Annotated in this window: 78 protein-coding genes; 54 read left to right on the top strand and 24 right to left on the bottom strand. The window is 35.3% G+C overall.

Annotated features, from left to right (window positions below; all coding sequences use genetic code 11):
* The coding region (locus M0Q20_RS01280; protein WP_366933640.1) for a redoxin family protein at positions 1-215 on the top strand (215 nt) is incomplete at its 5' end.
* Positions 216-292: 77 nt separating this feature from the next.
* Positions 293-1996 (top strand): protein-disulfide reductase DsbD, encoded by a 1704-nt coding sequence (gene dsbD, locus M0Q20_RS01285; RefSeq protein ID WP_295057976.1) that lies wholly within the window; start codon positions 293-295, stop codon positions 1994-1996.
* Between the two features lie 17 nt (positions 1997-2013).
* On the opposite strand, the gene recO is transcribed toward dsbD, so the two are convergent.
* Entirely contained in the window at positions 2014-2634 is a 621-nt protein-coding gene (gene recO / locus M0Q20_RS01290) for a recombination protein RecO (protein WP_295057979.1), read from the bottom strand.
* Positions 2635-2811: 177 nt separating this feature from the next.
* Here recO and gltB point away from each other — a divergent pair, with 177 nt between their 5' ends.
* The 9 genes from gltB (at position 2812) to M0Q20_RS01335 (ending at position 14100) form a co-directional block, all read left to right on the top strand.
* Complete coding sequence (gene gltB / locus M0Q20_RS01295) at positions 2812-7251, top strand: glutamate synthase large subunit (protein ID WP_295057981.1); 4440 nt, start codon at positions 2812-2814, stop codon at positions 7249-7251.
* A 2-nt stretch (positions 7252-7253) separates the two neighbouring features.
* Positions 7254-8639, top strand: coding sequence for a glutamate synthase subunit beta (locus tag M0Q20_RS01300; protein ID WP_295057984.1), 1386 nt, complete (start codon positions 7254-7256; stop codon positions 8637-8639).
* Between the two features lie 114 nt (positions 8640-8753).
* Positions 8754-9599: an acetyl-CoA carboxylase, carboxyltransferase subunit beta gene (gene accD, locus M0Q20_RS01305; protein ID WP_295057986.1), complete on the top strand. Its 846-nt coding sequence runs from the start codon at positions 8754-8756 to the stop codon at positions 9597-9599.
* Entirely contained in the window at positions 9599-10162 is a 564-nt protein-coding gene (locus M0Q20_RS01310; RefSeq protein WP_295057989.1) for a thiamine phosphate synthase, read from the top strand. Before accD ends, M0Q20_RS01310 begins: the two co-directional genes overlap by 1 nt.
* Positions 10159-10617: a 23S rRNA (pseudouridine(1915)-N(3))-methyltransferase RlmH gene (locus M0Q20_RS01315; protein WP_295057992.1), complete on the top strand. Its 459-nt coding sequence runs from the start codon at positions 10159-10161 to the stop codon at positions 10615-10617. Before M0Q20_RS01310 ends, M0Q20_RS01315 begins: the two co-directional genes overlap by 4 nt.
* 9 nt (positions 10618-10626) lie before the next feature.
* A complete protein-coding gene (dksA, locus tag M0Q20_RS01320; RefSeq protein WP_295057995.1) occupies positions 10627-10977 on the top strand; it encodes an RNA polymerase-binding protein DksA in 351 nt (116 codons plus the stop codon).
* Between the two features lie 10 nt (positions 10978-10987).
* Positions 10988-12004 carry a hypothetical protein gene (locus tag M0Q20_RS01325; RefSeq protein ID WP_295057998.1) on the top strand — a complete coding sequence of 339 codons (1017 nt, stop codon included), beginning with the start codon at positions 10988-10990 and terminating at the stop codon, positions 12002-12004.
* Between the two features lie 15 nt (positions 12005-12019).
* A complete protein-coding gene (gene dusB, locus M0Q20_RS01330) occupies positions 12020-12973 on the top strand; it encodes a tRNA dihydrouridine synthase DusB (protein WP_295058000.1) in 954 nt (317 codons plus the stop codon).
* Entirely contained in the window at positions 12967-14100 is a 1134-nt protein-coding gene (locus M0Q20_RS01335; RefSeq protein WP_295058003.1) for a hypothetical protein, read from the top strand. Before dusB ends, M0Q20_RS01335 begins: the two co-directional genes overlap by 7 nt.
* Here the strand turns inward: M0Q20_RS01335 and M0Q20_RS01340 are convergent.
* Genes M0Q20_RS01340 through M0Q20_RS01350 form a run of 3 tightly spaced genes read right to left on the bottom strand, consistent with a single transcriptional unit; the run spans position 14097 to position 15724 of the window.
* A complete protein-coding gene (locus M0Q20_RS01340) occupies positions 14097-14966 on the bottom strand; it encodes a hypothetical protein (protein ID WP_295058006.1) in 870 nt (289 codons plus the stop codon). The genes M0Q20_RS01335 and M0Q20_RS01340 overlap by 4 nt on opposite strands.
* Complete coding sequence (gene fliN, locus M0Q20_RS01345; RefSeq protein WP_295058009.1) at positions 14963-15301, bottom strand: flagellar motor switch protein FliN; 339 nt, start codon at positions 15299-15301, stop codon at positions 14963-14965. Before fliN ends, M0Q20_RS01340 begins: the two co-directional genes overlap by 4 nt.
* A complete protein-coding gene (locus tag M0Q20_RS01350; RefSeq protein ID WP_295058012.1) occupies positions 15302-15724 on the bottom strand; it encodes a chemotaxis protein CheX in 423 nt (140 codons plus the stop codon). It abuts the gene before it with no gap.
* A 96-nt stretch (positions 15725-15820) separates the two neighbouring features.
* On the opposite strand from M0Q20_RS01350, the gene M0Q20_RS01355 reads away from it, so the two are divergent.
* The 4 genes from M0Q20_RS01355 to mnmH are packed head-to-tail and all read left to right on the top strand — an operon-like array spanning position 15821 to position 21542.
* Positions 15821-16552, top strand: coding sequence for a sulfite exporter TauE/SafE family protein (locus tag M0Q20_RS01355; RefSeq protein ID WP_295058015.1), 732 nt, complete (start codon positions 15821-15823; stop codon positions 16550-16552).
* 17 nt (positions 16553-16569) lie between these two features.
* Positions 16570-19398, top strand: a complete 2829-nt coding sequence (gene uvrA, locus M0Q20_RS01360; RefSeq protein WP_295058018.1) for an excinuclease ABC subunit UvrA — start codon at positions 16570-16572, stop codon at positions 19396-19398.
* A 23-nt stretch (positions 19399-19421) separates the two neighbouring features.
* A complete protein-coding gene (gene selD, locus M0Q20_RS01365) occupies positions 19422-20453 on the top strand; it encodes a selenide, water dikinase SelD (RefSeq protein WP_295058021.1) in 1032 nt (343 codons plus the stop codon).
* Positions 20454-21542 (top strand): tRNA 2-selenouridine(34) synthase MnmH, encoded by a 1089-nt coding sequence (mnmH, locus tag M0Q20_RS01370; RefSeq protein WP_295058024.1) that lies wholly within the window; start codon positions 20454-20456, stop codon positions 21540-21542. It abuts the gene before it with no gap.
* On the opposite strand, the gene M0Q20_RS01375 is transcribed toward mnmH, so the two are convergent.
* The 3 genes from M0Q20_RS01375 to M0Q20_RS01385 form a co-directional block, all read right to left on the bottom strand.
* Positions 21535-22722 (bottom strand): mechanosensitive ion channel family protein, encoded by a 1188-nt coding sequence (locus tag M0Q20_RS01375; RefSeq protein ID WP_295058027.1) that lies wholly within the window; start codon positions 22720-22722, stop codon positions 21535-21537. The two genes, mnmH and M0Q20_RS01375, sit on opposite strands and share 8 nt — an antisense overlap.
* Before the next feature lie 32 nt (positions 22723-22754).
* Complete coding sequence (locus tag M0Q20_RS01380; RefSeq protein ID WP_295058030.1) at positions 22755-24593, bottom strand: GGDEF domain-containing protein; 1839 nt, start codon at positions 24591-24593, stop codon at positions 22755-22757.
* Positions 24594-24670: 77 nt separating this feature from the next.
* Complete coding sequence (locus M0Q20_RS01385; protein WP_295058033.1) at positions 24671-25108, bottom strand: YchJ family metal-binding protein; 438 nt, start codon at positions 25106-25108, stop codon at positions 24671-24673.
* Positions 25109-25171: 63 nt separating this feature from the next.
* Between M0Q20_RS01385 and M0Q20_RS01390 the strand changes: the two genes are divergently transcribed.
* The gene (locus M0Q20_RS01390; protein ID WP_295058036.1) at positions 25172-25801 is read left to right on the top strand and encodes an NAD(P)H-dependent oxidoreductase; all 630 of its coding nucleotides are present in this window, start codon (positions 25172-25174) and stop codon (positions 25799-25801) included.
* Here M0Q20_RS01390 and M0Q20_RS01395 read toward each other — a convergent pair.
* Positions 25791-26525, bottom strand: coding sequence for an endonuclease/exonuclease/phosphatase family protein (locus tag M0Q20_RS01395; RefSeq protein ID WP_295058039.1), 735 nt, complete (start codon positions 26523-26525; stop codon positions 25791-25793). The two genes, M0Q20_RS01390 and M0Q20_RS01395, sit on opposite strands and share 11 nt — an antisense overlap.
* A gap of 12 nt (positions 26526-26537) precedes the next feature.
* On the bottom strand, positions 26538-27938 hold the full coding sequence (locus M0Q20_RS01400) for a phospholipase D-like domain-containing protein (protein WP_295058042.1): 1401 nt from the start codon (positions 27936-27938) through the stop codon (positions 26538-26540).
* 97 nt (positions 27939-28035) lie between these two features.
* Here M0Q20_RS01400 and M0Q20_RS01405 point away from each other — a divergent pair, with 97 nt between their 5' ends.
* Entirely contained in the window at positions 28036-28953 is a 918-nt protein-coding gene (locus tag M0Q20_RS01405; protein ID WP_295058045.1) for a manganese-dependent inorganic pyrophosphatase, read from the top strand.
* Position 28954: 1 nt separating this feature from the next.
* Here M0Q20_RS01405 and M0Q20_RS01410 read toward each other — a convergent pair whose 3' ends face one another.
* The gene (locus M0Q20_RS01410) at positions 28955-29476 is read right to left on the bottom strand and encodes a flagellar basal body-associated FliL family protein (RefSeq protein WP_295058048.1); all 522 of its coding nucleotides are present in this window, start codon (positions 29474-29476) and stop codon (positions 28955-28957) included.
* Between the two features lie 142 nt (positions 29477-29618).
* Here M0Q20_RS01410 and M0Q20_RS01415 point away from each other — a divergent pair, with 142 nt between their 5' ends.
* The 10 genes from M0Q20_RS01415 to M0Q20_RS01460 all read left to right on the top strand — a co-directional run bounded on the left by M0Q20_RS01415 (position 29619) and on the right by M0Q20_RS01460 (position 38088).
* The gene (locus M0Q20_RS01415; RefSeq protein ID WP_295058051.1) at positions 29619-29867 is read left to right on the top strand and encodes an RNA-binding S4 domain-containing protein; all 249 of its coding nucleotides are present in this window, start codon (positions 29619-29621) and stop codon (positions 29865-29867) included.
* Positions 29864-30850, top strand: a complete 987-nt coding sequence (gene trpD / locus M0Q20_RS01420) for an anthranilate phosphoribosyltransferase (protein ID WP_295058054.1) — start codon at positions 29864-29866, stop codon at positions 30848-30850. The genes M0Q20_RS01415 and trpD overlap by 4 nt, the downstream gene beginning before the upstream one ends.
* A complete protein-coding gene (tsaE, locus tag M0Q20_RS01425; RefSeq protein ID WP_295058057.1) occupies positions 30847-31260 on the top strand; it encodes a tRNA (adenosine(37)-N6)-threonylcarbamoyltransferase complex ATPase subunit type 1 TsaE in 414 nt (137 codons plus the stop codon). The genes trpD and tsaE overlap by 4 nt, the downstream gene beginning before the upstream one ends.
* On the top strand, positions 31248-31970 hold the full coding sequence (lptB, locus tag M0Q20_RS01430) for an LPS export ABC transporter ATP-binding protein (protein WP_295058060.1): 723 nt from the start codon (positions 31248-31250) through the stop codon (positions 31968-31970). The genes tsaE and lptB overlap by 13 nt, the downstream gene beginning before the upstream one ends.
* A 12-nt stretch (positions 31971-31982) precedes the next feature.
* On the top strand, positions 31983-33251 hold the full coding sequence (locus tag M0Q20_RS01435; protein WP_295058063.1) for an RNA polymerase factor sigma-54: 1269 nt from the start codon (positions 31983-31985) through the stop codon (positions 33249-33251).
* Complete coding sequence (locus tag M0Q20_RS01440; RefSeq protein WP_295058065.1) at positions 33220-33987, top strand: TIGR02757 family protein; 768 nt, start codon at positions 33220-33222, stop codon at positions 33985-33987. Before M0Q20_RS01435 ends, M0Q20_RS01440 begins: the two co-directional genes overlap by 32 nt.
* A 33-nt stretch (positions 33988-34020) precedes the next feature.
* Entirely contained in the window at positions 34021-34458 is a 438-nt protein-coding gene (locus M0Q20_RS01445) for a CoA-binding protein (protein WP_295058068.1), read from the top strand.
* Positions 34459-35661 carry a threonine ammonia-lyase gene (gene ilvA / locus M0Q20_RS01450; RefSeq protein ID WP_295058071.1) on the top strand — a complete coding sequence of 401 codons (1203 nt, stop codon included), beginning with the start codon at positions 34459-34461 and terminating at the stop codon, positions 35659-35661.
* 8 nt (positions 35662-35669) lie between these two features.
* Entirely contained in the window at positions 35670-37793 is a 2124-nt protein-coding gene (locus M0Q20_RS01455) for a hypothetical protein (RefSeq protein ID WP_295058074.1), read from the top strand.
* 160 nt (positions 37794-37953) lie between these two features.
* Complete coding sequence (locus M0Q20_RS01460) at positions 37954-38088, top strand: hypothetical protein (RefSeq protein ID WP_295058077.1); 135 nt, start codon at positions 37954-37956, stop codon at positions 38086-38088.
* A gap of 51 nt (positions 38089-38139) precedes the next feature.
* Here the strand turns inward: M0Q20_RS01460 and M0Q20_RS01465 are convergent, their stop codons facing one another.
* A complete protein-coding gene (locus M0Q20_RS01465; protein WP_295058080.1) occupies positions 38140-39387 on the bottom strand; it encodes a hypothetical protein in 1248 nt (415 codons plus the stop codon).
* 237 nt (positions 39388-39624) lie between these two features.
* On the opposite strand from M0Q20_RS01465, the gene M0Q20_RS01470 reads away from it, so the two are divergent.
* From M0Q20_RS01470 to M0Q20_RS01500, 7 genes are read left to right on the top strand one after another with little or no spacing between them, the layout of a single operon-like run.
* Positions 39625-41322: an acetolactate synthase large subunit gene (locus tag M0Q20_RS01470; protein WP_295058081.1), complete on the top strand. Its 1698-nt coding sequence runs from the start codon at positions 39625-39627 to the stop codon at positions 41320-41322.
* Positions 41322-41795: an acetolactate synthase small subunit gene (gene ilvN, locus M0Q20_RS01475; protein WP_295058084.1), complete on the top strand. Its 474-nt coding sequence runs from the start codon at positions 41322-41324 to the stop codon at positions 41793-41795. The genes M0Q20_RS01470 and ilvN overlap by 1 nt, the downstream gene beginning before the upstream one ends.
* A 5-nt stretch (positions 41796-41800) precedes the next feature.
* The gene (gene lpxD, locus M0Q20_RS01480) at positions 41801-42751 is read left to right on the top strand and encodes a UDP-3-O-(3-hydroxymyristoyl)glucosamine N-acyltransferase (RefSeq protein WP_295058087.1); all 951 of its coding nucleotides are present in this window, start codon (positions 41801-41803) and stop codon (positions 42749-42751) included.
* Between the two features lie 9 nt (positions 42752-42760).
* A complete protein-coding gene (gene lpxD / locus M0Q20_RS01485; protein WP_295058090.1) occupies positions 42761-43711 on the top strand; it encodes a UDP-3-O-(3-hydroxymyristoyl)glucosamine N-acyltransferase in 951 nt (316 codons plus the stop codon).
* 16 nt (positions 43712-43727) lie between these two features.
* A complete protein-coding gene (locus tag M0Q20_RS01490) occupies positions 43728-43931 on the top strand; it encodes a hypothetical protein (protein ID WP_295058093.1) in 204 nt (67 codons plus the stop codon).
* Between the two features lie 18 nt (positions 43932-43949).
* On the top strand, positions 43950-45656 hold the full coding sequence (locus tag M0Q20_RS01495) for a BamA/TamA family outer membrane protein (protein WP_295058096.1): 1707 nt from the start codon (positions 43950-43952) through the stop codon (positions 45654-45656).
* Positions 45653-48304 (top strand): translocation/assembly module TamB domain-containing protein, encoded by a 2652-nt coding sequence (locus tag M0Q20_RS01500; protein ID WP_295058098.1) that lies wholly within the window; start codon positions 45653-45655, stop codon positions 48302-48304. Before M0Q20_RS01495 ends, M0Q20_RS01500 begins: the two co-directional genes overlap by 4 nt.
* A 20-nt stretch (positions 48305-48324) precedes the next feature.
* Here the strand turns inward: M0Q20_RS01500 and M0Q20_RS01505 are convergent, their stop codons facing one another.
* The 7 genes from M0Q20_RS01505 to hisS form a co-directional block, all read right to left on the bottom strand.
* The gene (locus tag M0Q20_RS01505) at positions 48325-49200 is read right to left on the bottom strand and encodes a universal stress protein (RefSeq protein WP_295058101.1); all 876 of its coding nucleotides are present in this window, start codon (positions 49198-49200) and stop codon (positions 48325-48327) included.
* A gap of 3 nt (positions 49201-49203) precedes the next feature.
* Positions 49204-50703: a SulP family inorganic anion transporter gene (locus M0Q20_RS01510; RefSeq protein ID WP_295058104.1), complete on the bottom strand. Its 1500-nt coding sequence runs from the start codon at positions 50701-50703 to the stop codon at positions 49204-49206.
* Positions 50704-50788: 85 nt separating this feature from the next.
* On the bottom strand, positions 50789-51958 hold the full coding sequence (locus M0Q20_RS01515) for a pyridoxal phosphate-dependent aminotransferase (protein WP_295058107.1): 1170 nt from the start codon (positions 51956-51958) through the stop codon (positions 50789-50791).
* Between the two features lie 76 nt (positions 51959-52034).
* Positions 52035-52736: a serine O-acetyltransferase gene (gene cysE, locus M0Q20_RS01520; RefSeq protein ID WP_295058110.1), complete on the bottom strand. Its 702-nt coding sequence runs from the start codon at positions 52734-52736 to the stop codon at positions 52035-52037.
* A gap of 9 nt (positions 52737-52745) precedes the next feature.
* On the bottom strand, positions 52746-54575 hold the full coding sequence (gene speA / locus M0Q20_RS01525) for a biosynthetic arginine decarboxylase (RefSeq protein WP_295058113.1): 1830 nt from the start codon (positions 54573-54575) through the stop codon (positions 52746-52748).
* A 2-nt stretch (positions 54576-54577) separates the two neighbouring features.
* The gene (locus M0Q20_RS01530; protein WP_295058116.1) at positions 54578-56311 is read right to left on the bottom strand and encodes an FMN-binding glutamate synthase family protein; all 1734 of its coding nucleotides are present in this window, start codon (positions 56309-56311) and stop codon (positions 54578-54580) included.
* On the bottom strand, positions 56311-57522 hold the full coding sequence (hisS, locus tag M0Q20_RS01535; RefSeq protein WP_295058119.1) for a histidine--tRNA ligase: 1212 nt from the start codon (positions 57520-57522) through the stop codon (positions 56311-56313). The genes M0Q20_RS01530 and hisS overlap by 1 nt, the downstream gene beginning before the upstream one ends.
* Before the next feature lie 193 nt (positions 57523-57715).
* Here hisS and M0Q20_RS01540 point away from each other — a divergent pair, with 193 nt between their 5' ends.
* Both M0Q20_RS01540 and M0Q20_RS01545 read left to right on the top strand, forming a co-directional pair.
* Positions 57716-58393 carry a superoxide dismutase gene (locus M0Q20_RS01540; protein WP_295058122.1) on the top strand — a complete coding sequence of 226 codons (678 nt, stop codon included), beginning with the start codon at positions 57716-57718 and terminating at the stop codon, positions 58391-58393.
* A gap of 59 nt (positions 58394-58452) precedes the next feature.
* Positions 58453-59382 carry a protoglobin domain-containing protein gene (locus tag M0Q20_RS01545; RefSeq protein WP_295058125.1) on the top strand — a complete coding sequence of 310 codons (930 nt, stop codon included), beginning with the start codon at positions 58453-58455 and terminating at the stop codon, positions 59380-59382.
* On the opposite strand, the gene M0Q20_RS01550 is transcribed toward M0Q20_RS01545, so the two are convergent.
* The 6 genes from M0Q20_RS01550 to flgA all read right to left on the bottom strand — a co-directional run bounded on the left by M0Q20_RS01550 (position 59351) and on the right by flgA (position 63152).
* Positions 59351-59905: an HPP family protein gene (locus tag M0Q20_RS01550; protein WP_295058127.1), complete on the bottom strand. Its 555-nt coding sequence runs from the start codon at positions 59903-59905 to the stop codon at positions 59351-59353. The genes M0Q20_RS01545 and M0Q20_RS01550 overlap by 32 nt on opposite strands.
* Before the next feature lie 80 nt (positions 59906-59985).
* Positions 59986-60696, bottom strand: coding sequence for an MOSC domain-containing protein (locus tag M0Q20_RS01555; RefSeq protein ID WP_295058130.1), 711 nt, complete (start codon positions 60694-60696; stop codon positions 59986-59988).
* 14 nt (positions 60697-60710) lie between these two features.
* Complete coding sequence (gene tmk, locus M0Q20_RS01560) at positions 60711-61283, bottom strand: dTMP kinase (RefSeq protein ID WP_295058133.1); 573 nt, start codon at positions 61281-61283, stop codon at positions 60711-60713.
* Positions 61268-61759 carry a pantetheine-phosphate adenylyltransferase gene (gene coaD, locus M0Q20_RS01565; RefSeq protein ID WP_295058136.1) on the bottom strand — a complete coding sequence of 164 codons (492 nt, stop codon included), beginning with the start codon at positions 61757-61759 and terminating at the stop codon, positions 61268-61270. The genes tmk and coaD overlap by 16 nt, the downstream gene beginning before the upstream one ends.
* Positions 61759-62286: a UbiX family flavin prenyltransferase gene (locus tag M0Q20_RS01570; RefSeq protein ID WP_295058139.1), complete on the bottom strand. Its 528-nt coding sequence runs from the start codon at positions 62284-62286 to the stop codon at positions 61759-61761. Before M0Q20_RS01570 ends, coaD begins: the two co-directional genes overlap by 1 nt.
* Complete coding sequence (gene flgA, locus M0Q20_RS01575) at positions 62283-63152, bottom strand: flagellar basal body P-ring formation chaperone FlgA (protein WP_295058142.1); 870 nt, start codon at positions 63150-63152, stop codon at positions 62283-62285. Before flgA ends, M0Q20_RS01570 begins: the two co-directional genes overlap by 4 nt.
* A gap of 121 nt (positions 63153-63273) precedes the next feature.
* Between flgA and M0Q20_RS01580 the strand changes: the two genes are divergently transcribed.
* From M0Q20_RS01580 to M0Q20_RS01665, 18 genes are all read left to right on the top strand, one after another.
* On the top strand, positions 63274-64449 hold the full coding sequence (locus M0Q20_RS01580; protein ID WP_295058145.1) for a nucleotide sugar dehydrogenase: 1176 nt from the start codon (positions 63274-63276) through the stop codon (positions 64447-64449).
* Positions 64450-64460: 11 nt separating this feature from the next.
* Positions 64461-65570: an NAD-dependent epimerase gene (locus M0Q20_RS01585; protein ID WP_295058148.1), complete on the top strand. Its 1110-nt coding sequence runs from the start codon at positions 64461-64463 to the stop codon at positions 65568-65570.
* Positions 65557-66135 carry an ORF6N domain-containing protein gene (locus M0Q20_RS01590; protein ID WP_295058151.1) on the top strand — a complete coding sequence of 193 codons (579 nt, stop codon included), beginning with the start codon at positions 65557-65559 and terminating at the stop codon, positions 66133-66135. The genes M0Q20_RS01585 and M0Q20_RS01590 overlap by 14 nt, the downstream gene beginning before the upstream one ends.
* Positions 66125-67393 carry a Vi polysaccharide biosynthesis UDP-N-acetylglucosamine C-6 dehydrogenase TviB gene (gene tviB / locus M0Q20_RS01595; RefSeq protein ID WP_295058154.1) on the top strand — a complete coding sequence of 423 codons (1269 nt, stop codon included), beginning with the start codon at positions 66125-66127 and terminating at the stop codon, positions 67391-67393. Before M0Q20_RS01590 ends, tviB begins: the two co-directional genes overlap by 11 nt.
* Positions 67393-68352, top strand: a complete 960-nt coding sequence (locus M0Q20_RS01600; protein ID WP_295058188.1) for a Gfo/Idh/MocA family oxidoreductase — start codon at positions 67393-67395, stop codon at positions 68350-68352. The genes tviB and M0Q20_RS01600 overlap by 1 nt, the downstream gene beginning before the upstream one ends.
* Before the next feature lie 2 nt (positions 68353-68354).
* The gene (locus M0Q20_RS01605; RefSeq protein ID WP_295058157.1) at positions 68355-68933 is read left to right on the top strand and encodes an acyltransferase; all 579 of its coding nucleotides are present in this window, start codon (positions 68355-68357) and stop codon (positions 68931-68933) included.
* On the top strand, positions 68934-70037 hold the full coding sequence (locus M0Q20_RS01610) for a DegT/DnrJ/EryC1/StrS aminotransferase family protein (RefSeq protein WP_295058160.1): 1104 nt from the start codon (positions 68934-68936) through the stop codon (positions 70035-70037).
* Between the two features lie 145 nt (positions 70038-70182).
* Positions 70183-71358: a glycosyltransferase gene (locus M0Q20_RS01615; RefSeq protein WP_295058162.1), complete on the top strand. Its 1176-nt coding sequence runs from the start codon at positions 70183-70185 to the stop codon at positions 71356-71358.
* Complete coding sequence (locus M0Q20_RS01620; protein WP_295058164.1) at positions 71355-72275, top strand: class I SAM-dependent methyltransferase; 921 nt, start codon at positions 71355-71357, stop codon at positions 72273-72275. The genes M0Q20_RS01615 and M0Q20_RS01620 overlap by 4 nt, the downstream gene beginning before the upstream one ends.
* 1 nt (position 72276) lies before the next feature.
* Complete coding sequence (gene asnB / locus M0Q20_RS01625) at positions 72277-74052, top strand: asparagine synthase (glutamine-hydrolyzing) (RefSeq protein WP_295058167.1); 1776 nt, start codon at positions 72277-72279, stop codon at positions 74050-74052.
* The gene (locus M0Q20_RS01630) at positions 74052-74381 is read left to right on the top strand and encodes a hypothetical protein (protein ID WP_295058170.1); all 330 of its coding nucleotides are present in this window, start codon (positions 74052-74054) and stop codon (positions 74379-74381) included. Before asnB (M0Q20_RS01625) ends, M0Q20_RS01630 begins: the two co-directional genes overlap by 1 nt.
* A complete protein-coding gene (locus tag M0Q20_RS01635) occupies positions 74329-75168 on the top strand; it encodes a class I SAM-dependent methyltransferase (RefSeq protein WP_295058173.1) in 840 nt (279 codons plus the stop codon). Before M0Q20_RS01630 ends, M0Q20_RS01635 begins: the two co-directional genes overlap by 53 nt.
* The gene (locus tag M0Q20_RS01640) at positions 75149-75868 is read left to right on the top strand and encodes an SGNH/GDSL hydrolase family protein (protein ID WP_295058176.1); all 720 of its coding nucleotides are present in this window, start codon (positions 75149-75151) and stop codon (positions 75866-75868) included. Before M0Q20_RS01635 ends, M0Q20_RS01640 begins: the two co-directional genes overlap by 20 nt.
* A gap of 2 nt (positions 75869-75870) precedes the next feature.
* Complete coding sequence (gene wecB, locus M0Q20_RS01645; RefSeq protein WP_295058179.1) at positions 75871-76950, top strand: non-hydrolyzing UDP-N-acetylglucosamine 2-epimerase; 1080 nt, start codon at positions 75871-75873, stop codon at positions 76948-76950.
* Positions 76951-78123, top strand: coding sequence for a glycosyltransferase (locus M0Q20_RS01650; RefSeq protein ID WP_295058182.1), 1173 nt, complete (start codon positions 76951-76953; stop codon positions 78121-78123).
* Positions 78116-79921: an asparagine synthase (glutamine-hydrolyzing) gene (gene asnB / locus M0Q20_RS01655; protein WP_295058185.1), complete on the top strand. Its 1806-nt coding sequence runs from the start codon at positions 78116-78118 to the stop codon at positions 79919-79921. The genes M0Q20_RS01650 and asnB (M0Q20_RS01655) overlap by 8 nt, the downstream gene beginning before the upstream one ends.
* A gap of 16 nt (positions 79922-79937) precedes the next feature.
* Positions 79938-81632 (top strand): ABC transporter ATP-binding protein, encoded by a 1695-nt coding sequence (locus M0Q20_RS01660; protein WP_295058190.1) that lies wholly within the window; start codon positions 79938-79940, stop codon positions 81630-81632.
* Positions 81632-82300, top strand: a 669-nt coding sequence (locus M0Q20_RS01665) for a glycosyltransferase (RefSeq protein WP_366933642.1), incomplete at its 3' end; no start/stop codon positions are given. The genes M0Q20_RS01660 and M0Q20_RS01665, both read left to right, overlap by 1 nt.

An 82300-nucleotide genomic window follows, 5' to 3' on the forward strand; every position in this document is an offset into this window, starting at 1 on the left:
TCTCTATATCTTCAGATTTTGCTTATAGAGAAGTGGGCGAGAAGTATGGTGTAGTTGTTACGGACGGGGAGCTTAAAGGGTTGCTAATTAGAGCAATTTTTGTTATTGGAAAAAATGGAAGAATCGTCTATCAAGAGATAGTCTCAGATGTTGGACAAGAGCCTAATTACAATAAAGTAATGCAAGCTATTAAAACTGCAAATTCGCATCAATAATATAAAAATATATAGTTTTGCAAGGGTATAAAATTTTAAGAAAAAATATTCTGCGCTTTATTGTAGCTATAATATTTTTGCCTATTGTTGCGTATAGCAGCAATAGTGATGCTGCATCAATAAATATTACCCAAAATAAAAACAGTTTTGATTTAAGCGTCTCAATAGAAGAGGGCAGCTATATTTTAGAGGAGAGCCTTGATTTTTTAGTCGTAGGCGACAATGTTGAAATAAGCAGTATCTTCTATCCAGACTCAACTAAGTATAAAAATAGAGATGTTTTTTTTGACAACCTAAACATAAAAGCAGTTATCCAAGGAGAGAGTGACAAAGAGTTTAAAATTTTGTTAAATTATCAACTCTGCTCAAAAGAAGATGAGTGCTCAGAGTTAAAAACATTTGAACAAAAGCATAAGCTTATTGAAGAGCAGAGTAGTAAAAAGATTGAAATTCTCTCTCCGTTAGAGTCAAAAGATGCTTTAAGCGAGCAGGATACAATTGCTCAAATGCTTAAAGATAGCAATATGCTTCTTACTCTGATAACCTTTTTTGGTTTTGGGCTTCTCCTTGCTTTTACCCCATGTATGCTTCCCGTTATACCGATACTCTCTGCGGTTATTATTTGTAAAAAAGATAATATAAGCACAAAGCAGGGCTTTTTTATATCTTTGACATATGTAGTTTCTATGTCGATTGTCTATGCTATAGCTGGGATAATTGCAGCATCTCTTGGAGCTAATATACAGGCATTTTTTCAACAGACTTGGATAATAGTAGCTGTTAGTTCTATATTTTTTATGCTTAGTTTGGCAATGTTTGGCACATTTACAGTACAGATGCCAAAAAAAATTCAATCATTCCTTAATAGCAGAGCACAATCCGGAAAAGATAAATCATACTACAGTGTAGTTCTTCTTGGAGTTCTCTCTGCTCTAATTATTGGGCCTTGTGTTGCGCCGCCTCTAGCCGGTGCTCTTATCTATATTGGGCAGAGTGGAGATCAGCTTACAGGGGGACTCTCCCTATTTTTTATGAGTCTTGGTATGGGAGTTCCGCTTCTTATGCTTGGTGCCGGCGCAGGCAAATTTTTACCTAAGCCAGGTGTATGGATGGAGGATGTAAAACTATTTTTTGGTTTTACAATGATAGCTTTTTCCATATGGCTTCTCTCTAGAATACTCGAAGCACAAACTATACTTCTTTTATGGGGAGTCCTCCTTGTGGCGGTAGGTATTTTTATGAATCCTTTTGAGAACATAAAAAGTGTTGATATAAGTCGTATGCAGCAGTTAAAAAAATTAATCTCTATTCTTGCTTTAATCTACGGCGTTATTCTTATCTTAGGTGCGGTGGGCGGTGCAAAAAGTATAAAGTCACCACTAGAGCCTTTTACATCTAAAAATATAACTGCAGTAACTTCCGAGGTCACATTTAAAACAATTAATGCCAAAGAGCTAAACAGTGCCGTTTTAAGCTCATCTAAACCTGTTATGATCTACTTTACGGCAGATTGGTGTGAGAACTGCAAGGAGCTTAATTCTGAAGTTTTTAGTAAGGCTGATGTTATTTTAGAGCTTAACGAGTTTGAGAGAATTAAGGTAGATGTTACCAAAAATAGTGATTTTGACATTGAGATGTTAAAGAGATACTCACTATTTGGACCTCCCGGTATTATATTTTTTGATTTAAAGAAAAAAGAGCTTAAAAATTATCGTCTATCCGGATATAAAGAGAGAGAACTTTTTATAAAACATATACAAAAAGTCAAAGAAGTTTTATAACGAATTTACTACTTAAATTAAAGCCCCTCAAGTAAAATATACCACAGATAATCTATATCTTTATCATCTAAAAAGAGTGTTGATTCGTTTTGAAATAGCTCAATAAAAGCACTCTTTTTAATGCCAAATGTGTGTGTGCACTCTTTGTGTGTCGGTAAAAATGCCCGTATAAGTGAGACATCCTCTCCTGTTATGGGAGCAGAACATAAAAAACACTCAAGCTCACTATGGAGTCTTCCTTCATGCTTGAGTAGTTTTATATATGACTCAATTGCTACTCTTTTTGGGTTTTGTCTATTCCAATTTTTTGATGCGGTGTCTAAAAGTTCAAAATAGAACTCATCAAGCTCCTGCGCATCCTTTAGATGCTTATAAAAAAGTGCGCAAAAATCTTGCCATAATTTTAGGAGTTTATAATCATTTATCCATTTAAATCCAATATGTATTACATCTTTTAACCTATGAATTGTAGATTTAGAAGAGCTCTCTATTTCATAATCGATTTTAAATCCAAGATTGATAACGCCATGTCTTGCGCCATAAAACCTGTAAAGAGTATCTAAGTTTTCTCTTGATAAGATAGTAACTATTAAATCTTCATCTTTAACTTTGTTTAGATTTAGAATAAATCCTTGCATAATTCGCTTCTTTTATACACATATTTTATTTTCAATATAAAAATAATAACACTATTATATTTTCTTAAACCTTTAAAATGTATAATGCAACCCTCATCTCTTAAATAGGACAAGTTTGTTTAAAAAGAGATTAAATTTATAAGAAATTTATAAAAATTTTAAAATTTAGGAGTTTATATGGTTGAACATCATGATTTATTAAGATCATTTAAAGATAATTGCGGTTTTGGGCTTGTTGCAAACATCAAAAACAGAGCATCGCATAAAGTCTTAAATGATGCAGTAACTGCACTAGAGAGAATGATGCATCGCGGTGCAGTAGCAGCCGATGGAAAAACAGGCGACGGAAGCGGTTTGCTCTTCTCTCTCCCTAAAGAGTTTCTTCATAAAGAGGCTAAGAAAAATGGAGTTGAGTTACCAAAACTCTTTGCCATAGCTTCTGTTTTTACAAAAGATTTAGCAAACTTAGATATTTTAGAAGATATTTGTGAAGCTAATGATTTAAAAGTTGTTCTTCGCAGATTTGTTCCGGTAAATACTAACGCTCTTGGAGAACAAGCGCTTCTTTCTCTTCCAAAGATAGTTCAACTATTTATAACTCCAAACTCCATCATGGCTACAAATAGATTTGAAGCACTTCTATATCTCTCACGAAAAGAGAGTGAACATAAGCTTGTTGATGATAAAGATTTCTATATAGCATCTATGAGCTCAAAAGTTCTTTCATATAAAGGGCTTGTAATGCCTACGCATATAAAAGAGTTTTACGAAGATTTACAAGATAAGAGTTTTAAGATATCTTTTTCACTCTTTCATCAAAGATTTTCAACAAACACTCTTCCTCAGTGGAAGCTAGCACAGCCGTTTCGTGCAGTAGCACACAATGGAGAGATTAACTCAGTAGAGGGTAATCGCTTCAATGTTGAGATAAAATCTGAGTCGATTAAGAGTGAAGTTTTTACCGATGAAGAGATTCAAAGAGTACTCCCTATTTTGCAAGTGGACTCATCTGATAGTGCTTCAGCGGATAACTTTTTTGAGTTTTTGCTTGTAAACGGTATGGATTTTTTTAAAGCTACTCGTGCTCTAATCCCTGCAGCTTGGCAAAACGCTCCACACATGGACCCTGAACTTCGTGCGTTTTATGAGTTTCAATCAACTGTTTTTGAAGCGTGGGACGGTCCTGCTGCTTTTTGTGTAACTGATGGTAGATACTTAGGTTGTGTTCTTGATAGAAATGGGCTTCGTCCATCAAAATACATCATCACAAAAGATGATACTTTGCTTATTGCAAGTGAGTATGGCGTTATTGATATTGCTGAGAAGGATATAAAAGAGAGGGGTCGTCTTCAATCAGCAGAGATGATAGGTGTTGATCTCAAATTTGGAAAAATATTTAAAAATAGTGAGATAAACGACTACCTCAAAAGCTCAAACCCATACATGAAGTGGCTAAATGAGCATATGATTTATCTTCAAGAGCATGTCGTAGATCAGTACATGTCAGACTCAAAATATACAAAAGAGGAGCTAATTACCAGACAGAGATACTTCAATATCACTCATGAAGTTATAGAGCAGGTTATAGAGCCTATGATACTTGAAGGTAAAGAGGCTGTTGGATCTATGGGAGATGATACTCCTTTGGCTGCATTTTCAAATAAACAAAGAGCCTTTAGCGACTTTTTTAAGCAGAAGTTTGCTCAAGTAACAAATCCTCCGATTGATCCGATTAGGGAAAAAGTGGTTATGAGCTTAAATACGGGTTTTGGCGAGATTCATAATATACTTGATGAAGTTCCGTTTCATGCGCACCGTCTTAAATCAATCTCTCCTATCATTACAAGCGAGAAGTTAAATATCTTAAAATCTTTTGGAGATAAAAAATCCCCTAGCTATCAGGATTTTTACTGCAACAAAACATTCTCTACCGCATATGAGAGTGATTTGAAAAAGTCACTAGACTCTCTTGTTGAGAGTGTTGTTAAGTCAGTAAAAGATGAGGGTACGAGAATCATCATACTAGACGATAGCGAATTTAATAAAAAAAATAAAATAATTCCAATGGCTATGGTTATTGGACGCTTAAATTCGGCTCTATTAAGAGCAAAAGTTCGTCATCTTGCATCTATGGTAGCTGTAAGTTGCGAGGTCTATGACTCTCACAGTGCGGCAGTTCTTATCGGCTATGGTGCGAATGCACTGCATCCGAAGTTATTAGCAGAGACGGTTATTGCGCACACAAAGAGATCTAATGCTATTACAGTTGAGTGCAGCGATGCATTAAAAGCCGTACATAATTCATTAAATGCAGGAATACTTAAAATTATGTCTAAGATGGGAATTTCTACTATTGCATCTTACAGAAACTCGGCTCTCTTTGATGTTATAGGTCTTAGCCGCGAGATAGTAGAGGAGTGTTTTAGTGCATCAAACTCTGCATTAAACGGGCTTGAGTATAGTGACATAGATGAGAGGCTAACAAAGTATCATGAGCAAGCTTTTCAAGAGAACGGATTCAATAGAATTTTTCCTCTAAATATCGGTGGATACTATAAGTTTTATAATGAGCAAGAGCATCATGATTTTGGTCCTGCTATTATTCATGCAATTCATGCAACTGCACAGAGTGGAAGTAAAAAAGATTATGAAAAATTAAGAGATTTGGTAAACAAAAGAGGATTAAAGTTTATCCGTGATTTTTTTGATATAAAATCTGATAGAAAACCGATTAATATCTCAGAAGTTGAGCCAAAAGAGGAGATATTTAAAAGGTTTGCTTCTGCTGCTATGAGTTTGGGTTCAATCTCTCCGGAAGCGCATGAGACGATTGCAATAGCTATGAATAGAATCGGAGCACAATCTAATTGTGGAGAGGGAGGAGAAGATCCCGAGCGTTTCGGTACTGATAGAAATTCAAAGATAAAACAAGTTGCATCAGGGCGTTTTGGAGTTACTCCTGCATACCTAAGAAGTGCCGAGGAGATTCAGATAAAAGTAGCACAGGGTGCAAAACCCGGTGAAGGCGGTCAGCTTCCCGGACATAAAGTCTCAGCACTTATTGCAAAACTTCGCCACACTATACCCGGAGTTACTCTTATCTCGCCGCCTCCGCATCATGACATATACTCAATTGAGGATTTAGCACAGCTTATTTTTGATGTAAAACAGGTAAATCCAAAAGCAAGAGTTGCGGTAAAGTTGGTCTCAACAATAGGCGTTGGAACTATCGCAGCAGGCGTTGCAAAAGCTTATGCCGATAAAATTATTATCTCAGGTGGAGACGGCGGAACAGGTGCCGCACCACTTTCTTCCATAAAGTTTGCAGGAAATCCTTGGGAGATTGGGCTTAGTGAAGCGCATAATGCATTAAAAGTAAACAATCTTAGGGAAGTTGTTGAGCTTCAAGCAGACGGAGGGCTTAAGTCAGGATTAGATGTTATCAAGGCTGCACTCCTTGGCGCTGAGAGTTATGGTTTTGGAACGGGAGTCTTAACAATAGTAGGCTGTAAAATGCTTAGAATCTGCCATGTCAATAAGTGTTCAGTCGGTATTGCAACACAAAATGAGATGCTTCGTAAAGATTTCTACAAAGGAGAGGTTGAGCAACTTGTAAACTACTTTACTCTACTAGCTGAGGATATTCGCCAAACTATGGCTTCTTTGGGATTTAAAACGATGCAGGAGATGATAGGAAGAAGTGATTTACTAAAGATTGTAGATGATAGTTTTGCTAAGAAATTTGATTTTAGTGCAATTTTGCATCAAGAAGATGGCATAAATACACATCAGCAGAAATTTAACCACCCTTTTGATGATAATAGCTTTGAAAAAGATGTTTTAAAAGAGGCTATGAGTGCTATTAAGCATCCTGAACATCCAGTTAGAATTAGCAGAAAAATAACAAACGTAAATAGAAGTTTCGGAGCTCTTATTAGCGGTGAAATTGCCCAGTATTACGGAGATAAAGGGCTGGATTCAGATACTATTAGAATCAACCTAACAGGCATCTCCGGACAGGCTTTGGGCGCATTTTTAATTCATGGAGTCTCAATTTATTTAAACGGCGTTGCAAATGATTATATAGGTAAAGGGATGCATGGAGGAAAAATAGTAATAACCTCTAAAAATAGTGGAGAAGAGTTTGCTGCGGGCGGCAATACTTGCCTTTATGGTGCAACAGGCGGAAAACTATACATCTCAGGAAGCGTGGGCGAGAGGTTTGCTGTTCGTAACTCCGGAGCACTCGCAATAGTCGAGGGAACGGGAGATAATGCATGTGAGTATATGACTGGCGGTGTTGTCGTGATTCTAGGACGTACAGGAATTAACTTTGGCGCCGGTATGACGGGTGGAATTAGCTTTGTGTATGATGAGGATCATAAATTTTTTGAAAGTGCGAATCGTGAGCTTGTAGAGCTTGTGAGGATAGATACCGATGAGACTGATAAGGCTAGACATTATCTAAAAAAACTTCTAAAAGATTATATTGTTGAGACTGAGAGTAAAAGGGCAAAAGAGCTACTTGAGAATTTTAGAGTAGAGGTTAGAAACTTCTGGCTTGTAAAACCTAAAAATTTAACTAAACTGCCTATAAACTTAGAGATTGGAGATTAATCATGAGAGAGTATTTAACAACTGAGAGAGTAGAAGCTAAAAAAAGATTAGTTGTGGAGAGAACAAAAGATTTTGGTGAGATTTATGAGGTTTTTGACCATAATGAGGCTGCAACTCAAAGCCAGAGATGTATTCAGTGTGGAGACCCGTTTTGTCTAAATAAGTGCCCGCTTCACAACTATGTCCCGCAGTGGCTAAAAGCAGTAAGTGAAAAAGATTTAGAGTTTGCATTTAAGCTCTCAAATGAACCATCTCCGTTTCCTGAAGTTATGGGAAGAGTTTGTCCGCATGACAGACTCTGCGAAGGGGATTGCACGCTTAATGACGGTCATGGTGCTATAACTATAGGCTCTGTTGAGACGTACATTACCGAAGAGGGATTTAAAGCTGGGTACAAACCTGATTTTCCGGGAGTTACAACCGATAAAAAAGTTGCAATAATCGGAAGCGGACCCGCGGGACTCTCATGTGCAACATATCTTTTGCGCTCAGGCATTGGAGTAACCATGTATGAGAGAAGTGACAGGGCAGGTGGGCTTATGACTTACGGCATTCCAAATTTTAAATTGGATAAAAAAATAGTTGAGCGTCGTGTAAAGTTTCTTGTTGAAGCTGGTATGGAGCTTGTTCTTAATTGCGAGGTGGGCAAAGATATCAATTTTGAAGAGATTGCAGATAAGCATGACGCAATGTTTATAGGAGTTGGCGCAACAAAAGCCAAAAGAGCTTCCATAAACGGCGAACAAGCACCAAATGTTTACAGAGCAATGGATTACCTCACAGCAATACAGAGGAAAAATTTTAAGCTCTCTTACGATAAAAAATTTGACTTTAGAGATAAGAGTGTTGTAGTCATTGGTGGCGGAGATACGGCAATGGATTGTTTAAGAACAGCTAAAAGAGAGGGTGCAAAGAGTGTGACTTGTCTCTATCGCCGAGATTCTAATAATATGCCAGGAAGTCAAAAAGAGTATAAAAACGCTGTGGAAGAGGGTGTGGATTTTTCATTTTTTGTCTCCCCTAAAGAGATACTCTTAAATGACAAAGGCAGTGCTGTTGCTGTTGAAGTCATAAAAACAACATTGGGCACAAAAGATGATAGCGGACGTCAAAAGATTGAAGAGATAAAGGGAAGTGAATTTAGAGTAAATGCCGATATCATAATTATGTCGCTAGGATTTGACCCTGAAGTTCCATCGTTTTTGCACGAAAACGGTATTGAAACAAACAAGTGGGGCGGCATTATTGTAGATGAAAAAACCCACGAAACTACAACTGCGGGAATTTATGCAGGAGGTGATTGTTACAGAGGTGCAGATTTGGTCGTAACAGCGGCATATGATGGGCGTGAAGCAGCAAGAAGCATGGTGAAATCTCTGCTTAAATAGAGCTATGTTTTTCCATATATATTTTTTATATATGGAGACAATTTACTATTGAAAATTATAAAATAAAGTATAAATTAGCTATAATTTCCGCCATTATATATAAAAGGATAATTTTTGAATTTACTTAGCATTTTTTCTAGAAACAAAAGCACAAAAGAACCGGTTAAAAGTGAAGCTCCTGCGCACTGGGTAAAGTGTAAATCATGTCAATCACTAATGTACTATAAAGAGGTTGAAAACCAAAGACATGTATGTCCCAAGTGTGGATACCATATCAGAATCGGCGTAAAGGAGAGAATTGAACTTTTAGCTGATGAGGGAACCTTTGTAGAGCATGATGCTAACTTAAAACCGGTTGACCCACTAAAATTTACCGATAAAATATCTTACAAAAAAAGACTTGAAGATGCAGAGGCTAAAACAGGTAAAACTTCATCTGTTGTAAGCGGTGAGTGTGAGATGAACGGAGTTCCTGCACAGCTTGTAATCTTTGATTTTGCTTTTATGGGTGGCTCTTTAGGCTCTGTAGAGGGCGAGAAAATTGTCCGTGCGGTAAATCGTGCCATAGAGAAGAAGCAGGGTTTGATAATACTCAGTGCAAGTGGTGGAGCAAGAATGCAAGAGAGTACATTTTCTCTTCTTCAAATGAGTAAAACATCAGCAGCTTTAGCAAAACTTGCAACTCATAAACTTTTATATATTTCGGTACTTACTGATCCTACAATGGGTGGAGTAAGTGCCTCCTTTGCAACATTGGGCGATATAGTAATTGCCGAACCGGGTGCTTTAGTCGGTTTTGCCGGTCAAAGAGTAATTGAGCAGACAATCGGTTCTGCTCTTCCTGATGGATTTCAAAGAGCAGAGTTTTTGCTTGAGAAGGGCTCAATAGATATGATTGTAAATAGAAACAATCTTAAAAAAACACTCTCGGACCTTCTAACACTTCTAAAAGTTGCATAATGCGACTTTACGCACTATGTGATCAAGGCCTTCTTGATAGAAGAGGAGTTTTGTTAGAAGAGTATATCCGCATTGCAAAAGAGCAAAATGCGGAGATAATTCAGTACCGAAATAAAAGTGCAGATATCGCATTTGTAAAACAGCAACTTATCAAAATCAGAAAGCTCTATAGCGGTTTTTTAATTGTCAATGATACATATGAGCTTATAGATTTTTGTGATGGAGTTCATGTAGGACAAGATGACTTAAGAGCAATTGACACAGATCCGCTAAAAGCCGTAAAAATTTTAAGAGACGTTATTAAAAGAGATAAGATTCTAGGTATTTCAACCCACAATAAAGAAGAGGTGCTACAAGCAAATGAGATGGAGTTGAACTATATAGGCTTAGGTGCATACAGAGAGACAGAGACAAAAAACAATATATCTACTACTCTAGGAGAGAAGTTAGATGAGATTGCTTCATACTCTAAGCATTTTGTAGCCGCTATCGGGGGTGTGAAAAAAAATGATAACTTCTCTCATGTTACATATCATGTTATTGGAAGTGGACTTATTCCGTGAATATAGAGATAGTCTCAATTGCTAAAAAAGAGAACACAACTTTTGATCCTCTCTACAAAGAACTCACAAAGATGATCTCTCGTTTTGCAAAAGTGGATGATATTGAACTTTTTAACAAAGATGTAACAAAAGCACACACCATATCACCTAGAGCTTCACAGCAGGCTTATTCAAAAATTTTAGAGCCATATATTTCTAGAGGTTTTAACGTAATATTACATCCTGAGGGAAAAATAATCGATAGTTATGAATTTAGTAAGCTATTAGATGGTAAAATTGCGATTAAATTTTTCATAGGAGGGGCTTACGGCTTTGAGGATGAGTTTTTGAAAAAAAGCGACATCGTTATAAGTTTAGGAAATATTACTATGAGTCATAAGATTGCAAAAGCTGTTTTGCTTGAGCAAATTTATAGAGGATTTTCAATTTTAAGCAACCATCCATATCACAAATAAGGAAAGCAAGTGCAAGCTAGCGAGTTAAAATACTTTAAAGAAATTTTAGAGAGTAGAAAAGAACAGATAATTAAAAATATCGATAGTGTTAATGATGAACTAAGCCAGTTAAATTCATTGGAGCTTAATGATGAGGGCGATCATGCATCGGTTGGTAACAGCTCTATGGTAGAAAACGCAATTGTGAAGCAACAAGAAAAAGAGCTAAGAGAAATCAATGTAACTTTAGGAAAAATCACATCGGGTGATTATGGTATATGTGAGATGTGTGAAGATACAATAGGCTTTCAAAGGTTAAAAGTTAAGCCTCATGCGATATACTGTATTGATTGTAGAGAGATTGTAGAAAAAGCAAAATAAGGAGTAAAAGATGTATATTAAAAGATACACGATGGCGGCACTAGCATTAATTGTTTTGATAGGGTGGTATATTTACGCTTTTATAACTCAAGAGAGCATTAGCTTTGAGTTTTTCGGTTCAACAATGCCATCATTTTCTATTGCATTGTGGGTAGTTGTACCGATGATTATACTATACCTTGCAAGTGTTGTTCATATGCTTTTTTACTCACTTATGGATACTTTGAAGAAACGTAAATATGAGAAAGATTACGAAAGAATAGTAGATGCGATTGTAGATGCTTATCTTGGTAAAAAGGAGCGCTCTCACTCTTTTAAAACAGATAGATACAAGCTCCTTGGCTCGCTTGTCGATAATGCAACAATTTTTCCGGTTGGAGAGTTTGATGCTAATATTGATAATAAAAAATTAAAAGAGGTTCTTACTCTAATAAACAAGATTAGAAACGGCGAAGCAGTCGATATTAGAAAGTACTCTCTTTTGCCGTCTAATGCACTAGTTATTCAAAATGATAGAAATAGATATAAAAAAGGCGATATAAGTGCCGAGGATATTTTGAGTGACAAAAACAAGTATGATATTAGTCTGCGTAAAGAGGTGTATGTAGATTTTGTAAAGCACGCACCGCTATATGCAATAGAAAAATATAAGAGTGCTCTTAGCAAAGATGCATTTTTTGAGATATTATCAAGAATTAATGCTGATGAGCATACTTTAGAGGTATCAAATGACTCTCTTATATCTCTTTTTAATGATTTAAAACTAGAGCAAAAAGAGTATATAGAGGCTTCAAAAAAACTCTCCAAATCAATGCTTCCGGAGCAGAGAATAAAACTGTTTGAGACATTAAGCAATGAGAATGAAATAGCAATGGAAGCGTATCTGTTTACTCTTTTTGATTTAGAGATGCTCTCACCTGCTAAAGATATTTTGGATATCTCGCAGCCTAATGAGTATATGTCATTTAAAGCTTATAGTTCACTAAGAGATTGTGGAAAACATTTTGATATCAATCTTTTTATGTAATTTGTTAAATATAAAATGAGTGATAAACTATCTTTTAAAGAACCTATTTATGTACTAGCCCCACTAGCGGGCTATACCGACCTGCCCTTTAGGAGTGTAGTTAAAAAGTTTGGAGCAGATTTAACTGTAAGCGAGATGCTTAGCTCAAACGCTCTGGCTCATGGTTCTGCAAAAACACTCAACATGATACAAAAAAGCCCCAACGAAGATCCATATTCAGTTCAGATTGCAGGAGCAGATGTTGATATTGTTCGCCGCGCAGTTGAGATACTAAATGAACAAGATGGTATCGACATCATAGATTTAAATTGTGGTTGCCCCGTACCAAAAGTAGTAGGGCATGGAAGCGGAAGTTCACTACTGTTAGATCTGCCCTTAATGGGTAATATCATAAAAACTATCAAAGATAATTCAAACAAAAGTTTAACAAGCGTAAAAATAAGACTCGGCTTTGAGAAAAAAAACCATATAGAGATAGCTAAGAGAGTCGAAGATAGTGGAGCGGACTTTATTGCAGTGCATGGAAGAACACGTGCAGGAAGATTTAAGGCGCCTGTTGATTATGACGCTATAAGAGAGATTAAAGAAGCAATAAAAATTCCGGTAATAGCAAACGGTGACATAGACTCTTATGAGAAGGCAAAGTGGGTGCTAGAGCATACTGGGGCCGATGGGGTAATGATTGGAAGAGGAGCAGTCGGTGCTCCTTGGATATTTCATCAACTTAAATCAGGAAGTGAGTTTATTGACAAAAAAATCAAGCATGATATAATCATGGAGCACTTTGATAAAATGATAGAGTTTTATGACTCCCATGGAGTACCTATGTTTAGAAAGCATACTCATACTTACTCTAAAGGTTACCGAGGCGCATCGGCACTTAGAGACAGTGTAAACCGTATATCTGACGTACAAGAGTACCGCGCTGTGATAGATGACTTTTTTAGTAATAGCGAGATAGTTTGTTAAAGATAAATAAATCAATAAAGAGATTAGACCACAGCGACATAGGCGATAATTTACTACACTATGACTACAACGTAAAACATCTTCTCTCTTTGATAAGAAGAGGGGTAAGCAAAGACGATCCTCACTACTTAAGCTCATACCGCTCTTTTGAGGGCGAAGTTTTTGAAAACTTTATCTATGAAAAGCTTCTTATTTATGCCGCAGAGAATGATGAGATTGAGAAGTTTGTGCTAAAGGGTTTTCATCAAGATAAAATAAAGGCTCATGCAAACACACTCTCCATAAGCGAAAAGCAGCAGATAGTATATAGAACAAAAAGCAGAGAAATCAGTGAATTTGACGCTATGCTTATAACAAAAGATAAGAAGCTATATTTTGTAGAGATGACACTTGTAAAATCTGTTCTAAAGCTTAGAAAAAGACTTAGAAAGAAAAAAGCCCTCCTTGAGATAATTTTTCCAAACTATGAGATAAAAGCTTTGATTATTTTAAATGAGGGAGCAACGGGAATCAGACAACTTCCTTCTTACTGCACCGTTTGGGTAACGGAAGAGTTTTTAGCAAATGATGTACTTGAGTATATTGTAGATACCGATGCTAAAAAATTGATGCCCAAAAAGAGAGTTAAATCTCCAAAAATGATAGAGGCTCACTCCCTGAAACTTTACCCCTTTAGATACTACAATACAATATCATGGATAACAAAAACTATAAACAGCAATAAACATCTGCTAGATATGAATTTTCTTATGAGTGAAAAAATCCAAAGATACCATGATTTATATAACAAATTTTATGTCGGTTTTATAGATGTAGCAGAAGTTAGAGATATGTTGGAACTAGATGAGAGCTATAAAGATGGCCACCGAGTTATCGTGGCGATAGAGAAGAAGCACTCAGATGAGATAGTCCTTACTTACTACATACAGTTGACGCGAAAAAAATTATATCTCTTTTCGTTTGATGAAGATAAAGTTGTAAAAGAGAAGAAAGATCCATACGGTATTACAGTAACTGAGGTTTATCATATAAGTAAAATGATGGATGAGAAGTATAGGCTAACTATAGCAAACTTAGATATGATAAATAAGCTTTTACGAGATAAGTTTCAATCGTTTACCTCCTAATATCTACTAGAAGCCGCCTTCTCTTTATATGCTTGCAAATACTCAGTAGAGTCTTCGCTACTGTTTAAAAAGTTATCCAACTCTTGATGCCTGCTTTGTAAAATAGATTCAAAATCATCTTGTGTAACAGGTCTGTTTTGTGTAAATTTATCAAGCAGTATGTTGTTTTTCCCCATAAGCACAAGATAACTCTGTTCGCCAAAGTCAAGCATTACAACACTGTTTTGGCTATCAAGAGATTTTTGAAACCTAATACTTACATCATTTGAGAGAGTCGGTTGTGAAACTTTTTTCTCTGCTTCACTATTTTGAGCAAAGAGCCAAGAGGTTCTGTTCTGCTTTGTTTGTGGAGTCGATACTCTCTTTTTAATGTAAAAAAGTATTATAATCCCTATGATTAATATTGTTATGACTATATAGTAGCTCTGAGCTATATCATCACTCTTTTTTGTCGGAAGAGAGTGTAGGGAGTCTGCTTCTTGGAGTTTTTCCGGCTCTTTATCTGTAGGAACAGCAGGAGCAAATCTCAGTCTAAGTCCATATCCATCAGATGTTTTTGAAGCTTGAAGAGCTATCGAAGGAGGCACGGCTGCCGCTATTTGCGTATAGCCGGACATTGGAGTAATAGCAATTGATTTTATATATTTTGATGATAGTTTTTTTAGCTTTGAAGACTCTATGGAGGCATCTTCTAGTTTGATTAAGATAGTGGAGTCACTCAGACTCTGTTTTATAACTCCTTCATAGGGAGTCGCAAATGTTATCATGACATCTACTCTGTCAGTTCTATCATAAATGTTGTAGCTTAATATTTTTGACGCATACAGGGAGAGTGGAAGAAGAAAAAATAGTAGTACTCTAATCATAGTCTCTCTTTTGCAAGGTGGTATAAGACAGCGCTTGAGTCAAGAATCTCATTTATACGAATAGCAAGATTTTTCTCATATACCATTACTTCGCCTTTTCCTAAAATACGCCCGTTAACATAAGATTCAACACTCTCGCCGGCAGGTTTTTTAAGGTCTATAATTGAGCCTTTTGTTAACTTCAATATGTCACCTATAGTAAGTTCTGTTTCGCCAAGCTCAGATATAAACTCAACTTCCATATCTAAAAGCCCGGAGTAATCCATCCATGAAAGTTCACTTTCAGGGTCGAATACAAACTCTTTAGCTCCATAAGTGTGTTTTCTTTTTTTCAACTACAGCTCCTTGATGGCTATAATCATCTCATCATTTTCTATTTTTAAGACTTTTGCTCTGTCATACTCAAAGTCAAAAATATCAATCTTTTCAAAATGGGGTATGGACATGCTGTATGAGTGTAATGCACTATCTGCTACAAGAACTTTAGCACTCCCAACAATGAGATTTGCAGTCTCAAGCGTCATGTCTATTAATGTCTCTTCATCACTTACATCTTCTTCTAAAAAGAGCGTAGATACTCTTTGTGCAAAACTTGGTGTTGCTCCCACATAAACTCTATACTTACTCTCATCTAGACTCTCTATGTCAATATAAGCAATAACTGTTCTCATCTGTGCTATATCATCATGCAACTCGTACGGTAATCTAATCTGGTGAACGCAGAAATTCTTTGAAGCTTCAATAATTGTATTTAACATTTTTTTGCCCTTATTTGAAGGATTATACTTTAATGAATATCAAACTAAAATTAAACGGTGCTCTAAGATGATATAATTCAAAAAAAAGTTTTGATAATGATTGAGTTAGTTTTTTTGGGCATCGGTGTCGGCACACTATCAGGTTTTTTTGGTATAGGAGGCGGGACAATACTTATTCCGCTTCTACTGCTTCTTGGTTATGAGATAAAAGATGCTATTGGTATATCGGTTGTGCAGATGGTCTTTAGCTCAGTTTATGGCAGTTATCTAAACAACAAAAACAAAACGCTTGATGTTCCTATGGTTTTTACTATAGGCATAGGCGGCTTTGCCGGAGCGCTGCTTAGTGGGTTTTTTACGTCTATCTTTAGTGATACTGCTTTAGAAGTAATATTTTTACTCTTTGCCCTATTTGCGCTTAGCAGGCTCTTTTTTAAAGCAAAAATTGATGTAGTTCAAAGAGAAGTAAATGGGGTTGCGCTTTTTTTCATAGGTCTTTTGTTGGGTTTTTTTAGTATGCTTATAGGAGTTGGCGGAAGTATCATGTTGGTTCCGATTTTAGTCGGTTTCTTACATGTAGATTTGAAAAAAGCGATATCTGCGGGACTTTTTTTCGTAGTTTTTTCATCTATCTCAGGGCTGATTTCTCATGCTTTAAGCAGAGAGATAGATTTTTTTAGCGGAGTAGTTATAGGCTTGGCATCACTAATTGGCGTATATGCAGGTATTTTACTTAAAGATAGAGTAGATTTAGCGTTGCAGAAAAAATTATTAGTAGGTTTTTACCTATTAATTGTTATATACTTAATACAAAGAATATTATTATAGAGGAATGTTAGTTATAAATGAAAAATAGAGATATTATAAAAATAGTGGGTGCGAGAGAGAATAATTTAAAAAATATATCGCTAGAGATTCCAAAAAACAAGCTAGTTGTCTTTACGGGGCTAAGCGGAAGCGGAAAGTCAACATTGGCTTTTGATACGCTTTATGCCGAAGGACAGAGACGCTACATGGAGTCTCTCTCCTCATACGCAAGACAGTTTTTAGATCGAGTGGGAAAGCCTGATGTCGATAAGATAGAGGGACTTACCCCTGCTATTGCGATAGATCAGAAAACTACAAGTAAAAATCCCCGCTCAACAGTAGGAACAATTACGGAGATATATGACTATTTAAGACTTCTTTATGCTCGAATTGGGGTTCAATACTGCCATAAGTGTAATAAAAAGATTTCTCAAATGAGCGCTTCGGATATTATCGGTGAGGTTGCAAAACTTCCAGAGGGTGCAAAACTTGTTCTTTTAGCACCTCTTATTCGTGAGAAAAAAGGTAGCTTTCATGATATCTTGGAGTCTTTGGTGCATAAGGGGTATGTACGTGCCATGATTGACGGTGTCATGGTAAGACTGGATGAAGAGATAGAGCTTAGTAAAACAAAAAAACATACTATAAAGGTCGTTGTTGACAGAGTTGTAGTCAAAGAGGAGAACAAAGAGCGAATAGCGGCAGATGTTGAAAAGGCTCTAAAAGAGAGTTACGGCGAGCTTGAGATAGATATACTAAACCATGAAGAGCTTGGAATAAAACAGCAAAGTATTCACTATAGCGAACATAATGCTTGTTTTGATTGTAAGATAAGTTTTGACCCGCTTGAGCCGCTCTCCTTCTCCTTTAACTCACCAAAGGGGGCTTGCAGTGAATGTGACGGGTTAGGGCTTCGTTATGCACTCGACCATGATAAGATAATTGATAGAGATTTATGCATAGAAAAGGGTGCGATTAAGATAATTTACGGTTTTAACAAGGGGTATTATTTTACATTTTTAAAGGGCTTTTGTGCAGCCAATGATATTGATATAACAGTACCATATTCTGAACTTGCAGAGCATAAACAAAAAGCGATACTTCATGGCGGTATAGATGAGGTAAGCTTTTTATGGAAAAACCATGAAGTCAAGCGTGTCTGGCCGGGAATAATCAAGATAGCATATGATATGTTCAAAGATGAGAAAGAGTTAGCTGACTATATGAGTGAGAAGGTCTGCAACGTCTGCATGGGGCACAGATTAAAAAGAGAGTCTCTAGCGGTAAAAGTATCAGATAAAGGAATTGCAGAGATTTTAGATATGCCAATTGCCAAAAGTTACGAGTGGTTTAAGGCGGAGGATAATTTTGCAAAGTTATCTAAAGAAAATAGGCAAATATCCGTACCTATTTTAAACGAGATACGAGAGAGACTCTATTTCTTGTTTGATGTCGGACTTGGCTATATAACTCTTGGACGTGATGCAAGGACAATTAGTGGAGGAGAAGCGCAGAGAATTCGTATCGCTTCGCAGATTGGCAGCGGTTTGACCGGTGTATTATATGTTTTAGATGAGCCTAGTATTGGGCTACATGAACGCGATACGCTAAAACTTATCCGCACGCTTAGAAGTCTGCAGGATAAAGGAAATAGCGTTATTGTTGTCGAGCATGACAAGGAGACTATCGAAAATGCCGATTTCATAGTAGATATTGGACCGGGTGCCGGAAAATTTGGTGGAGAGGTTGTCTTTGCGGGAGTACTCGATAAGCTTAAGGGGGCAAAAACATTGACTGCGGACTATCTTTACGGCAGAAAAAAGATAGAGTATTTTTATAGACGCGAGCAGGATAAATTTATAGAGATTAAAAATGTTACATTAAACAACATAGAGAATCTAAGTGCAAGAATACCGCTAAATAACTTTGTCTGTATTACAGGTGTCAGCGGAAGCGGAAAGAGTTCCTTAATGCTACAGACACTTCTTCCAACCGCAAGAGAGCTTTTAAATCATGCAAGAAAGGTCAATAAAGTAGCAGGCGTTGAGATAACCGGCTTAGAGCATGTAGATAAAGTTATCTATCTTGACCAGAGCCCAATAGGGCGTACCCCAAGAAGTAATCCCGCAACTTATACCGGTGTCATGGATGAGATAAGAAATCTTTTTGCGCAGACAAAAGAGGCACAGATACGAGGCTATACAAGCTCTAGATTTAGTTTTAACGTCAAAGGCGGAAGATGTGAGAAGTGTCAAGGAGAGGGTGAAAACAAGATTGAGATGCACTTTCTGCCAGATATCATGGTTAAGTGTGATACCTGTAAAGGTACGCGTTACAATCAACAGACGCTAGAGGTCTTTTACAAGGGAAAAAATATATCAGACGTCTTAAGAATGAGCGTTGATGAAGCGTATGAATTTTTTAGACCTATTCCAAAGATAAACCAGATAATGTCAACACTTGTTGATGTGGGTCTAGGTTATATAACTCTAGGTCAAAATGCCGTTACTCTCTCAGGCGGTGAAGCGCAAAGGATAAAATTAAGTAAAGAGCTTAGCCGAAAAGATACCGGCAAGACACTCTATATACTAGATGAGCCTACTACGGGACTTCATTTTGCCGATGTAGATAGACTCACGGGAGTGCTTCATAAATTTGTAGAGCTTGGTAACTCGGTACTCATAATCGAGCATAACCTAGATATGATAAAAAATGCCGACTATGTCATAGATATGGGACCAGAAGGCGGAAGCGGCGGCGGACTAATAATAGCCGAGGGAAGCCCTGAAGAGTTGGCAAAGAGTTATAAAAAAACAGGCTCTTATACGGGTGAGTATCTAAAAAAAGAGTTAGCGTTACATAAATAAAATCGTTTTTTTCAAGGAGAAGAGTGCAGAAAATAAAACTTACAGAGTATAGTCACGGGGCAGGGTGTGGATGTAAAATATCTCCGATACTCCTTGATGAGATACTAAAAACAGATATTTTAAGTACTTTTTATCCCCAACTTCTTGTCGGAAATGAGCATAAAGATGATGCGGCAGCGTATGATTTGGGTAATGGGACATCAGTTTTATCAACAACAGACTTTTTTATGCCTATAGTAGATGACCCTTTTACATTCGGGCAAATTGCCGCAACAAACGCACTTAGTGATATATACGCTATGGGTGGAAATGCTCTTATGGCAATATCTATATTTGGATGGCCGATTGACAAGCTAAGTGCAGATGTTGCTCGTCAGGTTATTGACGGAGGGCGTGCAGTCTGTAAAGATGCAGGAATTCCTCTTGCAGGTGGACACTCTATAGACTCTCCTGAGCCGATTTTCGGGCTAGCAGTGACCGGAATAGTTGATAATAAACATCTTATGAAAAACTCTATGGCGCAGGAGAATTGTCTTATATTTTTAACAAAGCCTATCGGCATAGGCATACTCACAACCGCACAAAAACAGAAGAAAATAGAGCCTAAAGAGATTGAGCCTGCCATTGAAGCTATGGTAACTCTAAATAGAGCAGGGGCAACTTTTGCATCTCTAGAGTGTGTTGTTACTATGACGGATATAACCGGCTTTGGGTTATTGGGGCATTTGAGTGAAGTATGTGAGGCAAGTGGTGTGAGCGCTCACATATGGTTTGATAAAGTTCCTCTTTTACCAAATGTTGAAAAATATAGAGCACAAGGCTGCATACCGGGCGGCTCTCGTAAAAATTTTATGAGTTATGGAGATAAAATTGCAGCAATGACGCAGCAACAGCAAGAGATTCTCTGTGATGCTCAGACATCAGGCGGACTTCTAGTTTTTGTAAAAAAAGAGGGAGTAGATGAGTTTTATGCTTCTGCTATTAATGCAGGATTGAGCCTTGAGCCTATAGGCGAGACGATAAAAAAAGGTAAAAATCTGGTAGAGGTTTTTTAGGTGTCAGAGCTTTTTGATGATTTTAAATCAATAGTATTAAATGAGAGACCATTAATAGATGTTCGAGCACCCATCGAGTTTAAAAAAGGGGCATTTTTAAACTCTTTTAACCTTCCTATTATGAGTGATGAAGAGAGGCATCAAGTAGGTATTTGCTATAAAAACAGGGGTAATGCAAAGGCGATAGAACTCGGACATGAACTAGTAAGTGGAGATATAAAAGAGCAGAGGGTTAAGTCATGGTGTGATTTTATGGATGCAAACCCTGATGCGCTTTTATACTGTTTTAGAGGTGGGCAGCGCTCTAAAATAGCTCAAGAGTGGTTACATGAGCAAGGCAGAGAGATTTTAAGATTAAAGGGCGGTTATAAAGCCTTTAGAGGCTATCTGCTTGGCGAGCTTGAGAACACTTTAAAAGAGTTTAAGCCTATAATTTTAGGTGGAAGAACAGGCTCGGGAAAGACTATAGAGCTTAAAAAGATGAAAAACGCAGTAGATATTGAAGCTCTTGCAAATCATAGAGGTTCAGCTTTTGGGCAAAAGATTACACCGCAAGCTTCACAGATTGACTTTGAGAACAACTTTACATATAAGTTAATTCAAAAGGTAGAAGAGGGGTTTGGGACTCTTGTTTTTGAAGATGAGGGAAAACATGTCGGTACTCTGTTTATGCCCGATAGTTTTATCACAGCTACATCTGAGGCTCCTCTTGTCATACTTGAGAGACCTTTTGATGAGAGAGTAGAGATAACACTAAACGAGTATGTGGTAGAAGCGCAAAGAGCTTATGAGCGCAATACCCCTTATGATGCTTTTGCTAGTTGGCAGCAAAGCATAGAGAGCGCAATGCATAGAATAAAAAGAAGACTTGGAGATCAAAGATACCGTGAAGTCTCTACTCTTTTTAAAAATGCAGTAGAAGAACAAAAGAGAAACGGCTCTTTTGAACTATATAGGGATTGGACAACATATCTTTTGCAAGAGTACTATGACCCTATGTATGACTATCAGATACAAAAACGCTCAGATAGAGTGACTTTTAGAGGTACGGCAGCAAAAGTTAAAGAGTATATAGAAGAGTTTAGTTAGGAGTGCCAAACTCTCCGCTTGGCTCTTGGTAGAGTTTTAGATCAAACTCTTTTAGAGCAACAAGAAGGTGATCAAAAATATCTGACTGAACAGCCTCATACTCAGCCCACTTATTTTTGTTACTAAAAGCATACACTTCAAGCGGAACACCTTTTGAAGTCGGTTGGAGTTGTCTTACAATAAATGTAAAATTTTTACTATCTATGTTTGGATTACTCTCTAGGTATCTTTTTACATACTCCCTAAAGGTACCGATATTTGTTAGTTTTCTTCTATTTAAAGTTATCTCATCAGTGGTGTCGACAACCTTTTGCTTATCTTGGAGATAATCTTTAATAAGTTCTATTTCATTGAGTTTTTCTAAAAGCTCAGGGGTACAAAACTTTACGGAGTTTAAATCTATAAAGAGTGACCTTTTTATCCTTCTACCACCACTCTTCTCCATCCCTCGCCAGTTTTTAAAAGAGCTCTCCATAAATTTATGCGTAGGGATAGTTACAATAGTTTTATCCCAATTTTGAACCTTAACAGAGTGAAGTGCTATATCTACAACCTCACCATCAGCTCCAAAGTTTGGAGCCTCTATCCAGTCTCCGACTTTAAAAAGATCATTGGCAACAATCTGAATACTAGCAATGAGAGATAAAAGAGTATCTTTGAAGATAAACATTAAAACAGCTGTAAATGCACCCACACCACTAAGGACTCCTAGCGGAGATATGCCTACTAAAAGAGAAGCTGCAATTATAAAACCAACTATATATACAAAGAGTTTTGCAAGCTGTATATACCCTTTTATGGGCTTATCTTTTGAGATATCTAAAGAGTTATATATCTCTAAGACGGCAGATAGAAGTTTATCAATACTCTTGATTATAACAATAGCTATCCAGAAGGCAACTATTTGCGATATGGTAGTACTTATATCATCTGGGTAGAATCGAGAGAGATATAGAATGATTAGTGGTGGAATAATATATGCAAACTGCTCAAAAAAGCCTGATTCTATTATAAAATCATCCCATTGTGATTTTGTTCTGATAATTAGTTTATGAATTATTTTTACCAAATATCTTTTAGATAAATAGTAACCGACAATTGAAGCAAAAATAGTAAATAATACTAATGCTATAAATCCCAAATTACCTTGAAGGTAGCTACTGTTTAATATATTTTCCATAAATTTTCCAATCTCAAAAATAAAATAGTTTTTTATTCAAAAATAACGGCTCTGTTTCTTCCGCTATTTTTTGCACTATATAGTGCATTATCGGCTCTTTGAATCAATGTTTTTTCAGTGTCGCCCTCTTGAAGCTGGGAAATGCCTAAGCTTATTGTCTTCTCCCCCACAACTTCAAATTTATAGCCCTGTATTGCATCTCTTAACTTTTGAGCCAATATAAACGCCTCATCTCTATTTGTTTGCGGGCAGATAATTAAAAACTCTTCACCTCCCCATCTTCCAAATATATCTGACTTTCTTAAATTTTTAGAGATTATCTCTGTTGTTTTTCTAAGAACCATGTCGCCTCTCTGGTGCCCGTAGGTATCGTTTACTGATTTAAAATGGTCTATATCTATTAAAATAATAGATAGCTCTTGCGAGTGTCTTTTTGCAATCTCTATCTCTGTTTGTAAAAATTCATCAACTCTTCTTCTGTTATAAATGCCGGTTAGTTTATCAGTTGTTGCAAGCTTCTCAAGCTCTTTTTTTGCTGTTATATCTATACCTATAGAGACAAAAGAGTCAATAGTGCCGTTCTCGTTTATAGTCGGTATAATATGCTGTTCAAGCCAATAGGTAGTTCCATCTTTTTTTCTGTTTTCGATTTCGCCTATCCATGTCTTTTTACTTAAAATAGTATCCCATAAATTTTTTATGATTAACTTGTCTCTATCTGGATTTTTTATAATATTCATTTTTTTTCCGATTAACTCTTCTCTAGTATATCCGCTAGATCTTATGAAGGCGTTGCTAATCTTTAAGATTGTACCATCTGGTTTTGTTGTAGCGGTAATAATAAAACAGTCCATAATAGATGTAAACTCTTTAAGCTTACGGTGCGCTTCAAGTAGAGAGAGTTGTAGTCTTGTCGGTACTTTTGATGCAAAAAATGCCATGGTAAAACTTAATAGTACAGTTAGAAAGAAGACTGTTATCCCTGTGTTTATACTTTCATCTATAAGGTTTTCTTGATAGGTGTCGTTTGATTTGAGGATAAAGAGTGCTTCATCCTCATTTTGTAAAATATTATCAATGCTATATGTATATATACCATTTGCACTCAGCCCATCAGCAAAATCTTCCTCTAGCTTTCTATCTATGCCTTTATATTTGTTAAAAGAGTACTTTTTGTCAGGGTGCATAATAAAGTTATTATCTTTGTCTATTATAAAGTGCTCAAAACTTGTAGAGATACCGATTGCATCAAAGAGCTCTTTTGTTAGGAGATTAATGATTACAACTCCTAAAAACTCACCGTTTTGCAGTATCGGCATTGCAATTCTTATAGTCGGTCTGTATGGTATCTCAACCCTGTTGTTCTCTATATTTAGGTCAAGCTTTGAGTGCCATATGGTCTCGCTGCTCATCTTGGAGAGCTCTTGAAAATAAGTTCTTTGACTTTTATCTTGAAGCCTCTCTTTTTCTACTATAAATGGTTGGTTGTTTTTACTTAGTCTATCAACTCTTATGATCTCTTTTCCGCTTTTATCAAGAATCCGAGATTGCATTATTTTGTTCTCAACACCTGTAACAGCTAATAGTATATTTTCAACTTCTGCTTGCTTCTCTAGAGAGTTTGTTATAAGAAACTCTCTAATAGTGCTGTTGCTTGTAAAAGACTTTACTATGTCATCCATATTTTTAATTGTCGGTTTTAATACAGTCTCTATCTTAATATAAAATATCTCTTTTGCCTTTAAATCCATATGCTTTTGTATATTTTGCATCTGAAATATATAGCTTATAAATGCTCCAAATATTGATATCGTAATTCCAAACCCTATGAAATAGAGAATAAAATATTTTTTAAAATTTTGTTGAGTCAAAAAATTCCATCCATAACGTATTTAGTTAAGCTTATAATAGCAAGTTTTATCTAATGCACTGATTAATGCCCTAAAATCTAAGCGCAGCATTTTTTATATTTTTTACCGCTTTTGCATGGGCAGAGTCTGTTTCGCTCTATCTTAGAGTCAAAAAGTTCTCCCTCTTTGTAGAGCCACATCTCATTCTCAAAAACAAAACTGCTTCTCTCATGTTGAACCTTTATACCATCTTTATCTCTGTAATAGGCCTTAAACTCGACTATGCTCTCTTTTGCATACAAAACCTCAAGTCCAAGCCACTCTACGCTTTTTGAGTACTCTTTTATTAAGGCTATATCATCCTCAAAACGGTTCTCTTTAACTGTGCTTTTTACGATATATTCACCATCTCCCAGAACATAGGCACTATATCTGCTACGCATAAGCTCTTCTGGAGTAGAGGGTTTAAAGAGGCTTTTTAAAAATCTTTCACAACAGTTGGTAAACTTTTTATTACTATCACAATAACATAGCATATTACTTCTTCTTCATTAGGTTTAAAAGTATATAATATTTTATAAAACTTTAGAGGATTAAATATGCAAAAAACATTTAATGAGGCTATGGATTTCAGGCACGCTTGCAAACTTTTTGATGAAAATAGGAAAATATCTGATAAAGAGATAAGAGAGATACTTGAAGCTGGGCGTAAATCTCCATCATCTTTTGGCATGGAACCGTGGAAGTTTCTGGTTATTACAAATGAGGAGCTAAAGTCTAAAATCAGACCACACTGCTGGAATCAGCCTCAAATTACGTCATGTTCGCATCTTGTAGTGATACTTGCTGCTATAGAGAGCGTAAGACCTGAGAGCGGGGTTGTAGAGAAGAGATTCTCAAGAAGAGAGATGAGTAAAGAGCAGCTTGATTTTTATACGAATAAGTATAGCACGCACTTGAGCAAAACTCTAAGTAGTGATGAAAATATACTCTGCTGGACAGCTAGACAAACATATATAGCCGCGGCAAATATGATGACGTGTGCGGCAACGCTAGGTATTGACAGTTGCCCGATTGAGGGGTTTGATAAAGATGATGTAGAGAGAGTTCTAGAGCTTGATGTTAGTAAATATCAACTATCTCTAATACTCCCTTTTGGCTATAGAGTAAATGCGCAGTCATCGCAACTCAGATTGCCGTTTGAAGAGGTTGTAGAGTTTAAAGCGTAGAGAATTTTGCAATTATAGGGTTATGGTCGGAGATTTTTTTGCTATCTATTACTTCAGAGTAGGTAACATTTAACTCTCTGTAAAAGATATGATCTATGGAGTTTGTAAAAATTTTCTTAAGATGTTTCTCATCGCTAAACTCAACTTTTTTAAGAGATAAGTTCTCTGTAAACTCCTTTAGAAGATGACTCCTTTTTAGATTCCAAGTATTAAAATCACCTGCTACTATCATGGCCCCTCTATGGTTGCGGATAGAGACATAGAGATGGTCTAACTCATTTTTAAAGTCTCTGTTATGTACAAAATTAATAGCGTGTAGGTTTACGACAAGAAGTGTTTTGTCTTCTGATATTTTATGGTGTGTAATTAGGGAGACCTTATGTGTTGCGTATTTTAATTCGCGTTTTTTACTAAGTAAGCAGAGCTCATCTTCACATGAGGACTTAAAAGCACTCATAACCCCAAACATATGCTTTTTTGTTTGAATATTTGGGGAGAGTATATAAGAGTAGTCATGAATTCCAAGCTCACTAGAGAGACTTTTTTTAACCTCTTGAAGTAACAGTAGGTCGAAATCGTGGTTTTGTATCATGGAGTCTAAAAACTCTTTGTATGAGCTCTTTAGCGTAAGTTTAGCAACATTCCAGCAAAGCAGGCTGAACTCTCCCTTTAAGGGCTCTTCTTGGTGTTTTAAAGATTTTATAATGCTATTTGGGATAAACATAAAACTCCTCCTTTAGAGTTGTGGTGCAAGTATGCGTAGAAGATTTTCAAAGACTCTTCTTGGTTTTGAGACGCTTGTTGTTCCAAACGATGAGTTTAGGATAAGCTTCTGTGCCCACTCCTCTACCTCATTTATAACTTTTTGAGAATATATAAAAGTTGCTATTTCATAGTTTAGAAAAAGGCTTCTGTTGTCAAAATTAACACTTCCTAAAATTACGCTTTTATCGTCAATAATTATAGCCTTTGCATGAAGCATTGCGCCTTCATTTAAAAAAATCCTAATTCCGGCCTCCTCAAGTTCTCTCATGTAAGAGCTTCTAACAAGATTTACTATAGCATGGTTTGTCTCTCTTGGTGTGATGAGGTTTATCTCTACACCCTTATGATGAGCGATAATAAGCGCTTGAGTTAGAGCTTCGTTGGGGATATAGTATGGAGTGATAATGTAGATTTTCTCTTTTGCACCATATATTATAGATAGGAGAACTTCATAAAAAACATCTCTATCCATATCCGGACCGGAAGCAACAACCTGTAGATATATGTCGCCATCACTCTTTATATCCTCTTTTATATACTCTAACCTCTCCTTTGAAGCATATAACCAGTCTGAAGCAAATATCTCAAAATAGCGTTCGACTGAGGCTCCTTGGACGAAAAACATAATATCTTGCCATCTATTTTTGTCATCTTTTGTGCCTAAATACTCTTTTGATAGATTTCCTCCGCCGCTTAAAACTTTTTCATTGTCAAATATATAGATTTTTCTGTGATTTCTAAGGTTTATGTAGTTTCTAAAGGGCATTCTAAATACAGGCATAAAAAATTCAACATTAGCGCCGCTGTTTTTGAGCTCATTTAGTCTGTATTTAAGAAGATAAAGAGGAAAAGAGCCTAAAGAATCAATAAGAACTTTAACATCTAAGCCCTCTTGAGCTTTTTTTATAAGAGCATTTAAAATCTCCTTACCGACTTTATCATATTTAAAAATATAGATGCTTATAAAGATTGACTTTTTTGCGTTTTGAATATTTGATAAAAGTTTATAATAAGCTTGCGTTGCGTCAAAATAGAGTTTAAATTCACTATTTCCTGTAGCATCTGCAATGCCAAAGTTTCTAAGCATCTTGTCAATATCGTTTTGTATATTGTTATTCGTTGTTTTATCCTTTAAAACCATGTTCTCTTTTTTATATCTCATATTTCGCTTTCTTGAGCCTATTATGAAGTATAAAAATATCGAGAGATAAGGGATTAAAATAATAGATAAAAGCCAAGCTGTGATACTATTTGGTGAGCGTCTATTGTATAACATATGAACCAGCACAAAGACTATTAAAAGCGTACCAAGGAGAACTAAACCATGGTAGAAAAATATATCTGCACCGCTACTGTTTATAAACTCATTCATATAGATATTATATCATTATTGCAATAATATAAGTCTATATATTTTAAGATCAAATTTTTTTAGTATAATTACAAAAATTTTTCTAAAGGCTATATAGATGTCAACATATATTTTTGGACATAAAAATCCCGATTCAGACTCCATTGTCGGAGCAATATCCCTTGCGTACTTAAAAAATAAATTGGGTGAAAATTGTATCCCCACGCGCCAAGGCAAAATCTCAGCGGAGACGAAGTTTATATTAGAGAAGTTTAAAGCAGAGACTCCGGAACTAAAAACATCTTATGCGGGCGAGAGTGTTTACATAGTTGACTTCTCAGACCTTGCACAAGCTCCGGAAGATATAAAAGAGGCGACGATACTTGGCATAGTCGATCATCACAAGCTAGGAGATATTACAACAGATACTCCGCTTGAGTGCTGGATACGTCCAATAGGGTGCTCAAATACGGTAATTAAAGAGATGTATGATTATCATAAAGTAGAGATTCCAAAAGATATAGCCGGTATGATGATGTGTGCAATACTAAGTGATACCGTTATTTTTAAATCGCCGACATGTACAAAAATTGATACAAAAGCGGTAAAAGAGCTCTCAGAGATTTGCGGTATTAGTGACTATAAGGCGCTTGCTATGGAGATGTTTATAGCAAAATCTGCAGTTATTGGTGCAAGTGCTAGAGATTTAAATACAAGAGATTATAAAGAGTTTGATATGAACGGCATAAAAGTGGGAATAGGTCAACTTGAAATGGTTGATATCTCTGTGCTAAAGAGTAGAATAAATGAACTGCTCTTAGATATGAAACTTATGAAGCAGGAGAATAAACTTCACACCGTTATAATTCTTTTGACTGATATTATGAAAGAGGGATCTCAACTTTTAGTAGTTAGCGATGACGCAAGCAGAGTTGAAAAAGCACTTAATACAAAACTTCAAAACAGCCAAGCTTGGCTAGATGGAGTGTTGAGCCGTAAAAAGCAAGTTGTACCGTTTTTACAGCCGCAATTTTAATCTACTGAATTATAAACTCATTAAAATAGACCTCTTCAACCTCAGAGTTGATTAGGTTTTTATTTAGAGTCTCTTTTAATTTTCTTCTCATTGTGTCGTTATTTGCGCTTGCTTTTGTGTATCCAAGCATGGTGTCTATGGTAGCATCTCTTAGGATAACCCCTTTTTCTAGTATCTCTCTTTGCATCTCATTACTGCTACTAAACCAAGAGTTCTTTTTTTTAGTCGGTTTATATTTTATGGATATATTTGCAATAAGTTTTTTATTCTCCGAGATATTAAAAACAAAGTCGCCTAAATTTGCGCTGCCTTCTCCCGTAACAGAAACTTTCATACCGTTATTTATGCTTGAAGGCATCAGTTGACTCAAGATAGTCTCTCTTGGTGACTTTCCTGCAATATCATATTTTTTGAGTTTAGTAAAATCTGAACTCAATACTCCTAAGACTAGAAGAAGTATTATGATAATAGCGGAGATAAGCATAATAGCTTTTTTTATTATTTTTATTTTATCTATTTGCATGAGCACATTATACAGAAGAAAAAAGTAGATTTGCAACTTTATTGTAGATAAGAGGAGAGTAATGCAAAAAATGTTCCAACTCTTACATCTATTTCAGTTTTATTTCTCTACAATATAAAAAAAATATATAGACGGTGTTTTTATGAGAATAGACAAATTTTTAAATTCGGTAAATATTACAAAAAGACGCTCTGTATCACAAGACATGATAGAGAATGGTGTAGTATTGATAAACGATAAGGTGGCAAAAGCTAGTAAAACTGTTGCGATAGGAGATATTATAACGATAAACTATCTTAACTCTGTCAAAAAGTATAAAGTACTACTTATTCCTCAAACAAAGTCAACGCCAAAAAGTTTGCAAGATGAGTATGTTAAGGAGATAGTATGAGTTATGAGGAGGCAGTAAAACTATTTACTCTGCTTTTTAAGCATGAGATGAGTGATGAGCAGATGAGAGAGTTTCTCTTAGGGGTAAAGCTTGATGAAAATATGGATGCTAAAACAATTGCTGCTGCTGCAGAAGTTATGCGCTCTTTTGCTCTTGAGCTTCCGATAGATGAGAGTTTACGCTCAAAAGTAATAGATATTGTAGGAACAGGTGGAGATAAGATAGGGAGTTTTAATATCTCTTCAACAGTCTCAATTATAGCTGCCTCATGTGGAAGCATCGTGGCAAAACATGGAAGTCGCTCGGTAACTTCAAAGTCCGGAAGCGCAGATATGTTTGAGAAGCTTGGGGTAAGGCTTGACTTGGATATAAACCAGAGTGCCAAACTTCTTGAGGAGAGTGGTTTTACTTTTATGTTTGCCGGGAATCATCATCCTGCTATGAAGTTTATTATGCCCATAAGAAAAAAGATACCGGATAAGACAATTTTTAATATTTTAGGACCTCTTACAAATCCGGCAGGGGCAAAAAAGTCTCTTCTTGGTGTTTTTGACAAATCTTTTGTTGTAAAAATAGTTGAAGCTCTGCGTATAAACAGTGCAACTTCAAGTATGGTAGTAAGCTCGGCAGAAGGAATGGATGAGATAAGTATAAGTGATATTACTTATGCATGCAGTTTCAAAAACGGTGTAGTCAAAGAGTTCATAATCGACCCGCAGGAGTATGGCATAAAAAGAGCTCCCATAGAGGCAATAGTCGGTGGAGATTCAAAAGATAATGCATATATTTTGCATAATATCTTAAACTCAAAAGCAACAGATGCGCAAAGAGATATAGTATTGATAAATTCGGCTTCGGCTCTTGTTGTTGATGGCTTGGCTCGTGATATTCAAGATGGTTTGGAGATGGCAAGAGAAGCAATAGAGTCATCAAAAGCCAAAGAAAAACTCAAACAAATTATTGAAATATCAAATAAATTATGAGAAAATATCTACTTTCTTTAAAAGAACTTGATATAGTTGTTATGGGTCTTATTTCAAATTTCAGTAGCGGCGTAGTTATTTTACGTGGAGATTTGGCGGCTGGAAAAACGACTTTTGTAAAGAGAGTAGTTAAGTATCTGCAGATAGATGAGGAAGTAACGTCACCGACTTTTTCTCTTCAGCACTGCTATGGTAATAAGATTTTTCACTATGATATGTACAACCATGGAGTAGATCATTTTATCTCTTTGGGGATGCTAGAAGAGCTTGAGAGAGAAGGACTTCATTTTGTTGAGTGGGGCGATGATAAATTAGTTGAGATTTTAAACTCGGCGGAGATAAAAAATATGACACTAGATATAAAAAAAATTTCTGATGACAAAAGAGAGTACACACTATGCATACATTAAAAGTAGTAGAACTTAAGAAAAAAATAAAAGATTTAGAGATAGTAAAAGGGATCAGCCTTGAGGTTAAAAGTGGTGAAATTGTAGGGCTGCTAGGACCAAACGGAGCAGGCAAGACAACTACATTTTATATGATTTGCGGACTTGTTGAGTCAAGCGGCGGTGAGGTTTTTTTTGATGATGAGAATCTCTCTGGAATGCCCCTTCATGAAAGAGCACTTAAGGGAATAGGTTATCTTCCGCAAGAGGCTTCTATATTTAAAGATTTAAGTGTTGAAGATAATCTTTTAATTGCCGCAGAGGTAAAGATAAAAGATAAAGAGGCTCAAGAGAAGCGGATACTTGAGCTTCTTGATATGTTTAACATTGAACCGATTCGTTATCGAAAAGGTATAAGTTTAAGTGGAGGAGAGAGACGACGTGTCGAGATAGCTCGTGCCTTGGTAAATGAGCCTAAGTTTCTTCTTCTTGATGAGCCTTTTGCAGGTGTTGACCCCATAGCTGTTATGGATATACAGACGGTAATTAAGCAACTTGCATCTTATGGAATAGGGGTGCTTATTACGGACCATAACGTAAGAGAGACTTTAGATGTTTGCGATAGAGCTTATGTTATTAAATCAGGTTCGCTTCTTGCAAGTGGAACAAGTGATGAGATAGGTCAGAATGCAGATGTGCGAAGACACTACTTGGGCGAAGAGTTTAAGCTCTAGAGGCTTATAAAGATGGCGGTACTAAGACAGACACAGAGTGTTGAGAACAAGCATAAACTCTCTAATACACTTCGTAATTGGCTTCCGATTTTGCACTCAAGCTTAAGTGAACTAGGCGAGGCAATGTCGCCGTTTGTCGAGTCAAACCCTGTTGTAGAGGTTTCTAGCGGATATGAGGAGGAGTTTGAGAAGAGAATCCCAAAAAAAATAATAAACTCCTCTATAAGTAACTCTAGAACTGAGCAGATAGAGGCTTTGACTATTCAAAACCGCTCACTTTTTGATATTTTAGATGAGCAACTAGAAGCTCCTCTCTTCCCTACACCCATCTCCCAAAAAATTGCATCTTTTGTTGTTGCAAACCTTGATGAGAACGGCTATTATGAGGGTAATAGCGAAGAGTTTTGCCAAAAAAATAATATTGATATGACGGAATTTGAAAAAATTCGTTTTCGTTTTGCACATGTAGAGCCTGTTGGCATCGGGGCAAAGAATCTCTCGGAATCTTTTTTGTTTCAGTTAGACAGCTCTGATGTAAGCGATGAGGCTTACTCTTTGGCAGTAAAGGTTATAGAGGATTTACAAAATATTTATGCCTACTCAAAGGAGAAAAATTTTGCCGAAGTAATGCGCGTACTTGGAACTTTTAAAAATCCTCCTGCAATAGAGTATCAAGAGGAGTCCTCACAGATAGTCCCTGATTTAATGATATTTTTTAATGAAGATGAGCAGATAGAGGTAAAACTAAATGATGCCTACTATCCAACAATTCATATAGATACAAACTATGGAGTTGAGCACGACTTTATCTCTCAAAAGATCAAAGAGGCAAAAAGTCTTGTCGATGCGCTTGAGATGAGAAAAGCAACGCTCTATAAAGTTGGACTAATGATAGTTGAGTACCAGTATGAGTTTTTTACAGGAGGCGCAATTATGCCGCTTACTCTAAAGACTCTAGCCGATGAGTTTGGGCACAATCCATCTACCATATCTAGAGCCATTGCAAACAAGTATATAGCATGTAACAGAGGTGTTTTTGCTATGAAAGAGTTTTTTACTACTGCCATAGATGAAGATGTCTCAAACGCGGCAATAAAAGAGTTTGTGGTAAGTTTAGTAAAGCAGGAAAACCACGCAAAACCCCTAAGCGATATGAAACTACTAGAACTAATCCAAGATAAATTCAAAGTCCAGATGGTAAGACGCACTATTGCCAAGTACAGAAAACAGTTAAACATAGCAGGTTCAAGTGAAAGAAAAAAACTCTATCATCTCCATTAAAGAAAAGCTCGATTTAGAAGTCGCCAAGCGCAATTGCGAGGGCGAAGTATGTCTTGAGCGGCTTGACCCGATAATGGTTGCACACCGGTATAAAGACCCTACCATATCACTTATATGCGCGCTATTTGCATATGGAAATGTAAAGCAGATAGTAAAGTTTTTAAACTCACTCGATTTTTCGCTTCTTAGCAAAAGTGACGATGAGATAAGAGAGGGACTCAAAAACCACTACTATAGATTTCAAAAGTCCGAGGATGTAGTAGCTCTCTTTATCGCTTTAAAACGTCTAAATGAGAGAAGTACTCTTGAAGAGGTTTTTAAAAGTGGATATGAGAGAAGCAGAAATACAGTTGATGGCATAAACGCGCTTATAAAAACTTTTAAGGATATATATCCGCATGAGAGCATGGGTTATAACTTCTTAATCTCCCAAATTACTACAAAAACAAAGGGAGCAGGGGCACTAAAGAGGTGGATGATGTACCTCAGATGGATGGTAAGAGCGGATAATATTGACATGGGATTGTGGAGTGGAGTTGACAAATGCGACCTTATAATCCCGCTTGATACCCACACTTTTAATGTCTCTAAAAAAATGGAACTCTTAAGTAGAAAAAGCTATGACCTTCAAGCTGCAATTGAGCTAACAAGCAAGTTAAAAGAGTTTGATGCAGAAGATCCGCTAAAGTACGATTTTGCGCTCTACCGCATAGGGCAAGAAAAACTTTGGATATAATTACCAAATTTAATAGATATAAAGGACAAGATTATGGAATGTGAGTTTCCGACAATTAATTCAAATAGAAAAGAGATAAGAAAAATTTTTAATATAACTAAAACAATAGCTGTTATAGGTCTCTCTCCTGATGAGAGCAAAGCAAGCCATAGTGTTGCAAAATATCTTCAAAAGCAAGGTTTTAAGATTGTTCCAATCTACCCGAAAGAGGAGACAATTCTTGGTGAAAAAGTTTACCGTTCGCTTTTGGATGTTCCTTTTGAAATCGACATGGTAGATATATTTAGAAAAGCAAAAGAGCTTGATAATGTTGCAGAGATATGTATAGAGAGAGGGGATATAAAGGTTTTCTGGGCTCAAAAAGGGATAGTTAATAACAAAGCTGCCGCTCGTGCTAAAGATGCCGGTATGATTGTTGCACAAAATATGTGTACGATGGTAGAACATAGAAACTTGCATGAGGAGTTATAGTTGTTTGATGTAAAAAAGATTTATAAAGCTAGGGAGCGCATTAAAGATGTAGTAGTTGATACACCTTTTTCATACGCTCCACATCTTAGTGAAAAGTCAGGGTGTCATGTTTATCTAAAAAAAGAGAATCTTCAAGTAACCGGTGCATTTAAAATAAGAGGTGCATATAATAAAATAGCAACTCTTAGCGATGAGCAAAAGGTGTGTGGAGTTATAGCAGCAAGTGCCGGAAATCATGCTCAAGGAGTCGCACTCTCAGCTTCAAAATTTAGCATAAAAGCTGTTATAGTAATGCCGGAGTCCACACCACTTACAAAGATAAACGGTGTAAGGAGTTATGGAGCAGAGGTTATTTTGCATGGAACAAATTATGATGAAGCGTATGCTTATGCGATAGAGTATGCTCAGAGAAACTCCATGACATTTATACACCCTTTTGTTGATGAGGAAGTTATTGCAGGTCAAGGCACTTTAGCATTAGATATTTTGGATAAGTGTCAAGATTTGGATGCAGTTGTTATTCCTGTAGGGGGTGGTGGACTCATATCCGGAATGGCATGTGCCATCAAAAGTGCAAATCCTAAAATAGAGGTTATCGGGGTAAGTGCAAAAGGCGCGCCGGCACTTAAAAACTCATTTGATCATAAAAAAGCAATCGACAGTCTAGAAGTAAGGACTATTGCAGATGGAATAGCAGTAAGAGACACCTCCTTGGTAACTCTTGAGTACATGCTTGAGAGCGTAGATAGGTTTATAAGTGTAGATGATGAGGAGATAGCAAGTGCGATACTATTCTTGCTTGAGGGTCAAAAACTTGTAGTCGAAGGTGCCGGAGCTGTAGGTGTAGCAGCACTCCTGCATGATAAGCTCTCTCACCTAAAAAATAAAAAAGTGGCAATTGTCTTAAGTGGCGGAAATATGGACGTAACGCTTCTCTCGGTTATTATAGAGAAGGGTTTATTAAAATCCGGTAGAAAGATGAAGCTAACCGTCACTTTGGTTGATAAACCGGGTTCCTTAATGCGCTTTACCCAGATACTTCAAGAGCTTAATGCAAATATTGTCCATATAGCTTATGATAGAACCTCCATTACACTTGATTACGGCGATGCAAACGTAACGGTACATGTAGAGACAAAAAGTGAAGAGCATCAAGATACGATATATAGAGTCCTAAAAGAAGAAAATTATATAAGGAACTAGAGAGAGAAATGAAGCCGACAAAAGAGAGTAGTTTTAGTCAAACAATCATATATACTCAGATTTTAGGTACTAAAACACTTTTAGCAGTTGACTCTAACATGACTCTAAGATACTTAGATATTGATACTCTTGACGTTTTGGATGAGCAAAAAATCAACATTTATCATGAGAGGCATAGCTCCAAGCTAGTCTCGTTTAGTTCTGAAGGTAATTTTTTTGCGCTGATAGACAAAGAGTATAAATGCTCAAAGCTTTATGACAAAAAAGCAAATAGAGTTATTGCCAAGGTTGATAGACATCAAGGTGAAGTCTCATGCGTGGCAATTGATCCAAAAGATAGATATATGTTCTCATGCGGTGATGACGGTATGACATACGTAGTAGATATTAAAAGTGCCCAGCTCTCCTTTACTCTTCCGCCACATAAAGATTTTGTTACAGATATAGCCTTTAGTAAAGACGCTAAATATGTTGCAACTTCAAGTTATGATAAAAATATCTCTCTATATAATTTAGCCATAATGGCTCCCAAAGATAAATTAAAAGCCCACTCGGCCCCTGTTTTAAAAGTAGAGTTTTTAGACAACCATAGACTCTTTAGCCTCGATAAGAAAAACAGTGCTATAGTTTGGGATATTAATAGTTCTAAAGTCATAGCAAGATTAAAAGGCATACATGATGAGGCAACATCTGTTGTTGTTGCCAACAACGGTAGATTTCTTTTCTTGGGCACAAAACTTGGTTATATTCTTGTTTACGATCTCTTTAATTATGAACAGATTTCAAAAAAATATATAAAATTAAGCGCTGCTATAACCTCTTTGAGCTTTGATGAGTTAAAAAATTCTCTTATTATTTGCACTGATGGAGGAGAGCTTCTTTTTTATAATATATTTTATAAAGAGGAGAGTTTAGATAAAGCAGTAGAAGAGAAAAACTACGCTCCTCTAGCAAGCTATATAAGAGAGAACCCTCTTTTAAAATACACTAAAACATATAGAATTTTTGAGAACTTATGGGAAAAAACAGTGCAGAGAGCAAAGCTACTTCTACAAAATAGCGAAAAAGAGAAAGCAGTTAGGCTTTTTGATGATTTCACCGTAATAGCATCTAAAAATCAGAAGATGCAAAAATTAATTTTGGAGTATGCCGAGTATGATAAATTTTTAGCCTTTATTAAATCTAGAAAATTTGCTCTTGCTTATGCTCTTGCGCAGTTGTACCCGTTATATAAGCAGACGAGAGTCTATAGGTCAATGGAGGAAGAGTGGAAGAAGGATTTTGAACTTGCTAAGAAGTATATGCTTGATAAAAAATTAAGCAGTAAAGCCAATGAGATACTCGCACCATACAGAGGAGTTAGTGAAAAAACAGCGTTAATTCAAGAATTTATGCTAAATCTTAATACTCATAAAAGATTTAAAGATGCTATTGCTAGCAGAAAGTTTAAATTAGCTTTTGATATTCTTAAACAAAACCCATCTTTAAGGGAGTGTCCGGAGTATAAAGCCTTAATAAACTACTCAGATAATCTTTATATGAAAGCAGAGCTAATGATGGGCAATCAAGACTTAAATGCAGCGCTTAAAATTTTTCGTGTATTGCTTGATTTTGAAGATTTTAAAAATGAGGCAAGAGAAGCAATAGCGGAGATAGAAGCTAAGCAGAGATTCTTTAGTGCAGTAAAAGATGAAAACAGTTCTCTTGCATACAATATTATGGATGAGTTTTGCATCTTAAAAGAGAGTCAAGAGGGGAAAAAGCTTCAATCATTATGGGAGAGTAATCTTCAAAAAGCAGATAAGTATGCAGAGAATTTGGATGTTAATTCAGCAAAAAAAGTTTTAGCAAACTATATGAATGTAAAATCTAAAAATGTTGAGATTGCAAATATATTTTCAAAAATATATATTAAACAGCTACATGAAGCTCTTAAAGAGAATATAGAACAAAGAAATATCGAGATAGGGATAAAGAACTATATACTTTATTTTGGGCTAACAGAGCAGATTGAGAACTATTTTGAAGCATTTAAAGTGAAGTTTTTAAATAGTAAATTAAATATAAAATCTCAAAAACAAGGCTCGATTGAGAGCTGGCGACCATCAATGATAGTTAATAATATCTTATAATACTGTTACTATTTGAACAGATATATATTACTTTTTATATTTATAAAAGAATCAACTACTATATTAATGCTATTTTGTTATTATTTAGTAACATTTATATTTTTATTCTTATTAAATAAAGAGTGAAAATATAAATAAATTTTCTAAAAGGAGCTTTATAGTGAAAAAAGTTATATCAATTATGCTTTTGATGCTAGGTGTAGCAACAGCTTTGAGTGCAACTCAAACTTCTAGCGATGATAAAGCTATAATCATGGGTGAAGGAAATCATCCGGATAAAGGTATCTTGTTCTAAAAGGTGCCTATTTAGTTACCTACTACTCCCTTTAGGGAGTAGTATATATATTTAAAACTTCAATGAAGCAATTAAACGAACAGCGTCGTTTTTGTAGTCTGCTCCTGTCTTAACATCCATATCTTGATGAATATAGATTCCTGTTAAGTTTACATATTGACCGATTTTTGCACTTGCAATTAGGTCAAACTCAGTTCCTTCTTGTGAAGACTGATCTGCGTTTTGCAGAGAAGCAGCAAGTTTTAATAGGTCAAACTGGTAGCTCGCCGCAACTCTTATAGTATCTGTATCTCTAGCACCTACAAACGCACCATCTTGAAAAACAGATTGTGTATATACTTTTGATTTATCACCGGTTGCAACATTGGCAATTGCTACGGTTCCTGTGTTACCTGTTGCAGTTGTTGAAAAAGAGACGTCTGTGCTGAACTTCTCAACTGTATAGCCTAGTTTTGCCGCTGTAATCATCGAATCGTCAACACCCGCAGTTGCAACGTCTATGCCGCTGTTTTGTATACCCATAAAAAGACCTGACATCTTATACTCTACGTCTGCCCAGTAAGCTGTTAGATTTGAGTTTACATTGTAGTACCATAGATTAACCCCAAGCTCATCTATAGGTTTAATTAATGCACCAAATGCATAAGCTCCTTTTTTGCCATCTGTTACCGTAGTACCGTCATAAGAGCTGCCAAAACCGTAAAATTCTCCGTTATGCATTGTAGTACTTGGAAAATTAGTATTAGTTGCGTTTCCGGCACTTGAACCACCGTTATGTTGATGTACATAGGCTGCTACAAGAGTTGTGTATGGAATGTCGCTATTTATTAATAAGGCTGCATCAAAAGTATTGTAAGATGCATTCCATCTCTCTGTAAAGAGTAGTGGAGTGTTGAGTGCTTGACGACCTAGAACAATAGATGTATTTGAGATTGTGTAGTCAAGATTGACTTCACTAATCCAGATCTGAGTTCTATAGTAGCCATTATCACTCTCCCAACCTGCACCTGCCGTTGAGATATCTTTTACAAAACTCTTCTCTAGTCCAAGAGTATCAAGTGCCATAACACTAGCCTTACCCTTTAAACCATCATATAAATCTGCACTTACCCCTAGTTCCATAGCAGCAGTACCGACACTGCTGTTTTGCTGAAACAAATCATTATTTGGGGTATTTTCTTTAGCTGTAGTCTGATACCAATATTTAACTTCCCCTTTTAATTTTACATTCTCAATCGCATATTGTGAGGTTGCTAGAAGCAAAGCTAAAAACGGAACTATTGTTTTTGATATTCTCATGATGTATCCTTTTTTACGCTAGAGTCTATTAAAGTATAATAGCATAATTTTAAGATTTATCTTATAAACTCTTTATAATGCCTTTGTCTTTGCTTTTTATTAGGTTTGCTTTATTGATATTTCTCCTGGCTTTTTAAAGATAGATAAACTGTCTAATTTTTTTATATTACAGATTTAAACTCGAATATAGCTCACTTTATATATAATTGGCGAATTTTTTAATATAGGAGACTTTTCATGCAGATAAGTGGCGCTCAGATGGTTATTGAAGCCTTAATTGCAGAGGGAGTAGAGACAGTTTTTGGCTACCCCGGCGGAGCAATTATGAATGTCTACGATGAGATTTATAAGCAAGATAAATTTAAACATATATTGACTAGACATGAGCAAGCAGCCGTTCATGCAGCAGAGGGTTACGCAAAAGTTAGCGGAAAAGTCGGAGTTGCAATGATTACAAGCGGTCCTGGTTTTACAAATGCCGTAACAGGATTAGCAGATGCCTATATGGACTCTATTCCGTTAGTAGTTATAAGCGGGCAGGTTCCTATGAGCTTAATAGGTACGGACGCTTTTCAAGAGATTGATGCGGTTGGAATTAGCCGTTCTTGTACAAAACATAACTATTTAGTTACTGATGCAGCAGAACTTCCACGCATACTTAAAGAGGCTTTTTATATAGCTTCAAGCGGCAGACCGGGTCCTGTTCATGTTGATATTCCAAAAGATGTAACTGCTCAAATAGCAAACTTTGACTACTCGATTGAACTCGGTTTAGAGACCTATAAGCCGCATACAAAAGGTAACCCGCGCCAGATTAAAAAAGCGATGGAGGCTATCTCAAAAGCAAAAAGACCACTCTTTTATTTGGGTGGCGGTATTATAAATTCAAATGCCGCTTATGATGTAAGAGAGCTAGTTCATGCAACAGGAATTCCTGCTGTTGAGACCTTTATGGCAAGAGGAACACTTAGTCATGATGATGAGTATTTGATATCTATGCTTGGCATGCATGGGAGTTATGCCGCTAATATGGCTATGAGTGAGACAGACTTAGTTATAGGTTTGGGTGCTAGATTTGATGATCGTGTAACAGGAAAGATATCTGAGTTTGCTAAAAATGCAAAAGTCATACATGTTGATATAGACCCTGCAAGCATCTCTAAGCTTGTAAATGCAGACTATCCGATAGTCGGGGATGTTAAGAATGTTGTCCAAGAGATGTTAAAGCTCTCATCAAATATTAACCCTGTTAAATATGCATCATGGAGAAAAACTATAAACAATTTTGATACGCTTCACCCTCTGACATATCATGAGGACACTAAAAGAATAAAACCTCAATGGGTTATAGAGAGAGTCGGTAAGCTTTTAGGAGATGATGCAAACATATCTACGGATGTCGGACAACATCAGATGTGGGCTGCTCAATTCTATCCATTTAGCCGTCCAAGACAGTTTATAAGCTCCGGTGGGCTAGGTACTATGGGCTTTGGTTTTCCAGCAGCGATAGGTGTAAAAGCAGCAGCACCGGATAAGGTAAGCATAAACTTTACGGGAGACGGCTCAATTCTCATGAACTGCCAAGAGCTTATGACGGCAGTTGAGAAGAAACTCCCGGTTATTAATATTATTTTAAACAATAATTATCTTGGGATGGTTCGTCAATGGCAATCTCTATTTTATGAAAAAAGACACAGTGAGACAGATTTAAGCGTACAGCCCGATTTTGTAAAGCTTGCAGAGGCTTTTGGCGGAATAGGGTATAGAGTTGAGACTAAAGATGAGTTTGATGCAGCACTCAAAGATGCGCTAGAGAAAAATATAGTTGCTTTTATAGATGTTGTAGTTGAGAGACTTGAGAACGTTATGCCGATGGTACCATCTGGCGGTTCACTTTTTAATATGATGCTATTAGAGAAGAAGGAGAAGAAATAATGGAGAAGAGTGAAAGAAGAGTTATTTCTGTTATTGTGGTAAATGAGGCGAGCGTGCTCTCTCGTATTACTGATCTTTTTTCCGGTCGCGGATACAACATCACGTCACTAACTGTTGCTCCGATTCCAGATAGCAAATACTCTAGACTTACTATAGTTACGTCAGGCTCAATCAGAGTTATAGAGCAGATTACAAAACAGCTTCATAAGCTAATACCTGTCTTGAGAGTCTATGAACATGCTGATTTGGTTGAAAAAGAGATGGCACTCATAAAATTTCCTGCATCTGAAGATATTACGGATATAGCGACTCTTTGCGCTGCATATAACGGAAAGATTGTTAATGTAGCAGAGAATGTTATTATAGTTATGGTTGCAGATGAGCCAAAGAGAGTTGATAATTTTCTAAAAATAATTAATAAATATAATCCAAAAGAGATAGTAAGAAGCGGTGCCGTAGCACTAGAGAGATAGATTAAGTGCTCTTTAGTAATGTTGCCGCGCATTTAAAACTCGATTTTGTAGGTAAGGATTTGGAGATAGACTCTATGAATGAGCTCTCCCTCTCCTTGCCATCACAACTTGCATTTGCTCTGCATAAAAAATACTCTTGCGAGTTGAAATCCTCCAAAGCAAAAGCTTTTTTAATTACTAGCTCGTTAATTGAGCATCTCCCTGAGGACTCTTCATATATTGTTAGCGAAGATGTATCTATCTCCATGGCAGAGGCTACAAAACTATTTCATAAAAGTCCCATTGAGTCAAATCTCCCAGAGGCAGTAATTGGCAAAGAGTGCTACATAGATGCTATGGCAAAAATTGAAAGCGGTGTGGTTATAGGCTCAAATGTGACTATTATGGCAGGTGCATATATAGGTACAAATGTCGTTATTAAAGACAATACGCTTATATATCCAAATGTAACTATCTACAGGGACACCATGATAGGAAGCGGCTGTATTATACATGCAGGAAGCGTAATAGGGGCTGATGGATTTGGGTTTTCGCATACGAAAGAGGGCAAGCATATAAAGATATATCAAAATGGAAATGTTATAATAGAAGATGATGTAGAGATTGGTGCTAATTGTGCAATCGACAGAGCTATCTTTAACTCTACTATAATTAGAAGAGGTACGAAACTAGACAACTTTATCCATATAGCGCACAATTGTGATATTGGGGAAAATTCAATATTTGTTGCGCAAACCGGAGTAGGCGGCTCTACAAAACTTGGACACAACTGTGTTGTTAGCGGTCAGAGTGCTTTTAGTGATCATCTAAGTATTGCGCCGTTTTCTACTTTTACTGCAAGAAGCGGAGTTACAAAGAGTATTACGGATAGCGGCGGAGTTTACAGCGGATTTCCGCTTATGAATCATAGGGATTGGAAAAGGTTACAGATTAGGATTGCAAAGCTAGATCAATAGGAGTTAGGTATGGATTTAAAAGAGATTGCAAAAATTTTAAAGTGTGATTATAGCGGTGAGAGTTTTAATATAACAAAGATGAATACTCTAAAGGATGCAACTAAAAGTGAGATATCTTTTGTTGCAAACTCAAAGTATATAAAAGAGATACAAAACTCAAATGCCGGTGCGATTATAGTAGATAAAGCAACTAAAGAGTTTGTACCCAAAGGCTCTATTGCCATGGTTGTTGAAAATCCCTATTGGGAGATGGCTACACTCTCAAAATATTTTGCACCTCCCATTGAGGATGAAACTTTAGCGGAGCCAAAAATTGGCAAAGGGAGTGTTGTCTCGTCAAAAGCCGAGATTGCAAAAGGCGCTGTAATTGGAGAGAACTGCACTATCATGGCGCATGTTTATATAGGTGCAAATGCTCAAATTGGCGATAACACCATAGTCTATCCGAGTGTGAGCATATATAGAGACTGCAAGGTCGGAAATGACTGTATAATCCACGCAAACTCTACTATAGGAAGTGATGGGTTCGGTTTTGCGACAAACAAGATGGGTGAGCATAAAAAGATATATCAAAACGGAAATGTTGTTATAGAAGATGATGTTGAAATTGGAAGTTCAACTACAATAGATAGAGCAGTTTTTGGAACAACTCTTATAAAGAACGGTGTTAGAATCGACAATCTTGTTCAGGTGGGACACAACTGCATTATAGGCGAATACTCAGTTTTGGTTGCGCAGTCCGGTATTTCAGGCTCAACTACAATGGGAAGAAGTGTTGTTATGGGTGGACAGAGCGCTACTGCAGGGCACTTGTCAATTGCGCCTTTTACGACTATGGCGGCAAGAAGCGGAGTTACAAAGAGTATTAGCCAAAGCGGCTTAACATTTGCGGGGTTTCCGCTGATGGAGCATAGAGTATGGTTGAAACTTCAGGGTAAAATTGCTAGACTTATAAAATAGTAATAAAGGATTATTTATGTCAAAAATAATAAAATTAAGCGGAACAAAAAAAGGTATCATATCTGTAACTAAGATTGATGAGCCATATGGTGCAAATAGTGCAAGCGTAGCGAGCGTTGGTATATCTTTGGCAGGAAATGAAAATGAGCCTGAGTGGAAGGTGCATATCCCTTTTGCAAATCTAGATGAAGTCATCGAGGCTCTTAAAGAGTTAAAATAATAGCTTGTTGGAGTGTAGTTGAAAAAGAACCTTTTTACCTTTTTTCTACTATCTACACTTCACTCTACACTTCTTTTTTCAAACACCCATTTACTTTTTTTCAGCGGCAACAAAAAGATTTCCTCAAGAGAGCTTTATGATGCATTAGAGCTATATAAGCCTTACCCTTTTGAATTTTATGCTAATGGGCCTGCAATTGAGCTAGAAAACATAGAGCTAACACTTCATGCCCTAGAGAACTACTACAAATCAAAAGGCTTTCATCATGCCGACATATCATACATTAGCGATGAGAAATCTGTAACACTTCAGATTAACGAAGATGAGCCAATAATTGTAAAGAGCGTAACTTACATAGCGGGGATAGACGTAAGTAAAAAAATACCTTTTAAAGAGGGTGATATTTTTGATGCAGATAAATTTATACAGAGCAAAAAAGATATAAAAATTCTCTATGCAAACAGCAGTTTTTGTAATGCAAAGCTAAACGCAAAGGCTTGGATAGATATAGAGCAAAATAGTGCCTATTTAACATATGAGGTTTTGCAAAATGAGAAGTGCTACTTTGGAAATATTGAAATAAAACCTGCAAAAAGTATAGATAGCGATATCATAAAATCTCTTATATGTATGGAGGAAGGCGCACTTTTTTCCTCAAAAAAAATTGATGAGAGCTATAGAAATTTATATGGCTATGAGGCGATATCAAAGGTTGTAATAGAGACAAATGTAAGAGAAGGCAATAAGGTAGATATTGTTTTGAGTGTTAGTGAAAATGAGAAACCAATGCGCTTTAAAGCAGGAGTCGGTGTTAGTAGTGATGAGGGTGCTATGTTTATGCTTGGACTAAAGCATAGAAATTTTTTAGATAACCTAAAGACAATTGGCATTGAGACGAGAGTAACTCAAATAAAGCAGACACTTAAAACCAACTTTGACATGCCTCTCTTAGAGAAAAACACAGTAGGTATAGAGGTAGGTTATGAGAATGAGGATTTTGTTACATTTAAGGAGAGTAGGGTTTTTTCTGAGTTATATTTTTCGCAAAAAAGAGTTCCACACACATTTGCTCAGAGTCTAATTTTTGATAACTCTAAAACTTATGAGAGCGATGATGCTCTGCTTATTCCGGAGTATTCGCTTTTTCTAATCTCTCCTAAGCTTGATTGGAGCTATGATACTAGAGACAATGTTTTAGATCCCACAAGAGGTTACTTTATAAATTCTCATATCATGGGTTCTCTAAAGAGCGACATTTCAGATGCAACCTACTATAAATTTAGAGTTAACGGTGGATATGTTACCACGGTAGAGGATTATATAGTAGCACTTAGAGGAAGATTTGGAACGCTAAATGTGCAAGATGGGTTTATCCCTCCATCATATCGTTTTTTTGCCGGAGGAATGCACAGTAATCGTGCATATGGGTACAGAAAGCTTGGTCCGACTGATAATAAAAATGATTTGATGGGCTCTGACTCTATTTTAGAGGCGACTGCCGAGATTAGATTTAATATTTACGGTAACTTAAGAGGAGTTATCTTTAGCGACAATACATATCTTGGCAATGAGAGTATGCCTATTAGCGACAATGGATACTACACTCTAGGAGTAGGCCTTCGTTATAAAACACCTATAGGACCGATTGCTATTGATATTGGTTTTGATACACAAGACCCTACAAAACAGTACGCAATTCATTTTCATATAGGAGAGCTATTTTGATAAAAAAAATCTACAATATATTGCATCTCCTTGTTCTACTTATCTCTCTTTTGAGTATTGCTCTTTTTTTTGCAATATTTGAAAAAGAGACAGTAGTTTTTCTTGCACAAAACTACTTAAAAGAGTATGAGATTGAGTATGAGCAGGCAGAGGGAACACTTTTTGAGGGGGTAGCATTAAAGGAGGTAGACTATAAGGATAGCACGCTTCATGCAGATGAGTTGAGTATAAAGTACAATCTTTTAATGCTCGCAAATCCTACCCCAAGATTAAAATCAATAGATGCCAAAGGAGTCCATGTAGATGCCCAAAAGGTTACAGAACTTTTTGAAGAGACCTCATCCTCAGAGTTTGCTCTTAATATCTCAAAAATTAACTTAAGCGGGGTAGATATTAAGTTCAAGGATGAAATCTACTCTTTAGACATTATAGCTTCAAATCTAAGCATTAGAGATACAGTGGATATCCAAGATTTAAAGATGCAGATTCAAACACAATATTTTGATATCTCTTTTGAGGGTAGAGTAAAAGCCAATAGAGCCATAGGCAAAGTATATATTTTACTCAGTGAGAAAGTAAGGAGTAAGTATCTGGACTTTTTGGTATATACGCCAAGGGAGCTTGAAGTTGATGTTGATTTATCTAACAAGGACGCAAAGCTCAAAACATCACTCAAAAGCGTGGTTTTTAAAGATGTAGAGGGAGTTACTCTTAGAGATATAGACCTAGATATGATTTATAACTTTGATGAGGATTTTTTTACTCTTCTCTCAAACTACACTCTTGCTTATGAAGGTAGTGAGGTTTTAGTTAAGCAGAAGAGTTTAGTAAGTCTTGATGGCAAAATAGAGTCAAAATTAGAAGCAAAACTCTCAAAAAATAGTCTTGGGTTACCTTTTGAGAATTTTATTTTAGATATGAGAAGCGATGGTAATATAGCTAAATTTGACTTCAGAGCCAAAGATATAAATTTAAGCGCGCAGACGAGTGACTATCAAAATTTTTTACTAAAAGCTAATAGCACTTACGCAAATCTTGATGCAGAAGTTAAGATAGATGAGAACTCCTCAGCCCTAAAGGGCAAACTCTATCTCAAGAGGGATGCACCCTATTTAAGAGAGTATAACATAGAGAAGTTTTCTGAGCTTGAGTTATCTATTTTAAAAAATAGAGATGGCATAAAAGCAGGTTTAGGTTCAGGCTTATTTTCTTTAACTCTCACAGAAGATAAAAACGGCATGTTTGGTACGCTAAAAGTAGGTTCAAGCAAGTTTGATATCAAAGGTGACTTGCAGAAGAGACATTTTACGATTGACTCAAATATAGAGTCGCTAAAGAGTCTTTTATCTGAATTTGGATTGAACAAAAGTGAGGAAAAAATAGTTTTTGATGCGGGCGCAAATATAAAAGCAGAGCTAAATTACAAAGAAAGGCTTGAGCTTGGTGCTAGAATTGATATCCCTTGGTACAGATTAGAACTAGACTCTAAGAGCGTATATGTGGGCAAGGATGCTTTTTTTGAACTCTTTTATGCAGATAGAGAGCTTGAGCTAAAAAGATATGAGTTTGACATTAAGGAGCATAGAGTTTACTCCCAGAGAAGTTCAAAGATATTTATAGACAAAAACAGTGATATTGAGCTTAGGGAGTTTTGGGTATTTGATAATCTTCTAGTAAAGGGAGTTATAAAGCCGTCCCAAATGAGTGCAGATATAAATATAAAAAGCGATAAATTTAGTTATAACTCCAGCGATGCAAATCTGACTTTAAAAATAGACCTCCATGCCGTTATGGAGAGTAACGGCATAAAGAGAGTTGATGGCGATATAACGCTCTTAGAATCAATCGTGACATATGCTCCAAAGAAAGAGTATTCGATAGGAGATGAGGATATTATAATTATTCAGGATATGAAAGATGATTATAAAGAGATTAAAAATACAGAACTAAATATTCGAATAACCTCTTTAGCGCCTATTATGTATAAAATAAAAGATGTAGAGCTTTTAGTAACTCCTAATTTAGCAATTTATAAAGAGCTTAATGCTTCCATGGAGCTTCTTGGCGTAGTAAGTATTCATAGCGGTAGTGTAACTATAAGCGAGAGAGAGTTTGAGTTTGATGAGAGTGAGATATGTTTTTATGACAATAAGTATAAAAACCCGCACCTTAACCTAAATCTTCACTACTATACAGATGATAATATCGACATAGAGATATATATTACAAACAGAGTTAACACACCGGCAATAATTCTCTCTTCTACTCCGCGAATGAGTCAGGATGATATCATATCATATATACTCTTTGGCATCAGCGCTTCATCGGCTTTTGACACATCAGGCGAACAATCTAAATCAGGACTAAGTAGTTTAGCTTTGGGCGCAGGGCTTAAAGAGCTTTTTAACAAATCTGCAATTATAAAAATCGATACTCTTAATATTTTGACAAACGAAGATGGCACGCTTGGGTATGAGATAGGAAAACGTTTTAGTAAAAATGTCCGTCTTGTGTATAAAAATGATGATATCTCAAGTATAACCATGCAGTACAGCATAAAGAGATCTGTTAGGGTGGATGTGGATGTAAAAGCAACAGGAAGCGGAGTCGGAATTTTTTATATAAAGGATTTTAAACTTGGGGAGTAACGGCTAGGGCCGCATACTCTTTATTTCAATATAATAAGAGGAATTTTTACATTTTGAATTAGTTTAGTCGTAAAACTTCCAAATATAGCAGACTTTAATTTGCCATGAGAGTATGAACCAATTGCCAACATGTCTATACTCTTTTTATCTATACAATCTAAAATACTCTCAAGTGCTTCGCCTGATTTTTGAATAAATTCGCAGTTTAGAGAATCATCTTTTATAATCTCTTTTGCATGTTTTATTAACTCATCAGATTTGCTTTTATTATTGTTTACATTTACAACATATCTCTTTACTTCGCGACCTAGCATAGGAGAAGAGGCTACTTCTTCAAGAGCTCTTGAAGAGCCGCTCTCACCGTTAAAAGCAATCATTACGTTTTTTATGGGAGTGTACTCTTTGTTTATAAGGATTATAGGAGCATCTACATCTCTTATAATATCTTCTACATGTGAGCCTATCTCAGCACTATCATCCATATGTCCCATCCCAAAAAGACCAAAAATAACGACTCTTAATTTATTCTCTAGCTCTTTTAGGTTTTCATAAAGAGTTCCATGTCTTTGAGAGATGATTACATTTGTGTATCCACTATTGCTTACTCTGGCTTTTAGCTCTTTTAATAACTCTCTTTGGCGAGCTATTGTCTCTTTATTTCTAAGGGCATCCTCCTCTGAGAGTTCTTGAAGCAGAGTCTCTCTCTCACCTAGAGCGATACTTCCCGATAGATTTGTTATGGATGATATACCTGAGTGCTCAATCGTGTTTAGTAAAACCAGAGTAAGATTAAGCTCTTTTGCTACATGTAGGGCATAATCACATACTGCCTCTGAGTATTTTGAACCATCAACACAAGCAAAAACAGCTTTTTTTACACTTTTAATATCTTGCATATTTTAGTGTCCTCCCATTACTTTTTCTATATCTTCGGGCTTGTCATGTACGCCAAATCTGTCTATTATTGTGCTAGTTGCACTGTTTTGTCCAATTATATTAACATTTGCACCTTCACGGCGTAGTTTTATAACTACTTTGTCAAGTGCATAAACAGCAGAAATATCCCAAAAATTAGCCCTTGTTAAGTCTATAGTAACATTCTCTACAACTTCCTTAAAATCAAAAAATTCTACAAATCTATCTGCACTATTAAAGAATACCTGCCCGACTATTTTGTACTCTTTGGTATCTGTTTGCTCATCATAAGATGTTTGGCTGTACATAAAGTGGCTGATTTTGTTCGCAAAAAAGAGTGATGCCAAAAGTACACCGACAAAGACGCCGAGTGCTAGATTGTGAGTCCATACTACCACTATGACAGTTGAGAGCATTACTATATTTGTGGAGAGTGGAAGTGTTTTTAACCTTTTAACGCTTCCCCAATCAAACGTGCCGATAGAGACCATTATCATAACAGCAACAAGAGCTGCCATAGGGATTATTGAGATTAAATCACTTAAAAATACAACCATGATGAGGAGAAAAACACCTGCTAAAAATGTTGATAATCTTGCCCGTCCGCCTGATTTTACATTTATAACAGATTGTCCAATCATGGCGCAACCTGCCATACCGCCCATAAAACCTGAAGCAATATTTGCCATCCCTTGACCGCTACACTCTTGGTTTTTATCACTCTTAGTATCAGTTAAGTCATCTATGATTGTAGCAGTCATTAAAGACTCAAGCAGACCGACTATTGCCAGTGAGACAGAGTAGGGGAGTATTATCATAAGTGTCTCAAAGTTAAACGGAATCTGAGGAATTAAAAACATAGGCAGAGTATCCGGTAACTCTCCCATATCGCCAACAGTTCTTATATCTATGCCAAAGAGAACAACAACAACTGTTATTGCTACGATAGTTACAAGCGGAGAGGGGAGTAGAGTTCCTATTTTGGGTATGTAAGGAAAAAGGTATATAATGCCAAGACCTGCGGCTGTTAGTGCATATACATGCCAAGTAACATTTGTAAGCTCAGGAAGCTGTGCCATAAAGATAAGTATGGCAAGTGCGTTAACAAAACCGACAACGACTGCGCGGGGAACAAAGCTCATGAGCCTTCCAAGTTTAAAATACCCTGCAATCATCTGTAAAATTCCGGTCAGTACAGTTGCTGCTAAGAGATACTCTAGACCATACTCCTTTACAAGCGTTACCATCAAAAGTGCCATAGCACCTGTTGCCGCACTAATCATTCCGGGGCGACCGCCTACAAAAGAGATAACAACGGCTATACAAAAAGATGCATAAAGTCCTACTTTTGGATCAACTCCTGCAATAATAGAAAATGCTATAGCCTCAGGAATTAGAGCAAGTGCAACTACCAATCCGGCTAGCGTATCTCCTTTTATATTGGAAAACCACTCATCTTTTCTTAAATATTTTTGTAACAACATACTTCCCTTTTTTATTTTTCGTCTTCTGTTTTGATGGTTAGGTAAGGAGGGGTTTTGTCTCTGCGAGTGGATTCGCAGAGGCAGATTATGATTTTAACTCTTTTGTAAACTCTTCTATGCGCTTAATTCCTATTTGGATATTTTCTATGCTAGTAGCGAAGCTAAATCTAAAATAGCCTTCACTCCCAAATCCTACACCGGGAACAACGGCAACCCCTTTTTTCTCTAAAAGCTCTTTGCAAAATTGCATAGAGTCATTACTAAGCTCTTTAATATTTACAAAAAGGTAAAAAGCGCCATCAGGCTTGTAAACACTTAGCCCTTCAATTGCATTAATTAGCCTTACAGCCTCATCACGGCGCTCTTTAAATGCAACTCTCATCATCTCTATATCTGCATCTGCCGAACCATCTAGTCCTGCTATTGCCGCTTTTTGCGTTATAGAGTTTATGTTTGAAGTGCTTTGGCTTTGAAGTTTTTTTGTTGCTTGAATAAGCTCTGTGTTGTGAGCTGCCATGTAACCAAATCTCCAGCCTGTCATCGCCACTGACTTGCTAAGACCGTTTATGGTTACTGTTCTTTTATACATATCTTCACTAGTCGCCGCAGCAGAGGTAAACTCCCCGTCATAGATAAGCTTTTCATACATCTCATCACTTGCAACAATTACATCAGTTCCCTCAAGTACTTTGCCTATAGCCTCAAGTTCAGCTTTTGAATAGACTGCACCGGTAGGATTTGATGGGCTAGTTAAGACTATCATTTTTGTTTTTGGAGTAAGAGCATCTTTTAACTGCTGTGGGGTTATCTTAAATGCGTTGTCATCATGTGTTTGTATCTCTACAACAGTTCCGCCATAGTACATAACAAGTTCAGGGTATGTAACCCAGTAAGGAGCCGGAATGATGACTTCATCGCCTTTTTGAATTGTTGCGGCAAAGAGATTAAACAAAGAGTGTTTAGCGCCATTGTTTGTAATTATCTGATTTGGTGCGTATGATAGATTGTTCTCCCTTTTTAACTTCTCTGCTATAGCAGCTTTGAGTGTAGGGATGCCGTCAACTGCCGTATATTTTGTAAAACCTTCATTAATAGCCGCAATAGCCGCATCTTTAATTATGCGAGGAGTATCAAAGTCAGGCTCGCCTGCTGAAAAACTGATGATATCTTTTCCTTGCGCTTTAAGTTCTGTCGCAAGTGTAGATATTGCAATAGTGATTGATTCCGATAGTGAATTAATACGGTCTGTTAGCATATTTAACCCTTTTAAAAATATTGAGCGAATTATACTAAAATAATTAGATAAGTGAACAACTATCTATGAAAAAGTTTTAGCTTTTCATAGCTCTAATAAATGATTCATAAATATTTTCAAGTTCTAAGTCTTGTTCAAGTAGTTCTTTGTTGTCTTCAACCAGTATATGCTCAAGAACAGCAACACGTTTGAGTAGGTATTCAAACATCTCTTTGTTAATGTCCGGAAGAAGATTATGCATAAGTGGATCTTTACATCTGCCTTTTTCAATAACATGAGCAGGAATACCTATTGCAGTTGCATTATTAGGCACAGGTTTTACCACAACAGAGTTAGCACCTATTTTTGCGTACTCGCCAATTGTAATATTTCCAAGTACTTTTGCTCCGGCACCTAATACGGCACCCTTTTTTATAGTCGGGTGTCTTTTGCCTTGAGTAAGAGAAACACCGCCAAGTGTTACTCCCTGATATATCAAAACATCATCTTCTATTATTGATGTTTGACCTATAACGACTCCAAAGCCATGATCTATAAAGACTCTTCTCCCTATGACGGCACCCGGATGTATATCAATATTTGTAAGAATTTGATTAAACCCTAAGATAACTCTTGCAAGGGTTTTAAAGTTTGAACAGTAGAGTTTGTGGGCTATTCTATACCAAGCTATAGCCCAAACACCGGGATAATTAAATAGAAAATCAAGTCTAGAACTAAGGGCTGGATCATTTTTATAAACATTGGAAAAGTCCTCTTTGATATCAGCATAAATTCCCAAGTTTTACTCCTAGTTTGTAGTTCTTAAGTAACCATTTTGACTTAAAAATAGTTCTAATTTTGCAAGTGTATCATTTTTTTCTTTCTCCGAAATAAATTCAGAGCTTAAGAGATCATTTCTTAGCTTATTTGAGAGCATAGTTGAATCATATCCGATAGAGTCTAAAATATTTAGTACGCTCTTAGATTCAACAGCATTTTTAATCTTATAAGAGTACTCATCTATTGTGATTGTGTATTCACTTGGATGTGTAAAAAGATTATGCTGCATACCAAGAGTCTCTTGATACGCACCGACATTGAAAAAGCCTAAAAAATACTCCTCCTCATCAAGGTTTACATCATGAAGATAGAGTGGTTTATCGGGGTTAAAACCTATCTCTCCATCACTATCACATGTGATATCCCATAACGAAGCCGCTCTTAGCGGGGTTGTGTTTAGATGGTGTAGAGGCATAACCGGAAAATGCTGTCCTAATCCCCAGTAATCAGGCAAACTTTGAAATATTGATGCGTTTATAAGATATCTCTCTTGCAGCTTTACCTGAAGCTGTGCTAGCTCATCCGTAGGGTTTGCAGACTTTAAATATAGAGCTTTTTTTATAATATTGTGAACCAAAATTTCAGCGTTTGAGCGGTCTTGAAGGTCAATATACCCTAAATCAAAAAGCGTTAAAAGAGACTCCATATGATCAAGAGCGTCATGAAGATACTCAATACAGTTAGTGTTGTTTAAAAGATTATTTAGCTCTATTAACTCAACAAGCAGGGGTGGATTGACTTTTTTAAAATTAAGTAGTTTTTCTTGATAATCCTGAGTAAATAGCTCTAAAACAGGTGTAATTAAGACAGCGTGAGAAGCAACTATAAATCTTCCTGATTCTGTAAAAATATCAGGATGATCAACATTTTTTGCATTCATAATCCCGCCTAGTAAGAAAACGACACTATTTGAAAACTCATCTATTGAGTAGTTTCTAGCACTTGACATGACATGCTGATCATACTCGACAGCCAAACCGCCGCCTATGTTAATACTCTTAAGAGATTCTGCACCCATTTTTTTTAGCTCTGCGTAGATATTTCCGGCTTCTCTTAGCGCTTTTTTAAGCGGTGCAATATCTGACATCTGCGAGCCTATATGAAAATGAACCATATTTAGCTTATCTAAGAGTTTAGCATCTTTTAGAAGTGAGATAGCCTCTATAATTTCAGTAGAAGTAAGACCAAATTTTGCATCCATTCCACCGCTTTTTGCCCAGATACCGCTTCCTGTGCTATGAAGTCTTACTCTAATTCCAATATTTGGAACTTTAAGGTTGCACTCTTTTGCTACCTCTATAATTGTCTCAAGCTCTCCAAGCCCTTCTATGGTAATAGTAATGTTATGACCGCTTTGTGCAGCTATAAAGCCAAGCGTAATCATCTCTTTATCTTTAAAACCATTTACAGTTATGTTTGCACCACTTGGAGTTTTACTCATCGCTAAAACTAGTTCGGCTTTTGAACCGGCTTCTAAGCCGTAGTTGTACTGTGCCCCTTGAGAGGTTATCGCATCAACCGCATGAGGAAACTGATTTACCTTTAGCGGGAAAACAGCATTGAAACCTCCTTTATAGTTGTTTTGTTCTATAGCTTTGTCAAAATAGGAGTAAAGAGTCCTAATCTGACTCTTAATTAAATGAGGAAACCTAAGCAAAATAGGTCCTCTTACATCATTTGAACGAATCTCTTCAACTATCTGAAGGAGAGAGGGCATGCACTTGTAGTTTAATTTTATTTGACCATCTTCAATAATAAAATTGCCATTAGACCAGATGTTAAGACCAAAACTTTTCAAAATTATTCACCTATATGTAGTTTTTGACGAAAGTATCTATCTATATCAAAATATACTTCGCCGCTTCTATTTTTAAAAGTAAGATGTTTTTTCTTAAGCTCTGAAATATGTTTAATACCCATTACACTAAGAATAACCTTCATACTCTTTACAAGATTTTTATGATAGTGACCTATCTCTGCACCTTTTTTGACAACTAGATAAGAGGCTCTTCTTTTTGGATCTTGAGTCGCCATGCCAACAGGACAGATATGTGAGCCAAAACCAGAGCACATTCTAGCACGAATACAACCGCCACTCATCATAAACCCTCTGCCTATTCCTACCGCATCTGCACCCATTGCCATAGTTATTATTATGTCATCAGGAGTTAAAATCTTCCCACTTGCGATTATCTTAATATCTTTGCGAAGATCATACTTAGTGAGGATGGTATCAAGAACATAAAGCGCATTGTTCGTATTTAAACCTACAGACTCCATGAGCTCAAGGGGAGCAGTAGCGCTTCCTCCCTCACCGCTATCTAAAGATATAAAATCAGGAATGGATCCTCCACTCTCTCTTTTTTTTGCAATCTCTTTTACCATCTCTTCTACCGAATCTGCATCTGAAATTACAATTTTAAAACCTACCGGTTTTTTAGAGAGATTTTGTAGTTTTTCGACAAAGTCTAAAAGATTAGCGGTTGTATCCGCATAGGGGAAGCGGTTTGGAGAGAAGAGGTCCTTGCCTTCAGGAACTCCTCTATAGTAGGCAATATCAGCCGATACTTTTGAGCCTGCTAGTTTTCCTCCGGTCTGCTTTGCACCTTGAGCAATTTTTATCTCCGTCATGCGACAAAACTTCATAGCTTTTTGATACCTAAGTTCATCAAATTTTCCATCTTTATCACGAACACCATAAAGAGCAGAACTCATTTGAAAAATCATATTTGGGATGTCATTAGGAACTTCCTGCGGAAAAGACTCTATAGGTGCAGACCAGTTTACGCGAAAGAGTACATGAGATGCTTTATCATATATATACGTATTTTGAGTCTTTTTATTTAGTAAGATTGTTCTGTACGCTTTTAGGGCAAGTGCAGCGTTAAAGAGCTTATTTAGTACCTTAAAGACAATTTCTGAGAGCATAGTACTTTTTACAATTTCAAGATATTGGCAATTTTTCAAATCCGGCTTGTGGGTAAAGAGATGATTTGATGTAAGAGAGCCTTCTCCCGTATTGATGGTAAGATTTGTTGCCGCTCCTGCTATAGAGAATGCTCTAACAGCTTCCGGACTAAGCGCTCCATCACTCATAGCAGAGCGTATTACAGGGGAGTGAGAAACAAATGGAATCTCTCTATCTTTTCCAAAAATCACACTGACATCTTCACTGACTTCATCTTCATTGAGAACATTTGATGAGTGTTTTATAATGAATCTTGAACCCTCAAAAGGTTGAGATACCGAAAAAGATTGAAAATTTGGAACATCCTTAGCAGCTTTATATACCCACTCTATTTTATCTCTAGAAGCGTAGAAGGACTCATCTGCGAAGTATTGACGCAAAGGCTCTCTTAGGGCTTCAAAAAAGTAACGCATTCTTCCTATAATCGGGTAGTTTATCAAAAGCGAATGACTTCTTTGGACATACTTGTCATAGATAAATAGAAATACTAAAAAAAGCAGTAAAGCGAGTGTAAAAAATTCAAAGAAATTTACAAAAAAATTCCAGATGGCGTGAATAGATTCCATTAAAACTCCGACATTGGTATTGTGTATTCAGATTTATCTTCTAGGTTTTTTATCCAAATATTTTTATCTCTCATCTCATTAGAGCCTATAACAGCGCAATATTTTACATTTGCTTTGTCAGCGGCTTTGAGATGATTTTTTAGATTTTTAGATTTATACTCTACTATAACTTTATCTGTTTGTCGCTTTTTATGTGCAATCTGAACTACGAAATCAAGCGCTTCTTCATCCATAGCACCCATGTAGTAGCCATCTTTTTTTGTTTGGGGCATTTTAATAAGCTCCATGAGTCGCTCTATACCCATTGCAAAACCAACAGCAGGGGTAGGTCGACCGTCTAAAAACTCAACAAGTCTGTCATATCTCCCACCTCCTGCAATAGCGCTCTGACTTCCTATCTCATCACTTACAAACTCAAATGCTGTTTTTGAGTAGTAGTCTAAACCTCTTACAAGATTTGTATCTATTTCGTATTTTATTGAGTTATCATCTAAAATCTTCTTTAGAAGCTTAAAATCATCACTACATGTTAAGCAGAGATGATTTAGGAGCTTTGGAGCACCTACATATAGCTCTTGGCATGAGCCGTTTTTGCAGTCAAGCACTCTTATGGGATTTGTATCTACTCTGCGAATACAATCTTCACAGATGCCATCTTGACACTCTTTTACAAACTTTACTAGTTTGGTACGGTAAGGGGGCATACATTCGTTGCAGCCGAGCGAATTTAGTTGAAGTCTGTATCCAATGCCGAGAGTTTTTAAAATGTCACTAACCATCATAATCATTGAAGCGTCTTCGTAAACACTACTCTCCCCGAAACTCTCAACACCAAACTGATGAAATTGTCTTAATCTTCCTTTTTGGGGTCTTTCATATCTAAACATAGCCCCATGATAAAAAAAGCGGTGTATTCCGCCGGCGCGATCTAGTTTTTTTTGTATAAATGCACGAACGACTCCTGCCGTTCCCTCAGGACGAAGACATACATCATTGCCGCCTTTGTCTATAAACTGATACATCTCTTTTCCGACAATATCGCTTGATTCGCCTACTGAGCGCTTAAAAAGAGTAGTCTCTTCTAATAGAGGAGTTTCAATAAAGTGAAAACCATATCTCTGAGCTATATTGGTAGCTGTAGTTATGAAATATGTAAATCTCTCATAATCCTCGCTTAAAATATCATTCATTCCCCTGAGTGAAGCAATCATCTATTTCCTTGAGCGTTTATGTAATTAAAGTAAAGTCATTTTATTTAAATGAAAGAATACCATTTTTTACTTATATTTTGATTGATTAAGTTTCTGTTTTATCAATCAATACTAAAAAAATATTTAACTTTTTATTAATAATAAAGTCTTATACTTATTAGATAGTTATAAATTTAAAGAAAAAGGATCTACCATGATTGATTTACCAAAATTGCCTTTTGCAAACAACGCACTTGAACCTTTTATATCCGCAGAAACTATAGAGTACCATTACGGTAAGCACCACATAGCATATGCAAACAAACTCAATGAGTTGATAAAAGGAACAGAGTTTGAAAAAATGTCTCTCTCTGCAATTATTAAAAACTCTGATGGAGTTATTTTTAATAATGCGGCACAGGTTTTTAATCATGATTTTTATTGGAAAAGTCTAAGTGGCTCAAAATCTGCTCCAACTGGGAAGTTTTTACTCAAAATCAACAATGATTTTGGTTCTATAGAAGCCCTGAAGGAGGAGTTTATAAAAGCGGGAACAACTCTTTTTGGTTCAGGCTGGGTATGGCTAGTTAGAGAGCCTAAAGGACAGCTTATGATTAAGCAGACAGAAAATGCAAAAAACCCTCTGGCTTCTCATCTTGTACCTCTGTTTGTATGTGATGTGTGGGAGCATGCCTACTACATAGACTACAGAAATTTGAGAGCTAAATATTTAGAAGAGTTTTGGAATCATATCAACTGGGAGTTTGCTACAGAAGCATTTGAAAAAACAGATAATCATATTTTCATAGGAACAGAGGTCTGTAACGATATACATGAGCCTTTTTGTGAAATTTTAGACGATATTCAAAATCAAGACAGAGTAATTAGCTAAAGGCGGTTTTTTTGTATATAATAAGAAATTATTAACAAAAAAACAGGGGGTTTTGCAAGATGCAGCAACATCAAAGCTTAAAAGAACACTATAATTTTACAAAAGAGGAGGCTCTTATCTTAAAGGAGCTTCAACCAAGAATGGAGGAGCTCTCAAACAGGTTTATAGAGGAGTTTTATGACTATATCTGGGGCTTTGGTTCAACAGCTAAATTTCTTAAAAACCAAAAGATTATTGATTATCACCGACTAAAGATAAAGGCGTGGTTTATCAATCTTTTTTGTGGAAAATATGACTTGCAGTACTTTACATATCTATATAAAATAGGTGAAGTTCATGTAAGGATAGGACTTCCAACCCACTACGTAAACTCTGCTTTTACCTTTGTTAGGACATTTATAATAAAAAATCTTCATGAAAATTGTCAAGATGAGAAACAGAACATGAGAGAGATAGAAGCTGTTGAGAAGATTGTCGATATAAATCTAGATACGCTAACGAGCTCATATAGAGAAGAAGAGCTTAGCAAATTTTTATCTCTGTCAAAATTTGAAAAAATAGTTCTCTCGGGACTTAAAAAATTTAACTCCTATGTAAACTTCTTTCTTGCAGGTTCATTGGCGTTAGTAGCGTTTTTTGCTATCGGACTTTTTGGTTATGATATATATCTACTGTTTTTTACTGATATAGGGATAGAGAAGGGGATATTAACGGTTCTTGGAAGTCTGCTTGTGCTTTGGGCGGCGATAGAGCTTATACATGAGGAGATAAATCATCTCCAAGGAAAAGGCTTTGCTATCGGGGCATTTATCATGCTTGCTATGGCAGCACTTATACGTAAAGTACTTATCTACTCACTCTCCTCGGAGAGCGGGAATGAGCTTTTAATTATAGGAAGCGTGATAGTCGCACTTGCAGTTGCATACTGGTTAGTTGGCTTAAAAAGGGTAGTCGGGGTCAATACCAATAAAGGGGATAGTGCCTTTTAGTATTTGTCGATAAGTTATTAATTACAAGTGCAACTAGAAGCATTAAGAGTGCTCCTGTTGCTATTGGAGTAATCGGATACATCCAACCTAGTGATTGAATATGCTCGCTACCTATAACAAAGATAAGGGCTGTTGCACCGCCTGGAGGGTGCATTGTCATAGTTAAATGCATAACTAGAATTGACAGTGAGACGCTAAGTGCGCACAAGGTTCCAAACTCCAATGATTGTCCAAACATTTTAACTAAAAATACTGATACCGTAGCGGATAAGATATGTCCGCCAATCAGATTTCTCGGCTGAGAGAATGAGACTTCCGGAGCTCCATATATTAGCACGGCAGAAGCCCCAAAAGATCCAAGTAAAAAGAAGCCGTCTTGAGGTGAGAACATGTGGCTAAAAAATGACATAAAATAGATACTCACAAATGCACCGAGAGTCGACCATAATATTTTACTAAGAGACTTCCTAGTAGGACGTGTCTCCTTTGTTCTCATTTTTGCAAAGTATCTTCTAAGTGACATTTATGCTCTCCAAATAAATTGTGAGAATGATAAACACTTTTTTTATAAAGAGCATTGATGTATGTCAACAAAAATTAAAACTACTCCTGAGGCTCTTTATGATACCAAAAGGGCTCATTTTTAGGATCATTTAGTTTTGCTCTTCCCTCTAGGGAGTCTTTAAACTGCTCTCCCAAAGCGGGACATTCTATAGCTTGAAGTGTCACTTCTTTGTCACTAAAGGGGTCGACGATTACCCTATTTAGTGCCTCAATAGTAAGTTGTGGATAAACTCTTTTTATAAGTATGACATCATCGCCTTTTTTTACCTCTCCCTCATCCACTACTCTTGCATACCATCCTGTCAAACCGTTGTTATAGATGATGCTCGTCATAGGTTTTGTGGCAGTATTTGCCGAGAGTTTCCAACATGGTTGTCTTGGTTGCGATACCTCAAAAGTGGCTTCTCCGACTTTAAGAATATCACCGACGCAGATATCTGCTTCGTCTATTTTATCGACTAAAAGATTCTCTCCATAGTGAGCAATCTCATCGTATACAAAATTGTTACCGCTTAGCTTATTTAGCTTTTCATATGTTTTTGTAGAGAAAAAAAGCACCGCTTTCGTCTCGCCGCCGTGATGAATAAGATCTGCTACTTCATCCCCCATAAAGCCTGTTTTTGTCATAAACGCACCCTCTATAGGATATTTTTTTATGCCTGAATCAAACTCTTTATCGCTTGTGAGCTTCTTGTTTTTGGTAATTTTTCCGACTTTTAGATGTAAGACATTTGTTAATTTTTCACTCATTTTTAACCCCTTTTTTATTTAATATTGTTTAATATCTCCTGCGTTATATCATCTATGCTTTTTGTGGCATCAACTGTTATAAGCTCAAGATTTAGAAGCTTTGCAGCCTCTATAATTGCTTCTTGTATGCCAAGAAGATACTCTTCTCCCCTTAATTCAATTCCATCAAGCTCTTTTTGCGAGAGTCTAAATTTTAACTCCTCTTTCGTAAGCTTTAAGAGAAAGATTTTTGAGGGGTATATGCCGCCTGTTGCAAAATTATTCAAGGATACTAGATCTTTTTTCTCTATCTCGCCTTGGACAAGAGCGTAAGCAACTCCGCTTACAGCGCTTCTATCAGAGATTATTAATCTCTCTTGATTTGGCTCGATAACCTCTTTTACATGCTCCGCACGATCTGCTAAAAAGAGTAAAAACTCCGCTTTTTTACTCTTTGTTTTAGCGCCAAGAACTATCTCTCTTATCTTTTTTCCAATCTCGGTAGCTCCGGGTTCTTTTGTAATGACGGCATCAGCAAAATATCCTCTTAATCTCTCTATCTGCGTGCTTTTTCCGGCTGTATCAATTCCCTCTATTGCAACGTACATGATTTCATATTTCCTATAATTTTTTGTACCTCTTTTGGAACAAGGTGCTCAGTTTTGCCATTAAATTTTAGCAAATTTCTAACAATAGAGGAGCTTATAAATGCATGTTGGAGCTTTGGCATAAGATAAACCGTCTCAATAGTATCATTTAGAGAGTTGTTTAGATATCCAAGCTGAAGTTCATACTCAAAATCGCTTACCGCACGCAAACCACGAATGATTATACTGGCACCATGGGTTTTTGCAAGTTCAACAGTGAGGTTGTCAAAACCAAGAACAGTGACATTTTTTAAATCTTTTACAGCCTCTTTTGTCATCTCAATTCTCTCTGCTAATGTAAACATCGGTTTTTTATCTTGAGATATCGCAACTGCTATGATTACTTCATCAAAGAGATTTAAAGCTCTTTCGATAATGTCAAAGTGCCCGTTTGTAATAGGGTCAAATGTACCTGGGTAAAGTGCTATTTTTCTCATTATTTCCATCTTTTATATAAATTGTTTTCTACATTAAGTAAATCAAACCACTTTCCTATAAGGAAGTTCTCCATCTCATCAAGAGTCTGCTGTTTGGAGTAGTAAGCCATAACGGGCGGTGCTATGATGACTCCAAGAGTTGCAAGCTTGTGCATATTCTCTAAGGCGATTGCCGAAAACGGCATCTCGCGCGGAGCTAAAATAAGCTTTTTATGCTCTTTTATCATGACGCTTGCACATCTTGTTACTAAGTTGTCCGCTATGCCACACGCTATTTTTGCTAGCGTGTTCATGCTACAAGGCGCGATAATCATTGCATCCACTCCAAATGAACCCGATGCAATACTTGCAGAGATATCACTGTTGTCATGCAGGGTCACACCCATCTCTTTATCTAAAACTGTCTCAGAATTTTCTGTCATTATGAGATGTTTTTCTATATCTTTGGGAAGCAGGTTGATGATTTTTAAACCTAAATTTACACCGCTTGCCCCGCTTGTAGCTACTACTATTTTACGATTTTTCACTCTATCTCCGCTCTGTTGTTGCCTGTAACTTTGACTTTTAAAGTTTTTCCATTGCTGTTTTGAACTTTTATTATATCATTTACTTTGGCGTCTTGAAGTGCTTTTGCGCTAAAAGTAATGACCATTCCCTCTTTAACCATGGTAACGTTAATCATAGCATCTCTTCGTACCACATCGGGTGATTCTACATCATTATAGGTAATAATCCTGCCTTTTGGTATATGGCGTTTTGCCTGCAGTTGAGTGCTGTCCATATCTTGAAGCGGCTTGGCTCTAAATCTATCTAAGAGAATCTTTTTTTGTATGTAGTGCAGAGGTGTTATCTTGGTGTCTTTTTTTATCTTCTCTCTACTCTGAAATACAGTAAGACGCGCCTTTATATAGTAGTTAAAAAAGTACTTCTTGTTTTGGGGAGTTTTAATGTTAATAGTCCCATCGCTAAAGAGATAGTCACGACTTCGTATCTCTACAATATAATCTTTAGGCAGAGTCTGCATGTAGGCTCTTGGTTCTACAATAATATCCTCTATCTCTATGGCATCATACTGTTTTGTGTAATACTCTCTTAGCCTCTGTTTTATGAAGGATGTATCTATCGGACTCTTTAGAACAAAGTTTACGTAACTGCTTTTATGCTTGTAGTTTTTATACCTATTTTTATCGAGCATCTTTATCAACTCTTTGCTTTTTATCTTATCTAAATAGTCATTTTCGGGAATTGTTAAAATTTGAAAACAGTTTTTTTTATCTCCCGTAATGACAGATGAGTTTACTTCTCTGCTATCTACATAGTAAACACCTCTAAGCTCCATATTTGCATAGAGATTAAAGCAAAAAAGTAGTAAAACAATAAGCTTAAGTAACATAAAAAAAGTCCAATCATAAAATTTTTAGTATTTTAACATAATAAAAAATAGAGGAGTTTAAGTCACTCTTTAGTATAATCCCCCGCATAAATAAAAAAAAACATATAAGGTTTTACTTTTAATGAGTTTTAAGATAGCAATAGCCGGAACAGGATATGTAGGACTTAGCAATGGGATTCTTTTAGCACAACATAATGAGGTTGTCGCACTAGACATTATCCCCGAGAAAGTGGAGATGCTAAACAAAAAAATCTCTCCTATTGAAGATAAGGAGATAGAAGAGTTTCTTTTAAGAGATGATTTAAATTTTCGTGCAACATTGGATAAAAACGAGGCGTATGACAAAGCCGATTATGTAATTATTGCAACGCCGACAGATTATGATGCACAAACAAACTACTTCAACACAAAAAGCATTGAGTATGTAATCGCTGACGTTCTAAAAATAAATCCAGATGCCGTAATGATTATAAAGTCAACCATTCCTGTAGGTTATGTAAAGAGCTTAAAAGAGAAGTTTAAAACAGACAATATTATCTTCTCACCTGAGTTTTTAAGAGAGGGATTGGCACTTCATGACAACTTATACCCAAGCCGCATTATAGTCGGTGAAAAGAGTAAAAGAGCAGAAGTGTTTGCTTCTCTTTTGGCAGATGGTGCCATCAAAAAAGATATACCAATTTTGTTTACAGATTCGACAGAAGCAGAGGCAATAAAACTCTTTGCAAACACATATCTTGCCATGAGGGTTGCATACTTTAACGAGCTTGACTCATACGCACAGACACACGGACTTGATACCAAGCAGATTATAGAGGGAGTGGGGCTTGATCCGCGCATAGGGACACACTACAACAATCCGAGCTTTGGATACGGCGGATACTGCTTGCCAAAGGACACAAAACAGCTTCTTGCAAACTATAAAGATGTACCAAGCAATCTGATAGAAGCGATAGTAAACGCAAATAGCACAAGAAAAGATTTTATAGCAGACTCAATTTTAGCCAAAAAACCAAAGGTAGTCGGAATCTACAGACTTGTTATGAAAACAGGAAGCGACAACTTTAGAAGCAGCGCTATACAAGGCATTATGAAGCGCATAAAAGCAAAAGGGATAGAGGTAGTTATCTATGAACCTGCCTGCCAAGAAGATGATTTCTTTAACTCAAGAGTTGTAAAAGATTTGGACGAGTTTAAAAAAATAAGCGATGTCATAGTGGCAAACAGGCTTAGCGAGAATATTATGGATGTAAAAGCCAAAGTCTATACGAGAGATATATTTAATAGCGATAGTTAAGAGGATTTAATTTGAAGATACTAGTAACAGGTACAGCAGGGTTTATAGGAAGCCATTTAGCCATTAAGCTTCTTGAGAGAGGTGATGAAGTAGTTGGACTTGACAATATCAATGACTACTATGACCAAAATGTAAAATATGGGCGACTTCAAAGAGGCGGTATTATAGATACACTTGAAAAAGGCAAAGAGATACCTTACGGCAAACTTCTGACATCGAGCACTAATGCAAACTATAAGTTTATAAAACTTAACCTAGAAGACAAAGAAGCAATGATGAAGCTTTTTGAAGCAGAAAAGTTTGATGCAGTATGTAATCTGGCGGCGCAAGCAGGAGTTAGATACTCTTTGACAAATCCTGATGCCTATATGGATAGCAACATCATAGGATTTATGAATATTTTGGAATCTTGCAGGCAAAACAATGTAAAAAATCTTTGTTACGCTTCTAGCTCATCTGTTTATGGACTTAATGAAGAGTTGCCATTCTCTACAAAGCACAATGTGGACCATCCAATTAGCCTTTATGCAGCAAGTAAAAAATCAAATGAATTAATGGCACACACCTATTCTCATCTTTTTGGAATAAGCACAACAGGGTTGAGGTTTTTTACAGTTTATGGACCGTGGGGAAGACCTGATATGGCACTCTTTTTATTTGTAAAAGCAGCGCTAGAGGGCAAAGCAATAGATGTTTTTAACAATGGCGATATGCTAAGAGACTTTACTTATATAGACGATATAGTTGAAGGAGTAATTAGAGTTATAGACAATCCTGCTCAAAAAGACAAAGCGTGGAACGGAGTAGATGGAGAAGTTTCAACTTCATCTGCACCATATAAAATCTACAATATCGGAAACAACAACCCCGTAAAGCTTATGGACTTCATAACAGCCATAGAAAACAAACTCGGTTGTAAAATAGAGAAAAACTTTATGCCAATCCAAGCCGGAGATGTACCAGCAACTTATGCTGATGTGACTGACTTGGTAGAGGATTTAGGTTATAAACCACAAACGCCTATACAAGAGGGGATTGATAAGTTTGTGGATTGGTATTTGGATTTTTTTCAAGTTAAACTGACGATAAGAACATTAAGGGATAGATGTGGAGATAGTTAGATTTGAGGCTTTGCAAAATAGACTAATAAAATATAAGGGCAATCTAGTTTTAGTAGATAGTGATGTTGCAGAATTGTACGGAGTAACTACAAAAGAAATTAATCAAGCTGTATCAAATAATCTTGAAAAGTTTCCAAGTGGATACATTATAGAACTGACAAAAGAGGAAAAACAAGAGGTGGTCAAAAATTTTGACCACCTCGAAAAACTGAAATTTTCTCCACATCTTCCTAAAGTTTTTACTGAAAAAGGCTTGTATATGTTAGCTACTATAATAAAAAGTAAAATAGCAACTCAAACCACACTAGATATCATAGAAACTTTTGCTAAAGTAAAAGAGTTATCAAGAAATATTAACAGCATTATGAAAACAGAAGATGAAAATATACAAAAAGAGCTAGCACACAAATCAAATAAAATTTTAGAAGAGATAATAGATATAGAACCTGATATTTTAGAAGACTCAAAAGATGGCGAAGTGGTAGAAACTACTACAAAGTTTGAATTTAATCTAGGGTTTGCGAAAGTTAGTAAAAGCATAAAAAGGGTAAAAAATGAAAAATAGTAAGATTTGCATCATCGGTCTTGGATATGTGGGACTTCCTTTAGCTCATGCATTTTCTTCAAAATATGAAGTAGTTGGCTTTGATATATCAAAGTGGAGAATTGATGAGCTTTCAAGCGGATACGACAGAACTCTTGAACTTAATGAAACACAACTAAAAGAAGCATTTTCAAATGGTATGAAGTTTACATTGGAGATTGAAGATATTAAAGATTGTAATATCTATATAGTAACAGTGCCAACTCCTATAGATAAAAACAAAAGACCTGATCTGACTCCTCTTATAAAAGCAAGCGAAACGGTAGGGAAAGTGCTTAAAGAAGATGATATAGTTATCTATGAAAGCACAGTTTATCCAGGTGCTACAGAAGAAGATTGTGTACCAGTACTTGAAAAATTCTCAGGACTTAAATTCAATCAAGATTTCTTTTGTGGCTACTCTCCTGAGAGAATAAATCCAGGCGATAAAGAGCATACTGTAACAAAGATACTTAAAGTTACAAGCGGCAGTACTCCTGAGACAGGAAAAAGAGTAGACGAATTATATGCAAGTGTTATTACTGCTGGCACTCATTTGGCACCTACAATCAAAGTAGCGGAAGCTGCAAAGGTTATAGAAAATTCTCAAAGAGATATAAATATAGCGTTTGTAAACGAACTGGCAATTATATTTAATAAGCTTGGTATAAACACAAACGATGTCTTGGCGGCAGCAGGAACAAAATGGAATTTTCTTCCATTTCGTCCGGGACTTGTAGGTGGTCACTGCATAGGGGTTGATCCCTATTACTTAACACATAAAGCTCAAGAGGTAGGTTATAACCCAGAGATTATCTTGGCGGGAAGAAGGCTTAACGACAACATGGGCATCTATGTAGCAAATCAAGTGATAAAACTCATGATAAAAAAAGGTCTCAAGATAGAGGGTTCAAAGGTGTTAGTTCTTGGCATCACCTTTAAAGAAAACTGTCCAGATATACGAAACTCAAGAGTTATAGATGTGATAAGAGAGTTGCAAGATTTTGGATGTGATGTAGATGTGAGTGATTATTGGGCGGATGCTAAAGAAGTAAAGCATGAGTATAACTTGGACTTAATTGATAATGAAGAATTGAAATTTGAAAATTACAATGCAGTAGTTTTGGCGGTCGCTCATGAAGAGTTTAAAGAGCTAAATTCTCAATTCTCAATTCTCAACTCTCAATTAGTAACCTATGACATAAAATCTATTTTGAAAGAGAGTGACGGCAGGCTATGATGAAAAATTTTGCTTTAATCGGTGCTGCAGGCTATATTGCACCAAGACACATGAAAGCTATAAAAGAGACGAGAAATAATCTTGTAGCAGCTATGGATAAATATGACGGTATTGGTATTATGGATAGCCATTTCCCAGAGGCTAGCTTTTTTACAGAGTTTGAAAGATTTGATCGCTTTGTTGATAAATGGCATCGAGATGGAAATAAAAAGATAGACTATATGGCTATAGCTACACCAAACTATCTGCATGACGCACATATAAGATTCGCTCTTAAAAGTGGAGCAGACGCTATATGTGAAAAACCACTTGTTTTAAATCCGCACAATATAGATCAGCTAAAAGTCATAGAGCAAGAGACCGGTAGAAAAGTAAACAATATTTTGCAACTAAGACTTCATCCTTCAATCATAGCACTTAAAGAAAAAGTTCAAAAAGAACTAGAAAAAAACCCAAACAAAACCTATGATATAGATTTAACATATCTAACAAGTAGAGGTAAATGGTATTTTGTATCATGGAAAGGCGATGAAACAAAAAGTGGTGGTATAGCCTCAAATATAGGGGTTCACTTTTATGATATGTTATGTTGGATATTTGGCGAGGTGCAAGAAAATATTGTGCATCTTAAAACTCCAGATACAAATGCTGGAAGTTTTAAACTAAAACATGCAAATGTAAGATGGTTTTTAAGTGTTAATTATAACTATATTCCAGATGATGTTAAGGCTAGCGGTATGACTACTTATCGTTCTATAACTGTTGATGGAGATGAGATAGAGTTTAGTGGTGGATTTACTGATTTGCATACAAGAAGTTATGAAGAGATACTAAAAGGCAAAGGTTTTGGGTTAGATGAAGCCTATGGATCTATTAGAACAGTTTCAACTATTAGAAATTTAGATTCAATAGGGATGAAGGGTGATTATCATCCATTTGTTAAAAAGGTAATAAATTAAATATGTCAAAGTGTTTTATTCATGAATCATCATATATAGATGAAAATGTAAGCATAGGTGACAATACTAAGATATGGCATTTTTCACACATCCTGAGCGGTTCTGTAATAGGAAGTAACTGCTCTTTTGGACAAAACTGTGTCGTCGGTCCAAAAGTAAAGATAGGAAGCGGTGTAAAAGTACAAAACAACATCTCTATCTATGAAGGCATAGAGATTGAAGATGACGTGTTTTTAGGTCCTTCTATGGTTTTTACAAATGTCACAAATCCAAGAGCTTTTATCGTAAGACGCCACGAATTTAAAAAGACACTTCTCAAATATGGCTGTACTGTAGGAGCAAACGCTACCATAATATGCGGAGTAACTATAGGAGAGTATGCACTAATAGGAAGCGGAGCAGTAGTTAGCAAAGATGTAAAACCATACGCTTTAATGGTTGGCGTTCCTGCCAAACAGATTGGGTGGGTCAGTCGTGCAGGAAATACACTCAAGTTTGATGAAAAAAATGTTGCAGTTGATAGCTATGATGATAGTAAATACAAAATAGAAAATAACAACCTTATTGTGATAGAGGGATAAATGAAGATAGATTTTGCAAACTTACAATATCAACATAATCTATATAAAGAGGAGATAGAAGAGGCTATATTAAAAGTGGCTAGAAACTGTAACTTTATCATGGGTGATGAAGTTCAAGTTTTAGAAAAGAATTTAGAAGAATTTACAGGTGCTGCGTATGCAATATCTTGCAGCAATGGTACGGATGCTTTGCTGCTTGCTATGATGGCACTTGATATAAAACCAGGTGATGAGGTTATAACTACTCCATTTACTTTTATAGCCACGGCGGAAACTATAGCTTTTTTAGGCGCAGAACCAGTGTTTGTTGATATAGATGAAAAAACTTATAATATTGACCCATATAAAATAGAACAAGCAATCACGCCAAAAACAAAAGCTATTATTCCAGTAAGCTTATACGGACAGCCGACGGATATAGATGCCATCAAAGCGATTGCAGATAAACACAATCTAAAAGTGATTATCGATGGTGCACAATCTTTTGGCAGTACCTATAAAGAGAAGACTGATGGTAACTTAGGAGATATCTCAACAACTTCTTTTTTTCCTGCAAAGCCTTTAGGATGTTATGGTGATGGCGGAGCGGTATTTACAAATGATGAGGCTTTGGCAAACAAGATGAAATCTCTTAGACTTCATGGGCAATCAAAACGCTATCATCACAAATACATAGGCATGGGCGGAAGACTAGATACTATTCAAGCAGCAGTTTTAAATGTAAAACTAAAATACTATAAAAAAGATTTGGCTCTAAGACAGGAAGTTGCTTCTAAATATACAAAAGCTTTAGAAAATAGATTGGACTTGATTCTTCCATATATAGATGAGAAAATAACATCAGCATGGGCTCAATACTCGGTAAGAGTAAAAAATAGAGATGAAATACAGGAAAAACTAAAACAAGCAGGAATACCAACCGCAGTACATTATCCAATGCCATTACATCTACAAGAATGTTTTGAATATTTAGGGTATAAAAAAGGTGATTTTCCAATATCTGAGACAGTATCAGAGGAGATTATGAGCTTGCCAATGAATCCTTATGTAACAGATGAAGAGATTGAGTATATAACTAATGAGGTTGTAAATTGCATTCACTAAAAACTAGCGACCAAAAACTAAAAACTAATATGTATGATTACTTAATCATAGATTCAGGCATCATACGAATGACAAAAGATTGTGAATTAAAACAGCGAGTAATAGACTTGAATATATTTTTTATCAAGAGGAGTATAAAAATTTAATGCCAACAAATAATAATTTAATTTTAACAATTGAAAATTCATTAGAAGATTTTCAAAAAAAAGGTAATCTGGATTTGTCTTTGGAGTACTATAACCCAAATAATTATTTTGATGAAGTATATTTTATTTCATATAACCCAAATGATTTAAAGATTAAACATAATAAAGATTGGTTGGTTGTTATTTCGCCAAAGTATTTTAATTTTCTACACAAGTTTAAGCGTAAAAAAATATTTTTTTTATTTTTTTCAGGGTTTGTCTACATTTATCATATTTTTAATTTAATAAAAATTATTAAAAAAAATAATATTAAAATTGCAAGAACAGGTCATCCTTATTTAATGTCTTTTTCATTATTATTAGCATCAAAGTTCTCTAAAATACCTTTTGTTTCAACTATTGGGGGAGATAATAGATTAGCGCAAAGTAAAATAGGAAGATACCATATTTTTAATAATAAATTTATTAGTTTTTTTGTAGAGGAGTTTGTTTTAAATAGAAGTGATAATGTTATTGTTCCTAACAAATATACGGCAAATTATGTAAGAAGTATTTCCAGTCAAAAAAACATAACTGTACTACCTTTACCATTAAGAAATGAATTATTCTATCGATTGAATGACGATGTTTGTATGATAGAACCAGAATATTTTTTATTTATAGGAAGATTAGTTGGAGATAAACATCCTGATTTTATCTTAGAGTTGTATATAAAATTTGTTGAAAATAATCCAAAGACTACTAAAAAGTTAGTAATAGTTGGAAATGGTGAGATGATGGACGAACTTAAAAAAAGAGTTATTGATAGTAGTTTAGAAGATAAAGTTATTTTTACAGGATTTTTAAATACAAGTGAAATTATAAAATATTTAGAAAAAAATCCTATTTGCTTAATCCCTATATCGGGTTTTGTAATATATGAAGCAGCTATTTTTGGAAATATGATAATTACTAGTGATATAGAATGGCATTCAGAATTTATAGAAGATGGTATTAATGGTTGGGTCGCTAAATATTTAGATATTAATAGTTGGCTTGAAAAGTTAAACTATATTGAGTGTAATCTAGAAGATTCTAAAAATAAAGCTTTAAAGCTTAAAGATAAAATGAAAGAACTAAAACCTGAAAATATTTATGCTCAGCAAATTGAACTATACAAAAAGGCAGTTAAATGAAAAATAAAATTTTAAGAAAAATCTTAGAAAGTAGGCTGTACTTAGAAAATGATGGCATTTTTATTCAAGATAAAGAAAGTATTTCTTTTTATGAAATAAATAAAAAAGAACAATACGCAATGGATAAGGTCATCCAAAGTACGAAAATAGTTAGTTCAAATCAACTAAAAGTATACTTTGATGAATATAGTGAAAAAAAGATAATAGATAAAAATATTTCAATAATTGAGATTATTAATTTAAAAGATAATTCACTTGCCATAGATTGTGGCTGCGGAGAAGGTGGGTATTTGAAAGTGTTATCAAAAAAATTTGATTTAGTAATCGCAATTGATTTGTCACTAGAAGCTATATTGTATGCAAAAAAAACAAATAAAAGTTTAGATAATATAATATACATAAACGGATCTATGCTTGATTTTTATAATATTTTTGATGAACCTATTGCAGATTTTTGTTTATCGGCAGAAGTAATAGAACATGTACCATCCCCTAATCTTTATTTAGAAAATATTTATAGTTTACTTAAACAAGATGGGCTGCTTTTAATTTCAACCCCTTGTCAAAATTTATATTTTTATCCATTTCAATTTTTTTCAATGATTCTTACTAAGCCTAAAACCTTAATTAGGCTTTTAAATCCATTAGAAAACTGGGAATTTGCATTAAATTGGCATCCTGCAATGAGTAAGAAGAGTTTTTTGAAACTATTAACTAAACATGGTTTAGAAGTGAATTATTACCAAAATTTTGTACCTTATTACTTTGATAAATTTCCTATTGTTTATTATATTGCAAATATTTTGCCTATTAAATATTCTCTAGGTTTTTATAAAGTGTTTTTAGAAAGTTATAATTCTTTAATTGAAAAAATTTCATTTGGCATAAGACAACATGCTTTGGTGAGAAAAAATTGATATGTGCGGAATAATCGGTTCAGTAAATTGTAACAACAAAGATTTATTTCAAAGTTCTTTGCAATTAATAGATCATCGAGGTCCTGACAATCAATCAGTCTTTGAATATGAAAATATTTTATTAGGACACACAAGACTTTCAATTATTGATTTAGAAACTCATAGCAACCAACCTATGGAAATGGATGAATTAGTTATAATTTTCAATGGTGAAATATATAACTATATTGAGATAAAAGATGAACTTTTAAAGCTTGGGTATAAATTTAAGACTAATTCTGATACTGAAGTTATATTGAAATCCTATCAGCAATGGGGACAAAGTTGTGTAAATAGATTTAATGGAATGTGGGCTTTTGCTATTTTAGATAAAAAAGAAGAGATACTTTTTTTATCTAGGGATAGATTGGGAGTGAAACCACTTTATTATATTTTTAAAGATGGTAAATTCTTATTTGCTTCTGAGATTAAAGCTTTGTTGCCATTTTTAGAAAACAAAGTAGCAAATAAAGAGGAACTCATAAGATACTTGGTTTATGGTACGCAAGAGCATAAAAAAGAGACAATGTTTAAAGATATATATAGATTTCCTAGCTCACACAATATGACTTATGATACAAAAACCAATAAATTTGAATTTCAGAAATATTTTTCTTTACTAGCTAAAGATAATGAAGTCTCAGAAACTGAAGCTAAAAATCAACTAAAAGATTTAATAGACAGTAGTATAAATCTAAGACTTAGAAGTGATGTAAAAATAGGTATGGCTTTAAGTGGAGGAGTTGATTCAAACATTATAGTTTCAAATGTACACACAAAAAATCCGCAAATAGAGAGCTTCTCTTCTATATATGAAGATAACGACCAAATAAATGAAAATAACAATATAGATAAAACAGTAAAAAAACTTGGATTAAATCAACACTATATACTATCGGACATAGACGGGCTTATAAAAGACATTGAACATATAGTATACATGCAAGATGAACCTTTTGATACATTGGGTATTTATGCTCAATACAAAGTATATGATGAGATGAAAAAATCTGGAGTGAAAGTATCTTTAGATGGGCAAGGAGCAGATGAGATATTTGCAGGTTATGGAACATATAGAGCTATTGTTATGAGAGAAAATTTTTATAACTTAACTTTTTGGAAAGATTATCTAAAATACTATAAAAGTTTTTTATTTCAAGATGTGAAGTTATGTTTAATATCTTTATTTCCATCTCTTTTTGAAAAACTCTATTTTCAGAAAAGGGCTAAAAAGCTCTTTAATAAAAAACAAACATTTATTTCAAGTGGAAAAAGCTCTTTTAGTGGCTTTGAAAACTTAAATAAAAAATTACTCAATGATGTTTCAGAGTATCTGAGTGTTCTTTTGAGATATGTAGATAGAAACTCTATGAGTAAGTCTATAGAGTCAAGAGGTCCATTTTTGGACTACAGAGTTGTAGAATTTGCACTCTCTTTACCTTCACACTTAAAATACAAAGATGGATTTAGTAAATATATACTAAGAAAAACTTTTGAAGGGAGTGTAGATAAAAGTATTATATGGAATAAAGAAAAAAAAGGTTTTCCCGTACCTCAAAATGAATGGTGTAATAATCATGAATTTTTAAAAAAAATAGGTGGATATTTAAAAAGTTCTAAAATATTAAAAGAATTAGGTGTAAATCTAGATATTGATAAAAGTGATCCAATATTTTGGAAAATAGTCAATGTTGCTATTTGGGAAGAAGTTTATAAGATAAAAATAGGAGAAAAATAATGCAAATGTTTGAGATTTTAGTAGATCCAGTAGATGGTTCAGAGTTGAGTTTGGTAGAAATAGAGAACCATCAGTATACGGATGGAAGAATAGTTATAAAAACAGGTTTTTTGTATTCAAATAAAACACAAAATTTATATCCGATTATTAATGGTGTTCCTGTTTTATTAACATTTAAGACAAAATTGTCATTAAAATTTATTGATGATTATAAAAGTATATTATTGGAAAATGAATATAAGAATCTAAAATTACCAAATTTAGAGCCTATGCAAGGTGAGAAAAGTATCCAAACAACATTTACAGAAGAATGGGGGGGGATTAGGTGATGATGAAATAACATTTGCCTATGATAAAGAACAAGGTATTAAATTGCATAAAGATGTGTGGCTTAAGATGAGTGAACAAGAAAGAGAAAGTAAAACATTGGTTTTGGATGTAGGTTGTGGATTTGGTAAAGAAGCAAAATATTTAATGGAAATATTTACTAAAGCAAGAGTAGTAGCTGTTGATTTAAACCTTGCTGTAATCAGAGCTGGATTAGATTTATTGGAAACAAATAGAATTTTTCCAGTTGTATCTTCTCTCTTTAGATTACCATTTAAAGATTTGTTTTTTGATCATGTACATTGTCAAGGAGTATTACACCATACATTTTCCACAGAAAAAGCTTTTGAATCAATAGAAAAAAAAGTTAAAAAAGATGGAAGTATATTTATATGGGTTTATGCTTGGGAAGATTCATTCGGAATAAAGGGAATTAGAGGTTTTCTTGTTCATCTTTATTGGTTCGTTTCACATAGAATATTTAGACCTATTTTGAGTAGAAGTCCTAGCTTTATAAGAACCCCAATTATATATTTTATATCTTTAATTTTTCATCCACTTATAAAAAATAGAGGAATTAATAGAAATAGAGAATGGAAGTTTCAAAATACTGTACATGGGATAAGAGATATGTTTACGCCGATGTATGCAGAGAGGTTGAGATTTAATGAAGTTTTAGTGTGGTTTGAAAAAAAAGACTATATGGTTAGTGTTCAATCTCCGTTAACATATGAAAAACTTTTTGGTCATAGACTTCTTGGGATAGGGTATGTTGGTAGACGATACTAATAAAAGAGTATTAATCATTGGTGATTCTACAACAATGTGGATAAGACCTTATAGAAAAAGTCATGATGATTTGACTTATATTGAACTTTTAAGAAAACAAAATTATCAAATTGATGTGGTTTCAAAACCAGGAATGACTTCTTCAGAAGCAGTGAAGTATTATTGGAATAATTCAATGGCTTCTTTTTATGATATCTGTATTATATCTGTTGGAATAAATGATTTAACACCCAGAAATTATCCAAGATGGTTGTGGAAAATCAATAATGAAATTTTAGTTTCCAATAGCTATTTTGAAAAACTTATTCAATTTATTTATAGATTAGTAACATATTCAAAGTTTCAAACCTTATGTGCTAAGTTTGGCATGTCAAGACCTTGGGTTTCTAAAAATGCTTTTAAACTATATCTTTTAAAGCTACAAAAAATTATTATAAAAGAAAGTAATACTAAGATGGTTTTTTTATCTTTACCAATGGTTAGTAGCAGGGTGGAAAATATTTTTCCTGGAATTGAAAACAATGTTATTAAATATAAAAAAGTTTTTAATGAACTACAAAATGAAAGAACATTAATTTTAGATATAGAAAATATTTTTAAGTATGATAGGCAAAGGTTTAACCCAGAGGGGATTCACTACAGTGCAGATGGGCATAAAAGAATTTTTGAAGAACTAATAAAAATTATTGAAATGGAATAAAAATGAAAATACTCACAATATTAGGAGCAAGACCACAGTTTATTAAAGCAGGTTCTGTAAGCCGTGAGATAGCTAAACATACAGAGGTAGTAGAAGTCATAGTTCATACCGGGCAACATTATGATTCCAACATGAGTGATGTCTTTTTTGAACAGATGCAAATACCAAAACCTGATTATTTTTTAGGAATCGGTGGGAAGTCACATGGTGCCATGACGGGGCAAATGATTGAAAAAATAGAGGAAGTGGCTCTTAAAGAGAAACCTGATTGGATTATGGTGTATGGAGATACAAACTCAACTTTAGCAGGTGCAATAGTGGCTAGTAAACTTCATATAAAACTAGCACATATTGAAGCAGGACTAAGAAGCTTCAATATGAAGATGCCTGAGGAAGTAAATAGAATTCTTACAGATAGAGTGAGTACAATTCTTTTTTGTCCTACAGAAACAGCAGTTAAAAACTTAAAAGCAGAAGGCTTTCCTTTCAAACTAACTACTAATAACCAACAACTAATAACTAATGTGGGTGATGTCATGCAAGATGGTGCGATGTTTTATAAGCATCTTGCCGTAAAACCAAAGCTAGATATAAAAAATAGTTTTATACTTTGTACTATTCATAGAGCTGAAAATACAGATGATGAAAATAGACTAAAAAATATTTTTGAAGCATTAGATGAAATTGCAAAAGAAAAACAAGTGATTTTGCCTCTTCATCCAAGAACAAAAAAAATAATAGAAAATTTAAAATTAGATATTCAAAATTTAACAATCATAGACCCTGTAGGATACCTAGAAATGGTATGGCTTATAGATAACTGTAGTTTAGTGATGACTGATAGCGGGGGACTTCAAAAAGAGGCATATTTCTTTGGTAAACCATGCGTAACATTAAGAGATGAAACTGAGTGGGTAGAGCTAGTAGAGTGTGAAGCAAATACTTTAGTGGGAGCAGATAAAGAGAAGATATTGGAAGCTTTTAAAAACAATTTAACATTCAATATTGAAAACTCAAAACTAGGTTTATATGGTGGTGGAGAAGCAAGTGAGAATATTATAAAAACTTTGTTGGAGTATTAATTGAATGTTTTGCTAATAACTTATTATTTTCCATCTTGTGGTGCTATTGGTTCAAAAAGATGGGGAGGGTTTTATAATCTTTCATTACAAAATAAAGATATAGAATTCACAGTTTTGACAGCAAATTGGAATGGTGAGAAAATAGAAAATAAAAAGATACACTATTTAGGAAATGAAATAGAGTATACACCGCCTGTGTCTATAAATAGAGAGTATACATTTAGTGATACTTTAAAGCATCCAACTGTAGCTATAAGAAGTGTTGATAGAAGTTTGTTCGCTAGTTGGAAAAACAGTGTTACTAAATGGATAGATGAAAATAGAGATTTAAAATTTGATATAGTTATAGCTTCCTTTGGTCCGAGTGCTTGTCTGCTTTTAGGAAGTTATGCTAAAAAAGTTTATAAGGTTCCTTATATTTTAGACCTTAGAGATTTAGTTTCTATGCAAGGACAAAAGAAAAAAATACCTTTACTAAATTTTATTGACATTACACTCGATAGGTTTTTAACAAAAGATGTAGATAAATTCTTGACAGTGTCTTCTACATGTAAAACTAAAGCAGAAAAATTTTATAAAAAAGATGTTGAAGTAATCTATAATGGATTAGATATAAAACTTGAAGATATTGATACAGATATCAGTATAAGCGATAAAGAAAATATATCTATACTTTATACTGGTACATTGGGATTTACAAGAAATCCAAATAAAATAGTGAATATTATAGATGAATATATACGACAAAATCCACAAGTTAAAGTTCAAATAAAATTTGCAAGTCAAGATAACCCATTTGACTTTATTAAGCAAAAAAATCTTTTAGTTGAGATTCAATGGTTAGGATATCTTTCAAAAGAAGAGGTTTCTACTCAAAGAGAAAAGAGTAGTGCTTTATTGTTGTTGGAAGATCAAACAGAAAATGGTAATGAAAATTTAACAGGAAAGGTATTTGAATACATGGCTTCAAAAAAGCCTATAATTGTTTCTTGTCATGAAAATTCAGACATAATCGCTTTGATAAAAGACACAAATTCTGGAAATTTAATAGATAATATTACTGATTTTGATAGTTTCATAAAAACTCAAAGATTTTTGAATGTGAATAAAGTGAATGAATATTCTAGAGAAAATCAATTTTTACGATTAATTGAAATGTTGAAAAATGTGTAGCATCTTAGGTTACTATAATACAAAACTCTCTTATAAAGAGCTTGTAAAACAAAATCTTTCCATGTCTCACAGAGGTCCTGACAATTCTACTCTAAAAGAGTATAGGTTTAGAGACAAATGTTTGTACTTTGGTCACAATCGACTCTCCATTCAAGACTTAGCCACTCATGCCAATCAGCCTATGGAAAATGAAAGGTTTGTTATTGTCTTCAACGGTGAGATATATAATCATAGAGAGTTAAGGGGTGAGTGTGAGTATGCTTGGAAAACCACTTCAGATACAGAGACACTGCTAAAACTTTTTAGTAAGTTTGGAGTGGAGCAAACGCTTCTTAAACTTATAGGTATGTTTGCTATCGGGCTTTTTGACAAGTTTGAGCAAAAACTTTATTTAGTTCGAGACAGAGTGGGGATAAAGCCACTTTACTATACCTTTGAAAATGGAGAATTTGCTTTTGCGAGTGAACTAAAAGGTTTTGCAGAGCATTTAAAATGCAAAGTTTCAAATAAAGCCCTTATCCAATTTATGACTTTGGGTTATATTCCAAATGAGAGTAGCTATTATCAGAACATAAAAAAATTACAGCCTGCACACTACTTAATGTTTGATGGAGAAAACATAGCACTAAAAAGATACTGGAAGTTGCCAAATGATAAAATAGATATAAGCTATAGTGAAGCAGTAGAAGAAACTGAGAGACTCCTGCGAAGTAGTGTGAAGTATAGGCTTTTGGCCGATGTGGAAGTGGGCAGTTTTTTAAGTGGCGGAGTGGATAGCAGTCTGGTTAGTGTTATAATGGCACAGGAATCAAACCAAAAAATCAAAACATTTTCTATAGGATTTGAAGATAAAGCCTATGATGAGTCTATCTACGCAAAAGAAGTCGCTAAATATATAAAAAGCGACCACTATGAGTATAAATTTGGCATAAATGATGTTTTTACTCTTTTAGATGGCTTTGATACTTTTTATGATGAGCCTTTTGGTGATGCTTCAAGCTTGCCGATGATGTTACTCTCAAAAATGACAAAAGAACATGTTACAGTGGCACTTAGTGGTGATGGCGGGGATGAGCTTTTTTTAGGATATGACAGATACTTTCTCACACAAAACTATCATAATAAACTCTCTAAAATACCGCAAGTTCTCAGAAATATGCTTTCAAGTATTGGAAGATATTCGACACATGATAGATTGCAAAAGATGAGCTATCCGCTTAAAAATCTTAGTGAGCAAAATCTTTATGCACTTTTGTATAGCTCTACAAAGCCTTGGGAGCTTAAAAATTTGTTTGACAGAGATTTTTTAGTAGAATCATTTGGAAAGAGTGATTTAAGTTTGTTAGATATTTTAGAATATCAGTTTGATGGAGATGATTTGTTAGATAGTTTAAGCAGACTTGATTTTCATATATATTTGCCGGATGACATACTTGTAAAAGTAGATCGTGCAAGTATGGCATACTCTTTAGAAGCCAGAGTTCCTCTGCTTGATCATAGAGTTGTAGAGTTCGTATATAGTTTACCTACAAATCTTAAGCTTAAAAATGGACCAAAATCTATTCTCAAAGAGATACTTTATAAACATGTTCCAAAGGAGTTGATCGATAGACCAAAAAGAGGATTTAGCGTGCCATTAAAGCATTGGTTTAGAAATGAGCTCAAAGACGTAGTTTATGCCAAGATAGAAAGTTTAGATGATAGATTTAACAAGAAATATCTGTTTAATATCTTTCAAGAACATCAAAACGGAAGAAACTTTGAATATGTTCTTTGGAATATATTGAGATTAAGATAAAAGGGTATTTTTGAGTATTTTAAAGAAGCTGAGTTCATTACTTACTAAACATGATAAAAAGTTTTTACTATTTTTAGTGTTTTTCTCTGTTTTTATAGCTGTGATTGAGACTATAGGAATAGCCGCTATCATGCCTTTTATATCAATTGCTAGTGATTTCACTTTGATTGAGTCAAATGAGTACTATAAAGCAATTTATGAATTTTTTAGATTTAGCAGTTATTTGGATTTTGTAATAGTTTTTGGTGTGCTCCTTGTTTTTTATTATATTTTAAGAGGTGGACTGAACCTATTGTATTTTTATCTTCTTGCAAGATTTTCTAAAGGACGAACTCATCTTTTGGCGTACCGACTTTTTGAAAACTATCTTGGGATGAGTTATCATCAATTTATAAATAAAAACAGCAGTGAGCTTTCCAAGTCCATCATAAATGAAACTCAATATTTAACCATTATGATCTCAGCTACGCTCTTTATGGTCAGTGAGATATTCGTTGTTATTTTTATTTATAGTGCGATGATCTATATAGATTGGAAGATTACTATCATAATGACAATATTTTTAGGACTTAATGCACTGTTCTTAATAAAAAAGATCTCCCCCATCATTAAAAGACAAGGAGTTGTAAGAGAAGAGTACCAAAAAAAGTTTTTTGAGATTATAAATAGTACATTTGGAAATTTTAAAATAATAAAACTGCAATCAAACGATAAGCTTATACTAGACAGATTTAACAGTGCTAGCTATGGTTTTACAAAAAGTGCCATCGTTAGTGAATCTCTGTCTAATTTTCCAAGAATATTTTTAGAAACATTGGGTTTTGGGCTTATAGCGCTTGTGGTAGTTTATCTGGTGTATATGTATCAAAGCAATATTTCATCGGCACTTGGTATTTTGTCAATGTTTGTTTTAGGTCTGTATAGGCTTATGCCATCGGCAAACAGATTGTTGAATAGCTATAATCAAATAATGTACTATCATAAATCACTTGATCTGATACACAATGACCTGATGTACAATGGGGAAAGTTTAGGCAATGAAAACATAGATTTTCAAAATGTCATTCATCTGCAAAATATAAGCTTTGGGTACAGTGAAAATAAAATGGTACTCGAAAATATTGACCTAAGCATACAAAAAGGTGAGAAAATAGCTTTTGTAGGACCGAGCGGAAGCGGTAAAAGTACACTTGTAGATATTCTCATAGGACTTTACAGACCTATGAGTGGGCAGATAGTCGTGGACGATAAAATAATAAGTGAGTCAAATATAAAAAACTGGAGAAAAAAAATAGGTTATATCCCTCAAAGTGTGTACTTATTTGATGGTACCGTTGCTCAAAACATAGCCTTTGGACAAGAGTATGATGAAAAGAAGATAAAAGATGTCTTGGCAAAAGCAAAAATACTAGAGTTTTTAGAAGCACATCAAAACGGTATAGATACTTTTGTCGGTGAAGGGGGCATAAAGCTTAGCGGTGGACAAAAACAGCGTATAGCTATTGCAAGAGCGCTCTATCAAGAACCTGAAATACTAGTGCTTGATGAAGCTACTTCGTCTCTTGATGAAGCAATAGAAAAAGAGATAATGGATGAGATATATGAGATAAGTCAAGATAAGACTCTCATAATAATAGCACATAGATTAAGCACAATAGACAGATGCGAAAAAGTTTATAAAATAAAAAACAAAAGATTGGTTTTAGAATAGTGAAGAAAAAACTTTCTATCTTGATCTATTCACTAGCCAGCGGTGGAGCTGAGCGGGTTGTGTCTATACTTTTAGATGAACTAAAAGATAAATATGATATCACGTTATTTTTGATGAATGAAACAATTTTTTACAAGATACCAAAAGATATAAAGATATTCTACCTTGAAAACTCATACCCAAGAGAGAGCGGCATCAAAAAGCTTTTAAAATTGCCCTTTTTGGCATGGAGGTATAAAAAGCTAAATAGCGCCGAAGTATCTTTGTCTTTTATGAACCGTCCAAACTATATCAGTATACTGGCAAAGATTTTGGGAATGAAATCTAAGGTTGTCGTAAGTGAGAGAGCCATGCCCTCTTTGCAGCATAAAAGCGGTTTGCAAGGTTTCATAAATAGAACTTTGATAAAGTATTTGTATAAGAGTGCAGATATTATTACAGCAAATTCCAAAGGCAATACTCATGACTTGCAAAATAGTTTTGGTTGTAAAAATGTAGTAACTATAAACAATCCTTTTGACTTAGAAAAAATAGAGACATATTCAAGAGAAGAAGTTGATTTTAGAGATGAGAAGTTTACTTTCATTACGGTTGGAAGAGTTGATAGCGGAAAAAATCATAAGCTTCTTGTAGAAGCCATAAAAGATATAGATGCAAAACTTTATATC

Source organism: Sulfurimonas sp., from assembly GCF_023229025.1.
Lineage (GTDB): Bacteria > Campylobacterota > Campylobacteria > Campylobacterales > Sulfurimonadaceae > Sulfurimonas.

Bases quoted from the DNA above. Each gene is read 5' to 3' on its own strand.
- flgA (WP_295058142.1), bottom strand. From the start codon at position 63,152: ATGTTACTTAAGCTTATTGTTTTACTACTTTTTTGCTTTAATCTCTAT.
- M0Q20_RS01605 (WP_295058157.1), top strand. From the start codon at position 68,355: ATGTCAAAGTGTTTTATTCATGAATCATCATATATAGATGAAAATGTA.
- hisS (WP_295058119.1), bottom strand. From the start codon at position 57,522: ATGATTGCTTCACTCAGGGGAATGAATGATATTTTAAGCGAGGATTAT.
- lpxD (WP_295058090.1), top strand. From the start codon at position 42,761: ATGGATTTAAAAGAGATTGCAAAAATTTTAAAGTGTGATTATAGCGGT.
- M0Q20_RS01515 (WP_295058107.1), bottom strand. From the start codon at position 51,958: ATGCTAACAGACCGTATTAATTCACTATCGGAATCAATCACTATTGCA.
- M0Q20_RS01550 (WP_295058127.1), bottom strand. From the start codon at position 59,905: ATGTCACTTAGAAGATACTTTGCAAAAATGAGAACAAAGGAGACACGT.
- asnB (WP_295058167.1), top strand. From the start codon at position 72,277: ATGTGCGGAATAATCGGTTCAGTAAATTGTAACAACAAAGATTTATTT.
- gltB (WP_295057981.1), top strand. From the start codon at position 2,812: ATGGTTGAACATCATGATTTATTAAGATCATTTAAAGATAATTGCGGT.
- tviB (WP_295058154.1), top strand. From the start codon at position 66,125: ATGAAAAATAGTAAGATTTGCATCATCGGTCTTGGATATGTGGGACTT.
- M0Q20_RS01375 (WP_295058027.1), bottom strand. From the start codon at position 22,722: ATGGAAAATATATTAAACAGTAGCTACCTTCAAGGTAATTTGGGATTT.
- M0Q20_RS01505 (WP_295058101.1), bottom strand. From the start codon at position 49,200: ATGCAAGATATTAAAAGTGTAAAAAAAGCTGTTTTTGCTTGTGTTGAT.
- M0Q20_RS01530 (WP_295058116.1), bottom strand. From the start codon at position 56,311: ATGGAATCTATTCACGCCATCTGGAATTTTTTTGTAAATTTCTTTGAA.
- M0Q20_RS01465 (WP_295058080.1), bottom strand. From the start codon at position 39,387: ATGAGAATATCAAAAACAATAGTTCCGTTTTTAGCTTTGCTTCTAGCA.
- M0Q20_RS01615 (WP_295058162.1), top strand. From the start codon at position 70,183: ATGCCAACAAATAATAATTTAATTTTAACAATTGAAAATTCATTAGAA.
- M0Q20_RS01555 (WP_295058130.1), bottom strand. From the start codon at position 60,696: ATGAGTGAAAAATTAACAAATGTCTTACATCTAAAAGTCGGAAAAATT.
- M0Q20_RS01340 (WP_295058006.1), bottom strand. From the start codon at position 14,966: ATGATTAGAGTACTACTATTTTTTCTTCTTCCACTCTCCCTGTATGCG.
- tsaE (WP_295058057.1), top strand. From the start codon at position 30,847: ATGAGAAAATATCTACTTTCTTTAAAAGAACTTGATATAGTTGTTATG.
- tmk (WP_295058133.1), bottom strand. From the start codon at position 61,283: ATGTACGTTGCAATAGAGGGAATTGATACAGCCGGAAAAAGCACGCAG.
- M0Q20_RS01300 (WP_295057984.1), top strand. From the start codon at position 7,254: ATGAGAGAGTATTTAACAACTGAGAGAGTAGAAGCTAAAAAAAGATTA.
- M0Q20_RS01545 (WP_295058125.1), top strand. From the start codon at position 58,453: ATGCAGCAACATCAAAGCTTAAAAGAACACTATAATTTTACAAAAGAG.
- M0Q20_RS01470 (WP_295058081.1), top strand. From the start codon at position 39,625: ATGCAGATAAGTGGCGCTCAGATGGTTATTGAAGCCTTAATTGCAGAG.
- dusB (WP_295058000.1), top strand. From the start codon at position 12,020: ATGAGTGATAAACTATCTTTTAAAGAACCTATTTATGTACTAGCCCCA.
- M0Q20_RS01355 (WP_295058015.1), top strand. From the start codon at position 15,821: ATGATTGAGTTAGTTTTTTTGGGCATCGGTGTCGGCACACTATCAGGT.
- M0Q20_RS01390 (WP_295058036.1), top strand. From the start codon at position 25,172: ATGCAAAAAACATTTAATGAGGCTATGGATTTCAGGCACGCTTGCAAA.
- M0Q20_RS01350 (WP_295058012.1), bottom strand. From the start codon at position 15,724: ATGTTAAATACAATTATTGAAGCTTCAAAGAATTTCTGCGTTCACCAG.
- M0Q20_RS01410 (WP_295058048.1), bottom strand. From the start codon at position 29,476: ATGCAAATAGATAAAATAAAAATAATAAAAAAAGCTATTATGCTTATC.
- M0Q20_RS01510 (WP_295058104.1), bottom strand. From the start codon at position 50,703: ATGTTGTTACAAAAATATTTAAGAAAAGATGAGTGGTTTTCCAATATA.
- M0Q20_RS01580 (WP_295058145.1), top strand. From the start codon at position 63,274: ATGAGTTTTAAGATAGCAATAGCCGGAACAGGATATGTAGGACTTAGC.
- M0Q20_RS01540 (WP_295058122.1), top strand. From the start codon at position 57,716: ATGATTGATTTACCAAAATTGCCTTTTGCAAACAACGCACTTGAACCT.
- M0Q20_RS01490 (WP_295058093.1), top strand. From the start codon at position 43,728: ATGTCAAAAATAATAAAATTAAGCGGAACAAAAAAAGGTATCATATCT.
- M0Q20_RS01325 (WP_295057998.1), top strand. From the start codon at position 10,988: ATGTATATTAAAAGATACACGATGGCGGCACTAGCATTAATTGTTTTG.
- lptB (WP_295058060.1), top strand. From the start codon at position 31,248: ATGCATACATTAAAAGTAGTAGAACTTAAGAAAAAAATAAAAGATTTA.
- M0Q20_RS01400 (WP_295058042.1), bottom strand. From the start codon at position 27,938: ATGAATGAGTTTATAAACAGTAGCGGTGCAGATATATTTTTCTACCAT.
- M0Q20_RS01630 (WP_295058170.1), top strand. From the start codon at position 74,052: ATGCAAATGTTTGAGATTTTAGTAGATCCAGTAGATGGTTCAGAGTTG.
- M0Q20_RS01445 (WP_295058068.1), top strand. From the start codon at position 34,021: ATGGAATGTGAGTTTCCGACAATTAATTCAAATAGAAAAGAGATAAGA.
- M0Q20_RS01455 (WP_295058074.1), top strand. From the start codon at position 35,670: ATGAAGCCGACAAAAGAGAGTAGTTTTAGTCAAACAATCATATATACT.
- M0Q20_RS01415 (WP_295058051.1), top strand. From the start codon at position 29,619: ATGAGAATAGACAAATTTTTAAATTCGGTAAATATTACAAAAAGACGC.
- M0Q20_RS01640 (WP_295058176.1), top strand. From the start codon at position 75,149: ATGTTGGTAGACGATACTAATAAAAGAGTATTAATCATTGGTGATTCT.
- M0Q20_RS01600 (WP_295058188.1), top strand. From the start codon at position 67,393: ATGAAAAATTTTGCTTTAATCGGTGCTGCAGGCTATATTGCACCAAGA.
- M0Q20_RS01310 (WP_295057989.1), top strand. From the start codon at position 9,599: ATGCGACTTTACGCACTATGTGATCAAGGCCTTCTTGATAGAAGAGGA.
- M0Q20_RS01405 (WP_295058045.1), top strand. From the start codon at position 28,036: ATGTCAACATATATTTTTGGACATAAAAATCCCGATTCAGACTCCATT.
- uvrA (WP_295058018.1), top strand. From the start codon at position 16,570: ATGAAAAATAGAGATATTATAAAAATAGTGGGTGCGAGAGAGAATAAT.
- coaD (WP_295058136.1), bottom strand. From the start codon at position 61,759: ATGAGAAAAATAGCACTTTACCCAGGTACATTTGACCCTATTACAAAC.
- M0Q20_RS01435 (WP_295058063.1), top strand. From the start codon at position 31,983: ATGGCGGTACTAAGACAGACACAGAGTGTTGAGAACAAGCATAAACTC.
- M0Q20_RS01610 (WP_295058160.1), top strand. From the start codon at position 68,934: ATGAAGATAGATTTTGCAAACTTACAATATCAACATAATCTATATAAA.
- M0Q20_RS01385 (WP_295058033.1), bottom strand. From the start codon at position 25,108: ATGCTATGTTATTGTGATAGTAATAAAAAGTTTACCAACTGTTGTGAA.
- trpD (WP_295058054.1), top strand. From the start codon at position 29,864: ATGAGTTATGAGGAGGCAGTAAAACTATTTACTCTGCTTTTTAAGCAT.
- recO (WP_295057979.1), bottom strand. From the start codon at position 2,634: ATGCAAGGATTTATTCTAAATCTAAACAAAGTTAAAGATGAAGATTTA.
- asnB (WP_295058185.1), top strand. From the start codon at position 78,116: ATGTGTAGCATCTTAGGTTACTATAATACAAAACTCTCTTATAAAGAG.
- M0Q20_RS01395 (WP_295058039.1), bottom strand. From the start codon at position 26,525: ATGTTTATCCCAAATAGCATTATAAAATCTTTAAAACACCAAGAAGAG.
- wecB (WP_295058179.1), top strand. From the start codon at position 75,871: ATGAAAATACTCACAATATTAGGAGCAAGACCACAGTTTATTAAAGCA.
- M0Q20_RS01620 (WP_295058164.1), top strand. From the start codon at position 71,355: ATGAAAAATAAAATTTTAAGAAAAATCTTAGAAAGTAGGCTGTACTTA.
- ilvN (WP_295058084.1), top strand. From the start codon at position 41,322: ATGGAGAAGAGTGAAAGAAGAGTTATTTCTGTTATTGTGGTAAATGAG.